This window comes from Acidovorax sp. PRC11 (assembly GCF_031844105.1).
Lineage (GTDB): Bacteria > Pseudomonadota > Gammaproteobacteria > Burkholderiales > Burkholderiaceae_C > Paracidovorax.
Map to the genome: position 1 here is coordinate 55,464 of NZ_JAUZUQ010000009.1, position 113,017 is coordinate 168,480.

The 113,017-nt window shown below is 69.2% G+C and carries 97 protein-coding genes, 2 tRNA genes and 1 riboswitch (2 of these 100 only partly in view); of the genes, 59 read left to right on the plus strand and 40 right to left on the minus strand.

The window, feature by feature from the left end; translation table 11 throughout:
- Positions 1 to 255: the final stretch of a PLP-dependent transferase gene (locus Q9R47_RS12285; RefSeq protein ID WP_311233481.1), read on the plus strand. 987 nt of this gene lie to the left of the window's left edge; only the last 255 of its 1,242 coding nucleotides appear in the window; its start codon lies off the left edge, out of view; it ends in the stop codon at positions 253 to 255.
- 115 nt (positions 256 to 370) lie between these two features.
- On the plus strand, positions 371 to 568 hold the full coding sequence (locus Q9R47_RS12290) for a hypothetical protein (RefSeq protein ID WP_311233482.1): 198 nt from the start codon (positions 371 to 373) through the stop codon (positions 566 to 568).
- Positions 569 to 591: 23 nt separating this feature from the next.
- Here Q9R47_RS12290 and Q9R47_RS12295 read toward each other — a convergent pair whose 3' ends face one another.
- Positions 592 to 1,257, minus strand: coding sequence for an arylesterase (locus tag Q9R47_RS12295; RefSeq protein WP_311233598.1), 666 nt, complete (start codon positions 1,255 to 1,257; stop codon positions 592 to 594).
- A gap of 19 nt (positions 1,258 to 1,276) precedes the next feature.
- On the opposite strand from Q9R47_RS12295, the gene Q9R47_RS12300 reads away from it, so the two are divergent.
- From Q9R47_RS12300 to ribB, 3 genes are all read left to right on the plus strand, one after another.
- Positions 1,277 to 1,999, plus strand: coding sequence for an ABC transporter ATP-binding protein (locus Q9R47_RS12300; protein ID WP_311233483.1), 723 nt, complete (start codon positions 1,277 to 1,279; stop codon positions 1,997 to 1,999).
- A 65-nt stretch (positions 2,000 to 2,064) separates the two neighbouring features.
- A complete protein-coding gene (rlmB, locus tag Q9R47_RS12305; protein ID WP_311233484.1) occupies positions 2,065 to 2,817 on the plus strand; it encodes a 23S rRNA (guanosine(2251)-2'-O)-methyltransferase RlmB in 753 nt (250 codons plus the stop codon).
- 25 nt (positions 2,818 to 2,842) lie between these two features.
- A riboswitch (FMN riboswitch) is annotated at positions 2,843 to 3,024 on the plus strand.
- Positions 3,025 to 3,311: 287 nt separating this feature from the next.
- Positions 3,312 to 3,923 (plus strand): 3,4-dihydroxy-2-butanone-4-phosphate synthase, encoded by a 612-nt coding sequence (gene ribB, locus Q9R47_RS12310; RefSeq protein WP_311233599.1) that lies wholly within the window; start codon positions 3,312 to 3,314, stop codon positions 3,921 to 3,923.
- A gap of 73 nt (positions 3,924 to 3,996) precedes the next feature.
- Here the strand turns inward: ribB and Q9R47_RS12315 are convergent, their stop codons facing one another.
- The 3 genes from Q9R47_RS12315 to Q9R47_RS12325 all read right to left on the minus strand — a co-directional run bounded on the left by Q9R47_RS12315 (position 3,997) and on the right by Q9R47_RS12325 (position 6,307).
- Positions 3,997 to 4,965, minus strand: a complete 969-nt coding sequence (locus Q9R47_RS12315; RefSeq protein ID WP_311233485.1) for an aldo/keto reductase — start codon at positions 4,963 to 4,965, stop codon at positions 3,997 to 3,999.
- A 155-nt stretch (positions 4,966 to 5,120) separates the two neighbouring features.
- Positions 5,121 to 5,705, minus strand: coding sequence for a chromate transporter (locus Q9R47_RS12320; RefSeq protein WP_311233486.1), 585 nt, complete (start codon positions 5,703 to 5,705; stop codon positions 5,121 to 5,123).
- Positions 5,702 to 6,307 carry a chromate transporter gene (locus Q9R47_RS12325; RefSeq protein WP_311233487.1) on the minus strand — a complete coding sequence of 202 codons (606 nt, stop codon included), beginning with the start codon at positions 6,305 to 6,307 and terminating at the stop codon, positions 5,702 to 5,704. Before Q9R47_RS12325 ends, Q9R47_RS12320 begins: the two co-directional genes overlap by 4 nt.
- 156 nt (positions 6,308 to 6,463) lie before the next feature.
- Between Q9R47_RS12325 and Q9R47_RS12330 the strand changes: the two genes are divergently transcribed.
- On the plus strand, positions 6,464 to 7,075 hold the full coding sequence (locus tag Q9R47_RS12330; RefSeq protein WP_311233488.1) for a flavin reductase family protein: 612 nt from the start codon (positions 6,464 to 6,466) through the stop codon (positions 7,073 to 7,075).
- Positions 7,076 to 7,215: 140 nt separating this feature from the next.
- Positions 7,216 to 8,652, plus strand: a complete 1,437-nt coding sequence (locus Q9R47_RS12335; RefSeq protein ID WP_311233489.1) for a sorbosone dehydrogenase family protein — start codon at positions 7,216 to 7,218, stop codon at positions 8,650 to 8,652.
- Between the two features lie 52 nt (positions 8,653 to 8,704).
- On the opposite strand, the gene Q9R47_RS12340 is transcribed toward Q9R47_RS12335, so the two are convergent.
- Positions 8,705 to 9,673 (minus strand): LysR family transcriptional regulator, encoded by a 969-nt coding sequence (locus tag Q9R47_RS12340; protein WP_311233490.1) that lies wholly within the window; start codon positions 9,671 to 9,673, stop codon positions 8,705 to 8,707.
- 90 nt (positions 9,674 to 9,763) lie between these two features.
- On the opposite strand from Q9R47_RS12340, the gene Q9R47_RS12345 reads away from it, so the two are divergent.
- From Q9R47_RS12345 to Q9R47_RS12360, 4 genes are all read left to right on the plus strand, one after another.
- Positions 9,764 to 11,128 (plus strand): D-serine ammonia-lyase, encoded by a 1,365-nt coding sequence (locus Q9R47_RS12345; protein ID WP_311233491.1) that lies wholly within the window; start codon positions 9,764 to 9,766, stop codon positions 11,126 to 11,128.
- A 93-nt stretch (positions 11,129 to 11,221) separates the two neighbouring features.
- On the plus strand, positions 11,222 to 12,202 hold the full coding sequence (locus Q9R47_RS12350; RefSeq protein ID WP_311233492.1) for a tripartite tricarboxylate transporter substrate binding protein: 981 nt from the start codon (positions 11,222 to 11,224) through the stop codon (positions 12,200 to 12,202).
- A gap of 105 nt (positions 12,203 to 12,307) precedes the next feature.
- A complete protein-coding gene (locus tag Q9R47_RS12355; protein ID WP_311233493.1) occupies positions 12,308 to 13,885 on the plus strand; it encodes an amidase family protein in 1,578 nt (525 codons plus the stop codon).
- Between the two features lie 22 nt (positions 13,886 to 13,907).
- A complete protein-coding gene (locus tag Q9R47_RS12360; protein ID WP_311233494.1) occupies positions 13,908 to 15,047 on the plus strand; it encodes an FAD-dependent oxidoreductase in 1,140 nt (379 codons plus the stop codon).
- A 110-nt stretch (positions 15,048 to 15,157) separates the two neighbouring features.
- Here Q9R47_RS12360 and Q9R47_RS12365 read toward each other — a convergent pair whose 3' ends face one another.
- From Q9R47_RS12365 to Q9R47_RS12375, 3 genes are all read right to left on the minus strand, one after another.
- Complete coding sequence (locus tag Q9R47_RS12365) at positions 15,158 to 15,361, minus strand: YjfB family protein (protein ID WP_311233495.1); 204 nt, start codon at positions 15,359 to 15,361, stop codon at positions 15,158 to 15,160.
- 110 nt (positions 15,362 to 15,471) lie between these two features.
- Positions 15,472 to 16,884: a dihydrolipoyl dehydrogenase gene (locus Q9R47_RS12370; protein WP_311233496.1), complete on the minus strand. Its 1,413-nt coding sequence runs from the start codon at positions 16,882 to 16,884 to the stop codon at positions 15,472 to 15,474.
- Between the two features lie 111 nt (positions 16,885 to 16,995).
- Entirely contained in the window at positions 16,996 to 17,583 is a 588-nt protein-coding gene (locus Q9R47_RS12375) for a YigZ family protein (RefSeq protein ID WP_311233497.1), read from the minus strand.
- A 167-nt stretch (positions 17,584 to 17,750) separates the two neighbouring features.
- Here Q9R47_RS12375 and azu point away from each other — a divergent pair, with 167 nt between their 5' ends.
- Positions 17,751 to 18,206 (plus strand): azurin, encoded by a 456-nt coding sequence (gene azu, locus Q9R47_RS12380; protein ID WP_311233498.1) that lies wholly within the window; start codon positions 17,751 to 17,753, stop codon positions 18,204 to 18,206.
- Between the two features lie 286 nt (positions 18,207 to 18,492).
- Entirely contained in the window at positions 18,493 to 18,693 is a 201-nt protein-coding gene (locus Q9R47_RS12385; protein WP_311233499.1) for a hypothetical protein, read from the plus strand.
- 76 nt (positions 18,694 to 18,769) lie between these two features.
- Here Q9R47_RS12385 and Q9R47_RS12390 read toward each other — a convergent pair whose 3' ends face one another.
- Positions 18,770 to 20,389: a methyl-accepting chemotaxis protein gene (locus Q9R47_RS12390; RefSeq protein WP_311233500.1), complete on the minus strand. Its 1,620-nt coding sequence runs from the start codon at positions 20,387 to 20,389 to the stop codon at positions 18,770 to 18,772.
- 251 nt (positions 20,390 to 20,640) lie between these two features.
- Between Q9R47_RS12390 and Q9R47_RS12395 the strand changes: the two genes are divergently transcribed.
- On the plus strand, positions 20,641 to 23,079 hold the full coding sequence (locus tag Q9R47_RS12395; protein ID WP_311233501.1) for a YgiQ family radical SAM protein: 2,439 nt from the start codon (positions 20,641 to 20,643) through the stop codon (positions 23,077 to 23,079).
- Between the two features lie 106 nt (positions 23,080 to 23,185).
- Here the strand turns inward: Q9R47_RS12395 and Q9R47_RS12400 are convergent, their stop codons facing one another.
- From Q9R47_RS12400 to Q9R47_RS12410, 3 genes are all read right to left on the minus strand, one after another.
- Positions 23,186 to 23,599 carry a hypothetical protein gene (locus Q9R47_RS12400; RefSeq protein WP_311233502.1) on the minus strand — a complete coding sequence of 138 codons (414 nt, stop codon included), beginning with the start codon at positions 23,597 to 23,599 and terminating at the stop codon, positions 23,186 to 23,188.
- Between the two features lie 166 nt (positions 23,600 to 23,765).
- The gene (locus Q9R47_RS12405; RefSeq protein WP_311233503.1) at positions 23,766 to 24,665 is read right to left on the minus strand and encodes a CoA transferase; all 900 of its coding nucleotides are present in this window, start codon (positions 24,663 to 24,665) and stop codon (positions 23,766 to 23,768) included.
- A 162-nt stretch (positions 24,666 to 24,827) separates the two neighbouring features.
- Positions 24,828 to 26,024: an amino acid aminotransferase gene (locus tag Q9R47_RS12410; protein WP_311233504.1), complete on the minus strand. Its 1,197-nt coding sequence runs from the start codon at positions 26,022 to 26,024 to the stop codon at positions 24,828 to 24,830.
- A gap of 104 nt (positions 26,025 to 26,128) precedes the next feature.
- On the opposite strand from Q9R47_RS12410, the gene uvrB reads away from it, so the two are divergent.
- The 16 genes from uvrB to Q9R47_RS12490 all read left to right on the plus strand — a co-directional run bounded on the left by uvrB (position 26,129) and on the right by Q9R47_RS12490 (position 38,691).
- Positions 26,129 to 28,222, plus strand: a complete 2,094-nt coding sequence (gene uvrB, locus Q9R47_RS12415; protein WP_311233505.1) for an excinuclease ABC subunit UvrB — start codon at positions 26,129 to 26,131, stop codon at positions 28,220 to 28,222.
- Positions 28,223 to 28,479: 257 nt separating this feature from the next.
- Entirely contained in the window at positions 28,480 to 29,016 is a 537-nt protein-coding gene (gene iscR, locus Q9R47_RS12420) for a Fe-S cluster assembly transcriptional regulator IscR (protein WP_311233506.1), read from the plus strand.
- A 94-nt stretch (positions 29,017 to 29,110) separates the two neighbouring features.
- Positions 29,111 to 30,331: an IscS subfamily cysteine desulfurase gene (locus tag Q9R47_RS12425; protein WP_311233507.1), complete on the plus strand. Its 1,221-nt coding sequence runs from the start codon at positions 29,111 to 29,113 to the stop codon at positions 30,329 to 30,331.
- A 42-nt stretch (positions 30,332 to 30,373) separates the two neighbouring features.
- On the plus strand, positions 30,374 to 30,772 hold the full coding sequence (iscU, locus tag Q9R47_RS12430) for a Fe-S cluster assembly scaffold IscU (protein WP_311233508.1): 399 nt from the start codon (positions 30,374 to 30,376) through the stop codon (positions 30,770 to 30,772).
- Positions 30,773 to 30,778: 6 nt separating this feature from the next.
- Positions 30,779 to 31,102 (plus strand): iron-sulfur cluster assembly protein IscA, encoded by a 324-nt coding sequence (iscA, locus tag Q9R47_RS12435; protein ID WP_013595176.1) that lies wholly within the window; start codon positions 30,779 to 30,781, stop codon positions 31,100 to 31,102.
- A gap of 98 nt (positions 31,103 to 31,200) precedes the next feature.
- Positions 31,201 to 31,719 carry a Fe-S protein assembly co-chaperone HscB gene (gene hscB / locus Q9R47_RS12440; protein ID WP_311233509.1) on the plus strand — a complete coding sequence of 173 codons (519 nt, stop codon included), beginning with the start codon at positions 31,201 to 31,203 and terminating at the stop codon, positions 31,717 to 31,719.
- Positions 31,720 to 31,834: 115 nt separating this feature from the next.
- Entirely contained in the window at positions 31,835 to 33,697 is a 1,863-nt protein-coding gene (gene hscA / locus Q9R47_RS12445; protein WP_311233510.1) for a Fe-S protein assembly chaperone HscA, read from the plus strand.
- A 31-nt stretch (positions 33,698 to 33,728) separates the two neighbouring features.
- Entirely contained in the window at positions 33,729 to 34,067 is a 339-nt protein-coding gene (gene fdx, locus Q9R47_RS12450; RefSeq protein WP_311233511.1) for an ISC system 2Fe-2S type ferredoxin, read from the plus strand.
- A 34-nt stretch (positions 34,068 to 34,101) separates the two neighbouring features.
- Positions 34,102 to 34,818: a DNA polymerase III subunit epsilon gene (dnaQ, locus tag Q9R47_RS12455; RefSeq protein WP_311233512.1), complete on the plus strand. Its 717-nt coding sequence runs from the start codon at positions 34,102 to 34,104 to the stop codon at positions 34,816 to 34,818.
- A gap of 42 nt (positions 34,819 to 34,860) precedes the next feature.
- Positions 34,861 to 34,935: transfer RNA gene (locus Q9R47_RS12460), tRNA-Val, on the plus strand.
- A gap of 42 nt (positions 34,936 to 34,977) precedes the next feature.
- Positions 34,978 to 35,052, plus strand: a tRNA-Val gene (locus Q9R47_RS12465).
- Between the two features lie 113 nt (positions 35,053 to 35,165).
- Positions 35,166 to 36,239, plus strand: coding sequence for a histone deacetylase family protein (locus tag Q9R47_RS12470; RefSeq protein ID WP_311233513.1), 1,074 nt, complete (start codon positions 35,166 to 35,168; stop codon positions 36,237 to 36,239).
- Positions 36,236 to 37,339, plus strand: a complete 1,104-nt coding sequence (locus Q9R47_RS12475) for an NAD(P)/FAD-dependent oxidoreductase (RefSeq protein ID WP_311233514.1) — start codon at positions 36,236 to 36,238, stop codon at positions 37,337 to 37,339. The genes Q9R47_RS12470 and Q9R47_RS12475 overlap by 4 nt, the downstream gene beginning before the upstream one ends.
- A 163-nt stretch (positions 37,340 to 37,502) precedes the next feature.
- A complete protein-coding gene (locus tag Q9R47_RS12480) occupies positions 37,503 to 37,811 on the plus strand; it encodes a DUF883 family protein (RefSeq protein WP_311233515.1) in 309 nt (102 codons plus the stop codon).
- Between the two features lie 122 nt (positions 37,812 to 37,933).
- The gene (locus Q9R47_RS12485; protein WP_311233516.1) at positions 37,934 to 38,329 is read left to right on the plus strand and encodes a phage holin family protein; all 396 of its coding nucleotides are present in this window, start codon (positions 37,934 to 37,936) and stop codon (positions 38,327 to 38,329) included.
- A gap of 5 nt (positions 38,330 to 38,334) precedes the next feature.
- Positions 38,335 to 38,691, plus strand: a complete 357-nt coding sequence (locus Q9R47_RS12490; RefSeq protein WP_311233517.1) for a hypothetical protein — start codon at positions 38,335 to 38,337, stop codon at positions 38,689 to 38,691.
- A gap of 109 nt (positions 38,692 to 38,800) precedes the next feature.
- Here the strand turns inward: Q9R47_RS12490 and Q9R47_RS12495 are convergent, their stop codons facing one another.
- Complete coding sequence (locus Q9R47_RS12495) at positions 38,801 to 39,877, minus strand: quinone-dependent dihydroorotate dehydrogenase (protein ID WP_311233518.1); 1,077 nt, start codon at positions 39,875 to 39,877, stop codon at positions 38,801 to 38,803.
- A gap of 34 nt (positions 39,878 to 39,911) precedes the next feature.
- On the opposite strand from Q9R47_RS12495, the gene rpiA reads away from it, so the two are divergent.
- Positions 39,912 to 40,604, plus strand: coding sequence for a ribose-5-phosphate isomerase RpiA (gene rpiA, locus Q9R47_RS12500; RefSeq protein ID WP_311233519.1), 693 nt, complete (start codon positions 39,912 to 39,914; stop codon positions 40,602 to 40,604).
- An 89-nt stretch (positions 40,605 to 40,693) separates the two neighbouring features.
- On the opposite strand, the gene Q9R47_RS12505 is transcribed toward rpiA, so the two are convergent.
- From Q9R47_RS12505 to Q9R47_RS12525, 5 genes are all read right to left on the minus strand, one after another.
- Positions 40,694 to 41,353, minus strand: a complete 660-nt coding sequence (locus Q9R47_RS12505; protein ID WP_311233520.1) for a glutaredoxin family protein — start codon at positions 41,351 to 41,353, stop codon at positions 40,694 to 40,696.
- Positions 41,354 to 41,420: 67 nt separating this feature from the next.
- Positions 41,421 to 43,460 (minus strand): M3 family metallopeptidase, encoded by a 2,040-nt coding sequence (locus tag Q9R47_RS12510; protein WP_311233521.1) that lies wholly within the window; start codon positions 43,458 to 43,460, stop codon positions 41,421 to 41,423.
- A 75-nt stretch (positions 43,461 to 43,535) separates the two neighbouring features.
- On the minus strand, positions 43,536 to 44,387 hold the full coding sequence (gene folD, locus Q9R47_RS12515) for a bifunctional methylenetetrahydrofolate dehydrogenase/methenyltetrahydrofolate cyclohydrolase FolD (protein ID WP_311233522.1): 852 nt from the start codon (positions 44,385 to 44,387) through the stop codon (positions 43,536 to 43,538).
- Between the two features lie 103 nt (positions 44,388 to 44,490).
- Positions 44,491 to 45,117 (minus strand): response regulator transcription factor, encoded by a 627-nt coding sequence (locus Q9R47_RS12520; protein ID WP_311233523.1) that lies wholly within the window; start codon positions 45,115 to 45,117, stop codon positions 44,491 to 44,493.
- Positions 45,114 to 47,693, minus strand: a complete 2,580-nt coding sequence (locus Q9R47_RS12525) for a PAS domain S-box protein (RefSeq protein WP_311233524.1) — start codon at positions 47,691 to 47,693, stop codon at positions 45,114 to 45,116. The genes Q9R47_RS12520 and Q9R47_RS12525 overlap by 4 nt, the downstream gene beginning before the upstream one ends.
- 164 nt (positions 47,694 to 47,857) lie before the next feature.
- Between Q9R47_RS12525 and aceE the strand changes: the two genes are divergently transcribed.
- The 7 genes from aceE to Q9R47_RS12560 all read left to right on the plus strand — a co-directional run bounded on the left by aceE (position 47,858) and on the right by Q9R47_RS12560 (position 57,227).
- Entirely contained in the window at positions 47,858 to 50,581 is a 2,724-nt protein-coding gene (gene aceE, locus Q9R47_RS12530) for a pyruvate dehydrogenase (acetyl-transferring), homodimeric type (RefSeq protein ID WP_311233525.1), read from the plus strand.
- Between the two features lie 19 nt (positions 50,582 to 50,600).
- On the plus strand, positions 50,601 to 52,310 hold the full coding sequence (aceF, locus tag Q9R47_RS12535; RefSeq protein ID WP_311233526.1) for a dihydrolipoyllysine-residue acetyltransferase: 1,710 nt from the start codon (positions 50,601 to 50,603) through the stop codon (positions 52,308 to 52,310).
- A 13-nt stretch (positions 52,311 to 52,323) separates the two neighbouring features.
- Positions 52,324 to 54,165: a dihydrolipoyl dehydrogenase gene (gene lpdA, locus Q9R47_RS12540; protein ID WP_311233527.1), complete on the plus strand. Its 1,842-nt coding sequence runs from the start codon at positions 52,324 to 52,326 to the stop codon at positions 54,163 to 54,165.
- A 231-nt stretch (positions 54,166 to 54,396) separates the two neighbouring features.
- Positions 54,397 to 54,810 carry a hypothetical protein gene (locus tag Q9R47_RS12545; protein WP_311233528.1) on the plus strand — a complete coding sequence of 138 codons (414 nt, stop codon included), beginning with the start codon at positions 54,397 to 54,399 and terminating at the stop codon, positions 54,808 to 54,810.
- Positions 54,811 to 54,865: 55 nt separating this feature from the next.
- The gene (locus Q9R47_RS12550) at positions 54,866 to 55,147 is read left to right on the plus strand and encodes a helix-turn-helix domain-containing protein (protein ID WP_311233529.1); all 282 of its coding nucleotides are present in this window, start codon (positions 54,866 to 54,868) and stop codon (positions 55,145 to 55,147) included.
- A gap of 145 nt (positions 55,148 to 55,292) precedes the next feature.
- Positions 55,293 to 56,258 (plus strand): tripartite tricarboxylate transporter substrate binding protein, encoded by a 966-nt coding sequence (locus tag Q9R47_RS12555; RefSeq protein WP_311233530.1) that lies wholly within the window; start codon positions 55,293 to 55,295, stop codon positions 56,256 to 56,258.
- Between the two features lie 30 nt (positions 56,259 to 56,288).
- Positions 56,289 to 57,227 carry a class I SAM-dependent methyltransferase gene (locus Q9R47_RS12560; RefSeq protein ID WP_311233531.1) on the plus strand — a complete coding sequence of 313 codons (939 nt, stop codon included), beginning with the start codon at positions 56,289 to 56,291 and terminating at the stop codon, positions 57,225 to 57,227.
- A 47-nt stretch (positions 57,228 to 57,274) separates the two neighbouring features.
- On the opposite strand, the gene Q9R47_RS12565 is transcribed toward Q9R47_RS12560, so the two are convergent.
- Positions 57,275 to 57,907: a hypothetical protein gene (locus tag Q9R47_RS12565; RefSeq protein WP_311233532.1), complete on the minus strand. Its 633-nt coding sequence runs from the start codon at positions 57,905 to 57,907 to the stop codon at positions 57,275 to 57,277.
- Between the two features lie 197 nt (positions 57,908 to 58,104).
- Between Q9R47_RS12565 and Q9R47_RS12570 the strand changes: the two genes are divergently transcribed.
- Complete coding sequence (locus Q9R47_RS12570) at positions 58,105 to 60,822, plus strand: transglycosylase domain-containing protein (RefSeq protein WP_404977137.1); 2,718 nt, start codon at positions 58,105 to 58,107, stop codon at positions 60,820 to 60,822.
- Between the two features lie 3 nt (positions 60,823 to 60,825).
- Here the strand turns inward: Q9R47_RS12570 and Q9R47_RS12575 are convergent, their stop codons facing one another.
- Both Q9R47_RS12575 and Q9R47_RS12580 read right to left on the minus strand, forming a co-directional pair.
- Positions 60,826 to 61,437: a LysE family translocator gene (locus Q9R47_RS12575; RefSeq protein WP_311233533.1), complete on the minus strand. Its 612-nt coding sequence runs from the start codon at positions 61,435 to 61,437 to the stop codon at positions 60,826 to 60,828.
- On the minus strand, positions 61,437 to 63,026 hold the full coding sequence (locus Q9R47_RS12580; protein ID WP_311233534.1) for a cobalamin-dependent protein: 1,590 nt from the start codon (positions 63,024 to 63,026) through the stop codon (positions 61,437 to 61,439). The genes Q9R47_RS12575 and Q9R47_RS12580 overlap by 1 nt, the downstream gene beginning before the upstream one ends.
- A 317-nt stretch (positions 63,027 to 63,343) precedes the next feature.
- Here Q9R47_RS12580 and Q9R47_RS12585 point away from each other — a divergent pair, with 317 nt between their 5' ends.
- Positions 63,344 to 64,144 (plus strand): transporter substrate-binding domain-containing protein, encoded by an 801-nt coding sequence (locus tag Q9R47_RS12585; RefSeq protein WP_311233535.1) that lies wholly within the window; start codon positions 63,344 to 63,346, stop codon positions 64,142 to 64,144.
- Between the two features lie 66 nt (positions 64,145 to 64,210).
- Here the strand turns inward: Q9R47_RS12585 and Q9R47_RS12590 are convergent, their stop codons facing one another.
- From Q9R47_RS12590 to Q9R47_RS12605, 4 genes are all read right to left on the minus strand, one after another.
- Positions 64,211 to 65,536: a leucine-rich repeat-containing protein kinase family protein gene (locus tag Q9R47_RS12590; protein ID WP_311233536.1), complete on the minus strand. Its 1,326-nt coding sequence runs from the start codon at positions 65,534 to 65,536 to the stop codon at positions 64,211 to 64,213.
- 121 nt (positions 65,537 to 65,657) lie between these two features.
- Complete coding sequence (locus Q9R47_RS12595) at positions 65,658 to 68,228, minus strand: chemotaxis protein CheW (protein WP_311233537.1); 2,571 nt, start codon at positions 68,226 to 68,228, stop codon at positions 65,658 to 65,660.
- A gap of 134 nt (positions 68,229 to 68,362) precedes the next feature.
- Entirely contained in the window at positions 68,363 to 68,920 is a 558-nt protein-coding gene (locus Q9R47_RS12600; protein WP_311233538.1) for an NUDIX hydrolase, read from the minus strand.
- An 85-nt stretch (positions 68,921 to 69,005) separates the two neighbouring features.
- The gene (locus Q9R47_RS12605) at positions 69,006 to 69,701 is read right to left on the minus strand and encodes a fumarylacetoacetate hydrolase family protein (protein ID WP_311233539.1); all 696 of its coding nucleotides are present in this window, start codon (positions 69,699 to 69,701) and stop codon (positions 69,006 to 69,008) included.
- A gap of 101 nt (positions 69,702 to 69,802) precedes the next feature.
- Here Q9R47_RS12605 and maiA point away from each other — a divergent pair, with 101 nt between their 5' ends.
- Both maiA and Q9R47_RS12615 read left to right on the plus strand, forming a co-directional pair.
- Complete coding sequence (maiA, locus tag Q9R47_RS12610) at positions 69,803 to 70,471, plus strand: maleylacetoacetate isomerase (protein WP_311233540.1); 669 nt, start codon at positions 69,803 to 69,805, stop codon at positions 70,469 to 70,471.
- The gene (locus tag Q9R47_RS12615) at positions 70,458 to 71,363 is read left to right on the plus strand and encodes a laccase domain-containing protein (RefSeq protein ID WP_311233541.1); all 906 of its coding nucleotides are present in this window, start codon (positions 70,458 to 70,460) and stop codon (positions 71,361 to 71,363) included. The genes maiA and Q9R47_RS12615 overlap by 14 nt, the downstream gene beginning before the upstream one ends.
- On the opposite strand, the gene Q9R47_RS12620 is transcribed toward Q9R47_RS12615, so the two are convergent.
- Entirely contained in the window at positions 71,268 to 71,636 is a 369-nt protein-coding gene (locus tag Q9R47_RS12620; RefSeq protein WP_311233542.1) for a hypothetical protein, read from the minus strand. The two genes, Q9R47_RS12615 and Q9R47_RS12620, sit on opposite strands and share 96 nt — an antisense overlap.
- Before the next feature lie 143 nt (positions 71,637 to 71,779).
- Between Q9R47_RS12620 and phaC the strand changes: the two genes are divergently transcribed.
- The 3 genes from phaC to phbB all read left to right on the plus strand — a co-directional run bounded on the left by phaC (position 71,780) and on the right by phbB (position 75,551).
- Entirely contained in the window at positions 71,780 to 73,492 is a 1,713-nt protein-coding gene (gene phaC / locus Q9R47_RS12625; protein ID WP_311233543.1) for a class I poly(R)-hydroxyalkanoic acid synthase, read from the plus strand.
- 41 nt (positions 73,493 to 73,533) lie between these two features.
- On the plus strand, positions 73,534 to 74,715 hold the full coding sequence (locus Q9R47_RS12630) for an acetyl-CoA C-acetyltransferase (protein ID WP_311233544.1): 1,182 nt from the start codon (positions 73,534 to 73,536) through the stop codon (positions 74,713 to 74,715).
- A gap of 98 nt (positions 74,716 to 74,813) precedes the next feature.
- Positions 74,814 to 75,551 (plus strand): acetoacetyl-CoA reductase, encoded by a 738-nt coding sequence (gene phbB, locus Q9R47_RS12635; RefSeq protein ID WP_311233545.1) that lies wholly within the window; start codon positions 74,814 to 74,816, stop codon positions 75,549 to 75,551.
- 391 nt (positions 75,552 to 75,942) lie between these two features.
- On the opposite strand, the gene abc-f is transcribed toward phbB, so the two are convergent.
- From abc-f to dapC, 6 genes are all read right to left on the minus strand, one after another.
- The gene (abc-f, locus tag Q9R47_RS12640; protein WP_311233546.1) at positions 75,943 to 78,000 is read right to left on the minus strand and encodes a ribosomal protection-like ABC-F family protein; all 2,058 of its coding nucleotides are present in this window, start codon (positions 77,998 to 78,000) and stop codon (positions 75,943 to 75,945) included.
- A gap of 247 nt (positions 78,001 to 78,247) precedes the next feature.
- Positions 78,248 to 79,198 (minus strand): 50S ribosomal protein L3 N(5)-glutamine methyltransferase, encoded by a 951-nt coding sequence (gene prmB, locus Q9R47_RS12645; RefSeq protein ID WP_311233547.1) that lies wholly within the window; start codon positions 79,196 to 79,198, stop codon positions 78,248 to 78,250.
- Positions 79,195 to 80,370 (minus strand): succinyl-diaminopimelate desuccinylase, encoded by a 1,176-nt coding sequence (gene dapE / locus Q9R47_RS12650; RefSeq protein WP_311233548.1) that lies wholly within the window; start codon positions 80,368 to 80,370, stop codon positions 79,195 to 79,197. The genes prmB and dapE overlap by 4 nt, the downstream gene beginning before the upstream one ends.
- 96 nt (positions 80,371 to 80,466) lie before the next feature.
- Positions 80,467 to 81,630: a PilT/PilU family type 4a pilus ATPase gene (locus Q9R47_RS12655; protein ID WP_311233549.1), complete on the minus strand. Its 1,164-nt coding sequence runs from the start codon at positions 81,628 to 81,630 to the stop codon at positions 80,467 to 80,469.
- Positions 81,631 to 81,721: 91 nt separating this feature from the next.
- On the minus strand, positions 81,722 to 82,546 hold the full coding sequence (gene dapD / locus Q9R47_RS12660) for a 2,3,4,5-tetrahydropyridine-2,6-dicarboxylate N-succinyltransferase (protein WP_311233550.1): 825 nt from the start codon (positions 82,544 to 82,546) through the stop codon (positions 81,722 to 81,724).
- A gap of 14 nt (positions 82,547 to 82,560) precedes the next feature.
- Positions 82,561 to 83,763, minus strand: coding sequence for a succinyldiaminopimelate transaminase (dapC, locus tag Q9R47_RS12665; RefSeq protein WP_311233551.1), 1,203 nt, complete (start codon positions 83,761 to 83,763; stop codon positions 82,561 to 82,563).
- A gap of 138 nt (positions 83,764 to 83,901) precedes the next feature.
- On the opposite strand from dapC, the gene Q9R47_RS12670 reads away from it, so the two are divergent.
- The gene (locus tag Q9R47_RS12670; protein ID WP_311233552.1) at positions 83,902 to 85,416 is read left to right on the plus strand and encodes a methyl-accepting chemotaxis protein; all 1,515 of its coding nucleotides are present in this window, start codon (positions 83,902 to 83,904) and stop codon (positions 85,414 to 85,416) included.
- A 41-nt stretch (positions 85,417 to 85,457) separates the two neighbouring features.
- Here Q9R47_RS12670 and Q9R47_RS12675 read toward each other — a convergent pair whose 3' ends face one another.
- From Q9R47_RS12675 to Q9R47_RS12685, 3 genes are all read right to left on the minus strand, one after another.
- The gene (locus Q9R47_RS12675; RefSeq protein WP_311233553.1) at positions 85,458 to 86,159 is read right to left on the minus strand and encodes an RnfABCDGE type electron transport complex subunit B; all 702 of its coding nucleotides are present in this window, start codon (positions 86,157 to 86,159) and stop codon (positions 85,458 to 85,460) included.
- Positions 86,160 to 86,176: 17 nt separating this feature from the next.
- Entirely contained in the window at positions 86,177 to 87,694 is a 1,518-nt protein-coding gene (locus Q9R47_RS12680; RefSeq protein ID WP_311233554.1) for a polyhydroxyalkanoate depolymerase, read from the minus strand.
- Positions 87,695 to 87,890: 196 nt separating this feature from the next.
- Entirely contained in the window at positions 87,891 to 88,967 is a 1,077-nt protein-coding gene (locus tag Q9R47_RS12685) for a (p)ppGpp synthetase (protein ID WP_311233555.1), read from the minus strand.
- Between the two features lie 267 nt (positions 88,968 to 89,234).
- Here Q9R47_RS12685 and Q9R47_RS12690 point away from each other — a divergent pair, with 267 nt between their 5' ends.
- Complete coding sequence (locus Q9R47_RS12690; RefSeq protein WP_311233556.1) at positions 89,235 to 91,988, plus strand: EAL domain-containing protein; 2,754 nt, start codon at positions 89,235 to 89,237, stop codon at positions 91,986 to 91,988.
- 21 nt (positions 91,989 to 92,009) lie between these two features.
- Here Q9R47_RS12690 and dusA read toward each other — a convergent pair whose 3' ends face one another.
- The 3 genes from dusA to Q9R47_RS12705 all read right to left on the minus strand — a co-directional run bounded on the left by dusA (position 92,010) and on the right by Q9R47_RS12705 (position 96,091).
- Positions 92,010 to 93,050: a tRNA dihydrouridine(20/20a) synthase DusA gene (gene dusA / locus Q9R47_RS12695; protein ID WP_404977138.1), complete on the minus strand. Its 1,041-nt coding sequence runs from the start codon at positions 93,048 to 93,050 to the stop codon at positions 92,010 to 92,012.
- Positions 93,051 to 93,116: 66 nt separating this feature from the next.
- Positions 93,117 to 95,216 carry a diguanylate cyclase domain-containing protein gene (locus tag Q9R47_RS12700; protein WP_311233557.1) on the minus strand — a complete coding sequence of 700 codons (2,100 nt, stop codon included), beginning with the start codon at positions 95,214 to 95,216 and terminating at the stop codon, positions 93,117 to 93,119.
- Positions 95,217 to 95,455: 239 nt separating this feature from the next.
- Positions 95,456 to 96,091: a GntR family transcriptional regulator gene (locus Q9R47_RS12705; RefSeq protein ID WP_311233558.1), complete on the minus strand. Its 636-nt coding sequence runs from the start codon at positions 96,089 to 96,091 to the stop codon at positions 95,456 to 95,458.
- 139 nt (positions 96,092 to 96,230) lie between these two features.
- Between Q9R47_RS12705 and scpA the strand changes: the two genes are divergently transcribed.
- From scpA to bioB, 9 genes are all read left to right on the plus strand, one after another.
- Entirely contained in the window at positions 96,231 to 98,399 is a 2,169-nt protein-coding gene (gene scpA, locus Q9R47_RS12710) for a methylmalonyl-CoA mutase (RefSeq protein ID WP_311233559.1), read from the plus strand.
- A 58-nt stretch (positions 98,400 to 98,457) separates the two neighbouring features.
- Positions 98,458 to 99,474: a methylmalonyl Co-A mutase-associated GTPase MeaB gene (gene meaB / locus Q9R47_RS12715; RefSeq protein WP_311233560.1), complete on the plus strand. Its 1,017-nt coding sequence runs from the start codon at positions 98,458 to 98,460 to the stop codon at positions 99,472 to 99,474.
- A 79-nt stretch (positions 99,475 to 99,553) separates the two neighbouring features.
- Positions 99,554 to 101,086, plus strand: a complete 1,533-nt coding sequence (locus tag Q9R47_RS12720; protein WP_311233561.1) for an acyl-CoA carboxylase subunit beta — start codon at positions 99,554 to 99,556, stop codon at positions 101,084 to 101,086.
- Between the two features lie 55 nt (positions 101,087 to 101,141).
- Entirely contained in the window at positions 101,142 to 101,681 is a 540-nt protein-coding gene (locus Q9R47_RS12725; protein ID WP_311233562.1) for an NYN domain-containing protein, read from the plus strand.
- A 55-nt stretch (positions 101,682 to 101,736) separates the two neighbouring features.
- Positions 101,737 to 103,785, plus strand: a complete 2,049-nt coding sequence (locus Q9R47_RS12730) for an acetyl/propionyl/methylcrotonyl-CoA carboxylase subunit alpha (protein ID WP_311233563.1) — start codon at positions 101,737 to 101,739, stop codon at positions 103,783 to 103,785.
- Between the two features lie 104 nt (positions 103,786 to 103,889).
- Positions 103,890 to 104,600, plus strand: coding sequence for a YdcF family protein (locus Q9R47_RS12735; protein ID WP_404977139.1), 711 nt, complete (start codon positions 103,890 to 103,892; stop codon positions 104,598 to 104,600).
- Positions 104,601 to 104,656: 56 nt separating this feature from the next.
- Positions 104,657 to 105,127, plus strand: a complete 471-nt coding sequence (locus tag Q9R47_RS12740; protein WP_311233565.1) for a VOC family protein — start codon at positions 104,657 to 104,659, stop codon at positions 105,125 to 105,127.
- A 17-nt stretch (positions 105,128 to 105,144) separates the two neighbouring features.
- On the plus strand, positions 105,145 to 105,789 hold the full coding sequence (locus tag Q9R47_RS12745) for an aspartate/glutamate racemase family protein (protein ID WP_311233566.1): 645 nt from the start codon (positions 105,145 to 105,147) through the stop codon (positions 105,787 to 105,789).
- Positions 105,790 to 106,088: 299 nt separating this feature from the next.
- Entirely contained in the window at positions 106,089 to 107,168 is a 1,080-nt protein-coding gene (gene bioB / locus Q9R47_RS12750) for a biotin synthase BioB (RefSeq protein ID WP_311233567.1), read from the plus strand.
- An 18-nt stretch (positions 107,169 to 107,186) separates the two neighbouring features.
- Here the strand turns inward: bioB and ligD are convergent, their stop codons facing one another.
- Positions 107,187 to 109,955, minus strand: a complete 2,769-nt coding sequence (ligD, locus tag Q9R47_RS12755) for a DNA ligase D (protein ID WP_311233568.1) — start codon at positions 109,953 to 109,955, stop codon at positions 107,187 to 107,189.
- Between the two features lie 195 nt (positions 109,956 to 110,150).
- Positions 110,151 to 110,729, minus strand: coding sequence for a hypothetical protein (locus tag Q9R47_RS12760; RefSeq protein ID WP_311233569.1), 579 nt, complete (start codon positions 110,727 to 110,729; stop codon positions 110,151 to 110,153).
- Positions 110,730 to 111,089: 360 nt separating this feature from the next.
- Between Q9R47_RS12760 and Q9R47_RS12765 the strand changes: the two genes are divergently transcribed.
- The 3 genes in view from Q9R47_RS12765 to Q9R47_RS12775 are tightly spaced (at most 6 nt apart) and all read left to right on the plus strand, a layout consistent with a single transcriptional unit that may run on beyond the window.
- Positions 111,090 to 111,329 carry a flagellar biosynthetic protein FliQ gene (locus Q9R47_RS12765; RefSeq protein WP_311233570.1) on the plus strand — a complete coding sequence of 80 codons (240 nt, stop codon included), beginning with the start codon at positions 111,090 to 111,092 and terminating at the stop codon, positions 111,327 to 111,329.
- On the plus strand, positions 111,263 to 112,189 hold the full coding sequence (locus Q9R47_RS12770) for a flagellar biosynthetic protein FliR (protein WP_311233571.1): 927 nt from the start codon (positions 111,263 to 111,265) through the stop codon (positions 112,187 to 112,189). The genes Q9R47_RS12765 and Q9R47_RS12770 overlap by 67 nt, the downstream gene beginning before the upstream one ends.
- A gap of 6 nt (positions 112,190 to 112,195) precedes the next feature.
- Positions 112,196 to 113,017, plus strand: the 5' portion of a protein-coding gene (locus tag Q9R47_RS12775; protein ID WP_311233572.1) for an EscU/YscU/HrcU family type III secretion system export apparatus switch protein. The gene runs 270 nt beyond the window's last position; 822 of the gene's 1,092 nt are visible here — the first part of the coding sequence; its start codon is at positions 112,196 to 112,198; its stop codon lies off the right edge, out of view.

Consider the following 113,017-nt stretch of genomic DNA (forward strand, 5'->3'; position numbering starts at 1 on the left):
AGCGTGGTCATCGACGAGCGCCACGGGCAGGCCCGCGTGGATGCGTTCTGCGATGCACTGCAGCTGTTCAAGCTCGGCTACAGCTGGGGCGGGCCGATGAGCCTCGTCGTCCCCTACGAGCTGCGCACCATGCGCGCGCGGCCCACGCCGCACCTGCGCCCCGGCACGGTGGTGCGGTTCTCGGTGGGCCTGGAGGACCCGCGGGATCTGCGCGCCGACCTGGCCCAGGCACTCGCGGCCGCTTTCACGGACTGAACGCGCGGGCGCGGGCCGTCCGCGCTCCGCCGCCATTTCTGATTTTTCGCAAGGCCATGCGCGGCGTGCTGCTACATTGGCCTTCCATTCAGCATCACATAAAGGGGGCCCCATCTTGGCAACACCCAACTACGGTTACGAAAAGCGGCAGCGCGAGCTCGCCAAGAAGAAAAAGAAGGAAGAAAAGGCGCTGGCCAAGTCCCAGCGCAAGAGCGACGACCCGGCGCAGGAGTCCGGGCAGGACGGCAATGACGCTGCCGATGCCGGTGAAGCCGGCCGGGCGCCCGGCGAAGGAACCGGAACGGCGGCCTGACGCGGCGCAGCGTCTTCCCGGGCTCAGCGCAGCAGCTTGCGCAGCTCGGACCAGACGTTCGCCAGCATGGCCGGCTGCGCCTCGGCGCGGGGGTGGATGCGGTCGGCCTGGAACAGCGCCGCCGCATCGGGCCTGTCCGCCACGCCCTTGAGCAGGAAGGGCACGAGGCCCGCGCCCGTGGCCTCGGCGACGGCGGCGAACACCTTCTCGAACCGGCGCGTGTAGTCGGAGCCGTAGTTCGGTGGCACCTGCATGCCCACGACCAGCACCTGGGCGCCGGCCTTCTTCGACGCCTCCGCCATGGCACGCAGGTTCGCCTCCGTGCCCTGCATGGGCAGGCCGCGCAGGGCGTCGTTGCCCCCCAGCTCCAGCACCACGTGCGTCGGCCGGTGCTGGGTGAGCAGAGCCGGCAGGCGCGAGCGCCCGCCCGCCGTGGTGTCGCCGCTCACGCTGGCGTTCACCACCGTGGCCGAGATCTTCTCCGCGGCCAGTTTCTTCTCCAGCAGCGCCACCCAGCCCGTGCCGCGTGCGAGCCCGTACTCGGCGCTCAGCGAATCGCCCACCACGAGGATCACGGGTTTGCCGCCTGCAGGCGCCGGCTGCGCCCCTGCGGAGGGCATGCAAAGCCCCAGGGCCCAGGCCCCCATGGCCGCCACGATAAAGTCACGCCGGAACGCATCGAATCGCATCACTGCAAGAGCACCTTTCATGTCGGAAACACCGCCGGAAACTCCTTCCTCCTCCACCGCCGCCGCCAGCGCCCCCGTCATCGCCGTGGAGCACGTGCACAAGTCGGTGACGGATTCCACCGGCACGCTCGACATTCTGCGGGATATCGATTTCCGGCTCGCCGCGAGGGACACCGTGGCCATCGTCGGCGCCTCGGGCTCCGGCAAGAGCACGCTGCTGTCCATCATCGCGGGGCTGGACACGCCCACGCGCGGCACCGTGCGGCTGGCGGGGGAGGACCTGTTCGCGCTCGACGAGGACGGCCGCGCGGCCCTGCGCGCACGGCGCATGGGCTTCGTGTTCCAGAGCTTCCAGCTGCTGGGCAACCTCACCGCGCTCGAGAACGTGATGCTGCCGCTGGAACTGGCCCAGCGCCGCGACGCGCGCCCCCTGGCCGCCGAGATGCTGGGCCGCGTCGGCCTCGGCCAGCGCCTGGGACATTACCCCAAGGTGCTCTCGGGCGGCGAGCAGCAGCGCGTGGCGCTGGCGCGCGCCTTCGTCGTGCAGCCCGACGTGCTGCTCGCCGACGAGCCCACCGGCAGCCTCGATTTCGCCACCGGCGAGACCATCATGCGGCTGATGTTCGACCTGAACCGCGAACTCGGCACCACGCTCGTGCTGGTCACGCACGACCGCGCGATCGCGGCGCGCTGCGACCGGCGCATCACCATCGACGCGGGCCGGATCGTCCCCGGCGATTGATCCGGGCGCGGCCCCGGTCGGGCAGCGCGCAGGGCGGGGGAGCCAGGGCGCGGATAATCGCCCGCATGTCCTCCAGCCCCAAAGTGCTATTCGGCTTCCACGCCGTGGGCGTGCGCCTGAAGACCGCGCCGCAGTCCATCATCGAGATCTACTACGAGGCCACGCGGCGCGATGCGCGCATGCGGCAGTTCCTCGACCGTGCCAAGGAAGCCGGCGCGCGCCTCATCGAGGCCGACGCGCCGCGCATCGCCAAGCTCGCGGGCAGCCACGGCCACCAGGGCGTGGCCGCGCGTGTCGAAGCCATCGCGCAGGTGCACTCGCTCGACGAACTGCTCGAACAACTCGAAGCCGACGGCATCGAGAAGCCGCTGTTGCTGGTGCTCGACGGCGTGACCGATCCGCACAACCTGGGCGCCTGCCTGCGCGTGGCCGACGGGGCCGGCGCGCATGCGGTCATCGCACCCAAGGACCATGCCGTGGGCCTCAACGCCACCGTGGCCAAGGTGGCCAGCGGCGCGGCCGAGACCATGCCGTACTTCATGGTCACCAACCTCGCGCGCACGCTGGGCGAATTGAAGGAGCGCAACATCTGGTGCATCGGCACCAGCGACGATGCGCCCAGGACCATCTACCAGGTCGATCTGAAAGGCCCCGTGGCGCTCGTGCTCGGCGCCGAGGGCGACGGCATGCGGCAGCTCACGCGCAAGACCTGCGACGAGCTCGTCTCCATCCCCATGAAGGGCGCGGTGGAGAGCCTGAACGTGTCGGTGGCGAGCGGCGTCTGCCTCTACGAGGCGCTGCGCCAGCGCGGGGGCTGAAGGCGGCGCGTGGGCCGCATAATCCGTGGGTCTTCAGGGCGGGGTGGAATTCCCCACCGGCGGTAGGCAGGGCGCGGCGACGCGCCCCGCGAGCCCGCGAGCGCTCCCGCCGCACGGCAGGAGGTCAGCAGACCCAGTGCGAGGCGGCCGACAGGGCTGCGTCCATTCTGGGGCCGACGGTCACAGTCCGGATGAAAGAAGATGCTGCCGGCAGGCCCGGGCGCAGGGTTTCTCCATGCGCCCGGCCGCTTCGCCGTGCCCTGCGCGTTTCGCTGCGGCGAAGCGGGCGGGGCCGCGCATGGCCGGCCGCATGACAAGCCTTGGGACGTTCTTTTCTCTCAACAAGGAGCGTTTCCATGAACCCATCCCTCGCCATCTCCTCCACAGTGCCGTCCGCAACGCGCGAAGCCTTGCATCCAGGCGATGCACCCCCGTCCGACGTCGTGCCCGCGCCTGTCCACAGGCCGGCCGGCGACGGTGTCCCCCTCGCGCCGATGGCCGAGGTGCTCGCGCAGATCGCGGCCGGCCGCCCCGTGCTGGTGCTGGACGATGCCGACCGCGAAAACGAGGCCGATCTCGTGTGCGCCGCCGACAACCTCACCGAAGCCACCATGGCGCTCATGATCCGCGAAGGCAGCGGCATCGTGTGCCTCTGTCTCCCTCCGGAGCATGCCCGGGCGCTCGGCCTGCGGCCGATGGTCGAGGTGAACCGATCGTCGTTCTCCACCGCCTTCACGCAGTCCATCGAGGCCGCCTGGGGCGTGTCCACCGGCGTGTCGGCCGTGGACCGGGTGCAGACCGTCCGCTGCGCGCTGCGCATCCCGGCGCCGGGTGCCGTCCCGGAAGTGGTCAGTCCGGGGCACGTCTTCCCGCTCGTGGCCCGGCAGGGCGGCGTTCTGGAGCGCAGCGGCCACACCGAGTCGGCCGTCGATCTGGCGCGCCTGGCCGGGTTGCCGCCGGCCGGGGTGCTGTGCGAACTGATGAACCCCGACGGCACGATGGCGCGCGGCGCCGACGTGGCACGGTTCGCCAACTGGCATGGCCTGCTCTGCACCACGGTGCAGGCGCTGGCGGCCTACCGGCGCAGCATCGGGGACGGCTGCTGACGCTGCTGCCTGCGTCGCGCGGTGGTACCGGCCTGCCGCGGCCCCGGGCGCGCACGCGGACGGGTAGGCAGGGTCAGGCCTCGTCAGGGGTCTCTTCGCTCGCCTGGCTCAGGGCCTCCAGCGCATCGGCGTCGAGCTGCAGTTGCGCGGCCCGCACCAGATCCTGCAGTTGCTCGAGCGAGGTGGCGCTCGCGATCGGCGCGGTGATGCCCGGCTGCGCCAGCTGCCAGGCGATCGCGACCTGCCCCGGCGTGGCCTCGTAGCGCTCGGCCACTTCGTCGAGTTCGGCGAGGATGCGCAGGCCCCGGGGGTTGAGGTACTTCTCCACGGTCTTGGCGCCGCGCGCGCTCTTGGCGGCATCGTCCTGCGTGCGGTACTTGCCCGTCAGGAAGCCCGCGGCGAGCGCGTAGAAATTGATCACGCCGATCTGCTGCTCCACGCACAGCGGCTGCAGTTCGGCCTCGAACACCGCGCGGTCGTACAGGTTGTAGAGCGGCTGCAGCGATTCATAGCGCGGCAGGCCCAGGCGCGCGCTGGTGGCGAGCGCCTCGGAGAGGCGCGCGGCCGTGTGGTTGGACGCCCCGATGGCGCGCACCTTGCCCTCGCGGATCAGGTCCGCATAGGTGCCGAGCGTGTCCTCCAGCGGCGTGGAGGCATCGTCGTCGTGCGACTGGTACAGATCGATGTAGTCGGTGTGCAGCCGGCGCAGCGAGTCTTCCACCGCGCGGCGGATGTAGTCCGGCTTCAGGCCCACCTTGCCGTCCCCCATGTCCTTGCCCACCTTGGTGGCGAGCACGATCTGGTCGCGCCGGCCGCTGCGCTTGAGCCACTGGCCGATCAGCGCTTCCGATTCGCCGCCCATGTGGCCGGGGTTCCAGCGCGAGTACACGTCCGCGGTATCGATGAAGTTGAAGCCGGCATCCAGCCAGGCATCGATCAGGGAGAACGTCGTGGGCTCGTCCACCGTCCAGCCGAACACATTGCCGCCGAAGCACAGCGGTGAAACCTGCAGGCCGGAACGGCCGAGGGGGCGCAATTGCATGGGAACAGTCTCCTGGGGATATGAAAGCGAAGAAGGCGGCGCAAAAAGGCGGACGGCGGGGGCATGCCTCGCCGACGCCCCGCGTCCGGTCCATTGTTGCGGTGCGGGCCGCCCCGGGACGGCCGCATGTGTAATAACCTGTTCCCGCGGCCCGCTCAGATCCACCCCAGGGCGCCGAGCACTGCCCCCGCGCCCAGCAGCCACAGCAGATGGATGCGCGTGCGCCAGACGAGCAGCATGCATGCCGCGGAGACGGCCCACAGCCGCCAGCTCCCGGCCACGCTGCCATGGCCGGTGCCCAGGACGAAGGCCGTGGCGAGCAGCAGGCCCAGCACGACCGGCGTCATGCCCTGCTTGAAGGCGCGGACCGCACGCAGGCCGCGGTTGCGGTGCGCCCAGCGTGCGGCCCCCCAGGTGAGCAGGGTGCTGGGCAGCATCACGCCCGCCAGGCACAGCACCATGCCCAGCAGCCCGAGAGCCCAGCCGCCCGCATTCAGGCCGACGTTCCAGCCCAGCAGCCCGATGAAGAGCACGTTCGGGCCGGGCGCGGCCTGGGCGATGGCGATCGACGCGTTGAACTGCGGATCGGTCAGCCAGGCCTGCCGGTCCACCAGGAAGCGGTGCATGTCCGGCGCGGTGGCGATGGCGCCGCCCACCGTCAGCAGCGACAGGGACAGGTAATACCCCAGCAGGTGCAGCCAGTCCGCGGGCTGCATCGCGATCGTGGCCGCGGTGCTCATGCCGGCAGCTTCCGCCACGTGGCCGCGCAGGCCGCGCCGCCGACGGCCAGCAGCACGGCCGCGAGCGGCCACTGGAGCAGCGCCATGGCCGCGAAGGTGCCCGCCGCGAACACGGCGCCGCCGGCCGCCCCCAGCGGATGCGTGCGCAGCGCCACCGCCATGCGCAGGGCCACGCCGGCCACCAGGCCCGCCGCCACCGCCCCCATGCCGCGCAGGGCACCCGCCACGGCGGGGTGCTGGGCGAAACGCGCATACACCAGGGCCAGCGCCAGCAGCACCAGCGAGGGCATCAGCAGCATGCCGGCCAGCGCCGCCGCCGCGCCGCGCCATCCGAAATAGCGGTCGCCGATCATCACGGCGAGGTTGACCACATTGGGCCCCGGCAGGATCTGGGCGACCGCCCAGTCCTCGATGAACTCCTCGTTCGACAGCCAGCGCTTGCGGTCCACCAGCTCGCGCTGCACCACTGCCAGCACGCCGCCGAATCCCTGCAGCGCCAGCCAGGTGAACGACCAGAACAGGTCGCGGCAATCCCGCGGGGCAGGGCGCACGGCGGGCTCTTCGGGCAGGTCGGTGGTGGGTGGGGCGGACGGGACAGGCATGGGGCTGGGTGCGGAATCGATGGGCTCGCGCAGCAGGCGCGGTGGGAGGGTCGCGAGGCCGTGGGGCTGCATCGTACGCCCTGGCATCACCGCCGCGATGGTGTCGTGAGGCCCGTCCCGGCCCGTGGGACGTGGGCCTGCTAGCATGGCCTGCCCATGTCTGCCGAATCCGCTGCTGCTCTCCCGTGGCCTCCGCGCAAGCCCCGGCGGCGGCGCGCGCCTGCGTGGAGCGAATTGCCGGTGGAATCGGTGCGCCGGTATCTGGAGCCGGGCCCCGTCGTGCTGGTGGGTTCGGCATGGCGCGGGCGTTGCGACCTCATGACCATGGGCTGGCACACCGTGATGGAGTTCACGCCATCCTTGCTGGGCTGCGTGATCTCCCGTGCCAACCACAGCCACGGACTGGTGCGCCGCAGCCGGGAATGCACGATCAACATCCCTGACGCCCGCTGGGTGGATGAAGTGGTCGGCGTCGGCAATTGCTTGGGCGCCGAGCTGGACAAGTTCGAGCGGTTCGGGTTCACCGCGGAGCCTGCCAGCCAGGTGGCCGCTCCGCTGGTGCGGGAATGCTTCGTGCAGATCGAGTGCCGCGTCGCCGATACGCGCCTCGTCAACCGCTACGATTTCTTCGTGCTCGAAGTGCTCCGCGCGCGCGTCGATACGTCCGTGCGCCGGCCGCAGACACTGCACTACCAGGGCGACGGGGAATTCATGCTCTCGGGGCGAACGATCAGCCGCCGGGCGCTCTTCCAGCCGCACATGCTCTAGGCGCGTGCGGGGCGTCCAGCGGCGCTGCGGAAACGCGGCGCGCTACCGCCGAGTTCGCGGCGTTCGCTGACAAGGGCGGCAGTCCCGCGTGGCCAGACTGTCGGCACTCCTTCAGCCGACCGGCACCGCCGGGCCCCGCCATGCGCCTGCACCTCTTCGCCCCCGACCCGTCTTCGTCCTCGTCTAGTGCTCCCGCCGGGCGGCGCGTCCTCTTGCGCCCCTGGACGCTGGCCCCGCTGGTGGCGGCCGCCGTACTGGCCGGATGCGGCGACACCGCGCGCCTGCCGCCCGAGGCCGGCATCGGCGCCAGCCCCACGCTGCCGGAGCCTCACAAATCCCTGATCCCCACCGTGCACATCGCGCCCGCCAAGGGGTGGCCCGACGGCGGCGCGCCCCAGCCCATGGCGGGCCTCGGCGTGATGCCGTTCGCACGCGACCTCCAGCATCCCCGCTGGCTGCTCGTGCTGCCCAACGGCGACGTGCTGGTGGCCGAGAGCGACAAGCCCGCATCCGAAGGGCCGCCGCCGGACGACGGGCTGCTGAAGAAGGTGCGCAACTGGGTCATGGGCAAGGTCATGGCGAAGGCGGGCTCCGGTAATCCCTCGGCCGACCGCATCACGCTGCTGCGCGATGCCGACGGCGACGGCGTGGCGGAAACGCGCAGCGTCTTCCTGCAGGGGCTGCATTCACCCTTCGGCATGGCGCTGGTCGGCAACGAGCTCTACGTGGCGAATGCCGATGCCGTCGTGCGCTTCCCCTACGTTCCCGGCCAGACGGCGATCACCGCCGCGCCCGCGAAGCTGGCCGACCTGCCGTCGCGGCCGCTCAACCATCACTGGACCAAGAACCTGATTGCCAGCGCCGACGGCACCAAGCTCTACGCCACCGTGGGCTCCAACAGCAACGTCGCGGAAAACGGCATGGAGGCCGAGGCGGGCCGCGCGGCGGTGTGGGAGATCGACCGGGCGACGGGTGCGCATCGCGTCTTCGCGAGCGGCCTTCGCAACCCCAACGGCATGGGCTGGGAGCCGGGTACCGGCGTGCTCTGGACGGTGGTCAACGAACGCGATGAAATCGGCAGCGATCTGGTCCCCGACTACCTCACCTCGGTGAAAGACGGTGGCTTCTACGGCTGGCCCTACAGCTACTGGGGCCAGCACGTGGACGCGCGCGTGCAGCCGCCCCGGCCGGACCTGGTGGAAAAGGCCATCGTGCCCGAATACGCGCTCGGCAACCACGTCGCGCCCCTGGGGCTGGCGTTCGCGGGCGGCGCGAACGGTGCGGGAAGCACGGGTGCCGCGGTGCCGCCGTTGGCTCCCCAACTGGCCGATGGTGCCTTCGTCGGCCTGCACGGCTCCTGGAACCGCAAGCCGCGCAGCGGCTACAAGGTCATCTTCGTACCGTTCGCCAACGGCAGACCCCAGGGCATGCCGATCGACGTGCTCACGGGCTTCGTCAGCGGCGAAGGCGATGCCTGGGGCCGGCCCGTGGGTGTGGCGCTCGATGCGAAGGGCGGGCTGCTGGTGGCCGACGACGTGGGCAATGCCGTGTGGCGGGTGGCTGCCGCCAAGCAGTGACGACGACGCGTGGCCGCAGGGCAAAGAGGCGAGAGTCTTTCATTGCTCGCTCCTAGGCAGACTCCGAGCGCGGCGGCAGCGACACCGCCCGCACCTGCCGAAACCGTTCCCCTTCGTCGAGCAGCCACTCCCGCACCCGTGCCATCGCCGGGCCCGCCTGCGGCGCCGTCACGAAGGAATAGTGCGCGCGGGAGGGCACGCAGCGGCTGAACAGCGGCAGGAGCCGGCCGGCAACCACGTCCTCCAGCACCAGCGCGGCCCGGCCCATGGCGATGCCCTGGCCGGCGACCGCGGCGCCCACGGCCAGCTGGGAAAGGTTGAATTGCGGGCCGGCCTTCCAGGCCGGCGGCGTGGCGCCCACCGCGTTGAACCAATGCTGCCATTCCTCGAAGGTGTCCGCGCCTTCCCAGGCGCTGCCGTCGTGCAGCAGCCATTCCGGGCGCATGCGATCGGGCGCGTCGCGCAGGCCCGGGTGCGCGGCGACGAACGCGGGGCTGGCCACGGGCAACAGCCATTCGTCGAGGAATTCGGTGGCCTCCAGGTCGGTATAGCCGCCCGGGTCGAAGCGCACTGCGGCCTCGATCCCGTCGCGCACCATGCGGGTGCGGTCGATCCGGTGGAATTCACCGAACACGCGCAGGCCGACGCCCGGGTGCTGCAGAAAGAATCCGCCGAGGCGCGGCGTGAGCCACTGCATGGCGAACGAGGGCGAGCAACTGAGCGTGGCCGCGGCGTGGGTGTCGGGGACATGGCGCATCTGGGCGAGCGTGCCTTCGATCGCCCCGAAACTCTCGCGCAGCACCACGGCCAGCCACTGGCCTTCGGGCGTGGGCACCAGTGTGCGCGGGGTGCGCAGGAACAGCGGCCGCCCCAGCCAGTTCTCCAGCTGCTTGACCTGCTGGCTCACCGCGCCCTGCGTGATGCACAGCTCCGCCGCGGCGCGCGTGAAGCTTCCCTGGCGGGCGGCCGCATCGAAGCACCGCAACCAGGCAAGCAAGGAGTTGGACAGGCGGTTATCCATTATTCAAACTAATGCACTCGTCAATATAAATGCTTTGCGGGGCGGCCAGGGCGAGCGCAAGAATGCATCGGACGATCTCCTGCCGCACCCATGAACCACAGCACGCCTTCCTCCACCGAAATTAGGGCTCCCTCTGGCACCTTGCCCGACGCCGTGCGGCATGCCGAACCCTGTCTGTGGCTCAATCCCGACCGCCTCGCCGAAGTCCCCGCCGCCATGGATGCCTGCGGGCAGAACATTAGTCTGCATGATACGCAGGCCGCGGCCTCGCGTTTTGGGCGGTTCGCGCCGCTGCTCGCCCGGCTGTTTCCCGAACTGCAGGCCTCCGACGGCATCATCGAATCGCCGCTCACCGCCGCCGACCCGCTCGCCCCGCGCCTGGGCCTGGCACCGGAGCAGGGGCGGCTCTGGATCAAGGCGGACCACGGCCTGCCCGTGGCAGGTTCCATCAAGGCGCGCGGAGGCATCCACGAGGTGCTGGAGTTCGCCGAGGCGCTCGCGCTGCGCGAGGGGCTGGTCACACCGGGCGGCGATTACCGTGCGCTGGCGGGGCCGGCGGCCCGCGCCGTCTTCGCGCGCCATCAGGTGGCCGTGGGGTCCACGGGCAACCTGGGCCTCAGCATCGGTGTCGCGGCGTCTGCGCTGGGCTTCCGTGCGGCGGTGCACATGTCGGCCGACGCCAAGGAATGGAAGAAGGAGCGGCTGCGGCAGCGCGGGGTCGAAGTGGTCGAGCACATGGGGGACTACGAGCGCGCCGTGGCCGCGGGGCGCGCCCAGGCCGCGGCCGACCCGTTCTGCCATTTCGTGGACGACGAGCGTTCGCTGTCCCTGCTGCTGGGCTACAGCGCGGCCGCCCTGCGCCTGCAGGACCAGTTGCGGGAGCAGGGCTTCGCGGTGGATGCGGAGCATCCGCTGTTCGTCTACCTGCCCTGCGGCGTCGGCGGCGCGCCGGCGGGCATCGCATTCGGCCTGCGGCAACTGCTCGGCCCGCACGTGCACTGCTTCTTCGCCGAGCCGGTGCAGTCGCCGTGCTTCCTCGTGCAGATGGCCGCGCCGGAGGGAACGCATCCGTCGGTCTACGACATCGGGCTCACGAACCGTACCGAGGCCGACGGCCTCGCGGTGCCCCGCGCATCGCTGCTGGCGGCGAGGTTGATGCGGCCCCTGCTGTCGGGCGTATTCACGGTGCGCGACGACACGCTGTTCGAGCAACTGGTGCAGGTGCTCGATGCCACCGGGGAGCGCATCGAGCCCTCGGCCGCCGCCGGGTTCGGCGGGCCGGCGCTGCTCACGGGCTCCGAATCCGGCCGCCGCTGGCTGCAGGCCCGGGGGCTGGAGCATTCGCTGCCGCAGGCCACGCACCTCGTCTGGACCACGGGCGGGCTGTTCGTGCCGGAGGCGGAGCACCGCGGGTTCGAGGCGCGCGGCAGGGCCCTGCTGGCGGCTCGCCGCTGATTCCCGCGCCTGCATCCGACCCGTTCCATCGTCTTCCCCGACCCTGCGGACCGACCGTTCCCGCACCTTCCCCGCCACCCTGGAGAGACCGCCATGAACCATGCCAAGAGGATGTTGTTGTCCGCCATCGCCGCCGTCTGCGCCGTCGCCGCGCTCTCGCCCGCGACGGCCCAGGAGCCGTACCCTGCCAAGCCGATCACGCTGGTGATCCCGTTCCCGCCCGGCGGTGCCACCGACGTGCTGGGCCGCGTCGTCGGCAAGAAGCTCGGCGACGTGCTCGGCCAGAGCGTGGTGATCGACAACCGGGCGGGCGCGGGCACGGTGATCGGGGCCGCGTACGTCGCCAAGGCCGCGCCAGACGGCTACACGCTGCTCATGAGCTCCGGCACCACCTTCACGGTGAACCCCGCGGTGCGCGCGAAGCTGCCCTACGACCCCGTCAAGAGCTTCGACCCGATCGGCATCACCGGCCGCACCGGGCTCATCCTGCTCGCCGGCAAGAACGTGCCGGCCAACGACGTGAAACAGTTCGTCGCGCTGGTGAAGGGCGCGCCCGACAAGTACTCCTATGGATCGTTCGGTTCCGGCACCACCTCGCAGTTCGCGGGCGAGGCGTTCTTCAACCTGGCGGGCCTGAAGATCCAGCACGTGCCCTACAAGGGCAGCGCCCCGGCGATGGTGGATTTGATGGGCGGGCAGATCCCGTTCACCGTGGACACAGTGGCCGCGGCGGTGCCCCAGCTCAAGGAAGGCAAGGTCAAGGCGATCGCCGTGACCTCCGCCAAGCGGTCCTCCCTGCTGCCCAACGTGCCCACGCTCGCCGAGAGCGGCTACGCGCTCGACATGGACACCTGGCTCGCCGTCGTGGCTCCCGCCGGCCTGCCGCCGGCCGTGAAGTCGCGCCTGGAGCGTGCGATCGCCCAGGTGGTGGAAGATCCGGAAACCCGCGACAAGCTGCTGGCCAACGGGTTCGAGCCCGCCTATGGTTCCTCGAAGGCCCTCGCCGCGCTGATCGAGAAGGAACTGCCGCTGATGCGTGCCGTGGCCCAGCGCGCCGGCATCACCGCCGATTGACGGCCACCAAGCGGTCCCACGGGGTGCCGGCGGGCCCTTCCACGGCGCGCGCAAAATCCCCGCCATGCTGACAACGAGACAACGCCGCCTGGCGCGGCGCCCGACATGACCCGATCCCCCTCCACCTCCACACTCCCATCGTCCCTCGCCGAGTTGACCGCGCCGGAACTGCGGCACCTGATCGCGCGCCGCGAGGTCTCGCCGGTCGAATTGCTCGAGGCCTGCATCGCCCGCATCGAGGCCGTCAATCCGTATGTGAATGCGATCACCGCGACCTGCTACGACCGCGCGCGCGCCGAGGCCCGCGAAGCCGAGCAGGCGGTGCTGCGCGGCGATGCGCTCGGGCTGCTGCACGGGCTGCCGCTGGGCGTGAAGGACCTGGAGGCGACCGCCGGGCTGCTCACCACCTACGGTTCGCAGATCTACCGCGAGCACGTGCCTGCGGAAGACAACGTGCTGGTCGCGCGGCTGCGCCGGGCCGGCGCCATCGTCACCGGCAAGACGAACATCCCCGAAATGGGCGCGGGCGCCAACTCGCGCAACACGGTCTGGGGCGCGACGGGCAATCCCTTCGATCCGCGGCTGAATGCCGGGGGCTCTTCCGGCGGTTCCGCCGCGGCCCTGGCGTGCGACATGCTGCCGGTCTGCACGGGCTCGGACACGGGCGGCTCGCTGCGCATTCCCGCGGCCAAATGCGGCGTGGTGGGCTTCCGGCCCTCTCCGGGCGTCGTGCCGAGTTCGCGCAAGCTGCTGGGCTGGACGCCGATCTCGGTCGTCGGCCCGATGGGGCGCACCGTGGAGGAGGCCTGCCTGCAGCTCGCGGCCACGGCCGGCATGTCCGCGGGCGATCCGCTCAGCTATCCGCTCGATGCCAGCGTGTTCCTCTCGCTGCCCGAGGTCGATCTCTCGAAGCTCCGCGTCGGCTACACCGAGGATTTCGGTGCCTGCGCGGTGGACGATGGCATCCGCGCCACCTTCCGCGGCAAGATCGCGGCCATGCGGCACCTGTTCCGCAGCTGCGATGCGGTCCCGTTCGACCTGGGCGACGTGCACCGCTGCTTCGACGTGCTGCGTGCCGAGGCCTTCGTGGCCGGCACGCGCGAGGCCTACGAACGCGACCCGGCCAGCCTGGGACCGAACACCCGCGCCAACTACGAGATGGGGGCGGCCATGACGCTCATCGACAGCGCCTGGGCCCAGGCCGAGCAGACGCGCATCCTGGCGCGCTTCCAGGAAGCCTTCGAATCGTTCGACGTGATCCTCGCGCCGACCACGCCGGTTTCGCCGTTCCCGTGGACGGAGCTGTTCGCCAGCCACATCAACGGCGAGCCCCAGGCCAACTACTACCGCTGGCTGGCACTCACCTACGTGACGACGCTCACCACGCACCCCGCGCTCAGCCTGCCCTGCGGCCTGGACGGCCAGGGCATGCCGTTCGGCCTGCAGGTGGTGGGGCGCTTCCGCGACGACCTGGGTACGCTGGCCACCGGCCGGGCGATGGAACACGCCTTCGCCGGCATCGCGGGCCTGCAGCGGCCGCGTCCGGCGCTGGACCGCCTCGGCCCCGTCGAGCCCGCGCTCACCTCCCTCGTCACCACCGGCCCGGATCCGCGCGACGCGCGCGGCCTGCCGCGCGCGGACGGATCGGGCGCCCCGGGCCACGCCCAGGCGTCGGCGGTGTGATGTGAATCCAGAAGGAGCACCCATGACCGAATCCGTCGATTTCCTCATCATCGGCGCCGGCATCGCCGGGGCCTCCGTGGGCTGGGAGCTGGCGCACGCCGCGCAGCGGCCGAGCGTTCTCGTCCTCGAGCGCGAGCCGCAGCCGGGCTACCACACCACCGGGCGCTCCGCGGCCCTGTTCATGGAAACCTACGGCACGCCGCAGATCCAGGCGCTGACGCGGGCCAGCCGCGCGTTCTACGACCATCCTCCCGAAGGTTTCGCGGATGCCGGCATCCTGTCGCCGCGCGGAGTGGTCTATGTGGCGGGCCCGGAGCAACAGGACCTGCTGGAAGCCGCATACGCCGAAGCCGTCACGCGCTCGCCGAACGTGGAGCGGGTACCGCGCGAGCGGCTGCTCGAGTGGCTGCCGTGTCTGCGTCCCGACGCGGTGGCCGCAGGCATGAGCGAGCCCGGCGCTTCCGACATCGACGTGCATGCGCTGCACCAAGGCTATCTGCGTGGCCTGCGGCAGCGCGGCGGGCGCCTGATGACGGGTGCCCGGGTCGACGCCATCGCACGGGGCGGCGAGGGCTGGCTCGTCCGGCTGGGCTCCGGCGAGCCGATCCGTGCGCGGACCCTCGTCAACGCGGCGGGCGCCTGGGCGGACGAAGTCGCTGCGCTGGCCGGAGTGCTCCCGATCGGTCTGGAGCCGCGGCGGCGCACGGCATTCACCTTCCCGGTGCCGGAAGGCATGGACGCGAGCCGGTGGCCGGCCGTGGTCGGCATCGACGAAAGCTTCTATTTCAAACCCGACGCGGGCCAACTGCTGGGCTCGCCGGCCAATGCCGATCCCACGCATCCCCACGACGTGGTGCCGGAAGAGCTGGACGTGGCGACCGGCATCTGGAACATCGAGCAGATGACCACGTTCCAGATCCGCAGGCCGTCGCACACCTGGGCCGGGCTGCGTTCGTTCGTGCCGGACGGCGACATGGTCATCGGCTGGGACGGCCAGGCCGAAGGCTTCTTCTGGCTGGCGGGGCAGGGGGGCTACGGCATCCAGAGCGCCGCCGGCGCGGCACGCCTCGCGCGCGGGCTGCTTCTCAAGGAACCGCTGTCGGCCGAGCTGGCGGCGCAGGGCGTGGAGCCGCAGGCGCTGTCACCGAACCGGCTGCGCTGACCCCCATCGGGAGCCGCACCGATCCGCGCGTCGGCGTGGAAGGGTGCAGGCCCATGGCCTTCCGCCCGGCCGCGAGAGACTAGCGCGCCGCCCACGGCGAGGCGCCCCGTTCAGGCGAAGGTGTTGACCTGGGTACCCAGCGAACCGGACGTCGCCAGCGGCGGCTGGGGCAGCGCCTGGAGCAGCTGCTCCGCCGACGATTGCTGGATGTCGATGGCCTTTTTCAGCACGGCGACATTCACGGCATCCGATGTCTTCTGGCTGGCCAGTCCGGCCGCGGTGCTGACGATGGATTGCGAGAGGCTGACGTCCATGGCGAACTCCTTGTGCAGCCTCCCGTCGGAAGCCAATGGATGAAGATCCCCTGTTATCGGCCATCGCCGCGCCGGCTTGAGAACTATTTGCGAAAACCGCGCCGGCCGCTTCAGTCCAGCGCACTCGACCCGTAGGCGTCGCAGGCCGACAGGTCGGAGTCGCTCCCCTTGGGCAACTGGCTGGCGGCATCGCGCAGCGCGGTGCGCAGGCCTTCCTCGAGCACCGGGTGGTAGAAGGGCATGCGCAGCAGATCGTGCACGGTGAGTTCGCGGTCCACCGCCAGGGCCAGCAGATGGGCCATGTGTTCGCCGCCGGGAGCGCACATTTCCGCGCCGAGCAGCCGCCCGGTGCCGTGCTGGGCGTACACGCTCAGCCGGCCCGCGTTGCGTTGCCCGGCGCGTGCGCGGCCCTGGCGGCTGAAGTCGACGGTGCCGGTCACGGATTCGCCCGCCTTCAGGTCCTTGTAGCGCCGGCCGACGGTGGCGGCGTTCGGCTCGGTGAACACGATCGACAGGGACGTGCGGCGCCGGAATCCGCGCGGGTCCGGGGCGAGCGCGTTCAATCCGGCGATGTGCCCGTCGTCGGCCGCTTCGTGCAGGATGGGGCGCAGGGCATTCGCATCGCCGGCCATGAACACCGGCAGGTGCCCGATCTGGGTGGTGCGCCGGTCCACCGGCGGCACGCCGTGCTCGTCGAGCTCCACGCCCAGCGTGTCCAGCCCGAGGTGTTCGACGTTCGGGCGGCGTCCCATGGCCGCGAGCACCTGGTCGACCACGACGGTCGCGTCGCCGTTGGTGACCTCGATGCCGCCGGGCACTTCGCGCAACTGCACCTTGCCGCCGACGTTCAGCACGAACTCGGATTTCAGGAGATCCCGCAGCGCATCGTTGATCGACGGATCGGACAGGCCCGCCACCTCGTTGCCGGTGGCGAACGCCGCCACTTCCACGCCGAGCCGCGACAGCGCCTGCGCCATCTCCACGCCGACCGGGCCGAGTCCGATCACCGCCATGCGCGGCCCCAGGTCCGGCTGCTCGAACAGGGTATCCGTGGTGAGGATGCGGTCGCCGAAGGCCAGCCAGTCTTCTGGCACCGTGGGTCGGGAGCCGGTCGCGATGACGACGCTGCGGGTTTCGTACACCTTGCCGTCGACCTCCACCTGGTGCGGGCCCTGCAGGCGCGCACGCCCGGAGATGCCGCGCGTGCCGATGTCCGAGGCCTTCACCGCGCCGGCAACGAAATCGTCGCGCAGTGCCCGCACGCGCTCCAGCACGGCGGGCAGGTCCACGCGCAGGGCTTCTTGTCCGCGGATGCCGAAAGTATCGAAGGCGTGGCGTCGGTGGAATGCATCGGCGGCTTCGATCAGCACCTTCGAGGGCATGCAGCCCACCCGCGCGCAGGTCGTGCCCCAGGGGCCGTCGTTGACGATCAGCACGCGTTCCGTGCGCTTGCGCACCTCGCGCAGCGCGGCCAGGCCGGCGGATCCGGCTCCGATGATGATCGTGTCCAACATGTCGCTCATGGGTGGGTGTCTCCTGCGCCGGTGCCCGGGGCTCGGCAGTAGAGTGTCGGCGCGCGCCGTCGGGCGGGCATGTAGGCCGATAGGCTGTCTTGCCGGCCCCGCGCGCGGGTCTCAGGCGCCGAGCCAGCCCGCGCGCCCCTGTGCGGCATCATCGATGCGCTGCCGGAAGGCGGCCGCGCGCGAGGCGGGCAGGCAGACCTGCAGCACCACCAGCGAACCGTGCGCCACGTCCTGCAGCACGGCACCGGCGGCCTCCACTTCGCGCCGCACCAGGCCCTCCTGCGCGTAGGGCACCTGGCAGCGCAGTACCTCCATGCGTTCGAGCGGAACTTTGTCTGCCCCGAGCAGGGCCTGCGCCACGGTGTCGGTGTAGGCGCGCACCAGGCCGCCGGCCCCGAGCTTCACACCGCCGAAGTAGCGCACCACGGTGGCCAGCACGCCCTCCAGGTCCTGGTGCCGCAGCACCTCCAGCATGGGCCTGCCGGCGGTTCCGCCCGGCTCGCCGTCGTCCACCGCGGCCGACTGGCCGCCGGCCAGCAGCGCCCAGCACACATGCGCGGCGCCGGGATGCTCGCGCCGCAACGCGTCGACCACCGCCTGGGCGGACGCCCTGTCCGCCATCGGCTGCACGCAGCCGATGAAACGGCTTTTCTTGATGAGGAGTTCGCTGTGGCAGGGCGCCCGGAGTGTCTGCGGCATGGGCCGGCCAGTGTAGGCCTTGTGGCGCGGATGAATCCCGTGGCCCTTGATGCACGTCAACAGGCCGGCAGCGCCGATTTCCTACGATGGGCCATCGCCGCACACGCGCTTTCACCGGTGGCATTTCACCGGCGCGTGCACCGGCATTCATCGAAGGAGTAACCGACATGGCACAACACTGGAAGGCCCTGGCCCTCGTTCTGGCACTGGGTGCCGGCGCATCCGCGCACGCCGCCGACTGCAGCGTCGAGATCGAAGGCAACGACGCGATGCAGTTCAACAAGAGCGCCATTTCCGTGCCCCAGAGCTGCAAGCAGTTCACCGTCAAGCTCAAGCATGCGGGCAAGCTGCCCAAGACCGCCATGGGACACAACTGGGTCCTGGCCAAGACGGCCGACATGCAGGGCGCTTCCGCCGACGGCATGGCAGCCGGCGCGGAAAAGAACTACGTCAAGGACGGTGACAAGCGCGTGATCGCCCACACCAAGCTGCTCGGCGGCGGCGAGAGCGACGCGGTGACCTTCCCGGTCGCCTCGCTCAAGGCCGGTGAGGCATACACCTATTTCTGCTCGTTCCCCGGCCACTCGGCACTCATGAAGGGCACGCTGGCGCTGGCGAAATAAGGACGGCTCGCGCAGCCCTTTCCGGAGCGCCGCCGCATCCTGCAGCAGCACGAGCCCGCCCGCGGTGCGGCACTTCGCCAGAACCGTCGCACCGCTCGGTCGGGTAGGGCGTTCCACCGCGGCAGGGTGGGGCGGGGCGGGGAGGCGGGGCGGGAAGGTCCGCATTGTTTTGTCACGGAGGAGAGGCTCCGGCCTACAGGAGGGCGGCAGTTGCGCATCTACGCTCGGACGGGCCACCCCGGCACGAAGACTGCGCGGCGCCACGCGTCGCCTCCCGGAGCCTGACATGCTGTCCTTGAATCTTTCGTCGTTCGCGCTGCCGCGCTTCCTGTCCACCCGCTTTTTCGTGGCCGATGCGCAGGCCGCATCGCCGTCCTTCCCGGTGGACAGGGCCGATGGCATGGCGCGGGCGCCCGAACTCGTGTCGCCCTACGACGCGCCCCCCGCCGACCTCGACCAGCGCGTGCGTGCCCTCGGTGAATGGTGACTCCGTGATGGCCTGGAGCCGGTGAGCCCATGGTGGCCCGCCGGCTCCTTTTCCGTTCCAGCGGGTGCGCCCGCCCTCATTGCGGGATTGCGATGAACTGCGCCGGCTGAGGCAGTGCCGGCTGCTGCGGGTGCAGCTTGAAGACCGAAACCGCGTGCACCAGCTCCCGCGCCTGCTGCTGCAGGCTCTGCGCCGCGGCGGAACTCTGTTCGACCAGCGCGGCATTCTGCTGCGTGGCCTCGTCCATGTGGTTCACGGCGATTCCCACCTGCGCCACGCCGTTGCTCTGCTCGCTGCTGGCGGCGCTGATCTCGCCGACGATGTCGCTCACGCGCCGGATCGACGCCACCACTTCCTCCATCGTCTGGCCCGCCCGGTCCACCAGGGCCGTGCCGGACTCCACCTGCTCGACACTGGCCGTGATGAGGTCCTTGATTTCCCGCGCGGCCTGGGCGCTGCGCTGGGCCAGGCCGCGGACTTCGCTGGCCACCACCGCGAAGCCCCGGCCGTGCTCGCCGGCGCGGGCGGCCTCCACGGCGGCATTCAATGCCAGGATGTTGGTCTGGAACGCGATGCCGTCGATGACGCCGATGATGTCGGAGATGCGGCGCGAGCTCTGGTTGATGTCCCGCATCGTCTTCACGACCCGGCTCACGGCTTCACCGCCCTGCTGTGCCACGCCCGAGGCGCCGCGCGCCAGCTGGTTGGCCTGCATCGCGCTGTCGGCGTTGTGGCGCACGGTGGAGCTGAGCTGCTCCATGGTCGCGGCTGTCTGCTGCAGGGCGCTGGCCTGGTGCTCCGTCCGCATGCTCAGGTCGCCCGCGCCGGTGGCGATTTCCGTCGAGCCGATGGCGATGGAATCCGACGCGCTGCGCACCTGGGCGACGATGCGGGCCAGGCTGGCCTGCATCGTGGACAGCGAGGCCATCACGCTGCCCGCCGTGGCGTGCCCGGTGGCGTCCAGCGGGCCCAGGTCGCCGTCTGCCACGCGCTGGGCGGCCCGCCCCAGTTCCGAAGGTTCGGCACCCAGTTCGCGCGCCAGGCGGCGCGTGATGGTCACGCCGGCTGCGATGGCCAGCACCAGTGCTGCCAGGCACGCGCCGACCAGAACGGCCCGCTGGTGATTGAACGTGGCCTCGGCGTCCTGCTCCGCCGATACGGCCCGCTTGCCTGCGTCGCCGACGAATTCGCTGGCCTTGGCCGTGAGTTGCGCGAGCAGCGGGCGGCACTCGTTGCTGATCTTGGCCACCGCCGTATCGAGCTGGCCGGCCACCGCCAGCCGCACGATGTCGCGTGCCACCGGCCCGTACACGGCCTCGATCCGCTCCAGGTCCCCGAGCAGTTGCCGCGTGGTGTCGGGCGCCGTCCGATCCTTGGCGACCTGTTCCTTCAGCCCGGCCAGCGTCTTCTGCACGTCCTCGTCCGCCTTCAGCACCAGCGCCAGTTCCTTTTCCACTTCCACCCGCTCGCGCACCAGCACCAGGTTGCGGACGGCGATCGCCCGCCGGTTCACCGCGCTGCGCAGGCTGCTCGCCAGATTGGATTGGGTCTCGACGCCCTGCACGTACCCGGTGAAATTCCGGTTCGCGATGTCGAGCGACCGCAGGGACAGGAGGGAGACGACGAGCACCATCACCACCAGCGCGCCAAAGGCGATGCTGAGCTGGTTCCGGATCTTCATGGAGGGTTGGAGCATGGGGAAATTCCTTGGGTATTGGTGTTGTCTGAGAGCAAGGAGGATGCAGTAATTATCGTTTTATTTGAGAAAAATGATTTCTGCTTTTTGTTTGGCGGAATCAGGGAAATCCTTGGCTGCCAAGGCGGATGGGTAGGGGGAATCCGTGGTAATGAAGGGAAACCCCATCGCCGCCGTGGTGGAGCGCCTTCCCGCACGGCCTTCGGGCGCCGGGCGCCTAAAATCCGGGGCCCCGCCCCCACGCCATTCCAATGAACGCCCCTGTCGACGTTTCCTTTTTCGCGCGCGCCGCCAAGCCGCTGACGAGCTACCGCCCCTACTGGGCCAAGCGCTTCGGCACCGCGCCGTTCCTGCCCATGAGCCGGGCGGAAATGGAGCGCCTCGGCTGGGACAGCTGCGACATCATCCTCGTCACGGGCGACGCCTACGTGGACCACCCCAGCTTCGGCATGGCGGTCATCGGGCGCGTCCTGGAGGCCCAGGGCTTCCGCGTGGGCATCATTGCCCAGCCCGACTGGCAGAGCGCCGAGCCGTTCAAGGCGCTCGGCCGTCCCAATCTGTTCTGGGGCGTCACGGCCGGCAACATGGATTCGATGATCAACCGGTACACCGCCGACCGGAAGATCCGCAGCGACGATGCCTACACCCCCGGCGACGTGGGCGGCAAGCGGCCCGACCGCGCGGCCATCGTCTACAGCCAGCGCTGCCGCGAGGCCTACAAGGATGTGCCCATCGTGCTCGGCGGCATCGAGGGCAGCCTGCGCCGCATCGCGCACTACGACTACTGGAGCGACAAGGTGCGGCGCTCCATCGTGGTGGATGCCAAGTGCGACCTGCTGCTCTACGGCAATGCCGAACGTGCGCTCGTCGAGGTGGCGCACCGCATCGCCGCGCGCGAGCCGGTCGAGCAGATCACCGACGTGCGCGGCACGGCCTTCGTGCGCCGGCCGGGCGACGAGAGCGGGCAGGGCTGGTTCGAAATCGACTCCACCACCGTGGACGAACCCGGCCGCGTGGAAGCCCACATCAATCCCTACATGACGACCAGCGAGCAGGCTGCGGCCCAGGGCAGCAGCTGCAGCAAGGACGATGCCTCCGAGACGACGACGGCCGCCTGCGGAGCGCCGTCCGGCGGGGCGGCGGCCGGTGCCGCGGCGCCCGCGGCGGTGAATCCGCCCGTCCAGCCGATCCAGTTCGTGGCCAACCCCGCCCTCGGCACCCGGCTCAAGGTGCCGCCGCGCGACCGCAGCGTGATCCGCCTGCCCAGCTACGAGCAGGTGCGCAGCGATCCGGTGCTCTATGCCCATGCCAACCGGGTGCTGCACCTGGAGACCAACCCCGGCAACGCCCGGGCGCTGGTGCAGGCGCACGGCGAGGGCGTGACCGCCCGCGACGTCTGGATCAATCCTCCCCCCGTGCCGCTCACCACGGCCGAGATGGACTGGGTGTTCGGCCTGACGTATGCGCGCAGCCCGCATCCCGCCTATGCGGACGAGAACGGCAGCCACGACGGCGCCACCAAGATACCGGCCTGGGAGATGATCCGCTTCAGCGTGAACATCATGCGCGGCTGCTTCGGCGGCTGCACCTTCTGCTCGATCACCGAGCACGAGGGCCGCATCATCCAGAGCCGCTCGGAAGACTCCATCATCCAGGAGGTCGAAGAGATCCGCGACAAGGTCAAGGGCTTCACCGGCACCATCTCCGACCTGGGCGGGCCTACGGCCAACATGTACCGCCTGGGGTGCCGCACGCCCGAGATCGAGGCCGCCTGCCGCAAGCCGAGCTGCGTGTTCCCCGGCATCTGCCAGAACCTCACGACCGACCATGGCCCCCTCATCAAGATCTACCGGCGCGCGCGGGCCCTCAAGGGCGTCAAGAAGATCCTGATCGGTTCCGGCCTGCGATACGACCTCGCCGTCAAATCTCCGGAGTACGTCAAGGAACTGGTGCAGCACCACGTGGGCGGCTACCTGAAGATCGCTCCCGAGCACACCGAATCCGGCCCGCTCACCAAGATGATGAAGCCCGGCATCGGCAGCTACGACCGCTTCAAGCAGCTGTTCGAGCAGTTCAGCGAAGAGGCGGGCAAGAAGCAGTACCTGATCCCGTACTTCATCGCTGCGCACCCGGGCACCAGCGACGAGGACATGATGAACCTCGCCATCTGGCTCAAGCGCAACGGCTTCCGCGCGGACCAGGTGCAGACCTTCTATCCGAGCCCCATGGCCACGGCGACGGCCATGTACCACTCCGGCAAGAACCCGCTGCGCAAGATCGGCCGGCAGAGCGAATCGGTGGACATCGTGCGCGGCGAGAAGCGCCGCCGCCTGCACAAGGCCTTCCTGCGCTACCACGATCCGAACAACTGGCCGCTGCTGCGCGAGGCGCTCAAGGACATGGGCCGGGCCGACCTCATCGGCAACGGCAAGCACCATCTGATTCCCACCTTCCAGCCGGTGACGGACGGCAGCTACCAGAGTGCGCGGCGCAAGAACAGCACGTCCGGCGCGGCGCAGGGCGTTCGCCAGGGGCCGGCACCCGGAAAGCTCCTGACCCAGCACACCGGACTGCCCCCGCGCGCCGGGGTGCGCGCCGCGACGCGTCCCGGCGGGGCTGCGCCGAAGCCCTCCGGCAATGCGGGCGGGGGCAAGACGCGGCCAGGCGGGGCAGGGCGCAAGGGGCGCTGAGGCGCGGCCGGCGTCCGGCCGAACCATGGGAAGGCTCCAGGGGGGCCGGCCGCTCTGCGGCGACCGGAGCGGGGTGCTCCGGCACGCGAGGTGGTTCACGGAGGGCTCAGGAGGCCGGCTGCGGGATCAGGTCTTCGATGATCAGGCGGCGATAGAAGAACGCCGCGGTGGCTCCGAGCGGTTCCAGCGCAGCCTGCAGGGATTCCGGGCCGTCCTCGTCGCGGGCCTTGATCAGCAGGCCGTGGTGGCCTTGCGCCGCCATGTCCGCGATGCGCCGCACGATCACTCCCTCGGCGCCCACGCTCGGCAGCGGCGTATCGGCATGGCCCAGGGTACGCACCACATGCTGGTGGATGGCGTCGGGTGCGGCATGCGATACGTCGGTGAATCCCTGCTCCGCCAGCGCATCCGCGGCCTTGCGATAGGCCTCGTCGCCGGGAAACAGCGCGAACACGTAGCCTGTGGGGTAGAACGTGCCCGTGGCCGACGTCATGTCGGGATCGAGTGCGAACGGCTTCATGGAGTCACCTCGGTGCGGATAGGAGAGGAGGACGGCAGAGAAAGCACACGTCGCCGGGCTCTGCCACTCCCGGCATTGGGCCCTGCCCGGCCTCGGTGCGCCGGTAGGGCAACGGAGTGCCGCACTGTCGGACGGCACCGCTCCACCAGGCTCCCCCGGAACGGCCTCATTCCATCGTATGGAGGGGCACGTCCTCGGTGGCGGCCCACGCGTCCAGATCCGCCCGGCGCCGCTGGCGGAAGAAGCCCTCGAGAGCGAGATGGGTGCGCTGCGCCCGCGGATCGGCCGCGGCATCCAGGCCCACGGCGGCGCACAGCCGGGCCATGAAGTGGGGTTCGAGCGCAGCCACCGCCACACGGCCGTCGACGCAGGCATACACCCGGTAGCCGGCATGCGCGCCGCCCACATCCCCCGACGCCTGGGTCAGGCCCCAGGTCCTGGGGAGGGCGAGCCACTGCGCAGCCACCGACAGCGCCACTTCGTGTTCCGATCCTTCCCCCGTGGCCTGCCGCTGCAGCAGGGCGCGCAGCACCGCCTCGCCCGCCATGAGCGCGCCGGCCATGTCGGCATGCAGGGTCGGCGGCAGCGCGGTGCCGTGCGGCAGGAGCCCGGCCTCCGCCTGGTAGGTCAGGTCATGCCCCGGCTCCTCGGCGGCGCTCCCCGGCGCACCCACGATGCGCACCAGGGAGAGCGCGGGGTGCCGGTCGTGCAGCGCCTCCCAGTCCAGCCCCAATCTGCGCAGCGCGGAGGGGCGGAACGAGGTGATCAGCACATCGGTGGAGGACAGTTCCCGGTGCAGCACCTCCTGCCCCGCCGGGCTTTTCAGGTCCGCATGCAGCATCCGGATGCCGGCATGCAGCTCGGCATAGGCCGGGGGGCAGTAGATCGCCATCGGATCGGCGCTGGTGCGGCCTTCCGGGGGCGGCGGTTCCAGCTTGGCGCAGCGCGCTCCCCAGTCCCTGCAGCGCGCCAGGGCCGCCGGGCCCGGGAGGTTCAGGGCGATGCTGAGGACGCGCGCGCCCTGCAGCGGGTGGGATGCGCCCGAAATGCCGGTGGGTGGGTTCATGGCCGCAGTATGGCGTGCGGCGAAGGCGCGGCGCAACGCCGCCCAGCGACGCGGCGCGAGCGGGCCGCGCAAGAAAAAACCGCCCGAAGGCGGTTCGCGGGGCCCGCAGCGCGTGCGGGCCGGGCGGGGGGGCAGGCCCGGCGGAGCCTGGCCCGCCGGCGGTCACGCCACCTTGGCGATCGACTGGCAGACGTAGTCGATGTTCTTGCTGTTGAGCGCGGCCACGCACATGCGGCCGGTATCCGTGCCGTACACGCCGAACTCGGTGCGCAGGCGGACCATCTGGTCCTTGGTCAGGCCCGAATAGCTGAACATGCCGATCTGGCTCGTGATGAACCCCATGTCCTGCTGCACGCCCGCGGCCTTCAGGCCGTCGACCAGCTTCTGGCGCATGGCCTTGATGCGCACGCGCATCTCGCCCAGTTCCTTCTCCCACAGGGCGCGCAGCTCGGGGTTGCCGAGCACCGCGGCCACCACCGCGCCGCCGTGCGTGGGCGGGTTGGAGTAGTTGGTGCGGATCACGATCTTCAGCTGGCTCAGCACGCGCGAGGCTTCTTCCTTGTCGGCGCACAGAACCGACAGCGCGCCCACGCGCTCGCCGTAGAGGCTGAAGCTCTTGGAGAACGAGGTGGACACGAAGAAGCTCAGGCCCGCGGCCACGAACTTCTGGATGACCGCGCCGTCCTCCTGGATGCCATGGCCGAAGCCCTGGTAGGCCATGTCGAGGAACGCCGTCAGGTTCTTCGCCTTGACCACGTCCACCACCTGGTCCCATTGCTCGGGCGTGATGTCGTAGCCGGTCGGGTTGTGGCAGCAGGCATGCAGCACGACGATGGTGCCGGCGGCGGCCGCGTTCAGGCTGGCGAGCATGCCCTCGAAGTTCACGCCGCGCTTCGCCGCGTCGTAGTACGCATAGGTATCGACCGTGAAGCCCGCGTTGGTGAACAGCGCGCGGTGGTTCTCCCAGCTCGGGTCGGAGATCAGCACCGTGGCGTCGGGGCTGAGCTTCTTCAGGAAGTCGGCGCCGATCTTCAGGCCGCCCGTGCCGCCGACCGCCTGCACCGTGGCCACGCGGCCCGAGGTGACCGGCTCGCTGCCCTCGCCGAACACCAGTGCCTTCACGGCGTTGTCGTACGCGGCGATGCCGTCGATGGGCAGATAGCCGCGTGCCGAGGGCTTGTCCATCATGGCCTTTTCCGCGGCCTGGACGCATTCCAGCAGGGGCAGTTTGCCGTTGTCGTCGAAATACACGCCCACCCCCAGGTTGACCTTGTGGGGGTTGGTGTCAGCAGCGTACTGCTCGTTCAGACCCAGGATCGGGTCGCGCGGTGCCATTTCGACGGCGGTGAAGAGAGACATGGAGTTTCCTTGGGGTATCGACGGAGGATGTCGGAACGGGAGACCGGGCCTGTTGTACTCTGCCAGGTCGCCCCGATTTTAAGGGCTCCACCTTGAGCCAACCCATGCCAAAACCCATCGAAACCATGCCGGAAACGCGCGGCGAGGGCACCCTCGTGCGCTTCCCCGATTCGCCGTTCGAGCTCTACCAGCCCTATCCCCCGGCAGGCGACCAGCCCGCGGCCATCGACCAGCTCGTCGAGGGCGTGCAGGACGGCGAGGTGTTCCAGACCCTGCTGGGCGTCACCGGCTCGGGCAAGACCTTCACCATGGCCAACGTGATCGCGCGGCTCGGCCGTCCGGCGATCGTGTTCGCCCCGAACAAGACCCTCGCGGCCCAGCTCTACAGCGAGTTCCGGGAGTTCTTCCCGAACAACGCCGTCGAGTACTTCGTGAGCTACTACGACTACTACCAGCCCGAGGCCTACGTGCCGCAGCGCGACCTCTTCATCGAGAAGGACTCGGCCATCAACGAGCACATCGAGCAGATGCGCCTCTCGGCCACCAAGAGCGTGCTCGAGCGGCGGGACGTGGTGATCGTCGCCACCGTGAGCGCCATCTACGGCATCGGGGCCCCCGAGGACTACACGCAGATGCGGTTCATCATGCGCGTGGGCGACGAGCTGAGCCAGCGCGACGTGATCTCGCGGCTCATCCGCATGCAGTACACGCGCAACGAGCAGGACTTCTCGCGCGGCACCTTCCGCGTGCGTGGCGACACCATCGACGTGTTCCCTTCGGAGCACAGCGAACTCGCCATCCGCATCGAGCTGTTCGACGACGAGATCGAGACGCTGTCGCTGTTCGACCCGCTCACCGGCCGCGTGCGCCAGAAGATCCCGCGCTTCACGATCTACCCGAGCAGCCACTACGTGACGCCGCGCGACAAGGTGCTGACCGCCGTCGAGACCATCAAGCTCGAGCTGAACGAGCGCCTGGCGCAGTTCGTGGCCGAGGGCAAGCTCGTGGAGGCGCAGCGCCTGGAGCAGCGCACCCGGTTCGACCTGGAAATGCTGAGCGAGGTCGGCCACTGCAAGGGCATCGAGAACTACACGCGCCACCTCTCCGGTGCTGCGCCGGGCCAGCCGCCCGCCACGCTGACCGACTACCTGCCGCCCGACGCGCTGATGTTCCTCGACGAGAGCCACCAGATGATCGGCCAGCTCGCGGCCATGTACAACGGCGACCGTGCGCGCAAGACCACCCTGGTCGAATACGGCTTCCGCCTGCCGTCCGCGCTCGACAACCGGCCGCTCAAGTTCGAGGAGTTCGAGCGCCGCATGCGGCAGGTCGTGTTCGTCTCGGCCACGCCGGCCGACTACGAGAAGACGCATTCGAGCAAGGTGGTGGACCAGGTGGTGCGGCCCACCGGCCTGGTGGACCCGATCGTGGAGGTGCGCCCCGCCACCCACCAGGTGGACGATGTGCTGCAGGAGATCCGCACGCGCGTGGAGCGCAACGAGCGCGTGCTGATCACCACGCTCACCAAGCGCATGGCCGAGCAGCTCACCGACTATCTCACCGACAACGGCGTGAAGGTCCGCTACCTGCACTCCGACATCGACACGGTCGAGCGCGTGGAGATCATCCGCGACCTGCGGCTGGGCGCCTTCGACGTGCTGGTCGGCATCAACCTGCTGCGCGAAGGGCTGGACATTCCCGAGGTGTCGCTCGTCGCGATCCTGGATGCCGACAAGGAAGGCTTCCTGCGGGCGGAGCGCAGCCTCATTCAGACGATCGGCCGCGCGGCGCGCAACCTCAACGGCCAGGCGATCCTCTATGCGGACCGCATCACCGACTCGATGAAAAAAGCCATCGGCGAGACGGAACGCCGGCGCGCCAAGCAGATCGCACACAACGAGGCGCAGGGTATCGTGCCGCGCAGCATCGTCAAGCAGGTGCGCGACCTGATCGACGGCGTCTACAGCGAGAAGACCGGGCGCGAAGCCGAGCGTCTCGAGCAGGAGGCCATGCGCCAGGCGCAGGTCGAGGACATGTCGGACAAGGACATCGCGCGCGAGATCAAGCGGCTCGAAAAGCAGATGCTCGAGCATGCGCGCAACCTGGAGTTCGAGCAGGCCGCCCGCGTGCGGGATCAGCTGGGGCGGCTCAAGACCCAGGCGTTCGGTGCCAGCGGCACCGATCGGGCGACCGGTTGAGGGCCCGGCCCGAAAAGGTTTCGGAAAGGGGAATTCCGTCAGGTTCTGTTACCCGACAAAAACAATAGGGTTTGTGCTATACTTGCGTCAAACAGTCAACAAAACACAGCCCACGAAGAAGGGCTCCCATGCTTCCCGTTCACACAGGCGAATGCATGGGAGTGTAGGGGTGGAGACGAGCCAGAAACCGCTGCGGTCCGCCGATCGCCTCCGGTTGAGGCATTTCTACAACGAACAAGCCAATAAAGGAGCTTGCGATGCGTCTCACTACCAAAGGCCGTTTCGCGGTCACTGCCATGATCGATCTGGCCCTGCGCCAGAACAACGGCCCCGTCACCCTGGCGGCGATCAGCCAGCGCCAGCAGATTTCGCTGTCGTACCTCGAGCAGCTCTTCGGCAAGCTGCGCCGCCATGAACTGGTCGAGTCCACCCGCGGCCCGGGCGGCGGCTACACGCTCGCCCGCAAGGCGGCCGACATCACCGTGGCCGACATCATCGTGTCGGTCGACGAGCCCATCGATGCCACGCAGTGCGGCGGCAAGGAAAACTGCCTGGGCGACGCCGGCCGCTGCATGACGCACGAGCTGTGGGCATCGCTGAACCAGCGCATGGTCGAGTTCCTGGATTCCGTCACGCTGCAGAAGCTCGTGGACGAGCAGATCGCCAAGGGCGTGCAGATCGAGGACAAGCCCGTCGTGCGCCGCGCGATCTCCACGACGCCGGTGGTCAAGCCGATCCGCGTGAACGCACCGAACTCGGTGTTCGCCCTCGGCAACGCATTCGCGAAATCCTGAAACCGAAGGCCCGGGCGACCCCGGGTGGCGGGCAGCCCTGCGCGGGCCGCCCTGCCTGCCTCGACTCGCCAGCCAGACTTTTACTGAGCCAGCCATGGACATGACACCGCACTTTCCCATCTATCTGGACTATGGAGCCACGACGCCGGTCGACCCGCGCGTGGTGGACGCCATGATCCCCTGGTTGCGCGAGCATTTCGGCAACCCGGCATCGCGCAGCCATGCGTGGGGCTGGGAAGCCGAAGAAGCGGTGGAAAAGGCCCGTGGCGAAGTCGCCGCGCTGATCCACGCCGATCCGCGCGAGATCGTCTGGACGAGCGGCGCGACCGAATCGAACAACCTCGCCATCAAGGGCGCCGGCCACTTCTACAAGGGCAAGGGCAAGCATCTCATCACCGTCAAGACGGAGCACAAGGCCGTTCTCGACACGATGCGCGAGATGGAGCGCCAAGGCTTCGAGGTTACCTACCTCGACGTGCAGGAAAACGGCCTGCTCGACTTCGAGGTGCTCAAGGCCGCGATCCGCCCCGATACCATCCTGATCAGCGTGATGTTCGTGAACAACGAGATCGGCGTGATCCAGGACATCCCGGCCATCGGCGCGCTGTGCCGCGAAAAGGGCATCGTCTTCCACGTGGACGCTGCGCAGGCCACCGGCAAGATCGAGATCGACATGCAGACGCTGCCCGTCGACCTGATGAGCCTGGCGTCGCACAAGACGTACGGCCCCAAGGGCATCGGCGCGCTCTACGTGCGCCGCAAGCCCCGCGTGCGCCTGGAAGCCCAGATGCACGGCGGCGGCCACGAGCGCGGCATGCGCTCGGGCACGCTGCCCACGCACCAGATCGTCGGCATGGGCGAGGCCTTCCGCATCGCCCGCGAGGAAATGGCGCAGGACCTGGAGAAGGCCCGCGCGCTGCAGAAGCGCCTGCTGGACGGCCTCTCCGACATCGAGCAGGTGTTCGTGAACGGCGACCTCGAGCGCCGGGTGCCGCACAACCTCAACATCAGCTTCAACTACGTCGAAGGCGAATCGCTGATCATGGGCATCAAGGGCCTGGCGGTGTCGTCCGGCTCGGCCTGCACGTCCGCGAGCCTCGAGCCCAGCTACGTGCTGCGCGCCCTGGGCCGCAGCGACGAGCTGGCGCACAGCAGCCTGCGCATGACGATCGGCCGCTTCACGACCGAGGAGGAGATCGATTACGCCGTCTCCACGATCCGCCACAACGTGGCCAAGCTGCGCGAACTCAGCCCCCTGTGGGAAATGTACAAGGACGGCGTGGACATCAGCGCCATCCAGTGGGCCGCCCATTGATCCGCGTGCGGCCGCGAACGAAGTGAAAGGCAGGTAGAAATCATGGCTTACTCCGACAAGGTCATCGACCATTACGAAAACCCCCGCAACGTGGGATCGTTCGACAAGGGCGACGATTCCGTCGGCACCGGCATGGTGGGTGCGCCCGCCTGCGGCGACGTGATGAAGCTCCAGATCAAGGTGAACCCGGAAACGGGCGTGATCGAGGACGCGCGCTTCAAGACCTACGGCTGCGGCTCGGCGATCGCATCGTCCTCGCTCGTGACCGAGTGGGTCAAGGGCAAGACGCTCGACGAGGCCGCGGCGCTCAAGAACGCCGAGATCGCACAGGAACTGGCGCTGCCGCCCGTGAAGATCCACTGCTCCATCCTCGCGGAAGACGCCATCAAGGCCGCCGTGCAGGATTACAAGGCCAAGCACGCCGCCTTGGCGGGAGCCTGACGCGCCATGGCGATCACGCTCACGGAAGCCGCCGCGCGGCACGTCAGCCGGTACCTGTCCCGCCGGGGCAAGGGCCTGGGCGTGCGCCTCGGAGTGAAGACCACGGGGTGCTCGGGCCTGGCCTACAAGCTCGAGTACGTCGATGCACCCGAACCCGAGGACGTCGTCTTCGAGGACCACGGCGTCAAGGTGCTGATCGATCCGAAGAGCCTGGCCTACATCGACGGCACGCAGCTGGACTTCGTGCGCGAAGGGTTGAACGAAGGCTTCCGCTTCAACAACCCGAACGAGCGCGACCGCTGCGGTTGCGGTGAGAGCTTCCGCGTCTGATTTTCTCCGGCGCAGATGGACCGGCCGGGCCTGCCCGGCGCCAAGGACAAGGACGACGAAACCGCCACCGCACGCGTGCTGGCGGTTTTTTTCTTGACATGAATCTCCAATCCGACGACTTCGAACTCTTCGACCTGCCCCGTCGTTTCGCCCAGGAGCGACCGGCCATCGACACCCGCTGGAAGGCCCTGCAGCGCGAGGCCCATCCGGACCGCTTCGCTGCCCAGGGTGCCGCCGCCCAGCGCGTGGCGATGCAGTGGTCGGTGCGCATCAACGAGGCGTACCAGCGGCTCAAGGACCCGGTGCGCCGCGCCGCCTACCTGTGCGAGCTGCACGGCGCGCCGATCCGGGCGGAGGACAATACGTCGATGCCTGCGCAGTTCCTGATGCAGCAGATGGAGTGGCGCGAGGCGCTCGACGACGCAGCGGACGGGGCGGCGATCGACCGGCTCGATGCCGAGGTGCGCCAGGCCCGTGCCGAGGCGCTGGAGCGCTGCGGCCGGCTGATCGATGCGCAGCAGGACTATGCGGCAGCCGCCGGAGCCGTCAGAGGCCTTATGTTCATTGAGCGCTTTGCGGTCGATGTCGAGCGCCGGCGCGAGCTGCTGGGACAATAGGCGCCTTGCCTCCGGCAGCCCTGGCGCTGCTTTTCGTCGAACCTTCCTTTTCCGGACACGACCTGCGGCGGCATTCGCCGCACGCACCGGTCCCGCCTTGCCCGACCACCACACCATGGCGCTTCTGCAGATTTCCGAACCCGGCCACTCTCCCGACCCCCACCAGCGCCGCATCGCGGTGGGCATCGATCTCGGCACCACCCATTCGCTGGTGGCCGCCGTGCGCAACGGGGTGCCGGAATGCCTGCCGGACGGGCAGGGCAGGGTGCTGCTGCCCTCGGTCGTGCGCTACCTACCCGAAGGCCGCCGCCAGATCGGCTACGCCGCGGCGGATGCGCGCTCGGAAGACGCGGCCAACACGCTGGTGTCGGTGAAGCGCTTCATGGGCCGCGGCCTCCAGGACATCGAACATGCGGAGCGCCTGCCCTATGCCTTCGTGGCGGGCGCGGAAGGCGACATGGTGTCGCTGCAGACCGTGGATGGCGTCAAGTCCCCCGTCGAGGTGAGTGCCGAGATCCTGGCGGAGCTGCGCCACCGCGCCGAAGACACCTTCGACGACGACCTGTACGGGGCCGTGATCACCGTGCCGGCCTATTTCGACGATGCGCAGCGGCAGGCGACCAAGGATGCGGCCAAGCTCGCGGGCCTGAACCTGCTGCGCCTCATCAACGAACCCACGGCCGCGGCGATCGCCTATGGCCTCGACAACGGCAGCGAGGGTGTCTACGCGGTGTTCGACCTCGGCGGCGGCACGTTCGACATCTCCATCCTGCGGCTGACGCAGGGCGTGTTCGAAGTCATCGCCACCGGAGGTGATTCGGCGCTGGGCGGCGACGACTACGACGCCGCGCTCGCGCAATGGGCGCTGCAGCAGCTGGGCGCCCATGCCGAGACCGCGCAGGACAAGGCGGCCGTCCGCATCGCAGCGCGCGCCTGCAAGGAGCGCCTGACGGCCGAAGAGCGTGCGCCGTTCGCCGTGCAGATCGGCGGGCGTGCACTGGAGCTGGACGTGGCGCGCGCGGACTTCGAGGCCGCCACCGCGGCGCTCACCGAGCGCACGCTCTCGGCCGTGCGGCGCGCACTGCGCGATGCGCGCCTCGCGCGCGAAGAGGTGCAGGGCGTGGTGATGGTGGGAGGTTCCACCCGCATGCCGCAGATCCAGCGCGCCGTGGCCGATTTCTTCGGCACCGAGCCGCTGAACAACCTCAACCCCGACGAGGTCGTGGCGCTGGGCGCGTCCGTCCAGGCGCACCAGCTCGCGGGCAACGATCCGGCGGGCGACATGCTGCTGCTGGACGTGATTCCGCTGTCGCTCGGCATCGAGACCATGGGCGGGCTGGTAGAGCGCATCGTCGCGCGCAACGAGACCATTCCGACGGCCAAGGCGCAGGATTTCACCACCTACAAGGACGGCCAGACCGCCCTGGCCATCCATGTGGTGCAGGGCGAGCGCGATCTCGTCGCCGACTGCCGCAGCCTCGCCCGCTTCGAGCTGCGCGGCATTCCGCCGATGGCCGCGGGCGCGGCGCGCATCCGCGTGACGTTCACCGTGGATGCCGACGGCCTGCTGGGCGTGAGCGCGCGCGAGCAGAGCACGGGCGTCGAGGCACGCGTGGACGTGAAGCCGTCCTACGGCCTCTCCGACGACCAGATCGCGCGCATGCTGCAGGAAGGTTTCGCCACGGCCGCGGGCGACATGCGCGCCCGCGCGCTGGTCGAGGCCCGCGTGGAAGCCGACCGCATGCTCATGGCCACGCGCACCGCGCTGGCCGCGGACGGCGACATCCTTGCGCCCGACGAGCGCGCCGCCATCGACGCACTCATGCAGGCCCTGGAGGGCATGCGCGAGAGCGAGGACGCCGCCGCGATCGACGCCGCCACCCAGGCCCTCGCCAAGGGCACCGAAGCCTTCGCCGCCCAGCGCATGAACCGGGGCATCCAGCAGGCGCTGGCGGGCAAGAGCGTCCAGAGCTTCTGATTTCCGCCCCTTCTTCGAGCCAGCCGACACCATGCCAGTCATCAAGATCCTTCCCCATCCCGAATACTGCCCCGCCGGCACCGAACTGACCGCACCTGCGGGCACCTCCATCTGCGAAGCGCTGCTCGACAACGGCATCCATATCGAGCACGCGTGCGACATGAGCTGCGCCTGCACCACCTGCCACGTGATCGTGCGCCAGGGCTACAACTCGCTGAACGAAGCCGAGGAAGAGGAAGAGGACCTGCTCGACCGGGCCTGGGGCCTGGAGCCGCAGTCGCGCCTGTCGTGCCAGGCGATCCTGGCGCAGGAGGACGTGACGGTGGAGATTCCCAAATACACCATCAACCATGCCAAGGAGAACCATTGATGGCCGTGCGGCGTGAACTGCGGGAGGGCCGGGCATGACGCGGCAGATCGTTCTCGATACCGAAACCACCGGCCTCTCCGCCGAAGGCGGCGACCGCATCATCGAGCTGGGCTGCGTCGAGCTGCTGAACCGCAAGCTCACGGGCAACAACCTGCACCTGTACTTCAATCCCGAGCGCGACAGCCACGAGGACGCGCTCAAGGTGCACGGCATCAGCAACGAATTCCTGAAGGACAAGCCCAAGTTCGCCGAGGTGGTGGAGGACATCCTGCAGTACCTGCAGGGCGCCGAGATCATCATCCACAACGCCGCGTTCGACGTGGGCTTCCTGAACAAGGAACTGGAACTCACGGGCCGGCCGCGCTTCGCCACCTACGTCGGCAGCGTGACCGACACGCTGGCGATGGCCAAGGAGATGTACCCGGGCAAGCGCAATTCGCTCGACGCCCTCTGCGACCGCCTGGGCGTGGACAATTCCGGCCGGACGCTGCACGGCGCGCTGCTGGACGCCGAGCTGCTCGCGGACGTCTACATCAACCTGACCCGCGGCCAGGACGCGCTGCTCATCTCCGACGATGCCCAGGAGGGCGACGACGCGAGCCTGCGCGTGGCGCCCGTGGATCTGTCGGCCTTCACGCTGCCCGTGCTGCTGGCGAGCGAGCAGGAGCTCGCCGCGCACGGCGACGTGCTCACGCAGATCGACAAAGCGAGCGGCGGCAAAACTATTTGGAAGATTTCGGCGGAAGGCTGAAAAAGCTGTGCCATAATCATAGGCTGTCGCAACAACGACATTGGGTGATTAGCTCAGCGGTAGAGCACTGCCTTCACACGGCAGGGGTCACATGTTCGATCCATGTATCACCCACCAATGTTTCCTTTCCGGAGGCTGCTTGTTGCGGAATCCGGAAACGGGTGATTAGCTCAGCGGTAGAGCACTGCCTTCACACGGCAGGGGTCACATGTTCGATCCATGTATCACCCACCAATCGAAGCCCCTGCAGGTTCTGCCTGCAGGGGCTTTTTGTCTTTTGCGGCCCGCAGTGGCAGCCGCCCCTCGGCCACAATCGGTGCTTCTTCTCCAGCCCTGAGCCTGCTGCCGTGATCGTCTATCACAACCCTTCGCACCGCCTGCATGCGCCCCTGCACGAGTTCTTCCGTGGCGAGCGCGTGCCCTGTTTCGAGAAGCCCGACCGCGCCGATTACGTCGAAACGCGCCTGCGGCAGCAGGGCTGCACGCTGCTGGCCCCCGACGTCGACAGCCATGCGGTGCTCGCGCGGGTGCATGCGCCGCGCTACCTGCGCTTCCTGCAGGAGGCATGGTCGCAGTGGCTGGCTCTCGACCCCCTGAACGCCCGCGTGCAGCCCTTCCCCTCGGTGTGGCCCGTGCGCACGCTGCGCGACGACGTGGAACCCGATAACTTCATCGCGCGACTGGGGCTGTATTCGATGGACAACGGCACGCCGCTGGCCGAAGGCACCTGGACCGCGGCCAAGGCCGGTGCAGACGCCGCCGCAAGCGCCGCGGCCGCGGTGGCGGCGGGCGCGCGCGCGGCGTTCTGCTGCACCCGGCCGCCCGGCCACCATGCCGGGCCCGATTTCATGGGGGGCTACTGCTTCCTCAACAACGCCGCCGTCGCCGCTCAACTGCTGCTCGATACGGGCACCGCGCGGCGCGTCGCGGTGCTAGACGTGGACTACCACCACGGCAACGGCACGCAGAGCATCTTCTACGAGCGCTCCGACGTGATGTGCATCAGCATCCACGGCGATCCGCGCACCGAATACCCGTTCTACCTCGGCCATGCCGACGAGACCGGGGCGGGCGCTGGCGAGGGATTCAACCTCAACCTCCCGCTGCCGGCGGGCACGGATTTTTCCGGATGGATGGCCGCCCTGGAGCAGGCCTGCGTGCAGGTTCTCGCCTGCGGGGCCGGTGCGCTGGTCGTGCCGCTCGGGCTCGACACGTTCGAGGGTGACCCGATCTCGCGGTTCACGCTCGCATCCCCCGATTTCCTCCCGATCGGCGAGCGGCTGGCGGGCCTGGGTCTGCCCACGGTGTTCGTCCTCGAAGGCGGGTATGCCGCGGCGGAGCTGGGTGTGAACGCCGTCAACGTGCTGGAAGGTTTCGAGCGCGCCGCGCAGGCCGCCAGCGCAGCGGGAGGACGGGCATGAGCGACGCGGTCGAATGCATCGTCATCGGTGCCGGTGTCGTGGGGCTGGCGGTCGCCCGTGCGCTGGCGCTGCAGGGCCGCGAGGTGCTGGTGATGGAAGCGGCCGGCGCCATCGGCACGGAAACGAGTTCGCGCAACAGCGAGGTGATCCACGCGGGCATCTACTACCCGCAAGGCTCGTTGAAGGCGCGGCTGTGCGTGCAGGGCAAGGAGCAGTTGTACGCGTACTGCGCCCAGCGCGGCGTGCCGCACCGCCGCTGCGGCAAGCTGATCGTGGCGACCTCGCCGGAGCAGCTCGCGGCGCTGGACGGCATCGAGGCGCGCGCCCGTGCCAACGGCGTGACCGATCTGCAGCGCCTCTCACGGGAAGAGGCCCGGGCGCTCGAGCCGGCGCTCGAATGCGTGGGGGCCCTGCTGTCGCCCAGCACGGGCATCGTCGACAGCCATGCGCTCATGCTGTCGCTGCAGGGCGATCTGGAGCATGCCGGCGGCATCGTGGCGCTGAATTCCGCCTTCGCGGGTGCGCAATGCGGCGCCGACGGCATCGAGGTGGAGGCTGCCGATGGCACGCGTCTGCGCGCGCGCTGCGTCGTCAATGCCGCGGGCCTGCATGCGCCGCCGGTGGCCCGCCGGTTCGCGGGAGGACGAGACCCCGCGCTGCCGCGGGCGTGGTACGCCAAGGGCAACTATTTCTCCCTTGCGGGCAGGGCGCCGTTCTCGCGGCTGGTGTACCCGGTTCCCGAGGCGGCCGGGCTGGGCGTGCACCTGACGCTCGACCTGGGCGGCCAGGCCAAGTTCGGCCCGGACGTGCAGTGGGTGGAGCGTGCCGACGACCTGACCGTCGATCCGGCGCGCGGCGACGGCTTCTATGCCGAGGTGCGCAAGTACTGGCCCGGACTGCAGGACGGCGCGCTGCAGCCCGCCTATGCCGGCGTCCGTCCCAAGATCCACGGGCCGCACGAGGCGGCCGCCGATTTCCTCGTGCGCGGTCCGGGTGACCACGGCGTGCCCGGACTGGTGCATCTGCTGGGCATCGAGTCGCCGGGCCTGACCAGCTGCCTCGCCATCGGCGACCACGTCGTGGGCTTGCTGCGGCCTTAGGATGTTTCCGGGATGGCTGCGGTGCGGCGATGTGACGGCCCGTGCTGCCGCGTGGGTGCATCGGCGCACCGTGGAAGACGGCCGCTTGTAACATGGGGCGTCCGCCTACAGCCGACTTCGGAGGGGCGGATTACCTTTGGGTCTCTATAAGAAAGGCTTGTTTATGACCTCTGCATCCGAAACCTTCTCCAACGCCCAACACGAACTGGAAAAGCTGGTGAGCGATCTGCGCGGCCTGATCTCCAGCAAGGACCTGGACAGCGTTCCGGAAATCCGCCATCTCCGTCGCCGCCTCGACGACGGTGTGACCACGGTGCGCGATTCCACCGTCCGTGCGGCCCAGGAAGCGGCCAACCAGGCCAAGGAAGCGGCGCGCGTGGCGGACCGCTATGCGCACGACGAACCCTGGCGTGTCGCCACGGCAGCTCTGGCTGCTGGTGCGCTCGTGGGCTTCCTGCTCGCACGCCGCTGATCAACCGCAGGCAGGCGCTTCGCGATAGCCGGAGTCCGCCTGCGCAGCGCCCTTGGCCGCCACGGGTTCAGCGCCCGTGCGCGAGAGGCCGGGGGCTGACACATCCGTATTGAAAGGTCCTCATGAATTGGTTGGCGTTACTGGGATTGGAAGGGTGGGCCGCACGGATCCGCGCGGCCACCATAGAAGGTGCCATCGCTGCCGAGGACCGCTGGGATCTGGCCCGCCTGGAATGGGCCGAGGAAAAGCGCCGCCTGGTCTGGATCGTGGTGCTGGCCATCGCGGGCGCGGCGCTGACGGTGATCGCGCTCATCCTGCTGTCTATCGCGATCATGGTGCACTTCTGGGACTCTCCCGACCGCGCCATGGTGGCGTGGATCGTCGCGGGCACCTGGGTGGCGCTCTGGGCGATCACCCTGGTGAGCCTGGTCTCCACGGGCAAGTCGGCCGGCAATCCCTTCCCGCTGACCCGCCGCGAACTCGGCGAAGACTGGCGGCAGATCAAGGAGAGGCTGTGAGCACCATGTCCGCATCGAATGCACCGACCACCGGCAAGGGCGTGGGCCAGGCCGTCGCCGGCCTGACCGCCAGCCCTGAACAGCGGCAGATCCTCGAACGCATCGAGATGCAGCGTGAGCGGCTGCGCAGCCGCCGGCTCGCGCAGACCCAGGCGGCGGATGTGCGCGCGCGGCAGGCGAGAGAAGGCGGGCCGTCCCTCATGGACCCGGACGCGCCGCTGCTGAACCGGGTACTGTGGTTTGCACGGCAGCACCCGGTGGTGCTGGTGGCTGCCGCAGGAGCCGCCGCCGCGGTCGGACCGTCGCGCATCATCCGCTGGGCCGGCATCGTGATGCCGCTGGTCATGAAGATGAAGCGTTGACGTCGGGTGGACGTTGAGGCGGCGGTCTGGATCGGCCGCGGCCCGCCATGCGCGCCGGCCTGCATCAGGGATGCGAGGCCGGTTTTCGTTTTCGGGGCCTGTCGGATGCTCAGGTCTTGCGCATGTCGCGCAGCGCCCGGGCCGCCTGTCCCACGAGCGATGGGCCGCGGTAGATGAGCCCGGTGTAGATCTGCACCACGTCCGCCCCCGCCTCGATCTTGCCGACCGCGTCCTCGGCGCTCAGGATGCCGCCCACGCCGATGATCGGGAATCGCGGCCCCAGGGCATGGCGCAGTTGCCGGATCACGCGGTTGCTGGCTCCACGCACCGGGGCGCCGCTCAGGCCCCCGGTTTCTTCGGCATGGCGCAGGCCCTGCACGGCATCGCGCGAGATGGTGGTGTTGGTGGCGATGACGCCGTCCATGCCGTGCCGCTGTAGGGTGGCCGCGATGACGGCGACCTGGTCTTCCGTCAGGTCCGGGGCGATCTTCACGAAGATGGGTACGCGCCGCTCGCGCCCCGCGGCCTGGCGATGCTGTTGTGCCAGCGCTTCGCGCTTTTCCGCGATCGCGCCGAGCAGCGCATCGAGCGCCTCGTCGCTCTGCAGCGCCCGCAGGTTCTGCGTGTTCGGCGAGCTGATGTTGACCGTGACGTAATCGGCGTGCGGGTAGACGCCCTCCAGGCACAGCAGGTAGTCGCGCGTGGCTTCTTCTATCGGCGTGGTCGCGTTCTTGCCGATGTTCAGGCCCAGCAGCATCGGATCGGCGCCGGGGCGCGTGTAGCGCTGCGACTGCCGAACGTTGTGCAGGAAGGCATCGAGGCCTTCGTTGTTGAAGCCGAGCCGGTTGATGAGGGCCTGCGCTTCGGGCAGTCGGAACATGCGCGGCTTGGGGTTGCCGGGCTGGGCGCGCGGCGTCACGGTGCCGACTTCCACGAAGCCGAAGCCGATGGCGCCCAGCGCATCGATGCAGCGTGCGTTCTTGTCGAGGCCGGCCGCGAGGCCGACGCGGTTGGGGAACTGCAGGCCGGCCAGGTCGACGGGATCGGACACCCGCGGCGACGCCCAGGCCCACTGCAGCGGCGTGCGCTGGCCGCGCGCGAGCATGTCCATGGTGAGTTCGTGGGCGGCTTCGGCGTCCATGCCGAAGAGGAGCGGGCGGGTGAGGGCGTAGGGGATCAGGGACATGGGGATAATTCGGGCTTCACTCCGATTCTCTCCCATGACCACCTCCGCTCCCCTCTCCCAAGACGAACTCAAAGCCCTGGTCGGCCAGGCCGCGCTGAAATACGTGGTGCCCGGCGACATCGTCGGGGTGGGCACCGGATCGACGGTGAACCAGTTCATCAACGCGCTCGACAGCATGAAGGACCGCATCCGCGGGGCGGTGTCGAGCTCCGAGGCCAGCACCCAGCGCCTGAAGGCGCTCGGCATTCCGGTGTTCGACGCCAACGAGGTCGAATCGCTGTCCGTCTACATCGACGGCGCCGACGAGATCGATCCGCGCGGCCACATGGTCAAGGGCGGGGGCGCGGCGCTCACGCGCGAGAAGATCGTGGCCGCCCTGGCCAAGCAGTTCGTGTGCATCGCGGATGCCTCCAAGCTGGTGGAAACGCTGGGCCGGTTTCCGCTGCCGGTGGAGGTGATTCCGATGGCGGCCCAGCAGATCGCACGGCGCTTCGCAGCGCGCGGCGGCCAGGCCGTGCTGCGGCGCGGCGCGGACGGGCAGCCGCTGGTGACCGACAACCAGCAGCACATCCTCGACGTGACCGGGCTCTCCATCCAGGACCCGCTCGCGTTCGAGACGGAAGTCAGCCAGTGGCCGGGCGTGGTCACGGTCGGCGTGTTCGCGCACCAGAAAGCGAACGTGGCGCTGATCGGTGCGCCGGAAGGGGTGCGCACGCTGCAGTATTGAGCGGATGCGCTGCCTGTCGCGCCGGGTGAACGGCGCGGCGTTGCACGGTCGGTGCGATGCGGCCGGCGTGGTGCGCCGCCGGCCGGGTTTCAGAACTGGATGCCTGCGGGGTTGGCGGGCGTCCGCGCGCCCGGGGCGGGGCCCGGAGCCGAGGCCGGCGCGGGCGCAGGCGCCGGTGCCCGCGCGGCGGCGGCCACTGGGGCGGATGCCGGTTTGGCGGCCACCAGTGGGGTAGGGGGCGGGCGGCGGTAGGTGGGCGGAAGTTGCGACTGGCGCGGATAGCCCGCGGCATCGAGGTACTGCGCCCACTCCGTGTCCGAATAGCCGCTCAGCTGCTGCGATCCGATCGTGCCGAACGGCAGGCTGGTGGAGCCGCTCAGGCGCTGCAGGGCGTCGATGTCCTCGTTCGTGGACACCGTGCGTTCCGTGAAGGGAACGCCCCGGCCGACGAGCAGGTTCCTCGCGCTTGCGCAGGGTGCGCAGTCGCTTCCCGTGTAGAGCACGACCGGGAAGCGCGTGGCGATCTGCTGCAGTTCGTAGGGCAGGCTGCTGCCGCCTGCCCCGGCACTGCGCCTGCCGTTCGCGATGTCCGGTGCCGTCTGGGCGTCGGGCGCGCGGTCGGAGAAGGTGACCTTGCCGTCCGGGCCGACGATGCGGTAGACGGTCTGGGCGGCGGCAGGCAGGGCCGCGGCGGCGCAGGCCACTGCGCACAGCGCGGCCAGGCGGGCGGCGAACGGCACGGATGTCATTGCGGGCTTCTCCTGGCTCGGCGGGTGGATCGCGTTGCGGAAACGGCTGCGGGCGGGCGCTGCGGCGTCAGGCCGGCTGCGCCATGCCCTGGTGGCGCAGCAGGGCGTCGAGCGTGGGCGCCCGGCCGCGGAAGGCCTTGAACGACTCCATCGCGGGGCGGCTGCCGCCGGCCTCGAGGATCGCCTGGCGGTAGCGCTTGCCGGTCTCCACGCTGGGCAGGCCGTCGGCGCCGGTGGTCTCCTCGAAGGCGGCATAGGCGTCGGCGCTCAGCACCTCGGCCCATTTATAGCTGTAGTAGCCGGCAGCATAGCCGCCCGCGAAGATGTGGCTGAAGGTGTGGGCGCTGCGGCTGAAGGCCGGCGGCTGCAGCACCGCGACTTCCTCGCGCACCTGGGCGAGCAGGGGCAGGAAGTCCTGCGCCGGGTCGTGCTCGGTGTGCAGCAGCATGTCGAACAGCGCGAATTCGATCTGGCGCAGCGTGGCCATGCCGCTCTGGAAGTTCTTGGCGGCCAGCATCTTGTCGAACAGCGCACGCGGCAGGGGCTCGCCGGTGTCCACGTGGGACGTCATGTGGCGCAGCACGTCCCACTCCCAGCAGAAGTTCTCCATGAACTGGCTGGGCAGTTCCACCGCGTCCCACTCGACGCCGCTGATGCCGGACACGTCGCGCTCGTTCACCTGCGTGAGCATGTGGTGCAGGCCATGGCCGAATTCGTGGAAGAGGGTGATCACATCGTCGTGCGTGAGCAGCGGCGGCTTGCCGTCCACGCCTGCCGCGAAGTTGCAGACGAGGTGGGCGATGGGGGTCTGCAGGCGGCCGGTGTCCGGGCGCAGCCAGCGCGTGCGCACGTCGTCCATCCAGGCGCCGCCGCGCTTGCCGGTGCGGGCCGGCTGGTCCAGGTAGAACTGGCCGACGAGTTCGGTGCCGCGTTCGATGCGGTAGAACTCCACCGCAGGGTTCCACACCGGAGCGCTGTCGCGCCGGATCGCCACGTCGAAGAGCGTCTCGACGATCTTGAAGAGGCCTGCCAGCACCTTGGGGGCCGTGAAGTACTCCTTCACCTCCTGCTCGCTGAAGGCATAGCGCGCTTCCTTGAGCTTCTCGGAAATGTAGGGCCAGTCCCAGGACTTCGGATCGGCGATGCCGAGGTCGCTCGCCGCGAAGGCGCGCAGGTCGGCCACGTCCTTCTCGGCGTAGGGGCGGGCGCGGCGCGCGAGGTCTCGCAGGAAGTCGACCACCTCGCGCGGGGAATCGGCCATCTTGGCCACCACCGAGACTTCGCCGAAGTTCGCGTAGCCGAGCAGGCGGGATTCTTCCTGGCGCAGGGCGAGGATCTCGCGGATCAGCGCGGAGTTGTCGAACCGGGCGGCATCGCCCTCGGCCTGGTCGGAGGCGCGCGTGACGTAGGCGCGGTAGAGCGTTTCGCGCAGCGCGCTGCTCTCGGCGAACTGCATCACCGGCAGGTAGCAGGGCATCTTGAGCGTGAGCTTGTAGCCGTCCCTGCCCTCGGCCTGGGCGGCCGCGCGCGCGGCCTGGCGCACGTCGTCGGGCAGGCCGGCGAGTTCGTCCTCGCGGGCGTAGTAGGCGAAGGCGTCGGTGGCGTCGAGCGCGTTCTCGCTGAACTTCTGCGAGAGCTCGGCCTGCCGTTCCTGGATCTGCGCGAAGCGCTCCTTGGCGGCGCCCTGCAGTTCGGCGCCGGACAGCACGAAGTTGCGCACCGCGTTCTTCCAGGCCTGGCGCTGCTCGGCATTCAGCGTGGCGGGGTCGATGGCCTTGTACTTGGCGTAGAGGCGTTCATCGGCACCCAGGCGCGTCCAGAACTCGGTGACGCGGGGCAGGGCCTCGTTGTAGGCGGCACGCAGTTCGGGCGTGTCGGCGACGCTGTTCAGATGGCTCACGGCACCCCAGGCGCGGCCCAGTTCCTCGGTGGCGACGTCCAGGACGCGCGCGATGGCTTCCCAGGTGGCGGGGAAGTCCGGCGCGGTGACGGTGTCGAGCGCGGTGTTGGCGCGTTCGAGCAGGATGTCCACGGCCGGCGCCACGTCGGCGGGTGCGATGCGGTCGAACTGCGGGAGGTCTTGGAAGTCGAGGAGTGGATTGCTCATGCGCGTTCAGATGGCGGCGGGACGGAAGGGTTCAAGCGGCGTGCGCAATCTCGTCGATAGACGGGCTGTATGGGGTCAGCCGGCGGCGCGTTCGGCCGCTTCGAGGGTGTTCACGAGGAGCATGGTGATGGTCATGGGGCCGACGCCGCCCGGCACGGGGGTGATCCAGCCGGCGACTTCCCTGACGCCGTCGAAGTCCACGTCGCCGCAGAGCTTGCCCTCGTCGTTGCGGTTCATGCCGACGTCGATGACCACGGCGCCCGGCTTGACCATGTCGGCCGTCAGCACGTTGCGCTTGCCGACGGCGGCGACGACGACGTCGGCCTGCAAGGTCTGCGCCTTGAGGTCGGCCGTGCGCGAGTGGCAGACGGTGACGGTGGCATCCTGGGCGAGCAGCATCAGCGCCATCGGCTTGCCCACGATGTTGCTGCGGCCGATGACGACCGCGTGCTTGCCGCGCAGGTCGTAGCCGATGGATTCGAGCATCTTCATGCAGCCGTACGGGGTGCACGGCCAGAAGCCGGGCATGCCGGCCATGAGCGCGCCGGCGCTGGCGATATGGAAGCCGTCCACGTCCTTGGCGGGCGAGATCGCCTCGATTACCTTCTGCGCGTCGATGTGGGCGGGCAGGGGCAACTGCACCAGGATGCCGTGGATGGCCGGATCGTTGTTCAGTGCCTCGACCCGGGCGAGCAGTTCGGCCTCGGTCATCGCGGCATCGTGCTTTTCGAGCACCGAATGCAGGCCGCTCTCTTCGCAGGCCTTGACCTTGTTGCGCACGTAGACCTGGCTGGCCGGGTTGTCGCCCACCAGCACCACGGCGAGGCCGGGCGTGGTGCCGCGTTCCTTGAGCTGCGCGGCGCGGCGGGCCACGTCGGCGCGGAGTTGTCGGGAAAGGGCGTTGCCGTCGATCAGTTGGGCGGTCATGGCGGAATGCGGGAAGGGCGGGAGCGGGAGACGGGAAGTGGAGGGCGGCAGGCGCGCCGGGCAACGGACGCGCGGGCCCCGGGCGGAGCCCGCGCGGGGCGCGTCAGGGCTTGGGCGCGTTCTGGCCGAGGGCGATCTTGAGCAGGTCGGCCACGGTGTTGGCGTTGAGCTTTTCCATGATGTTGGCGCGGTGCGCCTCCACGGTCTTGATGCTGATGCCGAGGTCGTCGGCGATCTGCTTGTTGAGGCGGCCGGCGACGATGCGCTCGAGCACCTGCGCTTCGCGGCCGGTGAGCTTGGAGAGCAGCGCATCGCGGCTGGCGGCCTGCTGGTGGCCGGCGAAGGATTCGCGGGCGCGGTCGAGCATGCGGTCCACGAGGCCGACGAGTTCCTCTTCGTTGAAAGGCTTCTGGATGAAGTCGAGCGCGCCCTTCTTCATCGTGTTCACGGCCATGGGCACGTCGCCGTGGCCGGTGATGAAGACGACGGGCAGCGGCGACTTGCGTTCGAGGAGGCGGTCCTGCAGTTCCAGGCCGGTCATGCCGCCCATGCGGATGTCCACGATCAGGCAGGCGACTTCGCGCGGGTCGTAGCGCGAGAGGAAGGATTCGGCGGAGTCGAAGCAGCGGACGCGGTAGTCCTTGCCCTCCAGCAGCCATTGCAGCGAATCGCGGACGGCCTCGTCGTCGTCCACCACGTAGACGGTACCTTTTTTGGGAGTCAAACTCATGCGGGAGTCCTTGGGGAAGATGCTTTTGCTACAGAATTCGTAGTGTCATCCGCAGGCTGGGCCAGCGGAAGCCAGAAGGAGAAGCGGCAACCGGTGACCTCCGGGCCATTGTAGATGTTCTCCGCCTGCATCCGGCCCTGGTGCGATTCGACGATGCTGCGGCACAGGTTCAGGCCGATGCCCATGCCCTCCTGCTTGGTCGAGAAGAACGCCTCGAAGAGGTGTTCCAGCACTTCGGGTGCGAGCCCCCGGCCGGTGTCCTGCACCGCGAACTCGATGCCGTCCTGTCCCTCCAGCGGGCGCGGCACCACCCGCAGCTCCACGCTGCGGCGCGCCGGCGGCCGCCCGGCGTGCTGGATGGATTCGGCACCGTTCTTCATCAGGTTGATCAGCACCTGCTCGATGAGGATGGTGTCGGCCATCACCGGCGGCAGGCGCGCGGCCACGTAGTGGGTGAGGCGCACGTTGTGCCGGCGCAGCTCCATGTCGGCCAGCTCCACGGCCTCGCTCACCATGTGCTGCACGTCGGCGAGCGTGCGGTTGGGCTCGCTCTTCTTCACGAAGGCGCGGATGCGCTGGATGATCTGGCCGGCGCGCTGCGCCTGGTGCGCGGTCTTCTCGAGCGCGGAGAGCAGGGCCTCTTCCGTGATCTGCTGGTTCTTGATGCGCGAGACCATGCCGCTGCAGTAGTTGCTGATGGCCGTGAGCGGCTGGTTCAGCTCGTGCGCCACGCTGGAGGCCATCTCGCCCATGGTGATGAGGCGGCTCACGGACTGCGCGCGCTCGGCCTGGCGCGCGGCCTGTTCCTCGGCCTGCCGGCGCGGAGTGATGTCGGTGGCGATCACCATCTGCGCGATGCGGCCGTCCACCCAGTTGAGGTAGCGCGAACGCACTTCGAGCCATTTGCCGAGGTCCGGCAGGTAGATCTCGGCGTTCTCGGACCGTGCGCTGGTCAGCGTGTCGGTGGGCAGCCCCATGAGTGCGTCTTCGTCGTCCATGCTCTCCGCGCGGGACGGGTTGGCCGGCAGCACGCCGGCCTGCGCGACGAGCTGCAGATGGCCGCTGGTCTGCGAGCCGAACCACTGCCGGTACAGCTTGTTCGCGAACAGCAGCTCCTCGCTGCCCAGGGGCGCCACGGAGACGGAAGCGTCCAGCGATTCGAGCACGATGGTGAAACGCTCGTGCGAGGCGGTGAGCTGCTCGCGCACGCGGTTGGGCTCGGTGATGTCGGTCATCGAGGTCATCCAGCCCGTCTGCTGGCCGTGCGCGTCGATGAGCGGAGACACGTAGAGGCGCGCGTCGAACAGCGTGCCGTTCTTGCGCTTCACGCGCACCTGGAAGCCGCCCACGGTCTGCTTGCCGCTCAGCTCGTCGCGCAGCTTGGAGTGCAGCACGTCGTGGTCGGGATCGGGCCAGTAGGTGTAGGGCGGCGACTGGCCGATGAGTTCCTCCGTGCTCCAGCCGGTCATCTGGCAGAAGGCGGCGTTCACATAGGTCATGCGGCCGTTCATGTCGAGCGCGCGCATGCCGGTGACCATGGAGTTCTCCATCGCGCGGCGGAAGTTCGTCTCGGCCACCAGGGCCTCCTGGGTGCGGAGCCGGCGGCGCGTGTGGCGCCAGTTGGCGATCAGCATCCAGGCCGTCATGGCGCTCAGCGTGCCCACCAGCCAGAAGAGGCCGCTGCCCACCACGCCCAGCGAGGTGCGGTAGGCCTGCGCGCGCAGCACGAGACCGTTGCCCACGGGAGAGACGAACACCTCGTACTGGTTGGCGCGCGTGGCCCAGGGCTGCCACGGGGATGCCCGGCCGCGCGGCGGCAGCGGCGTGCCGGCGAGCAGCTGGTCGTGCCCGTCGAGCATGGTCACGGCATAGCGGGCGAGCACCTCGGTGGGCGTGCCGTAGCGCAGCAGGCTGTCCACGGAATATTCTGCGAGCACGACGCCGGTGAAGCGGCCCTGCGCGACCAGCGGCACCTGCAGCTGCAGCAGCGGGGGGGCCTCGCCGTTGCCCGGGGCCGCGAGCGGCTGCGCGTAGACCGGCTGCTGCAGGTCGCGCGCGAGGCCGAAGGTGTCGGCCGCATCGCCGCTGCGCAGCACTTCGCCGGCCACGCGCAACTGCCCGCTGGGGAGGGTGGGCGCGGCGTGGCTGGCGCGGATGCGCCGGCGGTCGTCGATCCACGTGATCGCCTGCAGCTCGGGGTATTGGCTGATGAGGCCTTCGGCGCGCGTGACGAAGTCCGAGCGCTCCATGTCCTGGTTCGACAGATCGCGCGCGATGCGCATGATCTGTTCCTGGCGCTCCAGCAGCCGCAGGCGCACGCGCTGCTGCGCGTATTCGACGTCCCGGCGCAGGGCCTCCTGTTCGCGCTCGCCTTCTTCCACGCGCAGGTACCAGAAAGCCACCACGATGGCGGCGAGGAACATGAGCACGGCGGCGAGCGGGGCGAGGGCGGCCAGGCGGTCCTGCCGGGTGGGCGAGAGGCTGCGCCACCAGACGCGCCACCACCGGGCTGGCGCGATGGCTGCGGAAGGTTCCGCGGCGGGGGCGGCAGCGGGCGCGGGGGAAGGGCGGTCCATGCCGCGAGTGTAGGGGAGCGGCCGGAACGCCCCTCTGCACGGATGTGCAGGTGCAGCAATTTTTCACATTGTGGTGTGGCGCGGCGCCATTCGAAATGTGCGAAAAGTATGCGAAACTCCCGTCGATTTACCCCCAACGCCAGCGACTCATAAAGGAGACAGGCATGACCGCTCAGACCGACCCTCAGGCCGGAAAAACCGCTTCGTCCGCCCCCGACACCGACCAGCAGGAAACGCGTGAATGGATGGACGCCCTGTCGGCCGTGATCGACCGCGAGGGGGCCGAACGCGCCCACTTCCTGCTCGAGCAATTGCTCGAGCATGCTCGCCAGAGCAGCATCGACATGCCGTTCTCCGCCAACACCGGCTACGTGAACACGATCGAGCCCAGCCAGGAAGCCCGCTGCCCCGGCAACCTCGAGATCGAGGCCCGCCTGCGCGCCTACATGCGCTGGAACGCCATGGCGATGGTGGTGAAGGCCAACCGCCACCATCCGCCCGAAGGCGGCGACCTGGGCGGCCACATCGGCTCGTTCGCCTCGCTGGCCAACATGTTCGGCGCCGGCTTCAACCACTTCTGGCACGCCGAGAGCGAGAACCACGGTGGCGACCTGATCTACGTGCAGGGCCACGTCTCGCCCGGCATCTACGCGCGCGCCTACCTCGAAGGCCGCCTGACCGAAGAACAGCTCCTCAACTTCCGCCAGGAAGTGGACGGCAAGGGCCTCTCCAGCTACCCGCACCCGAAGCTGATGCCCGAGTTCTGGCAGTTCCCGACCGTCTCGATGGGCCTGGGCCCGCTGATGGCCATCTACCAGGCGCGCTTCCTCAAGTACCTGCATGCGCGCGGCATCGCCAACACCGAGAACCGCAAGGTCTGGGTGTTCTGCGGCGACGGTGAAATGGACGAAGTCGAATCGCTGGGCGCCATCGGTCTGGCCGCGCGCGAGAACCTCGACAACCTGGTCTTCGTGATCAACTGCAACCTGCAGCGCCTGGACGGCCCGGTGCGCGGCAACGGCAAGATCATCCAGGAGCTGGAAGGCGAGTTCCGCGGCTCCGGCTGGAACGTGATCAAGCTGCTGTGGGGCAAGGGCTGGGACGACCTGCTCGCGCGCGACAAGGACGGTGCGCTGCGCAAGATCATGATGGAGTGCAACGACGGCGATTACCAGTCGTTCAAGGCCAATGACGGCGCCTACGTGCGCAAGAACTTCTTCGGCCGCGATCCGCGCACGCTGAAGATGGTCGAGCACATGAGCGACGACGAGATCTGGAACCTGCGCCGCGGCGGCCACGACGCACAGAAGGTCTATGCGGCCTTCAAGGCGGCCAACGAGCACGAGGGCCAGCCCACCGTGCTGCTGGTGAAGACCGTCAAGGGCTTCGGCATGGGCAAGATCGGCGAGGGCAAGAACACCGTCCACCAGACCAAGAAGCTCGGCGACGAGGACATCAAGGCCTTCCGCGACCGCTTCAACATCCCGATCCCCGACAGCCAGATCGCCGATCTGCCGTTCTACAAGCCGGCCGACGACACGCCGGAGATGAAGTACCTGCACGAGCGCCGCAAGGCCCTGGGCGGCTACCTGCCGCACCGCCGCACCAAGGCCGACGAGAGCTTCACCGTGCCGTCGCTCGAAACCTTCAAGGCCGTGCTCGATCCGACGCCCGAAGGCCGCGAGATCTCCACCACGCAGGCCTACGTGCGCTTCCTCACGCAGCTGCTGCGCGACCAGGCCCTGGGGCCGCGCGTGGTGCCCATCCTGGTGGACGAGGCCCGCACCTTCGGCATGGAAGGCCTGTTCCGCCAGATCGGCATCTACAACCCGCACGGTCAGCAGTACACCCCGGTCGACAAGGACCAGGTCATGTACTACAAGGAAGACAAGGCCGGCCAGATCCTGCAGGAAGGCATCAACGAGGCCGGCGGCATGTCCAGCTGGATCGCCGCCGCCACGTCGTACAGCACGAACAACCGCATCATGGTGCCGTTCTACGTGTACTACTCGATGTTCGGCTTCCAGCGCATCGGCGACCTGGCGTGGGCGGCCGGCGACATGCAGGCGCGCGGCTTCCTGCTGGGCGGCACGTCGGGCCGCACCACGCTGAACGGCGAAGGCCTGCAGCACGAGGACGGCCACAGCCACATCCTGGCGGGCACCATCCCGAACTGCGTGAGCTACGACCCCACCTTCGCGCACGAAGTGGCGGTGATCATGCACGACGGCCTGAAGCGCATGGTCGAGCGCCAGGAAAACGTCTTCTACTACCTGACGCTGCTCAACGAGAACTACGCCATGCCCGGCCTGCAGCCCGGCACCGAGGAACAGATCCTCAAGGGCATGTACCTGTGCAAGCAGGCGCCCGCGCTCAAGAAGGACGCTCCGGCCGTGCAACTGCTCGGCAGCGGCACGATCCTGCGCGAATCGTTCGTCGCCCAGGAACTGCTGGAGAAGGACTGGGGCGTGGCCGCATCCGTGTGGAGCTGCCCGAGCTTCAACGAGCTGACCCGCGACGGCCAGGAAGCCGACCGCTGGAACCTGCTGCACCCGACCGAGGCGCCGCGCCAGTCGTTCGTCGAACAGCAGCTCGGCAAGACGGAAGGTCCCGTGGTCGCCTCGACCGACTACATGAAGGCCTACGCCGAGCAGATCCGCCCGTTCATCCCCAAGGGCCGTACCTACAAGGTGCTGGGTACGGACGGCTTCGGCCGCAGCGACTTCCGCCGCAAGCTGCGCGAGCACTTCGAGATCGACCGCCACTACATCGTGGTGGCCGCGCTCAAGGCCCTCGCCGAGGACGGCAAGCTGCCCGCCGCCAAGGTGGCCGAGGCCATCCAGAAGTACGGCATCCAGGCCGACAAGGTCAACCCGCTGCACGCCTGACCCCACCGGAGACAACAATATGGCACTGATTGACATCAAGGTCCCGGACATCGGGGATTTCGACGCCGTCGGCGTGATCGAACTGCTCGTGAAGCCGGGCGACACGGTGAAGGCCGAGCAGTCGCTCATCACCGTGGAATCCGACAAGGCTTCCATGGAGATCCCTTCCAGCCACGCCGGTGTGGTGAAGGAGCTCAAGGTCAAGATCGGCGACCAGGTGAGCGAAGGCTCCGTGATCGTCGTGGTCGAGGCGGACGGCGAGGGCGCCCAGCCCGCGGCCGCACCGGCTCCGGCCGCTGCCGCTTCGCCCGCACCCGCGGCGACCGAGTCGCAGGCACCGGCCCCCGCACCCGCGGCGGCAGCGCCGGCTCCGGCTCCGGCTCCTGCCGTCGCCGGCCCGATCGAAGTGAAGGTGCCCGACATCGGCGACTTCAAGGACGTGGCCGTCATCGAGCTGCTCGTGAAGGTCGGCGACACGGTGAAGGCCGAGCAGTCCCTCTTCACCGTCGAATCCGACAAGGCCTCGATGGAGATCCCGTCGCCCGCCGCCGGCGTGGTGAAGGAGATCAGGATCAAGGTGGGCGACACGGTCAACGTGGGCGACTTCGTGGCCGTGCTGGAGGGCTCTGCGCCCGCCGCTGCCGCTTCTCCGGCCCCCGCTGCGGCTCCGGCCGCTGCCGCATCCGCACCGGCGCCGCAGGCTTCGGCACCGGCTCCTGCTGCCGCGGCGCCGTCCGCTGCCGCACCGTCCGCACCGGCTCCGGCACCGCACGCCCCCGGCGCTGCGCCCGTCGGCCTGCCGCATGCCTCGCCCTCGGTGCGCAAGTTCGCGCGCGAACTGGGCGTGCCGCTGGAGGAACTCAAGGGTTCCGGCCCCAAGGGCCGCATCACGCAGGAAGACGTGCAGGCGTTCACCAGGCAGGTGATGGCCGGCGGCGTGCAGACCAAGGCCCAGGCCGCCAAGGCGCCTGCCGGCGGCGGTGGCTCCGGCGTGGGCATGGACCTGCTGCCCTGGCCGAAGGTGGACTTCGCCAAGTTCGGCGGCGTGGAGCGCAAGGACCTCTCGCGGATCAAGAAGATCAGCGGCGCGAACCTGCACCGCAACTGGGTGATGATCCCCCACGTCACCAACAACGACGAAGCCGACATCACCGAGCTGGAAGCCTTCCGCGTCTCCACCAACAAGGAGAACGAGAAGTCCGGCGTGAAGGTGACGATGCTCGCCTTCGTGATCAAGGCCGTGGTGGCCGCGCTCAAGAAGTTCCCCGAGTTCAACACCAGCCTGGACGGCGACACGCTCGTCTACAAGCAGTACTTCCACATCGGCTTCGCGGCGGACACGCCGAACGGCCTGGTCGTGCCGGTGCTGAAGGATGCCGACAAGAAGGGCATCCTGCAGATCAGCCAGGAAATGGGCGAACTCGCCAAGAAGGCCCGCGACGGCAAGCTCGGCGCGGCCGACATGCAGGGCGGCTGCTTCTCGATCTCGTCGCTCGGCGGCATCGGCGGCACGCACTTCACGCCCATCATCAACGCCCCCGAAGTGGCCATCCTGGGCCTCTCCAAGGGCCAGATGAAGCCGGTGTGGGACGGCAAGCAGTTCGTGCCGCGCCTGGTGCTGCCGCTGTCGCTCTCCTACGACCACCGCGTGATCGACGGTGCGAGCGCCGCGCGCTTCAACGCCTACCTGGGCCAGGTGCTGGCGGACTACCGCCGCATCCTGCTGTAAAGGAGCTGATCCCATGGCAGTGATCGACATCAAGGTACCCGACATCGGTGATTTCTCCGAAGTCGGCGTGATCGAAGTGCTGGTGAAAGCCGGCGACACCATCAAGGTGGAACAGAGCCTCATCACCGTCGAATCCGACAAGGCATCGATGGAAATCCCGTCGAGCCACGCCGGCGTCGTCAAGGAGGTGAAGGTGAAGGTCGGCGACAAGGTCGCCGAAGGCTCGGTGGTGCTGACGCTGGAGGCCGCCGATGCGGCTGCCGCGCCGGCATCCGCACCGGCGGCGGCTGCGGCGCCTGCCCAGGCCGCCGCATCGGCCCCCCGTGCCGCACCGGCCCCCGCGCCCGCCGCGGCGAGCTTCGGCGGCAATGCCGACGTCGAATGCGACGTGCTGGTGCTGGGCGGCGGCCCCGGCGGCTACAGCGCCGCCTTCCGCGCAGCCGACCTGGGTCTGAAGGTCGTGATCGTCGAGCGGTATTCGACGCTCGGCGGTGTCTGCCTGAACGTGGGCTGCATTCCGTCCAAGGCGCTGCTGCACGTGGCGGCGGTGATCGACGAGGTAAGCCACCTCAAGACGGCCGGCATCGACTTCGGCGCGCCCAAGGTGGACATCGACACCCTGCGCGGCCACAAGGAAAAGGTCATCGGCAAGCTGACCGGCGGCCTGGCCGCCATGGCCAAGATGCGCAAGGTGACCACCGTGCGCGGCGTGGGCCAGTTCGTGGGCGCCAACCACCTGGAGGTGGAGGAAACCACCGGCGCCAAGGGCCAGGAGAAGACGGGCAGCAAGAAGGTCGTGGCCTTCAAGCGCGCGATCATCGCCGCCGGCTCGCAGGCCGTGCACCTGCCGTTCATGCCCCAAGACCCGCGGGTGGTCGATTCGACCGGCGCGCTGGAGCTGAAGGATGTGCCCAAACGCATGCTGATCCTCGGCGGCGGCATCATCGGCCTGGAAATGGGCACCGTCTATTCCACGCTGGGCGCCCGCCTGGACGTGGTCGAGATGATGGACGGCCTGATGCAGGGCGCCGACCGCGACCTGGTCAAGGTGTGGCAGAAGATGAACGCCCACCGCTTCGACCACATCATGCTCCAGACCAAGACCGTCGGCGCCGAAGCCACGCCCGAAGGCATCAAGGTCAGCTTCGCTGCAGCGGAAGAGGGCGGCAAGGCGCCCGAGCCACAGGTCTATGACCTGGTGCTGCAGGCCGTGGGCCGCACGCCCAACGGCAAGAAGATCGGCGCCGAGAAGGCCGGCGTGGCCGTGAGCGACCGCGGCTTCATCGACGTGGACGTGCAGATGCGCACCAACGTGCCGCACATCTTCGCCATCGGCGACATCGTGGGCCAGCCCATGCTGGCGCACAAGGCGGTGCATGAAGCGCACGTGGCGGCCGAGGTGATCGCGGGCGAACTCACGGGCGACAAGGCGCTGGCCTCCGCCGCGTTCAACGCCCGCGTGATCCCGAGCGTGGCCTACACCGACCCCGAAGTGGCCTGGGTGGGCCTGACCGAGGACCAGGCCAAGGCCCAGGGCATCAAGGTGAGGAAGGGGCTGTTCCCCTGGACGGCCTCCGGCCGCGCCATCGCCAACGGCCGCGACGAAGGCGTCACCAAGCTGCTGTTCGACGATTCGCCCGAGGCCCATGGCCACGGCAGGATCCTGGGTGGCGGCATAGTGGGCACCCACGCCGGCGACATGATCGGCGAGATCGCGCTGGCGATCGAGATGGGCGCGGATGCCGTGGACATCGGCAAGACCATCCACCCGCACCCGACGCTGGGCGAGAGCATCGGCATGGCGGCGGAGATCGCGCACGGCTCCTGCACGGACGTTCCGCCGCAGAAGAAGTGATTGTGCGAGCGGTGCTGCCCTGGTCGGGGCGGCACGGCGGTCCGATCCCGAAGGCAGCTGCGGCTGCCTTTTTTCTTGCCCGGGCCGCACGGGCTCACTGGTGAACACCATGGTACGGGCTTGCATTTAAGCAAATTTCTATACGAAATATTTGTTGTCCCACGCGTTGTTTGTATAGAAAACCGCCGAAATGGCACCGCATTGCACTTTGCAGATCCCCCGCCAGGGCCAGTGGCGCGATGCAGCCACCGTCGCCTCGTGGGGTGGTGCGGAAGGGGGCTGGCCAACAAGGACAACCACGCACGCAACACCGCGCTGCAGCGCGACTGGAACGGCAACGTCGGGCTGTCGCCGCTGTTCGATTTCGCACCCATGTACCTGCACCCGGACGGCATCGCGCGCCGTATCCGCTGGGACGGCAGCGACGGCGGCCAGCCGGACTGGCGCCGGGTGATCGAGGCGGTCTGCGCGCAGGCCGGCACGGTGCTGAGCCCGGACGCCCTGCTGGGGGGCCTGCAGGCCATGGCCGAGCCGCTGGCCCGCATCGCGGAGCGGGGCCACCACCTGGGCCTGGAGCCCGACGTGCATGCCCATCTGCAGCCGGGCCTGGCCGCCATGGCCGATCGCCTGGCGCGCCTGCGGTGAACGGCACGGTGGCGACGCCTGCACCACCCGCGACGACAATCCTTTCGCACCCTCCATGGACAAACGCTACAAGCCGCTCTCGCCCCCCGAGCAACTCGCCCAGCGCCGCCAGGCCATCGACGAGGTGCTGGCGCATCCCGAATGGACGCTGGCCGAGGCCGTGTGGCACCTGAAGGCCGGCCTGCGCCTGACGAGTGCGGAACTGGCGCGCGTGTCCGGCGTGTCGCAGAAGACGCTGCTGGACATCGAACAGGGACGCAGCCCGGGAACTGTGCAGACGCTCAACCGCATCCTGGCCGTGGCGGGGCTCAAGCTGGGCGTGGTGCGGGCGCGTTAGCCCACGCGTTGGCCCTGCATCGCCGGAACGGGCCACGCGCCAATCGCCGGTGCGGACCCGGCATATCATCGAAGCCACCCCCCACGCGCTTCACCGCCGTGCGGCACCGGCCGCCTTCCGGCCAAGACAACCAGGAGACATTCCCATGCGATGGAAATTCTGCGCGCCGCTGGCGCTGCTCGCGCTGTCGACCGCGGCCTCGGCCGCCTGGCCGGACAGGCCCATCACCCTCGTCGTGCCCTTTCCCCCGGGCCAGGCCACCGACATCTTCGCGCGCGCCCTGGCGGAGAAGCTCGGCACGCGCCTGGGCCAGCCGCTGGTGGTGGACAACAAGGCGGGCGCCGGCAGCAACATCGGCACCGAGCAGGTGGTGCGCTCCAAGCCCGACGGCTACACGCTGGTGATGGCGGGCAGCGCGATGGCCGTGAACCAGACGCTCTATCGCAAGGTCAATTTCGATCCGCGCAAGGACCTGCAGGGCATCAGCCTGGTCGCCAAGGTGCCGCTGGTATTCCTGGCGAACCCGGGCTCGGGCATCCGCAGCATGCAGGACCTCGTGGCCCGCGCGCGGGCCGAACCCGGCAAGCTGAGCTATGCGAGTGCCGGCATCGGCGGCACGCAGCACCTGAGCGCCGAAATGGTGAAGGCGCGCGCCCGCGTCGAGATCGAACACATTCCCTACAAGGGCAGCGGGCCTGCGCAGGCCGATTTCATCGGCGGTCAGGTGCCGCTGATGGTGGATTCGGTGACGGCGGGCCTGGCGAACATCCAGGCCGGCAAGGCGGTGCCGCTGGGCGTGACCTCCGCGACGCGCTCCAGCCAGCTGCCGCAGGTGCCGACGATCGCCGAGAGCGGGCTGCCGGAGTTCAAGGGTTTCGAGGCCGTCGGCTGGCTCGGTCTGATGGCGCCCAAGGGCACGCCCCGGCCCGTGGTGGATCGCCTGAACCGCGAGGTGGTGGACATCCTGAACGGCCCGGACATGCAGAAGTTCATCCGCGACCGGGGATCCGAGCCTGCGCCGACCACGCCCGAGGCGATGGACCAGTTCGTCGCCAGCGAGATCGTGGAGTGGGGCAAGGCGGTGAAGCAATCCGGCGCGTCGGTGGACTGAACTACCTTCTGACCAGGCGACCCCGACCCCATGCAAGCTTTGCTCGACGCCATCGCGGCCATGCCCCGTCCCGGGGATGCGCAGCGCCTCTTCCACGGCCGGGGCGGCCTCTATCCGGGCTGCGAACAGTGGTCGCTGGACGCGTACCCGCCCGCTTTCGTGCTCACCAGCTTCCTGCCCATGGAGGAAGGCGTCCTCGCCACCGTGGGCGCAGCGCTGCAGGCCCGCTGGGCGCAGGTCGCCCCGGGCGAGCCGCTGTGCTGGGTGTTCCAGTGCCGGCATCCGGACCAGCCGGAGACCCGGCTGATGGCCGGCGAGGTGCCCGATCCCCACGCGGTGGCCGAGCAGGGCGCGCGCTACCGGGTGCACGTACTGCGCGGCCAGAACCACGGCCTGTTCCTCGACATGGCCGAGGGACGGCGCTGGGTGCGGGAGCACGTGGCCGCGCGCCGGGCTGCGACGGGGCGCGGGCCCCGCGTGCTGAACCTCTTCGCCTACACCTGCGCCTTCTCCGTCGCGGCGCTGCAGGGCGGGGCGGCCCAGGTGGTGAACGTCGACATGGGGCGGGGCGCGATCGCGATCGGGCAGCAGAACCACCGCCTGAACGGCCTGGACCAGGGCGCCAGCTTCCTGGCGCACGATGTGTTCACGACCTGGGGCAAGATCGGCCGCGGCGGCCCGTACGACCTCGTCATCGCCGACCCGCCCAGCTACCAGAAGGGCAGCTTCGTCGCGACGAAGGACTATGCCCGGCTCATGCGCCGGCTGCCCGATCTGCTGGTACCCGGCGGGCATGCGCTGCTCTGCCTGAACGCGCCCGAGCTGGGCACGGATTTCCTCTTGCAGCGGATGCGCGAGCAGGCGCCCGGAATGCGCTGGGTGGAACGGGTCGCGAACCCGGCGGTGTTCGCCGACGTGGATGCGGAGCGTTCGCTCAAGGTGATGGTATTCGCGGCGGACGGGTCCTGAGGCAGCGACGGGCCCTGACGCAGCGCCGGGCGCGGGGGCGCGGCGCGTCAGCTTTCGTGCTGCCGCAGGCGGAACGTGGCGCCCTCGAAATGTCCTTGCACGGTGCAGTGCGCGGGCGAGGCCCCTGCGCTGCCCCGGGCTTCCAGCTCCATCGCATAGTCTCCGGACACCACCGCGCGCGCATCGCCTTGCGCGTCGTGGGCGATCACCCGCACATCGGTGATGCGCAGCTCTCCCGAGCGGGCCTGCCATGGTTCGGCGGGGAGCCTGAACACCGTGCCGGTTCCCGTGCCGGGGCCGTCCGCCGCGGCGGGCGCGGCCATGCCGGCATGCAGCTGGAATGCACCCGACAGCCCGCCGATGTGCTCGGGCCGCAGCAGGCCCGGTGCGGCCGTCAGGTTGAACTGCACACCCGTGGCGTCGGGGGGGCCTTCGTCCGGCGCGCGGATGCCCAGGGCGATCACCAGTTCATCGTCGCCGTCGAGCTGGGCTGCGTACAGCGTGTCCCAGCGGGTTTCGGCGTCTTCCCACTGGTGGTGGGCGCCGCACAGGTCGATCGCGAAACGGGTGGGCGGCAGCGGGCCGTCGGTGCAGCCGGAGAGCAGCGCGGCGGCCACGAGGATCAGGCCGGCTGCGGGGCCGTGCATCGCCCGGGGGCGCAGGAGGGGTGTCGGCATCATGGGGGAACAAGCGTAACAAGAACGAGTCCCACTTGCGTGACGGACAAGATCGCGACCGCGAACCCGTTACCATCGCGCCCGCGGAACCCGCGCCGGCCTCGCCGGAGCGGACCCTTCCGCCGGTCCGGGTCGCCGCGCTGCGCGCATCCCGGACCACGCCCGCCCGCTGCGACCAGGGGTATCTATCTCGTGACCATGTGATTGCTTCTCTTCCCGCTTCCCTGCGTGCCTGGTGGGCCCGCGGTCCGTTGTCGTCGGCGGCCCGCCGCACCGGCGCTGCGCTGCGCTGGATCGCCGCCCGCGGGCCGGCACGCATGCTGCTCTGGGCACTGGCCGCGGTGCCGGCGGCGCTCGTGGTCTACACCCTGCTGCTCTGGCCATTCACGCCCGCGATCAGCGACATCCGCAAGGCCAAGACGGAGCAGCCGGCCCAGCTCGTCTCCGCCGACGGCCGACTGCTGGCCGAATACCGCTGGGTGAACCGGGAATGGGTGGCGCTGGAGGACATCGCGCCTTCCGTCGTGGATGCGCTGATCGCCACCGAGGACCACCGCTTCTACGACCATTTCGGGCTGGACTGGCGGCGCACGGCATCGGCGCTGATCCGCACCCTGGGCGGCGACAAGCAGGGCGGATCGACCATCACGCAGCAGCTGGCGCGCAACCTGTACCCGGAGGACATCGGCCGCGCGCCCACGCTGACGCGCAAGCTCAAGGAGGCGATCACGGCCTTCAAGATCGAGGTGCTCTACTCCAAGGACGAGATCCTGGAGACGTATCTCAACACCGTGCCGTTCCTCTACAACGCCTACGGCATCGAGATGGCGGCGCGCACCTACTTCGACAAATCGGCCGACAAGCTCACCGTGCTGGAAAGCGCCACGCTGATCGGCATGCTCAAGGGCACGAGCTACTACAACCCGGTGCTGAACCCGGAGCGTGCGCAGGAGCGCCGCAACGTGGTGCTGGCGCAGATGGAAAAGCGCGGCAAGCTGTCGCCGCAGGACTTCCAGACGCTCTCGAAACGGCCGCTGCGCATCCGCTTCGAACGGCAGGTGGAGACCGCGGGCCCTGCGCCGCACCTCGCGCAGCAGCTGCGCAAGCAACTGATCGACTGGGCCGACCGCAACGGCTACAGCCTGTATGCCGACGGCCTGGTGATCCGCACCACCATCGACTTCCGGCTGCAGACCTTCGCGAACCAGGCCGTGGCGCGGCAGGGACGCCAGCTGCAGTCGGTCGCCGACGGCGCGTGGGGGCCGCGGGCGTGGAACGCCAAGAGCCCGCTCGTGCAGTCGTTCGTGCGCGAAACCCCGCAGTACGCGGCCGCGGTCGCCAAGGGGGCCCCGCCCGAGGAGGCCTTGAAGGACCTGCTGGACGACGCCGATTTCCTGCGCAAGCTGCGGCAGGAGAAGACCCGGGTGCAGGCGGGCTTCCTCGCCATGGACCCGCGCACCGGCCAGATCCGCGCCTGGGTGGGCAGCCGGGACTTCGCGCAGGACCCGTTCGACCACGTGCAGGCGGCACGGCGCCAGCCCGGCTCGACCTTCAAGCCCTTCGTCTATGGGGCGGCTTTCGCCAACGGCTCGAAGCCCACGGACACCCTGATCGACCAGGCGGTGGAAATCCCCCTGGGTGGCGGCCGCGTCTGGCGGCCCACGGACGAGGGCGCGGCGCCGAGCGGCGAGCCCATGACGCTCGCCGACGGCCTGGCCTTCTCGAAGAACACGATCACCGCCCAACTGATGCAGCAGGTCGGCCCCGAGCGCGTCGCCGCCCTGGCACGCGCCATGGGCGTGCGCGAGTCGCCGCTTGATGCCGTGCCCTCGCTGGCGCTGGGCACGAGCGCCGTGACGCTCAAGGAAATGGTGGCCGCCTACGGAACGATCGCGGAGGCGGGCCGCTACATCGCGCCCACGGTCATCACGCGCATCGAGGACAAGGACGGCAAGGTGCTGGAGGATTTCGCGCCGGCGGCGCCCGAGCGGGCGCTCGCCGCCGGCCCGGCGCAGATGCTGCGCGACGCGCTGCGCGGCGTCGTCGACAAGGGCACGGGCGCGGCGATCCGCTCGCGCTACGGCATCACGGCCGACGTGGCCGGCAAGACCGGCACCACCCAGGACAACACCGACGGCTGGTTCCTGCTGATGCATCCGCAACTGGTGGCGGGTGCCTGGGCGGGCTTCAACGACGGCCGCGTGACGCTGCGCAGCGACTACTGGGGCCAGGGCGCCCACAGCGCGCTGCCGATGGTGGGCGACGTGTTCCAGCAGGCCCTGCGCGCACGGGTGATCGACGCGCGCGAGAAATTCGTCGACCAGGCGGAAACCAGCTGGGTCGGCCAGGCCGTGGACGGCGTGCGCCAGTGGGCGTTCTCGGTGTACGACCTGTTCGGCCGGCGGACCGACACCCAGGGCCCGGCCCAGGAGCCCGGGCCGCGCGCTCCGGCCGCCGTGCCGCCCGCGAGTACGCCCGCCAGCGTGCCGGCGGACATCCGGCCCGAGATCACCGAGGCACCGCTCGTGCCGCTGCAGAACGCCACGCCGTGGGCGACCGAGGGCGCCGATGCGCCGTCGGCACCTGCATCGCCACAGCCTTCGCCGCAGCAGACTTCGCCGCAGCCATCCTCGCCGCAGTACGACATCGTGCCTGCGCCGTCCTCGGCCCCGGGAACCGGTCCCGCCACCGGTTCCGTGCAGCCGCAGTCCGGGTCGCCGACGCAGGGTCCCGTGTCCGGCGCGGTGGCCGGGCCGTCTCCGCAGCCGGGAGCTCCGGGCGGGGCCGTTCCGGGTGTCGTGGTCAGCACGCCGGTGCAGCGCGGTGTCGTGGTTTCGACACCGGGGAACGCCCCGTTCGTCGTCGAAACCGCTCCGCCGCCGGGGCAGGCATCCCAGAATCCTGCCCCTGCCCGGTGAGCGCTAATCCTGGACGATCGCCAGAATACCGAGCGTGATGAACAGCAGGCCTGCCGTCCACTGGCAGGCGCTGAACAGCCTCCCGCCCGGTGTCAGGCGCTCCCGCAGCGGATGCGCGAGGGCGATGCAGGCCACGTCGGACAACGAGAACAGCACGTTGGCGCAGAGGCCCAGAAGAAACACCTGCCACCCCAGCCCGAGGGCGGCATCCGGGTCCGTGAACTGCAGCAGGAACGAGAAATAGAACAGCGCCGATTTGGGATTCAAGGCTTCGATGAGCGCGCTGGACGCCAGGATGTTCCTCGGCAGGCACGCCGACTCGTGAATCGAAGCCCGCGCGCGGATGCGCTGGATGCCCAGCCAGACCAGGTAGCCCCCCGCGGCCAGTTTCAAGGCGTGGTAGAGGCCCGGTGACGCCTTGAGGACCGCCACCGCGCCGATGGCGACGATGCCGACCTGGAACAGCGACCCGAGGTGGATGCCGAGTGCGGACACCATGCCCGCGCGCTGGCCGTGCTGCAGTGTGAGCGAGACGGTCTGCAGCAGGGCCGGCCCCGGAATGAAGCCGAAGCCGATACACGTCAGCACGAAAACGGCGATCTGCTCGTTCGTCATCAGAAATCGTCTCCTACGACGATCCCCAATTGCCGGCATTCGCTGCGCACACGGTCGCGCGCGGCCGCGATACGGCCCTTGGAGATCCCGGGCATGAAGGCCCGGATGTAGTCGTCGATGGCTTCTTCCCGGTCGAACGTATCGACCTGCCGGTAACGCTGGGCGATGCGGCGCCGCAGCGCGCCATCGCTGATCGGAAGGCCCAGGCGCGCCGACACGGCTTCCGCCTCGTCGGGATGGGTCAGGTAATGGAAATCCTTGGAACCCGGCTCGGGAGACAGCAGCTCGATATCGGCGCTCACGATCACGTCGTGTCCTGTCTTCAGGAAGCCGGCGTACGTGGCGACGTTCTCTTCCAGCAACGCTTCGTTCATGCCGAGGTGGCCCAGCACGAAGCCTGCCTTGATGGCGACTCCATGTTGCCGCGCATTGTCCAGCGCGCGGAGATTGGCCTCGTGCATCCGGCCCGCGGCCGACGCAGGGTCCTTGCTGCGCAGGGGCTTGTTGAGTGCCATCAACGAGCGGGCCGCGCCGGCATCCACCCCGACGAACAGGATCCGAAAACCGATATGCCGCATGGCCTGCAGGACGTGCTCTTTCTCCATGCCGTCGGTGCGGGCGTAGCCGACGAGGACGGGCCGTTCTTCCGGCTGCAGTGATTGCCACCATGGGGGAGGCGATTCCGCCATGTCCAGCAGGAGCCGGGAAAACGTCAGGGGCAGCTCGTCGGCGGTCACGTACAGGTAATCGTATCCGGCCTCGCAGGCCTGGTGGATGACGCGCCACGCGCGCTCCGCGGGCAGTTCGTTCTTCCACATGCCGCCGTACTGGATCGAGCAGAAGGAGCAGGCGTCGTCGCCACTGAACTTGATGCAGCCGCGGCCGATCTCGACGGGCACGCCGCGGGTCACGCGCCGTCCGGTGAGCTCGAGGATGCGCTGGCCCAGCCGGCGGTTGAAGTTCCGCGTGTAGGTGTCGCTGTGGGGCAGTGTGCGATCGATCAAGCCGTAGTCGACGATCTGATTGACGTCTTCCCGGATGATCGGATCCCGGATGATTCTGTCGTCTGCCCAGCGGACCGACCCCGGGTAGATGTCGATGGCGCGGGATTTCTGCCTGTCGACCAGATAACGCGAAAGGCTCGCGTAAACCTCGTTGCCCGCGAAACCGCAGTCGATCAATCCGCGGTGGCGTGGCAGGATTTTCTCGTTCATCGCCGTGAAGTGATCGTTGCCCATCACGATGGCGATATCCGGATCGATATGCCGTACCGCTTCTGCGATGCGGATCGCCGATTCGTAATTCGCCGTGATCGCGCTGAGACAGACCGCCAGGGTGCCGTCGGCTGCGGCGGACACGGTCTCGATAATGGCATCGAACGCATGGATGACGCCGTCAATATACCTTCCTTTCAACCCGGGAACGGCATCTATGTACGAAGCGAGGGACAGTATTCCGAGGTGGGGGAAGTTGGCCCAGTCGGTGTGCTGCACGCCCTTGGTGACCGTGTTGGCCTGGGCATATTCCGTGAATACGTCGTCGCTGTTGGGAGGGTTGATGAAGAATACGATGTCTCTCGCCCTGCGCATGGGAATCCCTCCTTTATCCGTCTGTGCGCAGGTGATTAATCACATGCACCGTTCCTCGAAAATATTTTTTATCCTAACCCTGGCCACGGCCGAGAAATAGCTGCTCGGGATTACGCAACGTATAATCTTTGCTAAGTGCGGCTAACACGACCCAGCGAAGCGGTTCTGGCTAGGCGCCGTATCGCAGGCAGTACGATGGGTACGACAAGATGCGGCAACGACGCCAGAAGGGTCGTGTCAACCGCTCTAATCCCTCGCCCGGACCTCCTGCCGGCCTCTCCGGGTGCGGCCTGTCTTCCCTCTGAAAGCTCCCCAGCATGCTGCTTCCGTACCGATTCGCCCGCGCAACCTCTCTCTCTGCGGCGGCCGCTTTGGCCTGCGCCGCGATCCTGCCCGCGGCGGTCCATGCCGGCCCCCGGCTGGACCGCATCATGGAAACGAAGGTGCTGCGCGTCGGCACGCCGGGCGACTACCGTCCCTTCGCCATCAGGGCCGAGGGTGGCGGCTATTCCGGCCACGACATCGACGTGGTCGAGACCATGGCAAAAGAGCTGGGCGTCAAGATCGAGTACGTGCCCACGAGCTGGCCCCAGCTCATGAAGGACATCCAGGCCGACAGGTTCGACGTGGCGGTGGGCGGCATCACGCGCAACGTTGCGCGCATCCGGCAGATCGAGATGCTGCCGGGCTACGCGCCGTTCGGCAAGGTGGCGCTGGTGCGGGCCGCCGACAAGGACAAGTACCGGAGCGTGGCCGACCTGAACCAGCCCGGCGTGCGCGTCATCAAGAACCCGGGCGGCACCAACGAAACCTTCGTGCTCGAGAACCTCAAGGCGGCCCAGGTGAGCACGCACGACAGGAATGCGGAGATTCCCGCGCTCATCGCGGGCGGCAAGGGCGACGTGATGATCACCGAAACCTATGAGGCGCTGCATTACGCCAAGGCCGACCCGCGCCTGTATGCGGCCTTCGTCACCGCGCCGCTCACGCCGCAGAACACCCTGGGCTTCATGCTGCCCAAGGACGATGCGGATTACTCGCGGGTGATGGAGTTCGTCTGGGGCCTGATGGACGCCCGCGGCCAGCTCAAGCAGGCCGCCGACCAATGGCTCCGGTGAGCCTCGGGGTGGCGGGGGCCCCGGGCCGTCGCCGCACCGCCGTTTGATCCCTGGACGGCCGGCCGCTCAGGCTGCGGCCCACGGCACCGTGCGGGCCGCCAGTTCCGCGGCATCGGGCCGGGTGGCAGGGCGTTCGGCCAGGCAATCGCCGGCCAGCGTTCGTGCGCCGTCGGGCAGCGGTCCCTCGGCATGGTCACACAACTCCGCGAGCAGCACGCCGAATGCGCGCACGTCCATGCGCCGCGCCGCGTCGCCCATCGGCCCTGGCGGCGCGAAGGCCGCCGCGCCGAAGTCGCCCAGCAGGCTGCAGGCCTGGCCGGACGGCGCGTCCGGGCGCCACAGCAGGTTGTGTGCGTACAGGTCGCCGTGCGCCAGCCCGCGCCCGTGCAGGTGTGCCAGCGCCGACGCCACATCGGCGGCGATGCGCAGGGCCACGTCGCACGGCAGCCGCAGCCCCGCGGGATAGATGTCGCGCGTGCAGCTCTCGAAACTGGGCGGGCCGGCCAGCGTGCGGTAGGCCGCCGGGATGCGTTCCATCACCAGGCCCTGCGTGCCGTCCGGATGGCCGTTCAGCCGCCCCAGCACCGGAATCAGCCGGGGGTGCCGGCCCGCGGCCAGGCTGGCCGCCAGCTCGGAAAGCGGTCGGCCGTCGCTGGTGACCTCCCCCTTGAAGAGCTTGACGGCCACGTCCCGCTGCCCGGCGCCGGAGGGCAGGCGGGCCGCCAGGATGCGTCCGGAAGCGCCTTCGCCCAGCACCTCGCCCACGTACAGGCTGGACCAGCCCACCTGTGCGGCGCCGTGCCCGCTGCGCGCGCGTGCTTCGGCGGCTTCATTGAAAGGGTTGCCGCCCATGGCCAGCCATGCGAGCCGCGGGAGTTCGGCCAGCCAGCCGGGCAGGGCGTCGAACCGGTTCGCGGCGATGCGCAGCAGCTCCAGGGATGCGCAGCGCTGCAGCGTGCCGGGCAGCGCGCGCAGGTGGTTGCCGGCGAGCATCAGCTTCTGCAACCGGTGCCGGTCCCCGAGGGCGTCGGGCAAGGCCGCGATGGCGTTGTCGGTCAGGATCAGCCAGCGCAGCCGCGGAGGCAGGGCCTCCGCCGGCACGTGGGTGATCCGGTTGGATTTGAAGCCCACCATTTCCAGCTGCGCGCAGGCCCCCAGGGCCGTGGGGAGTTCGGTGAAGCGGTTGGCCGAGGCGAAGAGCACCTTCAGCCGATGCAGCCGGTGCAGATCATCGGGCAGCGTGGACAGGTGGTTGCCGGAGAGGTCCAGCACTTCCAGTGTGTCGGCCAGGTCGAACACTTCGTGGGGGAAGGTCTCGAGGCCGGCGGCGATGCGCAGCGTGCGGGCGCCGGCGAGCGCGCCCGCGCGCAGGCGTTGCAGTTCATCGGTCATCAGGTGAGGAGGTGGGCGGCCCGGGGCCGTCCGGTCGATCGGTAGCGGCCCTAGTGTACGGGCGTGCCGGCGACCGGCGGCGTGCCGTGCAGGGCCTCGGATTCCTTCCCGCAGACCCGCGTCAGGCGGCCTCGGGCAGCGGCCCCTGCGGCTCGCGCGTCCCCCGCAGCAGCCGCACCAGGCGGGACACGTTCAGGCACTGCACCAGGGTGCGGCCGCCGTTGGCCTTTATCAGCTCCGTCACCACGGCGCCGCCCAGGCCGGACAGGCCCGGCGCTGGAAAGATGTTCGCCGCCGCGAAGTGGACCACGCTGTGCAGTTCGCACACCAGCAGGCCGACGACCGTGCCGCCGTCCTGTGCCACGATGACCTGGCTCTGTGCCGAGCGCGTGCCGGGCCGGCCCGTCAGCAGCTCGTGGACATCGAACACCCACGCGTATTCCAGGACCTTCCCGTTGGAACGCAGGGGCACGGTGCCCATGCAGCAGGGCAGGCCCGCGGCCGACACGCGGGCGATCTGGGCGACGGGAAGCGCTTCCACGACATGCGCGGCAGGCAGCGCGAAGATGCTGTCGCCGATGAAGAAGGTGGCCATTTCCCGGCCCTCGCCCGTGCCCGCTTCGCTCAGCAGCGTGGCATGGCGGCGCTGGGCGGCCTCCAGGGCGCCGGGTACCTGCGCGCCGAAGGACTGCACGGAGAGCGCGAGCACGTCCTCGCGGTAGCCGTCGCACACCTTGAATTCCCGGTAGCCGTGCGACGCCGCGCAGGCGACGATGCAATACTCTCCTTCGTGGACGATGGCCCGCGACAGGCTCCGCCCACTGGCCACGGCCAGCATGTCCTCGGGCACGCTCAGGACCGTTCCCACCGGCACCCGGGGATCGGCACTGGAGAGCACTGCGCCGTCCCTGCCGAGGAAGAAGCTGCGCGTGCGGGACTTGGTGGCGAGCGCGCCCCGCAGCATGGCCTCGAACTCCTCTTCGGCGTTGAAGACGATGCCGATCCCGCCCACGACGGCGCCCTCGTCGCCGGGCGCGCGGACCGCCGCATGGTAGACGTAGGTGCTGCGCCCGCCATAGAAGGCGCTGGCCTGCCACGGTGCGACGTGGTAGGACTGCGTGTCTTTCATGGCCAGCACCGCGGCCAGCGTGTCCTGCTCGATGTGCATGCCCACCACCGAGCGGCCGTCGTCCAGCGTGGGCCGGCTCGAGGCGATGATGCGGCCCTCGCGGTCGTACACCATGAGACGGGCATACACCGTGTAGAGCCCGTTGATGTGCTCGAGGATGCGCTGCACGTTCGCGACGCCCTCGGGCGTGCGGGCCTCGGGCCGGCCGTCGGCCAGCAGGGCACGCAGTTCCGGCGCCAGGGCCCACCAGCGGCAGTCGTTCGCGCGCTCGTACAGGTTGCGGTCGAGCAGGTCGACCAGCAGCTGCGTCAGCAGCTCTCCGTCCCGCATGCTGGACATGAGCACCGTGCCGTACAGCTCGCGGATGGAGCGGCCGAATACCTCGTTGGTGAGCGCGCCGGTTTCTCCGATCTGCTCGAGCACCGCCTTGAGGCGCACGACGTCCTGGTGCTCCCGCCCGGTCATGACTTGGCCGTTCCAGACCACGCGCCGGATGGTGTCGGCGGCGTTCACGATGGCATGCAGCGGCGGGCAGAAATGCCGCGCGTGGCTCAGGAGCCCGTGGCCCACGCCAGGCTCCAGTTGATCCAGCACCTGGCTCGGCTCGCCCGAGAAGGCCAGGTCCACCGGCGCCATGACCTGGCCGCGCCAGCCGGCGGGGCCCGGGTAGCCCTGGTAACCGGCGGCGGCCACGGTCTGCACCAGATAGGCGCGTCCGGCGTGCACCTGCAGTGCGGGAGCGCCGGCCTCGTTGACGGGAACCTGGGCGCCCACGGGAATCCAGAGCGGGTCGCCGCTGGCGATGACCCGGTGCCCGCTGTCCAGCAGCAGGGGGATCTGGCGTTGCTGCCCATGGCTGCGCGCCTGGAAGATGCCCTGCATTTCATCGGCGAAGGCGAAGCTCAGGCAGAGCACGCCCACGGGCTCGCGGGTCTGCGGATGCAGCATGCGGTGCGAGTACAGCAGCGCATGGCGCTTTCCCGGCCGCAGGTCGGTGGGGCCGAAGCTCTCGACGAATCCATCGCTCTTCAGTGTGCGGGCCAGCAGCGCATCCTGCGTGCCCTCGACAGGGCTGGTTTCGTCGATCTGCGCCACCACCGCGCCCTTGCAGTCCAGCAGCATGATCTCGTCGTACACGGTGTACTTGTTGCGGTACTCCCGCAGGCGCATCAGCACCGCGCCCTGGTCGGTATCGAGCCCGGCGACGAAGCGGCACAGGTCCTGGTCGGTGGCCAGGAAGCCCACGTCGGCCGTGCGCTCGTACAGGTTGCGCACCACGATGTCGATCACATGCCGCGCACTGGTGCCCAGCTCGGCCATCACCTGCCCGATGGACTCCCCCACGAGGGAGTGCACCAGTTCGGTTTCGAGTTGCTGGAAGCCCTCGCGGGTGGCGCTCATCATCGGGAGGATGCTGCGCGCCTCCTCGGGGCAGTTCATCTTGGCCGACGACTCGATGAGCCGCCACATCAGATTCAGTTCGCGCAATGCGCTTTCGTAGCGCGTCACTTCCCGCATGAAGGGGAGGAATTTTTCTGTGGGTGTGGCCGCCGATGTCTGCATGGAGTCTCCTGCGCCCCCCGCCCGGGTGCGTCGCAACTCGACAAGCAAACCGCGTGCCCAAATTACACCGGGTTACACCCCGCCATGGGCCGAAATCCATTCGCCGGGAAAGGCCGGCCCCCGGGGTGGACCCGTCAGAGGATGTCGGCGCAGTACACCCGGCCCGCGCCCAGCACGCCGGCGCGGCGGTCGGCGAAATAGCGTTCGAGCGTCGCCTTCACGGTGCGGAAGGCGATCTCCTCCCACGGGATCTCGTCTTCCGTGAACAGGCGGGCCTCGATGGTCTCGTAGCCCGGCGCGAACTGGTCGCTCTGGAGCGTCGCGAGGAAGAACATATGCACCTGCCCGACGCGCGGCACGCTGAGCACCGAAAAAAGCGGGCCCATCTCGATGTGCGCGCCGGCCTCCTCGTCGGTCTCGCGGGCCGCGCCCTCGGCGGTGGTCTCATGCAGTTCCATGAAGCCCGCCGGCAGCGTCCACTTCCCCCAGCGCGGCTCGATGTTGCGCTTGCACAGCAGCACGCGGTCGCCGAGCACCGGCACCGTGCCCACCACGTTCAGCGGGTTCTCGTAGTGGATCGTGTGGCAGGCCGGGCAGACCGCGCGCAGCTTGGTGTCACCGTCGTCGGGCACGCGGTACACCACGGCGGTTCCGCATTCACGGCAGTGCTTGATGGGGCTGCGAACGGTCATGGGGATCGGGGGAATGGGCCCCCGGCAGCGAGGGCGTGATGGATGGATGCGATGGAGGGGGCGCCTCGAGACGCCGGGCAGGGCTTCAGACCATTTCGACGCGCAGCGTTCCCAGGCCTTCGACACCGCCTTCCAGGACGTCGCCGCGCACCACGGCGGCCACGCCTTCGGGAGTGCCGGTGAAGATGAGGTCGCCGGGCTGCAGCTCCCAGGCGGCGGAGAGGTGCTCGATCGTCTCGGCGATGTTCCAGATCAGCTGCGACACGCTGCTGCGCTGGCGGTCGGCGCCGTTGACCTGCAGCCAGATGCCCGCCTTGGCCACATCGCCGGCCTGCACGGCGGGCGTGATCGGGCCGATGGGTGCACTGTGGTCGAAGCCCTTGCCGATGCTCCAGGGGCGGCCCTGCTTCTTCATGTCGTTCTGCAGGTCGCGCCGGGTCATGTCCAGGCCGACGGCGTAACCCCAGATGTGCTGCAGCGCGTCCGCCGCGGCGATGTTCCTGCCGCCCTTGCCGATCGCCACCACCAGTTCGATCTCGTGGTGCAGGTTGGCCGTGAGGCTGGGGTAGGGCATCTTGCCGGTTTCGCCCGCCGCCACGGGCAGGACGGCGTCGGCCGGCTTCATGAAGAAGAACGGCGGCTCGCGGCCCGTGAAGCCCATCTCCTTCGCATGTTCCTCGTAGTTGCGGCCGACGCAGTAGATGCGGTGGATCGGGAAGCGCTCGGCCGTGCCCGCCACGGGCACGCTGGGGATCGGGGCGGGAGAAATCACGTAGGTCATGGGGAATGTCGTCTCGTCGTGTGGTGGGCGGTCGAGCGCGCCGTGCGGGCGCGGCGCGCTGCCAGAGTGTGCCATGCACGGGACGTTATGCTCGCCGGACCATGAAGCTGTTCAACTACTTCCGATCTTCCGCCTCCTACCGCGTGCGCATCGCGCTGGCGCTGAAGGGGCTGGCCTACGAGTACGTTCCCGTGCATCTGGTGCGTGCCGAGCACCGCGATCCCGATTATGCGGACCGGGTGGGGGATGCGCTGCTGCCGGCGCTGGAGCTGGACGACGGCACCACGCTCGTGCAGTCCATGGCGATCATCGAATTCCTGGACGAAACCCATCCGGCGCCCCCGCTGCTGCCCGCCGATGCCCTCGGACGCGCGCACGTGCGGGCGCTGGCCCAGATGGTGGCGTGCGAGATCCACCCCGTGAACAACCTGCGCGTGCTGAAGTACCTGACGCAGACGCTCGGCCAGGACGACTCCGCCAAGACCTCCTGGTACCGGCACTGGGTGCGCAGCGGGCTGGAAGCCTTCGAGCGGCAGCTCGGCCTGCTGGCCGAGGACCGCCGGGCGGGCGGACTGCCGCCGTCGCGGTTCTGCTGGGGGGACACCCCGACGCTGGCGGACTGCTGCCTGGTGCCGCAGATCTTCAACGCCCAGAGGTTCCAGGTGGACCTGGCCGGCCTGCCGCGCACCCTGGCGGCGTGGGAGGCCGCGACGGCGCTGCCGGCCTTCCAGGCGGCCCATCCGTCCGCCTGCCCGGATGCCGAGGGCTGACGGCGTGGCGGCCGGCCCCATCGCCGACCGCGGGCTTCCGCAGGGATGGCTGGTGCCCGACTGGCCCGCGCCCGCGCACGTGCATGCGCTGTGCACCGCGCGCGCCGGCGGGGTGAGCCAGGGGCCCTGGGAGGCGTTCAACCTCGGCGACCACGTGGGAGACGACCCGGAGGCAGTCCGGGAGAACCGCCGCCGCCTGCGCCGGTGGCTGGCCGGCCTGGAACATCCGGATGCCGCCACGGCCGTGGCACCCACCTTCCTGAAACAGGTCCACGGTACGGCCGTGGTGGATCTCGACGCGGGCGTGCCCGACGGCACCGAAGCCGATGCGTGCGTCGCCAGCCGCCCCGGGCGTGCCTGCACGGTGATGGTGGCGGACTGCCTGCCGGTGCTGTTCACGAACCGGACGGGCACGCGGGTGGCCGCGGCGCACGCCGGCTGGCGCGGCCTGGCCGGCGGTGTGCTGGAGCAGGCCGTCGCGCGGTGGGTGACGGCGACCCTGCCGGCGGAGGCCGGATCGACGCAGCCGTTCCCTGGCCTGGGTGCTATTGCAGGGCACGGCGTGCTCGCCTGGCTCGGACCCTGCATCGGCCCTTCCGCTTTCGAAGTGGGTGAAGAGGTACGGCAGGCGTTCTGCGCGCAGGACGCAGGCGCGGCAGCGCATTTCACGGCCGCGCGCCCCGGCAAGTACCTGGCGGACCTGCCCGGCCTCGCGCGGCGCCGGCTCGTGGCGCTGGGGGTGGAGGGTGTCTACGGCAACGACGGCAGCGACGCGTGGTGCACCGTCCTGCAGTCGTCACGGTTCTTTTCGCACCGGGCCTCGATGGAGCGGTTCGGGGCCAGCGGCGGGCGCTTCGCCGCCTGCGTGTGGCTCGGCGGGGCCGCCGGGTAGCCCGAGGGTGGGCGAGGCCCGGCCCGCCCCGGCCTCAGGGGCTTTGGCGGCCTGTGCCTTGGCCTGGTACGCCTCGGCCTCGCTCCGCTCCCGCTCGCGCAGGGCCCGCTTGCGGGCCGGCGTGCCCAGGATGTACGCCACGATGGCGACGGGCACCAGGCCATAGAAGATGAACGTCACCGCGGCGCCCAGCAGGCTGCCCTGCGGGCTCGCCGCCTCCGCGACCGCCATCATCACCGTCACATACAACCAGCCGATGACTACCAGATACATGGGGCTCCATTCCGAAAACTGAGCTATATCGTGAAAAACCGAAAGCGGCATTGCCTCGTGGCCTTCCGCTCGGCAACAATGCCGGTGTGCGTTCCCGCGGGATGGCCCTGCGGGATGGCATGATGGGGAGAGGAGACACGTTCATGGATTTTGATGCAGGCTGGGCCGCGAACGCCCAGCAGATCCAGCAGAAGCTGAGCGAAAGCTGGACGCAGGCGCTCGCCGCGTTCCGGCAGGCCGGTGGCGGTGCCGCCGCGAACGGCGATCCCGCGCAGGCGCTGCCCGCGATCCGCTTTTCTCCCGACAAGCTCGCGGAACTGCAGCAGCAGTACCTGAAAGAGGCCTCGGAGCTCTGGAGCCAGGCGATGCGCCCGGCCGAACTCAAGGACCGGCGGTTCAGCGCCACGGCCTGGTCCGAGAACCCTATGGCGGCCTTCTCGGCAGCCGCCTACTTGCTCAATGCGCGCACCCTGATGGGCCTGGCCGAGGCGGTGGATGCCGACGCCAAGACCCGTGCCCGCCTTCGCTTCGGCGTGGAGCAGTGGATGGCCGCGATGGCGCCCAGCAACTTCCTCGTCTTCAATCCCGAGGCGCAGAAGAAGGCGATCGACACGCAGGGCGAGAGCATCGCGAAGGGCGTCGCCAACATGCTGCACGACATGCGCCAGGGGCATGTGTCGATGACCGACGAGACCGTCTTCGAGGTCGGCCGCAACGTGGCCACGTCCGAAGGCGCGGTGGTCTACGAGAACGCGCTGTTCCAGCTCATCGAGTACAAGCCGCTGACGCCCAAGGTGCACGAGCGGCCGCTGCTGGTGGTGCCGCCCTGCATCAACAAGTTCTACATCCTCGATCTGCAGCCCGAGAACTCGCTGATCCGCCACGCGGTGTCCGAGGGCCACCGCACCTTCGTGGTGAGCTGGCGCAATCCGGACGAGAGCCTGGCCCACACCACCTGGGACGAATACATCGAGGATGCCGTCCTCTGCGCCATCGAGACCACCCGCGAGATCGCCGGCAGCGACCAGATCAACGCGCTGGGCTTCTGCGTCGGCGGCACGATGCTCGCGACGGGCCTGGCCGTGCTGGCCGCGCGCGGCGAAGAGCCCGTGGCCAGCGCCACCTTCCTCACCACCTTCATCGACTTCGCCGAGACCGGCATCCTCGACGTGTTCATCGACGAGAGCTTCGTGCGCTTCCGGGAGATGCAGATGGGGCAGGGCGGACTCATGAAGGGCCAGGACCTTGCCTCTACCTTCAGTTTCCTGCGACCGAACGACCTCGTCTGGACGTACGTCGTCGGCAACTACCTGAAGGGCGAGACGCCGCCTCCGTTCGACCTGCTCTACTGGAACAGCGACTCGACCAACCTGCCCGGGCCGTTCTACGCCTGGTACCTGCGCAACCTCTACCTCGAGAACAACCTCGTCAAGCCCGGTCGGCTGACGGTGTGCGGCGAGCCGATCGACATGAACCTGGTCGATCTGCCCGTCTACATCTACGGCTCGCGGGAGGACCACATCGTTCCCGCCGCCGCGGCCTACGCATCCACCCAGGCGCTGCCGGGCGACCGGCGGTTCGTCATGGGCGCATCGGGCCACATCGCGGGCGTGATCAATCCCCCGGCCAAGAAGAAGCGCAGCCACTGGCTCCGCGAGGACGGCGTGTTTCCCGAGACCCTGGCGGACTGGCTGGCGGGCGCGACCGAGCACCCCGGCAGCTGGTGGACCGACTGGGCCGGCTGGCTCCGCGGCCATGCGGGGCCCATGGTGGCGGCCCCCCGACGCTACGGCAAGGGCGCCCGTTTTCAGGCCATCGAGCCGGCACCGGGGCGCTACGTGCGCCAGCGCTCCTGAATTTTCACCTCATTCGTTCATTCACCATTCTTAGGATCGACATGGAAGATATCGTCATCGTTTCCGCCGTCCGCACGCCCGTGGGCAAGTTCGGCGGCGCGCTCGCCAAGACCCCAGCCACCGAACTCGGCGCCATCGTGATCAAGGAAGCCCTGGCGCGCGCCAACGTGCCGCTCGACCAGGTGGGCGAAGTGATCATGGGCCAGGTGCTGACGGCGGGTGCGGGCCAGAACCCCGCCCGCCAGGCCATGATGAAGGCGGGCGTGGCGAAAGAGACGCCGGCCCTGACCATCAACGCCGTCTGCGGCTCGGGACTGAAGGCCGTGATGCTCGCCGCCCAGGCCGTCGCCACCGGCGACAGCGAGATCGTGGTCGCGGGCGGCCAGGAGAACATGAGCCTGTCGCCCCACGTGCTCAACGGCTCGCGCGACGGGCAGCGCATGGGCGACTGGAAGATGGTCGATTCGATGATCGTGGACGGCCTGTGGGACGTCTACAACCAGTACCACATGGGCATCACCGCCGAGAACGTCGCCAAGCAGGAGGGCATCTCCCGCGAGCAGCAGGATGCCCTGGCCCTCGCCAGCCAGCAGAAGGCGGCCGCGGCGCAGGACGCCGGCCGCTTCAAGGACGAGATCGTGGGCGTGAGCCTGCCGCAGAAGAAGGGCGATCCCGTCCTGTTCGAGGCCGACGAATACCTGAACCGCAAGACCAGTGCCGAAGCCCTCGCGGGCCTGCGCCCGGCCTTCGACAAGGCCGGCACCGTGACGGCGGGCAACGCCTCCGGCCTCAACGACGGCGCTGCCGCCGTGGTGGTGATGAGCGCCAAGAAGGCGGCCGAACTCGGCCTCAAGCCCCTGGCCCGCATCGTCGCCTACGCCACGAGCGGCCTCGACCCGGCCACGATGGGCCTGGGCCCGATTCCCGCCACCCGCAAGGTGCTGCAGCGCGCGGGCTGGGATGCCGGCGACGTCGATCTGTTCGAGCTCAACGAGGCGTTCGCTGCGCAGGCCTGCGCCGTCAACAAGGGCCTGGGCATCGATGCCGCCAAGGTGAACGTCAACGGCGGTGCGATCGCCATCGGCCATCCCATCGGCGCCTCCGGCTGCCGTGTGCTGGTCACGTTGCTGCACGAGCTGCAGCGCCGCGATGCCCGCAAGGGCGTGGCCGCGCTGTGCATCGGTGGCGGCATGGGCGTGTCGCTGGCCGTCGAGCGGGTCTGAACGGTTCGAGGGGGCGCTGCTGGGTGTTTACCTCAGCCCCGGGCCCCTGGAACTTGGATAGAGTGATTGTGTGAATCGTTGATCAGGAGATACATGATATGAACCAGAAAGTAGCGTATGTCACGGGGGGCATGGGTGGCATCGGCACGGCCATCTGCCAGCGGTTGCACAAGGAAGGCTTCAAGGTGATCGCGGGATGCGGCCCCACGCGCGACCACGCGAAGTGGCTGGCCGAGCAGAAGGAGCAGGGCTTCACGTTCCACGCATCGGTCGGCAACGTGGGTGACTGGGATTCCACGGTCGCGGCCTTCACCAAGGCCAAGGCCGAGCACGGCACGGTCGACGTGCTGGTGAACAACGCCGGCATCACGCGTGACCGCATGTTCGTGAAGATGTCCCGTGAAGACTGGGACGCCGTGATCGAGACCAACCTCAACAGCATGTTCAACGTGACCAAGCAGGTCGTGGGCGACATGGTGGAGAAGGGCTGGGGCCGCATCATCAACATCAGCAGCGTGAACGGCGCCAAGGGCCAGGCCGGCCAGACCAACTACTCGGCCGCCAAGGCGGGCATGCACGGCTTCTCGATGGCGCTGGCGCAGGAACTGGCGACCAAGGGCGTCACGGTGAACACCGTGAGCCCGGGCTACATCGGGACGGACATGGTGAAGGCGATCCGCCCGGACGTGCTCGAGAAGATCGTGGCGACGGTGCCGGTGAAGCGCCTGGGCGAACCCAGCGAGATCGCCTCGATCATCGCCTGGCTGGCCTCGGAAGAGGGCGGCTATGCGACCGGCGCCGATTTCTCGGTGAACGGTGGTCTGCACATGGGCTGAGGCCACTTGCCCACGCCCGCCCTGGGTGGACGTGGGCCCTGTGCTTTCGGGCAAAAGAAAACCCCGCCTCGGCGGGGTTTTTCAATGGGTAGAGGAATGTCGGGGGGAGCAATGAGCCTAACCCACCCGTGGACCGCTTCCGGCGCTTCAGAAACGGAAGGGGGCGCGCTTGCGGTCGCGTTCGTCTTCGGGCCAGGCAGACAGGATTGCAGAGGGGTTCATCGTTAGCTCCTTGATGGGTAGACAACGCGGAGGCCTGAAACCGCGTTGACAGCAGAACGAAAAAAAATGCAACCGGCCGAAGACGATTCTTTTGCTATCGAAACGGGAGCTGCACCGCCAGCGCCGCAAAGGATTAAAGCAACAAATTGCAGGATGGGGTTACAGCCTTTTACTTGTCCGCGGTCTGCTCCAGCGCTTCGATCTGTTCAGAAATCTCGAGCCAGCGCTCTTCCAGGCGGTCGGTCTCGTCGCCGCAGGCCTTGAGCCGCCGTCCCCCCTCCGCGATCTCGGCAGGAGGCAGTGGCTGGCTCAGGCGCTGTTCCAGCTCGGCCTTTTCGCCAGCCAGGATGGCGAGGCGCTGGGTGATCTTTTCCAGCTCGCGCTTGAGCGGCTTGGTTTTCTCCGCCAGTTGCTGGCGGGCCTGGGCATCCAGCTTGCGCTGTTCGCGGGAGTCGCGCACCGGAGCGGAAACCGCCGGCGGCGTGGCCGCTGGGACGGCCGGCGCGGAAGCCGGCGCGGGCGCTGCCGCCTTGGCTGCGGCAGGAGCCGCCTTGCCCTGGGCCGCCGAGGCGGGAGCTGCCGCTGCGATCCGCTCTTCCTCGCGCAGGCGCTTGGCTTCGTCCAGCAGGTAGCGCTGGTAGTCGTCCAGGTCGCCATCGAAGGGGCCGACCACGCCGCGCCCGACCAGCCAGAACTCGTCGCACACCGCCCGCAGCAGCGCCCGGTCATGGCTGACCAGCATCAGCGTGCCCTCGAATTCGTTGAGCGCCATGGCCAGGGCCTCGCGCGTGGCGAGGTCCAGGTGGTTGGTGGGCTCGTCCAGCAGCAGCAGGTTCGGGCGCTGCCACACCATCATCGCCAGCACCAGCCGGGCCTTCTCGCCGCCGCTCATGGTGCCCACGGCCTGCTTGACCATGTCGCCGGTGAAGTTGAAGGTGCCCAGGTAGCTGCGCAGGTCCTGCTCGCGCGAGGGCTGCTTGGCATCGGCGCCCATTTCCTTGGCCAGGCGGATCATGTGTTCCAGCGGCGTGTCCTGCGGGCGCAGCACGTCCAGTTCCTGCTGGGCGAAGTAGCCGATGCGCAGGCCCTTGCCTTCGATGATCTGGCCGGCCAGCGGCTTCATGTCGTGCGCCACCGTCTTCACGAAGGTGGACTTGCCCTGGCCGTTGGCGCCCAGGATGCCGATCCGCTGGCCCGCCATCACCGACTTGCTCACGCCCGTGAGGATGATCTTGGGTGGTACGGCCTCGTCCTCGGCGGTGTAGCCGAAGGAGGCGTTGTCGATCGACATCATCGGGTTCGGTATGTGGCCCGGCTCCTTGAATTCGAACGTGAATTCGGCCTCGGCCAGCAGCGGCGCCACCTTTTCCATGCGTTCCAGCGCCTTGACGCGGCTCTGCGCCTGCTTGGCCTTGCTGGCCTTGGCCTTGAAGCGGTCGATGAACTTCTGCAGGTGGGCGATCTTGTCCTGCTGTTTGGCGAAGGCGGCCTGCTGCTGCTCCATCTGCAGGGCGCGCATTTCCTCGAACTTGCTGTAGTTGGCGCCGTAGCGGTTCAGCTTGGCGTTCTCGATGTGCAGCGTGACCTGGGTCACGGCATCCAGGAACTCGCGGTCGTGGCTGATGACGATCATGGTGCCGGGGTAGCCCTTGAGCCACGACTCCAGCCAGACGAGCGCGTCCAGATCCAGGTGGTTGGTGGGTTCGTCGAGCAGCAGCAGGTCGCTCGGGCACATCAGTGCGCGGGCCAGCTGCAGGCGCATGCGCCAGCCGCCCGAGAAGCTGTCCACCGGACTGTCCAGTTCGCTGGACTTGAAGCCCAGGCCCAGGATCAGCGCCTGGGCGCGCGACGTGGCGTCGTAGTCGCCCGCGTCGGCCAGGTCGGTATAGGCATGGGCGATGGCCATGCCGTCGTCGGCGGCCTCGGCGGCGGCCAGCTGGGCGCGCAGCTCGGTGAGCCGCGTGTCGCCGGACAGCACGAATTCGGTGGCGGATTCCGAGGTCTCGGGCATGTTCTGCGCGACCTGGGCCATGCGCCACTGGGAGGGCATGGAGAAATCGCCGCCGTCCTCATGCAGCGTGCGGTTGAACAGCGCGAACAGCGTGGACTTGCCCGCGCCGTTGCGGCCGACCAGGCCGACCTTCTCGCCCGGGTTGATGGTGGCGGAGACGTTGTCGAGCAGGACCTTGGCACTGCGGCGCAGGGTGACGTTTCGGAGAGTGATCATGGAAAAAACCTTGCGGGGCATCCATCGATGCCGGGGTCGCCGGGCAGGGGCAGGCGACCGGATTCAGGAAAAGGGAGCGGGCGGCACGCCGGCCGGGAGCACGGGCCGGTGTGCCGCAGGGCGTCGGGGTCGGGAGGCCGAGAGGGCAGGGTGGGGATGGCTCAGGCGATGGCCAGCAGCCGGCACCACTCGTCGCGCGCCTGGGGCGCGCCGCGTGGCGGGCGCATGGCGGCGGCTGCGGGAGCGCTCATGGCGGCGTGCCGCTGTCCCGCGACTGGAGTCCGGACCCGAGCGCCTGGCGGGTGATCAGCAGCACCTGGTCGTCGCCCGCGCTGGTGTCCAGCCAGAAGACCGGCAGTTCCGGGAAGGCCGCCTCGAAATGCGCGCGCTCGTTGCCGATCTCCAGCACCAGCACGGCATGCTCGGACATGCGCGCGGGCGCGTCGGCCAGCAGGCGGCGGACGAAGTCCATGCCGTCCGTGCCGCCGGCCAGCGCCAGCTCGGGCTCGGCGCGGTATTCGGCCGGCAGCGCCGCCATGCTCTGCGCATTGACGTACGGCGGGTTGCACAGGATCAGATCCCACGGACCGGGCAGTTCCGCCAGGCCATCCGACAGCTGCAGTGCGATGCGGTCCCGCAGGCCGTGCCGGTCCACGTTGATGCGGGCCACCGCGAGCGCGTCGGGCGAGAGGTCGGCCCCGGTCACGCGCACGTCCGGATAGGCCATGGCCGCGAGCACCGCGAGGCTGCCGTTGCCGGTGCACAGGTCGAGCACGTCGCGGGTGTGCTCGCCGAGGAATCCGTCGATGCCGCCGTCCGCGATCAGTTCGGCGATGAAGCTGCGCGGCACGATGGCGCGCTCGTCCACGTAGAAGGGCACACCCTGCAGCCAGGCCTCGCGGGTGAGGTAGGCCGCGGGCTTGCGCGTGGCGGTGCGCTGCTCGATCAGCCCGGCCACGTCCGCCTGCTGCGCGGCCGTGACGACCGCGGCCTCGTCCAGCGCCGTGTCGAGCGGCAGGCCGAGGCGCCAGAGCACCAGCCACGCGGCTTCGTCGTGCGCATTGGTGGTGCCGTGGCCGAAGGCGACGCCGGCGGCTTCGAGCCGGGCGGCGGCGCTCGCCACCAGGGCGGGGACCGTGTCGCCGCGGACAGGCGCACTGGCTGCGGTGGATACGGCGGGCTGCTGCGGATGCGTCATGCGGCCACCTGTGCGTTCAGCCGCTCCAGCGTGCGGCGGTAGATGTTCTTGAGCGGCTCCACGTCGGCGACCACCACGTGCTCGTCGATCTTGTGGATGGTCGCGTTCGGCGGGCCCAGTTCGATGACCTGCGGGCAGACGCGCGCGATGAACCGCCCGTCGCTGGTGCCGCCGGTGGTGGAGAGTTCGGTGGCGATGCCGGTCTCGTCGGCGATGGCCTGCTGCACCGCCTCCACCAGTTCGCCGGGCGTGGTCAGGAAGGGCTGGCCGCCCAGCGTCCACGACAGGTCGTACTCGAGCCCGTGCCGGTCCAGCAGGTTGTGCACGCGGGTCTTCAGGCCTTCGGCCGTGGATTCGGTCGAGAAGCGGAAGTTGAAGTCCACCACCACCGTGCCGGGGATGACGTTGGTCGCGCCCGTGCCGCCGTGCATGTTGCTGATCTGCCAGCTCGTGGGGGGGAAGTAGTCGTTGCCGCTGTCCCATTCGGTGGCGGCCAGCTCCGCCAGGGCGGGCAGGGCCTGGTGGATCGGGTTGCGTGCCAGCTGGGGGTAGGCGATGTGGCCCTGGATGCCGCGCACGGTGAGCTTGCCGGAAAGCGTGCCGCGCCGGCCGTTCTTGATCATGTCGCCGGTGCGGCGCACGGAGGTGGGCTCGCCGACGATGCACCAGTCCAGCGTCTCGCCGCGTGCGGAGAGCTGCTCCACCACCACCTTGGTGCCGTCCACCGAGGGGCCTTCCTCGTCGCTGGTCAGCAGGAAGGCGAGGGCGATGGACGGATCGGGCGTGGCGGCCAGGAACTCCTCCACGGCCACGACGAAGGCGGCGATGGAGGTCTTCATGTCGCTCGCGCCCCGGCCGTAGAGCTTGCCGTCGCGGTGCGAGGGCGTGAACGGGTTGCTGCCCCACTGCTCCAGCGGGCCGGTGGGCACCACGTCGGTGTGGCCCGCGAAGACCAGCGTGCGGGCCGCAGCGCCGTTCGCCCCCGGCATGGCGGCAGGCCGGCGGGCCCACAGGTTGCTCACGCGGAACGATTCGGGCCCGCTGTCCATGCGTTCGCAGACGAAGCCCAGCGGGGCGAGGCGCTCGGCCAGGAGGTCGAGGCAGCCGGCGTCCTCGGGCGTGACGGAGGGGCGGGAGATGAGCTGTTCGGCCAGGATCAGGGTACGGGACATCGTGGGGCGGGCGGCGGGGTGGGCGGCCCGGGAAGGGAGAGGGTGGGGGTGGGTGCCGCGCAGCCCTTGCGGAGGGTGCGCGCCGCGGCAGGCAGGTCAGTGGGGCTTCACGTCCAGGACGATCTCGGTGAACGAGGGCTGGTCCTCGTCATCGTGCGCGCCGGCATCCTTGCGGTCGCGCGCCGCCTTGGCCGCCTGCGAGAAATCGTTCTGCAGGCGCCACATCAGGTTGGTGGGCGAATCGGCGTAGGCCAGGCCTTCCTTGCGGTCGATCCGGCCTTCGAGGACCAGGCGCGCGAGATCGTGCTCGAAGGTCTGCGAGCCCTCGGCCATGGATTTCTCCATGGCTTCGCGCACGCCCGAGAAGTTGCCCTGCTCGATCATCTCGGCCACCAGCTTGGTGTTGAGCAGCACCTCGGCGGCCGGCAGGCGCTCGCCCGTGGGCGACCGCACGAGCCGCTGCGAGACGATGGCCTTCAGGGCCGAGGCCAGATCGCCCAGCATGGTGGGGCGCACCTCGACGGGGTAGAAGCTCAGGATGCGGTTCAGCGCGTGGTAGCTGTTGTTGCCGTGCAGCGTGGCGAGGCACAGGTGGCCCGACTGCGCATAGGCGATGGCCGCGGACATGGTCTCGCGGTCGCGGATCTCGCCGATCAGGATCACGTCGGGCGCCTGGCGCAGCGCGTTCTTGAGCGCGGTCTGCAGCGACTGCGTGTCGGAGCCGATCTCGCGCTGGTTGACGATGGATTTCTTGTTCTTGAACTGGTACTCGACCGGGTCTTCCACCGTGAGGATGTGGCCGGTGACCTGCGCGTTGCGGCTGTCGATCATCGAGGCCAGCGTGGTGCTCTTGCCCGAGCCGGTGGCTCCGACGACCAGCAGCAGGCCGCGCTTCTCCAAGATCAGCTCGCCGAGGATCGGCGGCAGGTTGAGGCTGGAGAGCTCCGGGATGTGCTGCGCGATGAAGCGCACCACCACCGCGTAGCTGCCGCGCTGGCGCATGGCGCTCACGCGGAAGCGGCCCACGCCGGTGAGCGGCACGCCCATGTTGAGCTCGCCCGTCTCCTCCAGTTCCTCGATGCGCGCCGGCGGCACGATCTCGGCGAGCAGGTTCTTCGGCGCGTCGAACGGCAGCAGCTGGCTGTTGACCGGCAGGCATTCGCCGTTGATCTTGATGAGGACCGGGGCGTTCGCCGAGAGATAGACATCCGAGGCCCGCTTCTCGGCCATCAATCGGAGGATCCGTTCCATCGTGCTCATGGGGTGTCCCTTTGCGAAGGTGGTGGATGGATGGGGAGATGGGTGAGGCGCGGGGGCTCGGAAGGACTGCGGTGGGACGCGCGGCGGCGCGTCAGTCGCGCAGCAGGTCGTTCAGGCTGGTGGTGGAGCGGGTCTTGGCATCGACCTTTTTCACGATGATCGCGGCGTACATGCTGTACTTGCCGTCGCCCTTGGGCAGGCTGCCGCTCACCACCACCGAGCCGGCCGGCACGCGGCCGTAGCTCACGGTGTCGGTCGCGCGGTCGTAGATGGGGGTGCTCTGGCCGATGTAGACGCCCATGGAGATCACCGAGTTCTCCTCGACGATCACGCCTTCGACGATTTCGGAGCGTGCGCCGATGAAGCAGTTGTCCTCGATGATGGTCGGGTTGGCCTGCAGGGGTTCCAGCACGCCGCCGAGGCCCACGCCGCCCGAGAGGTGCACGTGCTTGCCCACCTGGGCGCAGGAGCCGACCGTGGCCCAGGTATCCACCATGGTGCCTTCATCGACGTAGGCGCCGATGTTCACGTAGCTGGGCATGAGGATCGCGCCCTTGGCGATGAAGCTGCCGCGGCGCGCGACGGCCGGCGGCACGACGCGCACGCCGATGGCGGCCATCTCTTCGGCCGAGCGGCCCGCGAACTTGGTCGGTACCTTGTCGTAGAAGCCGAGGTTGCCGGCTTCGATCAGTTCGTTGTCCTTCAGGCGGAACGACAGCAGCACGGCCTTCTTGATCCACTGGTACACGGTCCACTGGCCGACGCCTTCGCGGGTGGCCACGCGCAGCTTGCCGGCATCGAGTTCGGCGATCACGTGCTCGACGGCGTCCTGCACCTCGCGCGGAGCGGCGGAGGGCGAGAGGCTGGCGCGGTTCTCCCAGGCGGTGTCGATGATGTTCTGCAGTTGTTGGGTCATGGTCCGTTCGGGAGTCAGGGATGGGATTGGATGAATTGCACGATGCGGCGCGCGGCTTCGAGGCATTCCTCGACCTCGGCCACGAGGGCCATGCGCACGCGGCCGGCGCCGGGATTGCGGCCGCCGGACTCGCGCGCGAGGTAGCTGCCTGGCAGCACCGTCACATTGTATTGAGCGAGCAGCGCGCGTGCGAACGCGGCGTCGTCCATGCCGAGGCGTTCCGGCACGCCGGCCCAGAGGTAGAACCCGGCGTCGGGCAGGGCGACGTCCATCACCTGCGCGAGCAGCGGCGTCACCTGCTCGAACTTGCGGCGGTACAGGTCGCGGTTTTCCTCGACATGCGATTCGTCGCTCCAGGCGGCGATGCTGGCGCCCTGCACGGCCGGCCCCATCGCGCTGCCGTGGTAGGTGCGGTAGAGCAGGAAGGCCTTCATCAGCGCGGCGTCGCCCGCCACGAACCCGCTGCGCAGGCCCGGCACGTTGCTGCGCTTGGAGAGGCTGGTGAAGGCCACGAGGTTGCGGAAATCGGTACGGCCCAGCCGGGCGGCGGCCTCCAGCCCGCCGAGCGGCGGCTCATCGCGGAAGTAGATCTCGCTGTAGCACTCGTCCGAGGCGATCACGAAGCCGTGGCGGTCGCTGAGCGCGAAGAGCTTTTCCCATTCCGCGAGCGGCATCACCGCGCCCGTGGGGTTGCCGGGGGAGCACACGAAGAGCAACTGCGTCGCCTGCCAGACTTCTTCCGGCACGCCGTCCCAGTCCACCGCGAAATTGCGCGCCGGGTCGCTGGGGGCGTAATAGGGGCGGGCGCCGGAGAGCAGGGCCGCGCCCTCGTAGATCTGGTAGAACGGATTGGGGCAGACCACCGTGGCGCCGCCCTGCGTGGGGTCGATGACGGTCTGGGCGAACGCGAACAGCGCCTCGCGCGAGCCGTTCACCGGCAGCACCTGCGTGGCCCCGTCGATGGCGATGCCGTAGCGCCGCTGCAGCCATTGCGCGCAGGCCTCGCGCAGGCGCGGGTCGCCGGCGGTGGCCGGGTAGCTGGCCAGGCCGCCGAGGTGGTCCATGAAGGCCTGCTGGATGAAGGCGGGGGTGGGATGGCGCGGCTCGCCCATGCCCAGGCTGATGGGCGGGAGGCCGGCAGGAGGCTGCACCCCCGCGAAGAGCTGCCGCAGGCGCTCGAACGGATAGGGCTGCAGATGGGAGAGCAGGGGATTCATGGGGCGCCATTATCGGGGCAGCATGGCGCCGGCCCCGGCGGACTCGGCGTAATCCCGCCTTGTCAAACCGCCGTAAGTACTGGTCAATACGATCCGGGCGTTTACAAATAGCAACACTGGAACACGGAGGAGATGAGGATGGCTGTTTCCCTGCTCTTGCGCCCGGCCGTCAGGCTGCTGCGCGGATTGCGCATTCCGGCCAAGACCGCCGTGTGCACGGCCGCTGCATGGCTGGCCCTCGGTGCCACGCTCTGGGCCTGCGCAAGCCACGGGCCGGCTGTGGGCGGTTGCGTGGCGCTGGCCTGCGGGCTGCTGCTGGCCTATCTCGGTGCGGCGCTGGCGGCCGGGCTCTCCACCGACCTGCGGAACCTGGCGGATGCGATGGAGGCCGCGGCCCGCGGAGACCTGTCCCGGAACGCCGCGGCGGCCGGCCGCGACGAGCCGGCACTGCTCGCGGCGGCGCTGGAGCGCATGGTGGTGACCCTCTCGTCCATGGTGGCCGACATCCGGAGCAATGCGGCGCTGGTCGCGCACGCGGGCCACAGCCTGGCGGCCGACAACCGGGCGCTGGCCGAGCGCACGGAGCAGCAGGCCGCGAGCCTGGAGCAGACGGCGGCGAGCGTGGAGCAACTGGTGGCCGCCGTGCAGCAGAACGCACAGACCGCCAGCGCCGCGGACCGGCGCGCCGCGGATCTGCGCTCGGCGGCCGACGCGGGCACGCTCGCCATGGACCGGGCCGCGGAGTCGGTGCAGGCGATCCAGCAGGGTGCGCGGCGCATGGCAGAAATCACCGGCGTGATCGATTCCATCGCGTTCCAGACGAACATCCTCGCGCTCAACGCCGCGGTGGAGGCGGCGCGTGCGGGCGAGCAGGGGCGCGGCTTCGCCGTCGTGGCGGCGGAAGTGCGCACGCTGGCCCAGCGCTCGGGCCAGGCCGCGCGCGAGATCCGCGACCTGATCGGCGATTCGGTGCGGCAGGTGGAATCGAGCGCCGGGCTGATGCGCACGGCGGGCGAGGGCATCGCGGGCATGGCCGACGGCATCCGCAGCGTCGCGGCCCACGTGAGCGAGATCTCGGGCTCCGGCGCGCAGCAGAGCGCGGGGCTGGGGGAGATCAGCGCAGCCGTGCAGCAGATCGACGGCGTGACCCAGCACAACGCGCGCATGGTGGGGCAGGCCGTGCAGCAGGCCGAGGCGCTCGGGCAGCGCGCCGACACGCTGGCACGCGCGGTGCAGGCGTTCCGGCTGCAGCAGGGCACGGCGGACGAAGCCATGGCGCTGGTGGAGCGGGCCGCGGCACGGCGCGGCACGGCCGGCTCGCGGGAAGCGTTCCTGCAGACCGTCACCGATCCGGCGCAGCCCTTCCACGACCGTGACATGTACGTGTTCGTGCTGCATCCGGACGGCCGCTACCTGGCCTTCGGCGGCAATCCCGCCAAGGTGGGGACGCGGGTGCAGGACATCCCCGGCATCGATGGGGATCGCCTGGTCGCGGACATCGCCGCGCAGGCTGCGCGCGGGCCGGGCTGGGTGGAATACGACATCACGAACCCGGCCACCGGCAGGGTGCAGACCAAGATGTCCTTCGTGCAGGCCCTGGACGGTCTCTACCTGGGGTGCGGCGTGTACAAGTCGCTCGCGGCACGGCCGTGAGCCGGCGGACACGCACCGGCCTGCCCGCGCCGCGCGGGCAGTCAGCGGGGCGCGTCGGTTCCGGCGCGGCGCTCGCGCGCGCGTGCCAGCGCGGCGGCGATCGCGTCCCGGCGGGCCGCGGCCGCGGCGTCCGCGTTTCCCGGGGCGTCCCGCGTGCCGTCGGCAGCCCCTGCCTCGCTGCAGGAGGCGCGTTGCGGGCTGGCCGGCAACTGGGGTGATACCCGCTCGTCCGGGCCGGCATCGGCCGTCGCCCTGCGCCGCCGGTGGTCCGCATAGCGGAGGCGTGCGTGATCGGCCTGGTCCGCGGACCAGGCCGCCCACCCGGTCGCCGTGCCGCTCGCGTTCTCCAGCACGATGCAGTCCACCGGGCAGACCGGGATGCAGAGTTCGCAGCCCGTGCAGTGGCCCGCGATGACCGTGTGCATGTGCTTGTGGGTGCCGAGGATCGCGTCGGTCGGGCACGCCTGGATGCACAGCGTGCAGCCGATGCACCAGTTCTCGTCGATCACGGCGATGGTGCGCGGTGCCTCCGCCCCGCAGGCCGGGTCGAGCGGCAGCGCGGGGCGCCCGGTCAGTGCGGCCAGGCGCGCCACGCCCTCGGCGCCCCCGGGAGGGCAGCGGTTGATCGGTGCGCCTTCGTGCGCCACCGCCTGCGCGTAGGCGGCGCAGTCGGGATACCCGCAGCGCGTGCACTGCGTCTGGGGCAGGGCCGCGTCGATGCGCGCGGCCAACCCCTGCCGCACGGCGTGGTCTCCGGGGATCAAGCCTTGCGCGCGCCGCGCCGGTTGCGCTCGGCCAGCGCCGCGGCGGCGATCGGCAGCTCGGCGGGCATTTCGACGGCGGCCGGGTTCGCGGGCTTCACCGATGCGGCGGCAGTGGCGGAAGCCACCGGGGCCACGGGCGGCGCGGAAACGGGATCGGCCACGGCAGCGGCAGCCGGTGCGGCTGCGCCGTTGCGGCGGCGCGGTGCGTCTTCGCTGGGCACCTGGGCGCTGTCGACGGTGGTGGCCGGCTGCGGATCGTGGGCCAGGATGAAGTCGCGCACCTGCGGATACACGGTCTCGCGCCAGCGGCGGCCGCTGAAGATGCCGTAGTGGCCCGCGCCCTGCACCTCGAAATGGCGCCGGTCCTGCGCGGGGATCGAGGTGCACAGGCCGTGCGCGGCCTCGGTCTGGCCGGAGCCCGAGATGTCGTCGAGCTCGCCCTCGATGGTGAGCAGTGCCGTGCTGCGGATGTCCTGCGGGCGCACGCGCTCGGGCTGGCCTTCGGGCGAACGCACGTCCCAGGTGCCATGCACGAGGTTGTAGTCCTGGAACACGGTCTTGATGGTTTCGAGGTAGTAGTCGGCGTCCATGTCGAGGACGGCGTTGTACTCGTCGTAGAACTTGCGGTGCGCCTCGGCGCTCGCGTCGTCGCCCTTGATCAGGTCCTTGAAGTAGTCGTAGTGGCTCTTGGCGTGCCGGTCGGGGTTCATCGCGACGAAGCCCGTGTGCTGCAGGAAGCCCGGGTACACGCGCCGGCCGGCGCCGGGGAAGCTGTCCGGCACCGGGTAGATGACGTTGTTCTCGAACCACTCGAAGCTGCGCTGCGTGGCGAGGTTGTTCACCGCCGTGGGGGATTTGCGCGCGTCGATCGGGCCGCCCATCATCGTCATCGACAGCGGCGTCTTCTCGCCGCGGCTGGCCATGAGCGACACGGCCGCCAGCACCGGCACGGTGGGCTGGCACACGCTCATCACGTGGCAGTTGCCGTAGCGGCCCTGCAGCAGGCGGATGAACTCCTGCACGTAGTTGACGTAGTCGTCGAGATGGAACTCGCCCTCGGACAGCGGCACGAGGCGGGCGTTCTTCCAGTCGGTGATGTAGACCTTGTGGCCCTGCAGCATCGTGCGCACCGTGTCGCGCAGCAGCGTGGCGTAGTGGCCGGACAGCGGCGCCACGACCAGCACGGCCGGCTGGCGCTTGATGGTCTCGAGCGTGGAGGGCGTATCGCAGAAGCGCTTGAAGCGGCGCAGTTCGCAGAAGGGCTTGTCCATCTCCACGCGCTCGTGGATGACGACTTCGCTGCCGTCCACCTCCACGGTGGAAATGCCGAACACAGGCTTCTCGTAATCCTTGCCCAGGCGGTAGAGCAGGTCGTAGCCGGCGGACATCCGCTGCGCATAGGTCGTATGGCTGAACGGCGAGACCGGATTGCTGTAGATCTTGGAAACCGTCTGGGCCAGTTCCGCAAACGGCTCCATCAAGGAACGCTGGGTTTCGTAGAGGTTGTACAGCATGGGGGATTCGCCGAAAAATGTTGCAGTGCAATATAGCAGCAGTTCGCGCCAGGCGTATGGCGTGGAACTACGGATGGGGAGTCGCCAAGGCGACAGCCGGAGGCGGACGACTGAAGTGCCCCGTGCGCTGCGTTTTCAGGAGCAGTAAGCGGAAGTAACCATGTCGGCAATGCGTCTTTTGCGCCGGCCGTGGCGGTCAGCCGTGGTCGCGCAGCCAGGCTTCGAAGGCTTCGCGGGAGCTGTTGCGCAGGGCCCTGCGGAACATCACGCGATCCCCCAGGTAGAGGCAGTGGCGGATCACCGTGTAGGCGTTGAAGCCCGTCTGCGGATTGGTTTCCTCGAAATGCTGTTTGTAGCGCTTCACGGTGCCGAGCGTGGCCCGCAGCAGGGTGTTGAACTGCGACCGGGTGATGCCCGGCGCCCACCCGCGGATGTCGGCCACGAACAGGTCCACCTTGCGGGGATCGAAGTCGGAATCCTTGAAGAAGTGGTTGGCGATCTTCAGGAAGGTGAAGGCGTTGAGCTCGCTCCCGGCGGGCACGGGGCGCTCCCGGGCGGCTTCGCTGGCCGGGTCGGTGTCGGCCGTATCGGGCGCGTCGGTCTCGTCGGGGGCCTGCAGCAGCCCGGCCTCGGTCTCGTCGCGGATCTGCCGGAACTCGCGGTCGGCCAGCTCGAACAGCGCCGAGAGCACGTTGATGCGGCGCTTGAGCTGACCGGGAATCGCCTTCTTGTACTTGATCTTGTGGTCCAGCACGCTCCAGGAGTCCTGGATGATGGTGCGCACCTGCAGCTCGAACGGCTGCGCGGCATAGGCCGCATGCTCGGGGAGCCCGGCCTGCGCGGTATTCAGCCGCAGGTCCAGGTGCAGGCCCTTGTATCCGAAGGAGCCCTCGGTGCTTTCCATCGCCGACACCTTGTCGGTCACGTCGATCACGTCGAAATGGGAGCGCACCGCGTGGGCCGCCTTTTCCAGCTCGTCCTCGTAGAGGCAGACCACGCGCACGCCGATCAGATCGGTGATGTAGTGGCGAATTTCGTAGGGCGTGTTCGCTTCTTCGAGGGCGGCACGGTATTTACGGGAGAACTTCGCGATACATTCCTGACGGTCCTTCACACGGCCTTCCACCTTGGTGATGTCCAGGTGCGGAGTGCGCGAGAGGATGGACTGCAGCAGGGCGATGTACGAGGCGCAGGCATATTGCAGGGCGGGCAGCTCCTGCTCGTAGAAGGCTTCGAAGGCTTTCTCTTCCCTGGAAAAATCGAGCGACGGCATGAAAAAGGCAAAAGTACCGAAAAGAGGACGATGCGCCGCCGCGGCCGGCTCGCCGGATCACGCGCGCGGGGCGATGGTAGTCCAACCCGGTGAAGGCACGGTATCCCGCCCGGTAGGACTGGGCCGCGATCCGATCGCCGCACCCGGGCTGCACGTTGCGCGCGGGCGACCGAAGGACTTGCCACGGCGCCGCGGTCGTGCCACGCTGCGCCGCCCATGAGCCCCTCACCTCCCTCCCGCCGTCCGGGCTCGCCACCTCGCACCTCCGTGCCGTTCTGGCACGTGCGCATCGTTTTCGCGCCGGTCCTGTCCGCGGCGCTGCTGGGCGTGACCTATCTCTACTGGCACCATGCGGAGAAGGTCCAGGAGACCCGCCGCCAGCAGAACTTCGAGGCGGCGGCAGAGCGGCTGGTGTCCGGTCTGCGGGGCCGCATGGGCAGCTACGAGATGGTGCTGCGGGGGCTCAAGGGCTACGTGGACAGCTCCGAGATCATCGAGCCGGGAGAATTCTCCACCTATGTGACGGCGCTGCAGTTGGACAAGACCCGTCCCGGCCTGCAGGCGCTGTGCCTGCTCGAACTGGTCCCGCACGAGAACCTGCGGCTGCATGTGCAGGCGATGCGCGCCCAGGGCCTGGACCGGTACGAGGTGCGCTCGCGCGGCGACCGGGGCGCCTATGCGCTGGTCACCCGCGTGGAGCCGCGCACGCGGGGCAACCTGAGCGCGCTCGGCTTCGACACGGGCAGCCTGCCGGCCGCGCGCGAGGCGATGGACCGGGCGCGCGATACCGGAGCGATGGCGCTCTCGGGACTGTGGAGTGTGGCCCAGGACGAAGACCCCGGGGTGATGATGTTCCTGCCCGTCTACCGCGGCGGCGGCACGCCCGCCACGCTGGAAGGGCGCCGCGAGGCCATCCACGGCTGGGTCGCGGCGCCGTTCCGCGTGGCGGTGGTGGCGAGCGCGCTGATGCGTGAACTCGATCCGGCCTTGTCCCTGCGCATCCAGGACGGCCCCGCGCCCGGCGCGGGAGAGGCGGCGGAGCTGTACGACTCGCGCGAGGGCGACGCGCCCGCGCCTGCCGGCCGCGCCGAGCCGCTGCGTGCAGTGCGCGTGCTCGACGTGGGCGGCCGGCCCTGGACGCTGACCATGGAGCCGCTGCCGGTCTTCGACCAGCGGCTCGGTCGCGACAACCACGTCCTGATCGCCTGCCTCGGGGCCCTCTTCAGCATCCTGGCGGGCTGGTTCATCGCGCTGCAGGCGACCGGCCACCAGCGGGCGCTGGCCCTGGCGCGCTCCATGACCAGCGAGTTGCGCACCGTGCGCGACAACCTGGAGGGCATCCTGCAGGCCGTGCCCGACGTGCTGTTCGAACTCGACCTGGCGGGGCGCATCCACTACCACCGCTCGGCGCTCGCGGACCTCTCCTCCGAGCCCAGCCGGGCGTTCGAGGGTCGGCTGCTGGCGGAGGTGCTGCCCGCGCCGGTGGCGTCCGAATTCCTGCAGGCGCTGCGCGAGGCCGAGGCCCAGGGCGTCTCGCTGGGCAGGCAGTTCCATCAGGACACGCCCGCCGGCCCACGGTGGTTCGAGCTGTCCGTCGCCCGCCGGCCCTCCGATCCGGCCGGCGGGCCGGGCGCCACCGCGGCCCCGCCGCACTACGTGGCGCTTGCGCGGGACATCACCAGCCGGCGCGAAACCGAGGCCGCCATGCACCAGCTGGCCTACTACGACGCGCTGACCGGCCTGCCGAACCGGCGGCTGCTGTTCGACCAGCTGCAGGCGGCGCTGGACCACGCGCGGCGGGACGGCCGCACCGGCGCGCTGTTCTTCATCGACCTGGACAACTTCAAGCAGCTCAACGATGCGCGGGGCCACGCGGCGGGCGACCGCCTGCTGGTGCAGGTGGCGCGGCGGCTGGAGCGGCTGCTGCAGGGCTTCGGCAGCGTGGTGCGCATCGGCGGGGACGAGTTCGTCGTGCTGATACCGCGCATCGCCAACGGCATCCAGGCCGGCGTGGATGCGGCGGGCGCGATGGCGGCGCGGCTGCGCGAGGGCATGGAGACGCCCTACGATCTGGGCAGCAACATCCACTATTCCGTCACCGCCAGCACCGGCGTGACGCTGTTCCCCAAGGGCGGGGAGTCGGTGGACGACCTGCTGCGCGAGGCCGATACGGCGATGTACCGCGCCAAATCCTCCGGCGCCAACCGCGTATGCTTCTTCGAGGCCGACATGCAGGCAGCGGCCCAGGAGCGGCTGGCCCTGGAGCAGGACCTCGCGCAGGCCATCGCCGAAGACGCGCTCGACATCCACATCCATTCGCAGGTGGACCGGGACGGCAGCATCTGCGGGGGCGAGTTGCTGCTGCGCTGGCAGCATCCTGCGCACGGCAGCGTGTCGCCGGCGCGCTTCGTGGCGATCGCGGAGGATTCCGGGCTGATCGTGCGGCTCGGCGCCCGGGTGATCCGCCGCGCCTGCGATGCGCTGGCACGGCTGCACGCCGCGGGGCTGGACAGGACCATCTCGGTGAACGTGAGCGCCCGGCAGTTCCGGCAGGACGACTTCGTCGGCTGCGTGCGCGACGCGCTCGCCTACAGCGGGGCCCCGGCCTCCCGGCTGATCCTGGAGGTGACGGAGACCCTGCTGGTCGAGAACTGGCAGGACACGGCGCGCCGCATGGCCGAACTGGTACGGTTCGGCGTGCGCTTCTCGATCGACGACTTCGGCACCGGCTATTCCAGCCTGGCCTACCTGAAGCGCCTGCCGCTCTACGAACTCAAGATCGACCGGAGCTTCGTGCAGGATGCGCCGGACCATCCCAACGACGCCGCGATCGTGCGCGCCATCCTGTCGATGGCCCAGCACCTGCGGCTGCGCGTGGTGGCCGAAGGGGTCGAAACCGCCGCGCAGGCGGAATTCCTCGCGCAGCATGGCTGCGATGCCATGCAGGGCTACCTGTATGCGCAGCCCGTGCCGCTGCAGGAATGGATCGCGGCGCAGACCGGAGGGGCGGAAGTGGCCTGACGGCCGCGGGAGGGGCGAGGGTCAGCTCGCAGCGGCCGGCGCGGGCTCGGGCGCATCCTGCACCACCGCCGCAGGCTCCCGCAGCGGCGTGCGCGCGATGGCCAGCACCTCGTGCGCGGGCAGATGCTTCAGGCGATGGTCGCTCCAGACCTGCCGCCAGCGCCGCGCGCCGGGCAGCCCGTTGCGCAGGCCCAGCATGTGCCGCGCGATCGCAGACCACGGCGTGCCGTGCAGCGCGGCCTCGCGTGCCATGTAGTCGACCATGGCGTCTTCGATGCCCTCGCGCGTGAGCCCGGCATCGGGCTCGCCGAAGTAGAGCGCGTCCCAGCGGGCGAGCCACCAGGGGTTGTGGTAGGCCTCGCGGCCGATCATCGCGCCGTCGAGGCCGCCGTCCAGGGCTTGCCGCACGGCCGCATCCGTGGCCAGGCCGCCGTTGATCGTGATGACGAGCTGCGGGAACTCCGCCTTGAGCCGGTGCACGACGTCGTAGCGCAGCGGCGGGATCTCGCGGTTCTCCTTGGGCGAGAGGCCTTCCAGCCAGGCGTTGCGCGCATGGACGGCGAAGACGCGGCAGCCGGCCTCGGCGACGGTGCCCACGAAATCCCGCACGAAGCCGTATTCCTCGCTGCGGCCGATGCCGATGCGGTGCTTCACGGTGACCGGCACGGCCACCGCGTCCACCATCGCCTTCACGCAGTCGGCCACCAATGGCGGCTCGTTCATCAGGCAGGCCCCGAACGCGCCGCGCTGCACCCGCTCGCTCGGGCAGCCGCAGTTCAGGTTGATCTCTCCATAGCCCCAACGCTCGCCGAGCCGCGCCGCGTGCGCGAGATCGGCCGGCTCGCTGCCGCCCAGCTGCAGCGCCACCGGATGCTCCTCCACATTGAAGCGCAGGTGCCGCTCCACGTCGCCGTGCACCAGCGCGCCCGTGGTCACCATCTCGGTGTAGAGCAGGGCGTGGCGGCTCATCAGACGGTGGAAATAGCGGCAGTGGCGGTCGGTCCAGTCCATCATGGGGGCGACGGACAGGCGCCATGCGTGGGGAGCGGCGGAAGGAGACACGGGAACGGGGGACAAAGGGTGGCGGATGCGCCGGAGGACGGCATGGCCGCCGGCAGATTCCGTGGATTATCCCATCGCGCGGAAACGCCGGCAGTGGTTCTTGCCCTCCTGCTTCGCCTCGTACATCGCATGGTCCGCCTGGCGCAGCAGCAGGTCCGGGTCGCCGCCGTCGAGCGGATAGAAGCTGAGGCCCATGCTGGCCGAGACGAACCCCTGGCCCTTGGGAAGAGGCACGGGCTGGCGCACGGCCTGCAGGATGCGTTCGATGAGCGGCCCGCAGTCCTCCGGGGTCTGGAGGCCGTTGATGAGCACCACCATCTCGTCGCCGCCCAGGCGGGCGAGGGTGTCTTCCGCGCGCAGCTGGCTCTGGATGCGGCGGCCCACCTCGATGAGAAGCTGGTCGCCGGCCGCGTGTCCGTGCTGGTCGTTCACGCGCTTGAAGCCGTCCAGGTCGAGATAGCACACGGCCAGCAACTGCCGCCGCCGCTGCGCCTGGGCGATGCCCTGCACCAGCCGGTCGGCCAGCAGGCGCCGGTTGGGCAGATTGGTGAGGCTGTCGTAGAGCGCGATGTGCTGCAGCTCCCGCTCGTGCGCCTTGATCTGGCTGATGTCGCTGATCACCACGATGTAGTGGTGCGGATGCCCCTCCTTGCCGAGCACGCTGGCGATGGAGATGCGCTGGGGCATGGCGATGCCCAGGCCGCGCCCCAGCACCTCGCCCTGCCAGTACCCCTGCGACTGCACGGAGCGCCAGATCGCCGGAAAGCGCGGCCGGCCGCCCTGCGTCTCGGTGCCGGTGTCGTCGTCCGGCTCGGCCGGCGCGGGGTAGAGGTCTTCGACCGGCGTGCCGAGCACGTCGTCGCGGCACAGCCCGGTCATGCGCTCGAAGGCGGGGTTGGCGTCCACCACATGGTGGTCGGAATCCAGGATCAGCACCGCCTCGTAGCTGTGCTCGAACACGCTGGCGGCGATGCCCAGGCGCATCTCGGCCTCCTTGATGCCGCGCAGATCGGTCAGGAAGCCCACGAACAGCGGGCCGTCCGGCGTGTCCGCACGGCCGATGGCCAGGCGCAGGGGCACGGCGCTGCCGTCGCGGTGCAGGCCGGCCACCTCGCGGCCCGTGCCGATGATGCGGGCCTCGCCGGTGGCCAGGTAGCGCTGCAGGTAGCCGTCGTGCGCCGGGGCGTGCGGCGCAGGCATCAGCATGCGGACGTTGCGGCCGAGCACCTCGGCGGCCGGGTAGCCGAAGATGCGCTCGGCCGATGGGTTGAAGCTCTGCACGATGCCGCGCGCGTCGATGGTGACGATGCCGTCCACGGCCGTGTCCACCAGCGTGCGCAGCCGGGATTCCTCGCGCCCCACCTTGCGGTAGAGGTCGCGGTACAGGATGAAGCCGTTCACCGCGCCGGCGAACAGGCCCACGCAGGCGGTCACCAGCGTCACGGTGAGCGCGAGCATCTGCACCCACTGGCGGCCGTCGCCACCGCCCGGTTCGGCCTGGCCGACGAAGCGCGCGGCCGCCATGGCGGTGTAGTGCATGCCGGAGATGGCGGTGCCCATGATCGCGCCGCCGAGCAGGTTCGCCTGCCAGGGGGAGAGTCCGATGCGCCGCTGGAGCATGAAGCGCACCCACAGCGCCGCGTTCGCCAGGCCCACGGCCACCGCGAGCGAAGCGGTGAACCAGAGCGGGTCGTAGCGCAGCAGCGGGGCCATGCGCATGGCCGCCATCCCCATGTAGTGCATGGTGCCGATGCCGGCCCCGACCAGCACGCCGCCCAGTAGCAGGTGCCGGCGCTCGACGTGCGGATGCGCCAGCAGCGACAGCGCGAGCCAGGACGCGGCCATGGCCGGCAGCATCGAAAGCAGGGTGACGGTGATGTCGTAGCCCACGGTGGTGCACAGCGTGAACGACAGCATGCCGATGAAATGCATCGACCAGATGCCGGCGCCGAGCGCCACGCCGGCGCTGGTGAGCGCGAGCCGGCGCGACAGCACCGTCTGGGCGTCGCGGGCCTGCCCCGAGAGGTGCAGCGCGAGGGTGGATGTGAGGATGGCGACCGCGACGGAGAGTGCGACCAGTGCGGGATCATGCCTGCCCGTGAGCAGTGCGTCGGCCGGCAATCCGCCGCCACCGTCCAGCAGGAAAAAACGTTCCAGCTCCAGCATGCCCGATCTTCCTCCCGGTGTGGGCGGCTGCGCATCTCCCTGGAGCGTGGCCGGGGCCACTCGCGCACCGCCGATGGCCGTCCCGTCGGCCCGACGTGTTCTTGGGTATCGTGTGGTGCCAATGATGGGGCGTGCCGCCCGGGCCGGCAAGCCGTGCGGTGAATACCCGAGGCCGGCGCTCCCGCTGCGGTCGGATCGCCCGTCCACGGGCTGCGCGGCCCGGGAAGGCGCGGCCGTGTTCAGGCCGCGGCCCGCAGGCCCCGGCTGAAATGGTCCTGCATCGCGCGGGCCGCGCCTTCGGCATCGCGGGCCGACAGCGCCGCGAGTATGTCCGCATGCTCGCGCAGCGATTCCTCGATCCGGCCCTGGCGCAGCAGCGAATTGTGGCGGTTGAGCTTCATCACCTTGCGCAGGTCCGCCACCATCTGGTTGCGCCAGCGGTTGTCCGCCAGTTCGAGCAGCCGCATGTGGAAGCGCTCGTTCACGCCGAAGAAGCGATCGCGGTCGGCCACCGAGGCCGCCAGCTCGGCATGCAGGGCCTCCAGTTCGCGCAGCTGGGCATCCGTGGCGCTTTCAGCCACCACGCGCGCGGCATCGCTTTCCAGCAGAGCCAACAGGTGATAGACGTCGTGCAGATCCTTGTCGGACACTTCGGTCACGTAGGCGCCGCGCCGCACCTTCATCGTGACCAGGCCTTCGGCGGCGAGCACCTTCAGCGCCTCGCGCAGCGGGGTACGGCTGATGCCGAACTCCTCCGCGATCTTCAGCTCGTCGATCCAGCTGCCGGGCTCCAGTGCGCGCCGGAAGATGCGCTGGCGCAATTGCTCCGCCACCTCTTCGTAGAGTGGGCGCGGGGTGAGCGGGGCAGTGGCCATGGCGCGGAATGGTACGTCATAAAAATGATGAATTAATAATTACGGAATCGGCTAGACTAGTCTTCGCTTCCCGCGCACGCCCGGAGACAAGGCGGCGCGCAATCTCCGATCGACAGCAAAACCCCGACGTGAGCCCTCCATGAGCAGCAGCCCGACGACCCCGCCCGAATTCCAGCCCGCCGATCTCGCCGCCTGGGCGAAGGCGGCGGCCAAGTCCGCACCGGGTGGCGATGTCTCCGCGCTGAACTGGGTCACGCCGGACGGCATCACCGTGAAGCCGCTCTACACCGCCGAGGACGTGGCGGGGCTGCCCCATGCCAACACCCTGCCGGGCTTCGAGCCCTACCTGCGCGGCCCGCAGGCCACCATGTACGCCGTGCGGCCCTGGACGATCCGGCAGTACGCGGGCTTCTCCACGGCGGAAGAATCGAACGCCTTCTACCGCAAGGCGCTGGCGGCGGGCGGGCAGGGCGTCTCCGTGGCGTTCGACCTCGCCACCCACCGCGGCTACGACAGCGACCATCCGCGCGTGACCGGCGACGTGGGCAAGGCCGGCGTGGCGATCGACAGCGTGGAGGACATGAAGATCCTCTTCGACGGCATTCCGCTCGACAAGGTGAGCGTCTCGATGACGATGAACGGCGCCGTGCTGCCCGTGCTGGCCGGCTACGTGGTCGCGGCGGAAGAGCAGGGTGTGCGGCAGGACCAGCTCTCCGGGACCATCCAGAACGACATCCTCAAGGAGTTCATGGTCCGCAACACGTACATCTACCCGCCCAAGCCCTCGATGCGCATCATCGGCGACATCATCGGCTACACGGCGCGGAACATGCCGAAGTTCAACTCCATCTCCATCAGCGGCTACCACATGCAGGAGGCCGGGGCCAACCAGGCGCTGGAGCTGGCCTTCACGCTGGCCGACGGCAAGGAGTACGTGAAGACGGCCATCGACTCGGGGCTGGACGTGGACGAGTTCGCCGGGCGGCTCTCGTTTTTCTGGGCGATCGGCATGAACTTCTACCTCGAAGTCGCCAAGATGCGCGCCGCGCGGCTGCTGTGGTGCCGCATCATGAAGGGCACGGGAGCGAAGAACCCCAAGAGCCTGATGCTGCGCACGCACTGCCAGACCTCCGGCTGGTCGCTCACCGAGCAGGACCCATACAACAACGTGGTGCGCACCACCATCGAGGCCATGGCGGCGGTGTTCGGCGGCACGCAGAGCCTGCACACCAACAGCTTCGACGAGGCCATCGCGCTGCCCACTGAGTTCTCGGCGCGCATCGCGCGCAACACGCAGCTCATCATCCAGGAAGAGACGCACATCACCAACGTGATCGATCCCTGGGCCGGCAGCTACATGATGGAAAAGCTCACCCAGGACATGGCTGATGCCGCCTGGAAGATCATCGAAGAGGTCGAGGCCATGGGCGGCATGACCGCCGCGGTGGACTCGGGCTGGGCCAAGCTCAAGATCGAGGCCGCCGCCGCGGAGAAGCAGGCGCGCATCGACTCCGGCAAGGACGTGATCGTGGGCGTGAACAAGTACCGCTTGGCCAAGGAAGACCCGGTCGACATCCTGCAGATCGACAACATGAAGGTGCGCGACGGCCAGATCGCGCGGCTCGAACGCATCCGCGCCACGCGCGACGCGGCGGCCGTGCAGCAGGCGCTGGACGCGCTCACCGCGGCAGCCGAATCGGGAACCGGCAACCTGCTCGATTTGTCCATCCAGGCGATCCGCCTGCGCGCCACCGTGGGCGAGGTGAGCGACGCGCTGGAGAAGGTGTTCGGCCGCCACCGCGCCGATACGCAGAAGGTGACGGGCGTGTACGCCGCCGCCTACGACTCGGCCGAGGGCTGGGAAAAGCTCAAGGGCGAGATCGACGCGTTCGCCGAGGCCGAAGGCCGCCGCCCGCGCGTGATGATCGCCAAGCTCGGGCAGGACGGCCACGACCGCGGCGCCAAGGTGGTGGCCACGGCGTTTGCCGACCTGGGGTACGACGTGGACATGGGCCCGCTCTTCCAGACGCCCGAGGAATGCGCGCGCCAGGCGATCGAGAACGACGTGCACGCGGTGGGCGTCTCCACCCTCGCGGCCGGCCACAAGACGCTCGTGCCGGCCATCATCCAGGCCCTCAAGGACCAGGGCGCCGACGACATCATCGTCTTCGTGGGCGGCGTGATTCCGCAGCAGGACTACGACTTCCTGTATGCATCGGGCGTGAAGGGCATCTACGGCCCGGGCACGCCGATCCCGGCGAGCGCGAAGGACGTGCTGGAGCAGATCAGGAAAGCCGTGGCCGCCTGAGGATGCGTGCGCCCGCGATGCCTTTCGTCCGCTCCGCCATTTCCGCAGAGGGCCGCGCATGAACGCGCACCCGCTCCACGCCGGCATCACCGGCGCGCCCGGCCCCGTGCAGCGCCGCGCCATGGCCAAGGCGATCACGCTGCTCGAATCCACCCGCGCCGACCACCGCGCGCAGGGCGACGAACTGCTCACCGCGCTGCTGCCGCACACGGGCAACGCCTTCCGGTTGGGCCTGAGCGGCGTGCCGGGCGTGGGCAAGTCCACCTTCATCGAGGCGCTGGGCCTCTACCTGATCGGCCAGGGCCACCGCGTGGCGGTGCTCACCATCGATCCGTCTTCCACGGTGTCGGGCGGCTCGATCCTGGGGGACAAGACGCGCATGGAGCAGCTCTCGGTGCACCCGCAGGCCTACATCCGCCCGAGCCCGTCCAGCGGCACGCTGGGCGGCGTGGCGGAAAAAACGCGCGAGGCGATGCTGGTCTGCGAGGCGGCCGGCTACGACGTGGTGATCGTGGAAACCGTGGGCGTGGGCCAGAGCGAGACCGCGGTGGCCGGCATGGCCGACATGTTCGTGCTCATGCAGCTGCCCAATGCCGGCGACGATCTGCAGGCCATCAAGAAGGGCGTGATGGAGATCGCCGACCTCGTGGTGATCAACAAGGCCGACATCGACCCGCATGCCGCCACGCGCGCCGAGGCGCAGATCACCTCCAGCCTGCGGCTCATCGGCCAGCACGGCAATCCCGAGCATGCGCGGCACGACGACACCCTGTGGCATCCGCGCGTGCTGCAGATCAGTGCGCTGGAAGGCCGGGGCGTGGATGCGTTCTGGGCCGCGGTGCGGGATTTCCGGCGCGTGCAGGGGGCTAACGGGCGCCTGGATGCGCGCCGCCGCCGGCAGGCCCAGTCCTGGATGTGGGAGCGCATCGATGCGGGCCTGAAGCAGGCGTTCCGCGCGCACCCGCAGGTGCAGGCGCTACTGCCCGCGCTGCGCGAGGACGTGCTCGGCGGGCGCGTCGCGGCCTCCACCGCCGCGCGGCAGCTGCTGCGGGCCGCCGGCATCACGGACCAGTGACCGGGCCCACACCCGACAACCGATCGAGCAAACAAACACACAAGCGAGCAAGCATTCGCGGACCGTTGGAAGGAAGACCATGCAAGACATCCTGGAACAGCTGGAGAAAAAACGCGAGCAGGCCCGCCAGGGCGGCGGCGCGAAGCGCATCGAGGCGCAGCACAAGAAGGGCAAGCTCACCGCGCGCGAGCGCATCGAGCTGCTGCTGGACGACGGCACCTTCGAAGAGTGGGACATGTTCGTCGAGCACCGCTGCACCGATTTCGGCATGCAGGACCAGAAGATTCCCGGCGACGGCGTGGTGACGGGCTACGGCATGATCAACGGCCGGCTGGTGTTCGTCTTCAGCCAGGACTTCACCGTGTTCGGCGGGGCGCTGTCGGAGGCGCATGCCGAGAAGATCTGCAAGGTCATGGACCAGGCCATGAAGGTCGGCGCGCCCGTGATCGGGCTCAACGATTCGGGCGGCGCGCGCATCCAGGAAGGCGTGGCGTCCCTCGGCGGCTACGCAGACGTGTTCCAGAAGAACGTGATGGCCTCGGGCGTGATCCCGCAGATCAGCATGGTGATGGGCCCCTGCGCGGGCGGCGCCGTGTATTCGCCCGCCATGACGGACTTCATCTTCATGGTGAAGGATTCGAGCTACATGTTCGTCACCGGCCCCGAGGTGGTGAAGACCGTGACGCACGAGGAAGTGACCGCCGAGGAACTGGGCGGCGCCGTCACGCACACCACCAAGAGCGGCGTGGCGGACATGGCGTTCGAGAACGACGTCGAGGCGCTGATGATGCTGCGGCGCCTCTACAACTACCTGCCGCTCAACAACCGCGAGAAGGCGCCGGTGCGCAAGAGCACCGATCCGGCGGACCGCAAGGACCTGAGCCTGGACACGCTGGTGCCCGAGAACCCCAACAAGCCCTACGACATGAAGGAGCTGATCGCCAAGACGGTGGACGACGGCGATTTCTTCGAGCTGCAGCCCGACTACGCGCGCAACATCGTGGTCGGCTTCGCGCGCATGGACGGCAACGTGGTGGGCATCGTGGCCAACCAGCCGCTGGTGCTGGCCGGCTGCCTGGACATCAAGTCGAGCATCAAGGCCGCGCGCTTCGTGCGCTTCTGCGATGCGTTCAACATCCCCGTCGTCACCTTCGTGGACGTGCCCGGCTTCATGCCCGGCACCAGCCAGGAGTACGGCGGCATCATCAAGCACGGCGCCAAGCTGCTGTATGCGTATGCCGAGGCCACGGTGCCGAAGATCACGGTCATCACGCGCAAGGCCTACGGCGGCGCCTACGACGTGATGGCTTCCAAGCACCTGCGCGGCGACGTCAACCTGGCCTGGCCCAACGCCGAGATCGCGGTGATGGGGGCCAAGGGCGCCGTCGAGATCATCTTCCGCGAGGACAAGAACGACCCCGAGAAGCTCGCCGCGCGCGAGGCCGAATACAAGGCGCGCTTCGCCAACCCCTTCGTGGCCAGCAGCCGCGGCTTCGTCGACGACGTGATCCTGCCGCACGAAACGCGCAAGCGCATCTGCCGCAGCCTCGTGATGCTGCAGAACAAGAAGATCGAGAACCCGTGGCGCAAGCACGGGAACATTCCGCTGTGAGCCGCCGCGCCGCGACGCCATGCAGGGCCCCTCGGAAGAACCCCTCGAAAACACGATGAAGACCGTCTGGATCGTCGATGGCGCCTACCTCTTCAACTACGGCAAGAGCAGGCCCTTCGATTACCTCAAGCTGAAGAACGAGATCACCCGGCTGAACGGCGGGCCGATCCGCGAGAGCTACTACCTGAACTCCGTGAGCGACCCCGCCACGGACGCGCAGAACGCGTTCCATTCGTGGATCAAGACCGCGCCGCCCCACGGGCCGAAGTTCCGCGTGCAGCTCTACAAGCTCAAGAAGATGCACATGAACTGCACGGCCTGCGGCCATTCTTTCGACCGGTGGGTGCAGAAGGGCGTGGACGTGGGCATCGCCACGCTCATCATCAAGCTGGCGGCGCAGAACGTCTACGACCGGCTGATCCTCTCCGCGGGCGACGGGGATTTCGAGGACGCGATCTCGTACGTGAAGTCCGAACTGCACAAGGAAGTGTGGGTGTCGGGCTCCGCGACCAGCCTGTCGCCCGATCTGCAGTCGTATTCGGACAACGTGCTCTGGATGGAGGACATGAGTCCGGCCATCGACCGCACCTCCTGACCGCCTGCCCGGCCCCTCATCCACGCCCGCGCCCAACCCCCTTATCCGAGGCACCATGTTCACCAAAATCCTCATCGCCAACCGCGGCGAAATCGCCTGCCGCGTGATCGCCACCGCCCGCCGCATGGGCATCGCCACCGTGGCCGTGTATTCCGATGCCGACAAGGAAGCCCGCCACGTGAAGCTGGCCGACGAGGCCGTGCGCATCGGCGCGGCGCCCTCGCGCGAGTCGTACCTGCTGGCCGACCGGATCATCGCGGCCGCGAAACAGACCGGCGCGCAGGCGATCCACCCCGGCTACGGCTTCCTCTCGGAGAACGAAGCGTTCGCCCAGCGCTGCGAGCAGGAGGGCATCGCCTTCATCGGCCCGAAGGCGCATTCGATCGCGGCCATGGGCGACAAGATCGCCTCCAAGAAGCTCGCGAACGAGGCGAAGGTCAACACCATCCCGGGCTGGAACGATGCCATCGAGTCGGCCGAACGGGCGGTGGAGATCGCGCGCGACATCGGCTACCCGGTGATGATCAAGGCCTCGGCCGGCGGCGGCGGCAAGGGGCTGCGCGTGGCCTACAACGACAAGGAGGCGCTGGAGGGCTTCACCGCCTGCCAGAACGAGGCGCGCAATTCCTTCGGCGACGACCGCATCTTCATCGAGAAGTTCGTGCAGCAGCCGCGGCACATCGAGATCCAGGTGCTCGGCGACAGCCAGGGCAACGTGATCTACCTGAACGAGCGCGAATGCTCCATCCAGCGCCGCCACCAGAAGGTGATCGAGGAGGCGCCATCGCCCTTCATCAGCGACGCGACCCGCAAGGCCATGGGCGAGCAGGCCGTGGCGCTCGCCAAAGCGGTGAAGTACCAGAGTGCCGGCACGGTGGAGTTCGTGGTGGGCAAGGACCAGGATTTCTACTTCCTGGAGATGAACACGCGCCTGCAGGTGGAGCATCCGGTGACGGAGTGCATCACCGGCCTGGACCTGGTGGAGCTGATGATCCGCGTGGCCGCCGGCGAGGCGCTACCCATCACGCAGGCCGACGTGCGCCGCGACGGCTGGGCGATCGAGTGCCGCATCAACGCGGAAGACCCGTTCCGCAACTTCCTGCCTTCCACGGGCCGGCTGGTGCGCTTCCAGCCGCCGGAAGAGAGCATGTTCCAGGCCGACACCGAGAAAAAGCTCGGCGTGCGCGTGGACACGGGCGTGTACGAGGGCGGCGAGATCCCGATGTACTACGACTCGATGATCGCCAAGCTGATCGTGCACGGCACCGACCGCGAGGACGCGATCCACAAGATGCGCGCGGCGCTCAACGGCTTCGTGATCCGCGGCATCAGCAGCAACATCCCGTTCCAGGCAGCGCTGCTCGCGCACCCGGATTTCGTATCCGGTGCGTTCAACACCGGCTTCATCGCCGAGCACTATGCGCAGGGCTTCCATTCCGAAGACGTGCCGCACGAAGATCCGCTCTTCCTCGTGGCGCTCGCCGCCTACATGCACCGCCGCTACCGCGCGCGGGCCAGCGGCATCAGCGGCCAGCTGGCGGGCCATGAGGTGAAAGTGGGCGAGCAGTTCGTCGTGGTGGCGCTGCATGCCGAAGGCCGGCACGCGCACCATGCCGTGTCAGTCACCGACTTCCAGGATGCCTCGGGCTCCAGCCTGGTGCACGTGGAAGGGCGCGACTACCAGATCAGCAGCGCCGCCACGCTCGGCCAGATCCGCGTGCAGGGCCAGTGCAACGGCATCGGCTTCACCGCCCAGGTGGAGCGGGGCGCAGGCAAGAACCCGCTGGCGCTGCGCATCGCCCACAACGGCACGCAGATCGAGGCGCTGGTGCTCTCGCCGCTGGGCGCCCGCCTGCACCGGCTGATGCCTTTCAAGGCACCGCCCGACATGAGCAAGTTCCTGCTCTCGCCGATGCCGGGCCTGCTGGTCGACGTGGCCGTGCAGGAAGGCCAGAAGGTGCAGGCCGGCGAGAAGCTCGCGGTGATCGAGGCGATGAAGATGGAGAACATCCTCTTCGCGGCGCAGGACGGCGTGGTCGGCAAGATCGCGGCCACCCGCGGCGCCTCGCTGGCGGTGGACGACGTCATCCTCGAATTCCAGTGAAGCCCGTCGCGCTCGCCTCCGCCGCCGGCGCGGGGCGCTCGCGCGGGGTGCGCACCGTGCTGACGGTGGCGGGCCTGCTGCTGCTGGGGGATGGCCTCTTGCTCATGGCGCAGCGCCACCTGAACCTCGGCGTGGTGCTGCCTGCCATGCTGGGGGCGGCATTCCTGTTCCTGGCGGTGCGGTGGCGGCAGGTGGCCGGCTGGCGGCGGGAGCGGACAGGCCGCGAGCGCCTGTGGCGCCTGGGATGGGTGCTGCTCGCGCTGTGGCTGGCCTCGGTGTTCTGGTTCTGGGGCCACCTGCGCGGCCTGGGGCTTGCGCCGGCCGAGGTGCCGCCCGTGCGGGCGATCGTGGTGCTGGGCAGCGGCACGCTGGACGGGCAACCGCGGCCGGCGCTGGCGGCGCGGCTGGACACGGCCGCGGAACTGGCGCGCCTGCAGCCGTCCGCTTGGATCGCCGTGTGCGGCGGCGTCGATCTGGGCGAGACCGAGAGCGAGGCGGCCATCATGGCCCGCTACCTGCGGGAGCGCCACGGCATCGCGCCGGACCGGCTGGTGCTGGAAGCGCAGAGCACCAGCACCGAGTTGAACCTCGCGCTCAGCCGGCCGCTGCTGCAGGCGCGCGGCGTGCCGGCGGACGCTCCCACGGCCGTGGTGACCAGCGATTTCCACCTGCTGCGCGCGGTGCATATTGCCCGGCGGCAGGGCCTGGCCGCCGTGGTGCCCGTCGGCGCGCCGACGCCGATCACCACGCGCTACAACGCCTGGCTGCGCGAGTATTTCGCGCTGGCCAGCAGCTGGGCGCTGCGCGAGCTGTGACGCAGGCGCACGGGCCGCATCCATTTCAACCCATTTCTTTTCAGGAGCCTTTCACCATGACCCCCGAACAGCGTCCCTTCAAAGTCCTCGGCATCCAGCAAGTGGCCATCGGCGGCACCGACAAGGCGCGCATGAAGCGGCTGTGGGTGGACATGCTGGGCCTCGCCCAGACGGGCACCTTCCGCAGCGAGCGCGAGAACGTCGACGAGGACATCCTCGCGATGGGGCAGGGCGCCCATGCGGTGGAGGTGGACATCATGCAACCACTCGACATCGAGAAGAAGCCCGCCGTGCACGCCACGCCGCTCAACCACATCGGCCTGTGGATCGACGATCTGCCGCGCGCCGTGGAATGGCTCACGGCGAAGGGCGTGCGCTTCGCGCCGGGCGGCATCCGCAAGGGCGCGGCTGGCCACGACATCACCTTCCTGCATCCCAAGAGCAACGACGAGTTCCCGATCGCGGGCGAGGGCGTGCTGATCGAGCTGGTGCAGGCGCCGGCGGACGTCATCGCGGCACTGGGCTGACAAGGTCCGTGATTGACATGACCCGCATCGCCCTGATCCACGCCCTGGCCCATTCGGTCGCTCCCATCAACGACGCGTTCGCGCGCGACTGGCCGGAGGCCACGCGCATGAACCTGCTGGACGACAGCCTCTCGGCCGATCTCGCGGCCGGCGGCGGCGTGCTGGACGGCGCCATGCACGCGCGCTTCGCACGGCTGGCGCGCTATGCCGTGGGCACAGGCGCGCACGGCATCCTGTTCACCTGCTCGGCCTTCGGGCCGTGCATCGAAGCGGTGGCGGCGGAGCATGCGGCGCTGCCGGTGCTCAAGCCCAACGAGGCGATGATCGACGAGGCCGCTGGCAGCGAGGGGCCGCTGGGCCTAATCGCCACCTTCGAGCCCACTCTGCGCTCCATGCCGGCGGAATTCCCTGCGGGCGTGGCGCTGGAGACCGCATTGGCGGAAGGCGCGCTCGCGGCGCTCGACGCCGGGGATGGCGAAACGCACGACGCCCTCATCGCCCGGCAGGCTGCCAAGCTCGCGGCGCGCGGGTGCACCCGCATCGCCCTTGCGCAGTTCAGCATGGCGCGTGCGCGGGATGCGTGCGCCCAGGCCTCAGGCCTGTCCGTGCTGACGACGGTGGACAGTGCCGTGCGCAAACTGCGCGGCCTGCTGGCTGCCTGATGCCGCAGTGGTGGGCACAACTGCGTCCAACTCCAGGCGCGCAGCGGATCAGAACCAGGTGGTTTACTGGCAGATGCGCGCCTGATCGCGCGCGATGCCATCCAGGCACCCCGTGGTTTTTTCAACGTGCTGTCAACGGTGGATTTTTGCGCGCATCCTCGTCCATCGTTGCGCGATATTTGCGCGGAGTTGCAACGCCTCATGGCAAACCCGGTATTTTGCGCCGGAGGCTTGGCAAGCCGCGGTGTTCTCTTCCAGAATCCGGCCGAGCCGCTCTGCGGTGACCACACGCCAAGACGATGACAACCTCCGACTCCTTGCTCACCGAAGCCCCCGCCGCCCCCGTCCAACTGCACCGGCCCGCGCGCACCCCGGCGCCCGCTGCCGGCGCCTGGAGCGTGGACGCGGTGCAGGAACTGCTCGATCTGCCCTTCATGGAGCTGCTGTGGCGCGCACAGACCGTGCACCGCCAGCACTGGCCCGCGGGCGACGTCGAACTCGCCACGCTGCTGTCGGTGAAGACCGGCGGTTGCCCCGAGAACTGCGGCTACTGCCCGCAATCCGCCGAATTCGACACGGGCGTGAAGGCGCAGAAACTGATGAGCGTGGAGGAAGTGACCACCGCCGCCCGCGCCGCGCGCGATGCCGGCGCCACGCGTTTCTGCATGGGCGCCGCCTGGCGTGCGCCGAAGGACCGCGACATCGAGAAGGTGGGCGAGCTGATCGCTGCCGTGAAGGGGCTGGGCATGCAGACCTGCGCCACGCTGGGCATGCTGGAGCCGCACCAGGCGCAGGCGCTGAAAGGCGCGGGCCTCGACTACTACAACCACAACCTGGATACCGCGCCCGAGTACTACACCGACGTGGTGAGCACGCGCGCCTACCAGGACCGGCTGGACACGCTGCGCCACGTCCGCCAGGCCGGCATCAGCGTGTGCTGCGGCGGCATCGTCGGCATGGGCGAGGCGCCGGTGCACCGCGCGGGCCTCATCGCCCAGCTCGCCAACCTCGATCCGTACCCCGAGTCGGTGCCGATCAACAGCCTCGTGCGCGTGCCCGGCACGCCGCTGGCCGACAGCGAGCCGGTGGACCCGTTCGATTTCGTGCGCGTCATCGCGGTCGCCCGCATCACCATGCCGAAGGCGCGCGTGCGGCTCTCGGCGGGGCGGCAGCAGATGGGCGAGGCCGTGCAGGCGCTGTGCTTCCTGGCAGGCGCCAATTCGATCTTCTACGGCGACAAGCTGCTGGTCACCGGCAACCCGGACGTCGAGGCCGACGTGCAGTTGCTCGCCAAGCTCGGCATGAACGGCCGCCGCGTGGCGTCCACCGAGGCGCACGACCTGCACGCGGGCTCGGCGGGCGGGGCGGGCTGCGCCTGACCGGCGCACCGCCCCGGTTCATTCCTTCGGCGGCGCGTACTCCAGCCGCCGCATGCCCTGGGTGATCGACACGGCCGCGGCGGCATAGCCCTCCCATGGGGCGTTGCCGGTGCGCAGGCGATCTCCCACCGTGGCGACCGTCCACTGCGTGCTGCCCTCCAGCGTCTCCAGCTCCTTCCAGGCCAGCGGCACCGAGATGCCCAGGCCCGGGCGCGCGCGGGCCGACCAGGCGCTCACCGTGGTGGCGCCGAAGCCGTTGCGCAGGTAGTCCACGAAGATCTTGCCCACGCGGTTGCGCGGGCCGCTCTTCGCGACGAACAGTTGGGGAATCGTGCGCGACATGTGCTGCACCACGGCCTGCGAGAATCCCTTCACCGTGTCCCAGCCGTGCAGTCGCTTGATGGGCACCACCACATGCAGGCCCTTGCCGCCGCTGGTCTTCAGGAACGACGGCAGGCCCAATTCCGTGAGCATGACGCGCATCAGCGCCGTGCCTTCCAGTATCTTCTCCCACGGCACGCCTTCACCCGGGTCGAGGTCGAACGTCATCCGGTCGGGCCGGTCGATGCGGTCGCTGCGCGCGTTCCAGGTGTGGAACTCGATCGCGTTCATCTGCGCGGAGCCGGGCAGCCCCTCGGCCGAGGCCACCTCCATCAGCGCGGCATGGTCCGGGTAGAGGGACGGATCGAGTTCGCGGATGCCCTCCACCGTGCCGAACTCCTGGTGGCGCTGGAAGAAAAGTTCATGCCCCACGCCCTCCGGCGCGCGCACGACCGACACGGGCCGCTGCCGCAGATGCTCCATCATGAGCGGCGCGACCAGCGCGTAATAGCGCACGAGGTCTACCTTGGTGAGCCCGCTCTGTGCGTCGATCACGCGTTCCGGGTTGGTCACGCGCAGGCGTGGCGACGTGCCTGCGGTTTTGCCGCCTGCGGAAGTGCGGGAGGTGCGTGGTGCCATGGTCTCCTTCGCTGCCGCCTCGGCGGGGAGGGCATCGGCATCCGCAGGCGTTTCCCGCACGATCTCCTCGGCGGGCTTGTCTTCCCGCAGCCCGCGGAACACCGCCTGCCGCACATGGCGCCCTTGGGTCCATCCGGCGAAGGCCACTTCGGCCAGCAGCCGCGGCGCCACCCAGTGCGCCTTGCGGCCCACCTGCGTGCCTTCCGCGAACGGGCTGCGCTGGCTGGCCAGCGCCTTGAGCTGCGCGTGCAGCGTCGCGAGGGTGCGCTCGCTGAACCCCGAGCCCACGTTGCCCACGTAGTGCAACTGCCCGTCGTCGCCGTGCACGCCCAGCAGCAATGAGCCGATCCCCTTGCGCGCGCCCTGCGGATCGGTATAGCCGCCGATCACGAACTCCTGCCGCTGGCCGCACTTGAGCTTGATCCATTCGGCCGATCGGCCGGACACATAGCGTGCGTTCGATCGCTTGCCGATCACGCCCTCGAAACCCAGCTGGCAGGCCGACGCGACGAGCTGGTCGGGCTCGGCGTCGAAATCCTCGCTGAAGCGCACCGTGTCTCCGCCACTTTCCGCGACGATGGCACGCAGCGCCCTGCGGCGTTCGTGCAACGGCAGGTCGCGCAGGTCATGCCCATTGAAGAAAGGCAGGTCGAACACGTAGAAGACGAGCCCGCCCGTGTCGCCGTCTTCCTCCGCCACCGCGCCCGGGTGCAGGCGGGCGCGCACGCTGCGGCTGCTTTCGAAAGCGTTCTGCAGCGCCTGGAACTCGGGGATGCCGTGCCGGTCGAGCACGACGATCTCGCCGTCGATCCAGCCGGACTCGATCGGCAGCGCCGCCACCGCGCGGGCCAGGCGCGGCATGCGGTGCGTCCAGTCGTTGCCGTTGCGCGTGATGAGCTGCACCGCGCCGCCATCCCGGCGGGCGAGGATGCGGTAGCCGTCGAACTTCAGCTCGAACCTCCATTCCTCCAGGTCCGGGGGCGGGCCGTCCACCAGCGTGGCGAGTTGCGGGGAGAGGGTTTCCGGCAGTGCCTTGTCTGCCTCGGCTCCGGATTTGCGCGACCGTTTCGCCGCGCCGCGTGCAGAGGCCGGTGTGGACGCAGTGGCTGGCTCTTGGGAACTCCGGGCCCGGCGGCCTGTCGACGCCGCATGTGAACGCTGAGGCGCCGGAGTGGAAGAGGGCGAAGGGGAAGAGGGCGAAGGGGAAGGCGCGGCCTCCTCTGCCGGGGGCGGCAGGTCCGGCAATGTACCCACGCTGTCCGGTGCCTCCTCGACCACGCTGTACTCCACGGCCGCGCGCTCCAGGCCGTCGCGCTCTTTGATCAGCAGCCAGGGCGGCTGCTTCTCGTTGCCCCGGCCGTGCATGCGCACCAGCGTCCAGCGGCCCTGCAGCTTGTGGCCGTGCAGTTCGAACTTCATCTTGCCGGTGCGCCAGGCCTCGGCCGGGTCGCCGAGCGGCACCCACCAGCCCTTGTCCCAGATGATGACCCGGCCCGCGCCGTACTGCTTCGCCGGGATCTGTCCCTCGAAGCGGTTGTAGGCGATGGGGTGGTCCTCCACCTGCACGGCCATGCGCTTGTCCGCCGGATCGAAGCTCGGGCCCTTGGGCACGGCCCAGCTCTTCATCGTGCCGTCCAGCTCCAGCCGGAAGTCGTAATGCAGCCGGCTCGCCCAGTGCTTCTGCACCACGAAGCGCAGGGCGCCCGCGGGCGGCGCATCGCCTGCGCCGGCACCGGGTTCAGGGGTGCTGCGGAAATCGCGCTTGCGGGCGTACTCGGCCAGCGCGGCGGGAGAGGTCGTGGTGGCGGGGGGGGAGCGTCGGGCCATGGTGGGCGGGTTCCAGGGGACGGGCAAGGCAGGGGGCGGACCCGCTGCCTCAGTTCCGGGCTACTGCATCGGCCCGGTCGGCATGCCATCGACGGTAAGGCGGCGCGCGGCGGCCAACCTGTAGGACGGGCGCGGCGGCCCACGACGGTCAGTGCAGGCATCCCCGCACCAGTTGCAACGAAACACCCGGCCTTCTCAACCCCCCGCGTTGCTGGCGCCGACCTCGGGCGGCGCATCGGCATCGCCCGCGGTCGCCACCGGGCCGGGCGGTGCGGAGGCGACGACGTGGTGATCGCTCTGCAGCATCGGCACGAAGCCGAGCTGGCCCTTCATGCGCCGGAACGGCGTCGAGAATTTCTCCAGCGTGATGGCCGTCACCTTGTCGAAGAACGCGCTGTTGGAGCCTGTCGTGGAATACGTCGATTCCTTCTGGTTCCAGCGCACGCGCCAGTGGGTGCGTGATTTCTGGACGCCCACGCGGACGTGCTCGTCAAGGCAGTGCGCATCCGCCCGGAAGAACAGCGTGAGGCCGAAATAGAAGAAGCCGTCATCGCCCACCTGCAGCCGGGGCCACAGGGACGAGCGCTCGTCGGCAATGCGCTCCAGCCGCTCGTCCAGCGCATGGAACTCGACATCGCCCGACCGCGCGCCGAGGTGGTCGATGAACTCCACGCGCAGCCGCTGTGCGAAGACGATGCACTCGTCCTTGTACTGCTCGAAATCCTTGCACCAGGCGATCGCCTTTGCCTGCAGGTCTTGGAAGTGGGGGGTCATGGCGGGGTCCTTTGAACGGCGGAACCGGGAACATGCAGCGCTCGCCCCCAGCAAGCGCTGCAGGTCCGAACTGTGGAGCCCTGCATGCTCCGCGCGAGGTTGAGCCGGACCTCATCGTCTACACACCAGGTGGAATGGCCTGTCAGTCCAGGCTCATGTCGGGTTGTAGGAGTCGAACTACGCAATCGCCGTCAAGTGGGGCGTTTTATTTAGGCGAATCGCGTAAACAGCCGTGTAAGAAATAGTCTGCTTTCGTATAATTTTTCAAATAATTTGTAACTTTCCAGGGGTATTTCGCGTGTCGGAAGGTGGAAGGGTTGGGGGGAGCCGTTGATGACGGGTGATCTAGCGTTACGAATGATGGCCGACCTGTTCTGGACCGGCCTGCTCATCTGCATGCCCATACTGGGGCTGACCCTGTTTGTGGGCTTGGTGATCGGCATCCTGCAGGTCGTGACGCAGGTTCAGGAAATGTCGCTGACCTTCGTGCCCAAGCTCGTGGTCGCGGGCGGGGTGATGATCTTCTTCGGCCCGTGGATGCTCAAAAAGCTGGGCCAGTTCGCGACACAGCTCTGGTCGGGCATTCCTGGAATGTTCTGAGCGATCACGGCATGGCCATTCCTTCTTTCCCGGCACTGCAGGTGCTCGGTAATCCCGGTGCGCTGGGCCTGTGGACGCCGGTCGTGCTGCCGTCGCTCCGCATCGCGGTCGTCCTGGCGATGACGCCAGTGCTCTACGCCATGCCCGTGCCCAACCGCGTGCGTCTGGTGGTGGTCATGGCATTGTCCGCGGTGCTGGGCCTGGCGCTGGCGCCGTCGGCACCGCCGCAGCCCGCCGGCGCAGGCATGCTGCTGCAGATGGCGTTCGTGGAACTGGCCCTGGGCGCCACGATGGCACTCGGCGTCCTGTTGGCCTTCGCTGCGTTTTCGCTGGCGGGCAATCTGCTCGATGTCCAGATCGGTTTCGGCCTGGCGCAGGTGTTCGACCCGGTCGGCAATCGCACGTCACCGCTGCTGGTGTCGGCTTTCAATTACATCGCCGTGATCGGATTCATGGCGGCGGACGGGCATCACCTGCTGCTGCGTGCACTCGCCTACAGCTTCGAAGTGTTCCCTCCGGGCATGGCGTGGCAGGTGCAGGACGCTGCAGCACCCGTGTTCAAGCAGGCGAGCGGGTTGTTCCTGCTGGGCTTTGCGTTGGCCGCGCCGGTGGTGTTCTGCATCCTGCTGGTGGAGTTCGCGCTCGGCCTGATCTCGCGCAACCTGCCGCAGATCAACATGTTGGTGCTCGGCATCCCAGTGAAAATCATGGTCGGTCTGGCCGTGCTGGCGCTGTGGTTCGCGGGCATGGGTAGCACGATGCATCGCATCTATGGCGGTATCTACGGCACGTGGGAGGCCATCTTCCTGCAGGCCGAACGCGGGCCAACTGCGCTGCCGCCGATGACGGGCGCGCGGTAAAACACCATGTCAGAGCAGGATCTCGACCGGAACGAAACGGCCACCCCCTACAAGCTGCAGAAGGCACGCGAGAAGGGGCAGGCATCGAAAAGCGCGGACGTCGTTTCCGCCGTCGTGCTGGTGGTGGCCGTGGCCTACCTGAGCGGCCAGGGCGTGGACATGGCACTGGATCAGTTCCGGCTTGACCGCATGGTCCTGCTGCATGGCGCTGCCGTCGATACGCATGGCGCGGAGCTGTGGCCTTTGGTATGCAGGCTGCTGCAGGACACGCTGCTGTGGCTGGCACCGTTCTTCGTGGCGCTGGTGCTCGCGGCCGTGCTGGGGAACGTACTGCAGACCGGGCCGATCTTCTCCTTCGATCCCGTGACCGCGGATTTCAGCAGGCTGAACCCTGCCAACGGCTTCAAGCGCATCCTGTCGATGCGGTCCCTGTTCGACACCGCCCGGGCCTGCGCCAAGCTGGTCCTGCTTTCCGGTATGGCCTATTACGCACTGCAAGATCTTTCGACGCAGTTCTATGCGCTTGCCAGCCAGTCGCCGCGCAGCTATTTGCACCTGCTGGTCGCTGACCTGGGGTCCCTGGGCTTCCGAATGGCGCTGCTGCTGTCGATCATCGCCGCGCTGGACTGGATGTTCACCCGGCGCGAATTCGCCAAGAAGATGCGCATGAGCCAGCGCGAGGTCAAGGACGAGCACAAGCAGCGCGAGGGCGACCCGCGCGTGCGGGCCCGCATGCGCGACCTGCGCCGGGAGGCCCGCAAGCGCAGCCAGTCGCTGCGCCAGACGCGCAGCGCGGACGTCGTCCTCACCAATCCCACCCACCTGGCG

Coding starts and splice junctions, on each gene's coding strand:
- Q9R47_RS12295 (WP_311233598.1), bottom strand. CDS start 1,257: ATGCGATTCGATGCGTTCCGGCGTGACTTTATCGTGGCGGCCATGGGG.
- Q9R47_RS12300 (WP_311233483.1), top strand. CDS start 1,277: ATGTCGGAAACACCGCCGGAAACTCCTTCCTCCTCCACCGCCGCCGCC.
- rlmB (WP_311233484.1), top strand. CDS start 2,065: ATGTCCTCCAGCCCCAAAGTGCTATTCGGCTTCCACGCCGTGGGCGTG.
- ribB (WP_311233599.1), top strand. CDS start 3,312: ATGGCCGAGGTGCTCGCGCAGATCGCGGCCGGCCGCCCCGTGCTGGTG.
- Q9R47_RS12315 (WP_311233485.1), bottom strand. CDS start 4,965: ATGCAATTGCGCCCCCTCGGCCGTTCCGGCCTGCAGGTTTCACCGCTG.
- Q9R47_RS12320 (WP_311233486.1), bottom strand. CDS start 5,705: ATGAGCACCGCGGCCACGATCGCGATGCAGCCCGCGGACTGGCTGCAC.
- Q9R47_RS12325 (WP_311233487.1), bottom strand. CDS start 6,307: ATGCCTGTCCCGTCCGCCCCACCCACCACCGACCTGCCCGAAGAGCCC.
- Q9R47_RS12330 (WP_311233488.1), top strand. CDS start 6,464: ATGTCTGCCGAATCCGCTGCTGCTCTCCCGTGGCCTCCGCGCAAGCCC.
- Q9R47_RS12335 (WP_311233489.1), top strand. CDS start 7,216: ATGCGCCTGCACCTCTTCGCCCCCGACCCGTCTTCGTCCTCGTCTAGT.
- Q9R47_RS12340 (WP_311233490.1), bottom strand. CDS start 9,673: ATGGATAACCGCCTGTCCAACTCCTTGCTTGCCTGGTTGCGGTGCTTC.
- Q9R47_RS12345 (WP_311233491.1), top strand. CDS start 9,764: ATGAACCACAGCACGCCTTCCTCCACCGAAATTAGGGCTCCCTCTGGC.
- Q9R47_RS12350 (WP_311233492.1), top strand. CDS start 11,222: ATGAACCATGCCAAGAGGATGTTGTTGTCCGCCATCGCCGCCGTCTGC.
- Q9R47_RS12355 (WP_311233493.1), top strand. CDS start 12,308: ATGACCCGATCCCCCTCCACCTCCACACTCCCATCGTCCCTCGCCGAG.
- Q9R47_RS12360 (WP_311233494.1), top strand. CDS start 13,908: ATGACCGAATCCGTCGATTTCCTCATCATCGGCGCCGGCATCGCCGGG.
- Q9R47_RS12365 (WP_311233495.1), bottom strand. CDS start 15,361: ATGGACGTCAGCCTCTCGCAATCCATCGTCAGCACCGCGGCCGGACTG.
- Q9R47_RS12370 (WP_311233496.1), bottom strand. CDS start 16,884: ATGAGCGACATGTTGGACACGATCATCATCGGAGCCGGATCCGCCGGC.
- Q9R47_RS12375 (WP_311233497.1), bottom strand. CDS start 17,583: ATGCCGCAGACACTCCGGGCGCCCTGCCACAGCGAACTCCTCATCAAG.
- azu (WP_311233498.1), top strand. CDS start 17,751: ATGGCACAACACTGGAAGGCCCTGGCCCTCGTTCTGGCACTGGGTGCC.
- Q9R47_RS12385 (WP_311233499.1), top strand. CDS start 18,493: ATGCTGTCCTTGAATCTTTCGTCGTTCGCGCTGCCGCGCTTCCTGTCC.
- Q9R47_RS12390 (WP_311233500.1), bottom strand. CDS start 20,389: ATGCTCCAACCCTCCATGAAGATCCGGAACCAGCTCAGCATCGCCTTT.
- Q9R47_RS12395 (WP_311233501.1), top strand. CDS start 20,641: ATGAACGCCCCTGTCGACGTTTCCTTTTTCGCGCGCGCCGCCAAGCCG.
- Q9R47_RS12400 (WP_311233502.1), bottom strand. CDS start 23,599: ATGAAGCCGTTCGCACTCGATCCCGACATGACGTCGGCCACGGGCACG.
- Q9R47_RS12405 (WP_311233503.1), bottom strand. CDS start 24,665: ATGAACCCACCCACCGGCATTTCGGGCGCATCCCACCCGCTGCAGGGC.
- Q9R47_RS12410 (WP_311233504.1), bottom strand. CDS start 26,024: ATGTCTCTCTTCACCGCCGTCGAAATGGCACCGCGCGACCCGATCCTG.
- uvrB (WP_311233505.1), top strand. CDS start 26,129: ATGCCAAAACCCATCGAAACCATGCCGGAAACGCGCGGCGAGGGCACC.
- iscR (WP_311233506.1), top strand. CDS start 28,480: ATGCGTCTCACTACCAAAGGCCGTTTCGCGGTCACTGCCATGATCGAT.
- Q9R47_RS12425 (WP_311233507.1), top strand. CDS start 29,111: ATGGACATGACACCGCACTTTCCCATCTATCTGGACTATGGAGCCACG.
- iscU (WP_311233508.1), top strand. CDS start 30,374: ATGGCTTACTCCGACAAGGTCATCGACCATTACGAAAACCCCCGCAAC.
- iscA (WP_013595176.1), top strand. CDS start 30,779: ATGGCGATCACGCTCACGGAAGCCGCCGCGCGGCACGTCAGCCGGTAC.
- hscB (WP_311233509.1), top strand. CDS start 31,201: ATGAATCTCCAATCCGACGACTTCGAACTCTTCGACCTGCCCCGTCGT.
- hscA (WP_311233510.1), top strand. CDS start 31,835: ATGGCGCTTCTGCAGATTTCCGAACCCGGCCACTCTCCCGACCCCCAC.
- fdx (WP_311233511.1), top strand. CDS start 33,729: ATGCCAGTCATCAAGATCCTTCCCCATCCCGAATACTGCCCCGCCGGC.
- dnaQ (WP_311233512.1), top strand. CDS start 34,102: ATGACGCGGCAGATCGTTCTCGATACCGAAACCACCGGCCTCTCCGCC.
- Q9R47_RS12475 (WP_311233514.1), top strand. CDS start 36,236: ATGAGCGACGCGGTCGAATGCATCGTCATCGGTGCCGGTGTCGTGGGG.
- Q9R47_RS12480 (WP_311233515.1), top strand. CDS start 37,503: ATGACCTCTGCATCCGAAACCTTCTCCAACGCCCAACACGAACTGGAA.
- Q9R47_RS12485 (WP_311233516.1), top strand. CDS start 37,934: ATGAATTGGTTGGCGTTACTGGGATTGGAAGGGTGGGCCGCACGGATC.
- Q9R47_RS12490 (WP_311233517.1), top strand. CDS start 38,335: ATGTCCGCATCGAATGCACCGACCACCGGCAAGGGCGTGGGCCAGGCC.
- Q9R47_RS12495 (WP_311233518.1), bottom strand. CDS start 39,877: ATGTCCCTGATCCCCTACGCCCTCACCCGCCCGCTCCTCTTCGGCATG.
- rpiA (WP_311233519.1), top strand. CDS start 39,912: ATGACCACCTCCGCTCCCCTCTCCCAAGACGAACTCAAAGCCCTGGTC.
- Q9R47_RS12505 (WP_311233520.1), bottom strand. CDS start 41,353: ATGACATCCGTGCCGTTCGCCGCCCGCCTGGCCGCGCTGTGCGCAGTG.
- Q9R47_RS12510 (WP_311233521.1), bottom strand. CDS start 43,460: ATGAGCAATCCACTCCTCGACTTCCAAGACCTCCCGCAGTTCGACCGC.
- folD (WP_311233522.1), bottom strand. CDS start 44,387: ATGACCGCCCAACTGATCGACGGCAACGCCCTTTCCCGACAACTCCGC.
- Q9R47_RS12520 (WP_311233523.1), bottom strand. CDS start 45,117: ATGAGTTTGACTCCCAAAAAAGGTACCGTCTACGTGGTGGACGACGAC.
- Q9R47_RS12525 (WP_311233524.1), bottom strand. CDS start 47,693: ATGGACCGCCCTTCCCCCGCGCCCGCTGCCGCCCCCGCCGCGGAACCT.
- aceE (WP_311233525.1), top strand. CDS start 47,858: ATGACCGCTCAGACCGACCCTCAGGCCGGAAAAACCGCTTCGTCCGCC.
- aceF (WP_311233526.1), top strand. CDS start 50,601: ATGGCACTGATTGACATCAAGGTCCCGGACATCGGGGATTTCGACGCC.
- lpdA (WP_311233527.1), top strand. CDS start 52,324: ATGGCAGTGATCGACATCAAGGTACCCGACATCGGTGATTTCTCCGAA.
- Q9R47_RS12550 (WP_311233529.1), top strand. CDS start 54,866: ATGGACAAACGCTACAAGCCGCTCTCGCCCCCCGAGCAACTCGCCCAG.
- Q9R47_RS12555 (WP_311233530.1), top strand. CDS start 55,293: ATGCGATGGAAATTCTGCGCGCCGCTGGCGCTGCTCGCGCTGTCGACC.
- Q9R47_RS12560 (WP_311233531.1), top strand. CDS start 56,289: ATGCAAGCTTTGCTCGACGCCATCGCGGCCATGCCCCGTCCCGGGGAT.
- Q9R47_RS12565 (WP_311233532.1), bottom strand. CDS start 57,907: ATGATGCCGACACCCCTCCTGCGCCCCCGGGCGATGCACGGCCCCGCA.
- Q9R47_RS12575 (WP_311233533.1), bottom strand. CDS start 61,437: ATGACGAACGAGCAGATCGCCGTTTTCGTGCTGACGTGTATCGGCTTC.
- Q9R47_RS12580 (WP_311233534.1), bottom strand. CDS start 63,026: ATGCGCAGGGCGAGAGACATCGTATTCTTCATCAACCCTCCCAACAGC.
- Q9R47_RS12585 (WP_311233535.1), top strand. CDS start 63,344: ATGCTGCTTCCGTACCGATTCGCCCGCGCAACCTCTCTCTCTGCGGCG.
- Q9R47_RS12590 (WP_311233536.1), bottom strand. CDS start 65,536: ATGACCGATGAACTGCAACGCCTGCGCGCGGGCGCGCTCGCCGGCGCC.
- Q9R47_RS12595 (WP_311233537.1), bottom strand. CDS start 68,228: ATGCAGACATCGGCGGCCACACCCACAGAAAAATTCCTCCCCTTCATG.
- Q9R47_RS12600 (WP_311233538.1), bottom strand. CDS start 68,920: ATGACCGTTCGCAGCCCCATCAAGCACTGCCGTGAATGCGGAACCGCC.
- Q9R47_RS12605 (WP_311233539.1), bottom strand. CDS start 69,701: ATGACCTACGTGATTTCTCCCGCCCCGATCCCCAGCGTGCCCGTGGCG.
- maiA (WP_311233540.1), top strand. CDS start 69,803: ATGAAGCTGTTCAACTACTTCCGATCTTCCGCCTCCTACCGCGTGCGC.
- Q9R47_RS12615 (WP_311233541.1), top strand. CDS start 70,458: ATGCCGAGGGCTGACGGCGTGGCGGCCGGCCCCATCGCCGACCGCGGG.
- Q9R47_RS12620 (WP_311233542.1), bottom strand. CDS start 71,636: ATGTATCTGGTAGTCATCGGCTGGTTGTATGTGACGGTGATGATGGCG.
- phaC (WP_311233543.1), top strand. CDS start 71,780: ATGGATTTTGATGCAGGCTGGGCCGCGAACGCCCAGCAGATCCAGCAG.
- Q9R47_RS12630 (WP_311233544.1), top strand. CDS start 73,534: ATGGAAGATATCGTCATCGTTTCCGCCGTCCGCACGCCCGTGGGCAAG.
- phbB (WP_311233545.1), top strand. CDS start 74,814: ATGAACCAGAAAGTAGCGTATGTCACGGGGGGCATGGGTGGCATCGGC.
- abc-f (WP_311233546.1), bottom strand. CDS start 78,000: ATGATCACTCTCCGAAACGTCACCCTGCGCCGCAGTGCCAAGGTCCTG.
- prmB (WP_311233547.1), bottom strand. CDS start 79,198: ATGACGCATCCGCAGCAGCCCGCCGTATCCACCGCAGCCAGTGCGCCT.
- dapE (WP_311233548.1), bottom strand. CDS start 80,370: ATGTCCCGTACCCTGATCCTGGCCGAACAGCTCATCTCCCGCCCCTCC.
- Q9R47_RS12655 (WP_311233549.1), bottom strand. CDS start 81,630: ATGAGCACGATGGAACGGATCCTCCGATTGATGGCCGAGAAGCGGGCC.
- dapD (WP_311233550.1), bottom strand. CDS start 82,546: ATGACCCAACAACTGCAGAACATCATCGACACCGCCTGGGAGAACCGC.
- dapC (WP_311233551.1), bottom strand. CDS start 83,763: ATGAATCCCCTGCTCTCCCATCTGCAGCCCTATCCGTTCGAGCGCCTG.
- Q9R47_RS12670 (WP_311233552.1), top strand. CDS start 83,902: ATGGCTGTTTCCCTGCTCTTGCGCCCGGCCGTCAGGCTGCTGCGCGGA.
- Q9R47_RS12680 (WP_311233554.1), bottom strand. CDS start 87,694: ATGCTGTACAACCTCTACGAAACCCAGCGTTCCTTGATGGAGCCGTTT.
- Q9R47_RS12685 (WP_311233555.1), bottom strand. CDS start 88,967: ATGCCGTCGCTCGATTTTTCCAGGGAAGAGAAAGCCTTCGAAGCCTTC.
- Q9R47_RS12700 (WP_311233557.1), bottom strand. CDS start 95,216: ATGCTGGAGCTGGAACGTTTTTTCCTGCTGGACGGTGGCGGCGGATTG.
- Q9R47_RS12705 (WP_311233558.1), bottom strand. CDS start 96,091: ATGGCCACTGCCCCGCTCACCCCGCGCCCACTCTACGAAGAGGTGGCG.
- scpA (WP_311233559.1), top strand. CDS start 96,231: ATGAGCAGCAGCCCGACGACCCCGCCCGAATTCCAGCCCGCCGATCTC.
- meaB (WP_311233560.1), top strand. CDS start 98,458: ATGAACGCGCACCCGCTCCACGCCGGCATCACCGGCGCGCCCGGCCCC.
- Q9R47_RS12720 (WP_311233561.1), top strand. CDS start 99,554: ATGCAAGACATCCTGGAACAGCTGGAGAAAAAACGCGAGCAGGCCCGC.
- Q9R47_RS12725 (WP_311233562.1), top strand. CDS start 101,142: ATGAAGACCGTCTGGATCGTCGATGGCGCCTACCTCTTCAACTACGGC.
- Q9R47_RS12730 (WP_311233563.1), top strand. CDS start 101,737: ATGTTCACCAAAATCCTCATCGCCAACCGCGGCGAAATCGCCTGCCGC.
- Q9R47_RS12735 (WP_404977139.1), top strand. CDS start 103,890: ATGGCGCAGCGCCACCTGAACCTCGGCGTGGTGCTGCCTGCCATGCTG.
- Q9R47_RS12740 (WP_311233565.1), top strand. CDS start 104,657: ATGACCCCCGAACAGCGTCCCTTCAAAGTCCTCGGCATCCAGCAAGTG.
- Q9R47_RS12745 (WP_311233566.1), top strand. CDS start 105,145: ATGACCCGCATCGCCCTGATCCACGCCCTGGCCCATTCGGTCGCTCCC.
- bioB (WP_311233567.1), top strand. CDS start 106,089: ATGACAACCTCCGACTCCTTGCTCACCGAAGCCCCCGCCGCCCCCGTC.
- ligD (WP_311233568.1), bottom strand. CDS start 109,955: ATGGCCCGACGCTCCCCCCCCGCCACCACGACCTCTCCCGCCGCGCTG.
- Q9R47_RS12760 (WP_311233569.1), bottom strand. CDS start 110,729: ATGACCCCCCACTTCCAAGACCTGCAGGCAAAGGCGATCGCCTGGTGC.
- Q9R47_RS12765 (WP_311233570.1), top strand. CDS start 111,090: ATGGCCGACCTGTTCTGGACCGGCCTGCTCATCTGCATGCCCATACTG.